The 115343-nt window shown below is 40.3% G+C and carries 102 protein-coding genes, 14 tRNA genes, 4 rRNA genes and 1 CRISPR repeat array (1 of these 121 running past the window's edge); of the genes, 80 read left to right on the top strand and 40 right to left on the bottom strand.

Translation table 11 applies throughout. The features are described 5' to 3' along the window. On the top strand, positions 1–61 hold the 3' end of the coding sequence (locus tag C8270_RS00580; RefSeq protein WP_234028441.1) for a hypothetical protein. It extends 134 nt beyond the left edge of the window; only the last 61 of its 195 coding nucleotides appear in the window; the start codon falls outside the window, past its left edge; it ends in the stop codon at positions 59–61. 80 nt (positions 62–141) lie between these two features. Further along, entirely contained in the window at positions 142–2019 is a 1878-nt protein-coding gene (locus C8270_RS00575; RefSeq protein ID WP_106494627.1) for an ABC-F family ATP-binding cassette domain-containing protein, read from the top strand. A 91-nt stretch (positions 2020–2110) separates the two neighbouring features. Here C8270_RS00575 and C8270_RS00570 read toward each other — a convergent pair whose 3' ends face one another. Beyond that, positions 2111–3826: a DNA-binding protein gene (locus C8270_RS00570; RefSeq protein ID WP_106494626.1), complete on the bottom strand. Its 1716-nt coding sequence runs from the start codon at positions 3824–3826 to the stop codon at positions 2111–2113. 180 nt (positions 3827–4006) lie between these two features. On the opposite strand from C8270_RS00570, the gene C8270_RS00565 reads away from it, so the two are divergent. The 5 genes from C8270_RS00565 to C8270_RS19615 all read left to right on the top strand — a co-directional run bounded on the left by C8270_RS00565 (position 4007) and on the right by C8270_RS19615 (position 8356). Further along, positions 4007–5059 (top strand): C45 family autoproteolytic acyltransferase/hydolase, encoded by a 1053-nt coding sequence (locus tag C8270_RS00565; protein ID WP_106494625.1) that lies wholly within the window; start codon positions 4007–4009, stop codon positions 5057–5059. 33 nt (positions 5060–5092) lie between these two features. Further along, the gene (locus C8270_RS00560) at positions 5093–6037 is read left to right on the top strand and encodes a DMT family transporter (protein WP_199794623.1); all 945 of its coding nucleotides are present in this window, start codon (positions 5093–5095) and stop codon (positions 6035–6037) included. Positions 6038–6264: 227 nt separating this feature from the next. Further along, positions 6265–6930 carry a TerC family protein gene (locus C8270_RS00555; protein WP_106498411.1) on the top strand — a complete coding sequence of 222 codons (666 nt, stop codon included), beginning with the start codon at positions 6265–6267 and terminating at the stop codon, positions 6928–6930. A gap of 237 nt (positions 6931–7167) precedes the next feature. Continuing rightward, positions 7168–7839, top strand: a complete 672-nt coding sequence (locus tag C8270_RS00550; RefSeq protein WP_106494623.1) for a hypothetical protein — start codon at positions 7168–7170, stop codon at positions 7837–7839. Between the two features lie 178 nt (positions 7840–8017). Then, the gene (locus tag C8270_RS19615) at positions 8018–8356 is read left to right on the top strand and encodes a hypothetical protein (protein ID WP_158701543.1); all 339 of its coding nucleotides are present in this window, start codon (positions 8018–8020) and stop codon (positions 8354–8356) included. Here the strand turns inward: C8270_RS19615 and C8270_RS00545 are convergent. After that, the gene (locus C8270_RS00545) at positions 8349–9692 is read right to left on the bottom strand and encodes a sodium-dependent transporter (protein WP_106494622.1); all 1344 of its coding nucleotides are present in this window, start codon (positions 9690–9692) and stop codon (positions 8349–8351) included. The two genes, C8270_RS19615 and C8270_RS00545, sit on opposite strands and share 8 nt — an antisense overlap. Positions 9693–9854: 162 nt before the next feature. Here C8270_RS00545 and C8270_RS19610 point away from each other — a divergent pair, with 162 nt between their 5' ends. Continuing rightward, complete coding sequence (locus tag C8270_RS19610) at positions 9855–10337, top strand: hypothetical protein (protein WP_158701542.1); 483 nt, start codon at positions 9855–9857, stop codon at positions 10335–10337. Here C8270_RS19610 and kynA read toward each other — a convergent pair. The 3 genes from kynA to kynU are packed head-to-tail and all read right to left on the bottom strand — an operon-like array spanning position 10311 to position 13096. Then, positions 10311–11153 (bottom strand): tryptophan 2,3-dioxygenase, encoded by an 843-nt coding sequence (gene kynA / locus C8270_RS00535; protein WP_106494621.1) that lies wholly within the window; start codon positions 11151–11153, stop codon positions 10311–10313. The genes C8270_RS19610 and kynA overlap by 27 nt on opposite strands. Positions 11154–11195: 42 nt before the next feature. Continuing rightward, a complete protein-coding gene (kynB, locus tag C8270_RS00530; protein ID WP_106494620.1) occupies positions 11196–11825 on the bottom strand; it encodes an arylformamidase in 630 nt (209 codons plus the stop codon). Next, complete coding sequence (kynU, locus tag C8270_RS00525; protein ID WP_106494619.1) at positions 11825–13096, bottom strand: kynureninase; 1272 nt, start codon at positions 13094–13096, stop codon at positions 11825–11827. Before kynU ends, kynB begins: the two co-directional genes overlap by 1 nt. 241 nt (positions 13097–13337) lie before the next feature. Between kynU and C8270_RS00520 the strand changes: the two genes are divergently transcribed. The 7 genes from C8270_RS00520 (at position 13338) to C8270_RS00490 (ending at position 22480) form a co-directional block, all read left to right on the top strand. Next, the gene (locus C8270_RS00520) at positions 13338–14918 is read left to right on the top strand and encodes a Na+/H+ antiporter NhaC family protein (RefSeq protein WP_106494618.1); all 1581 of its coding nucleotides are present in this window, start codon (positions 13338–13340) and stop codon (positions 14916–14918) included. Positions 14919–15039: 121 nt separating this feature from the next. Beyond that, positions 15040–16218 carry an aminotransferase class I/II-fold pyridoxal phosphate-dependent enzyme gene (locus tag C8270_RS00515; protein ID WP_106494617.1) on the top strand — a complete coding sequence of 393 codons (1179 nt, stop codon included), beginning with the start codon at positions 15040–15042 and terminating at the stop codon, positions 16216–16218. Positions 16219–16283: 65 nt separating this feature from the next. Next, a complete protein-coding gene (locus C8270_RS00510; protein WP_106498410.1) occupies positions 16284–17891 on the top strand; it encodes a thiamine pyrophosphate-dependent enzyme in 1608 nt (535 codons plus the stop codon). 45 nt (positions 17892–17936) lie between these two features. Beyond that, positions 17937–19433 carry an aldehyde dehydrogenase family protein gene (locus C8270_RS00505; RefSeq protein WP_106494616.1) on the top strand — a complete coding sequence of 499 codons (1497 nt, stop codon included), beginning with the start codon at positions 17937–17939 and terminating at the stop codon, positions 19431–19433. A gap of 670 nt (positions 19434–20103) precedes the next feature. Then, positions 20104–21276 carry a saccharopine dehydrogenase family protein gene (locus C8270_RS00500; RefSeq protein ID WP_106494615.1) on the top strand — a complete coding sequence of 391 codons (1173 nt, stop codon included), beginning with the start codon at positions 20104–20106 and terminating at the stop codon, positions 21274–21276. An 81-nt stretch (positions 21277–21357) separates the two neighbouring features. Continuing rightward, entirely contained in the window at positions 21358–22134 is a 777-nt protein-coding gene (locus tag C8270_RS00495) for an IclR family transcriptional regulator (protein ID WP_106494614.1), read from the top strand. A gap of 25 nt (positions 22135–22159) precedes the next feature. After that, positions 22160–22480: a DUF3870 domain-containing protein gene (locus C8270_RS00490; protein WP_106494613.1), complete on the top strand. Its 321-nt coding sequence runs from the start codon at positions 22160–22162 to the stop codon at positions 22478–22480. Here C8270_RS00490 and C8270_RS00485 read toward each other — a convergent pair. The 5 genes from C8270_RS00485 to C8270_RS00465 all read right to left on the bottom strand — a co-directional run bounded on the left by C8270_RS00485 (position 22380) and on the right by C8270_RS00465 (position 27701). Beyond that, positions 22380–23063 carry a hypothetical protein gene (locus C8270_RS00485; protein ID WP_158701541.1) on the bottom strand — a complete coding sequence of 228 codons (684 nt, stop codon included), beginning with the start codon at positions 23061–23063 and terminating at the stop codon, positions 22380–22382. The genes C8270_RS00490 and C8270_RS00485 overlap by 101 nt on opposite strands. 53 nt (positions 23064–23116) lie before the next feature. After that, positions 23117–24559, bottom strand: a complete 1443-nt coding sequence (locus tag C8270_RS00480) for an NAD-dependent succinate-semialdehyde dehydrogenase (protein ID WP_106494611.1) — start codon at positions 24557–24559, stop codon at positions 23117–23119. 93 nt (positions 24560–24652) lie between these two features. Then, positions 24653–25858, bottom strand: coding sequence for an acyl-CoA dehydrogenase family protein (locus C8270_RS00475; RefSeq protein ID WP_106494610.1), 1206 nt, complete (start codon positions 25856–25858; stop codon positions 24653–24655). Between the two features lie 15 nt (positions 25859–25873). Further along, entirely contained in the window at positions 25874–27031 is a 1158-nt protein-coding gene (locus tag C8270_RS00470) for a CaiB/BaiF CoA transferase family protein (protein WP_106494609.1), read from the bottom strand. A 310-nt stretch (positions 27032–27341) separates the two neighbouring features. Next, positions 27342–27701 carry a DUF1428 family protein gene (locus tag C8270_RS00465; RefSeq protein ID WP_106494608.1) on the bottom strand — a complete coding sequence of 120 codons (360 nt, stop codon included), beginning with the start codon at positions 27699–27701 and terminating at the stop codon, positions 27342–27344. 137 nt (positions 27702–27838) lie between these two features. Here C8270_RS00465 and C8270_RS20555 point away from each other — a divergent pair, with 137 nt between their 5' ends. Genes C8270_RS20555 through C8270_RS19600 form a run of 3 tightly spaced genes read left to right on the top strand, consistent with a single transcriptional unit; the run spans position 27839 to position 28316 of the window. Next, complete coding sequence (locus C8270_RS20555; RefSeq protein ID WP_267894820.1) at positions 27839–27970, top strand: hypothetical protein; 132 nt, start codon at positions 27839–27841, stop codon at positions 27968–27970. Then, a complete protein-coding gene (locus C8270_RS19605; RefSeq protein ID WP_158701539.1) occupies positions 27964–28134 on the top strand; it encodes a hypothetical protein in 171 nt (56 codons plus the stop codon). The genes C8270_RS20555 and C8270_RS19605 overlap by 7 nt, the downstream gene beginning before the upstream one ends. Continuing rightward, positions 28128–28316, top strand: coding sequence for a hypothetical protein (locus C8270_RS19600; RefSeq protein WP_158701538.1), 189 nt, complete (start codon positions 28128–28130; stop codon positions 28314–28316). The genes C8270_RS19605 and C8270_RS19600 overlap by 7 nt, the downstream gene beginning before the upstream one ends. Before the next feature lie 73 nt (positions 28317–28389). Here the strand turns inward: C8270_RS19600 and mreBH are convergent, their stop codons facing one another. Further along, positions 28390–29397, bottom strand: a complete 1008-nt coding sequence (gene mreBH / locus C8270_RS00460) for a rod-share determining protein MreBH (RefSeq protein ID WP_106494607.1) — start codon at positions 29395–29397, stop codon at positions 28390–28392. 436 nt (positions 29398–29833) lie between these two features. Here mreBH and C8270_RS00455 point away from each other — a divergent pair, with 436 nt between their 5' ends. The 3 genes from C8270_RS00455 to C8270_RS00445 all read left to right on the top strand — a co-directional run bounded on the left by C8270_RS00455 (position 29834) and on the right by C8270_RS00445 (position 32244). Continuing rightward, entirely contained in the window at positions 29834–30664 is an 831-nt protein-coding gene (locus tag C8270_RS00455; RefSeq protein ID WP_106494606.1) for a CAP domain-containing protein, read from the top strand. Beyond that, on the top strand, positions 30627–31049 hold the full coding sequence (locus C8270_RS19595; RefSeq protein ID WP_158701537.1) for a hypothetical protein: 423 nt from the start codon (positions 30627–30629) through the stop codon (positions 31047–31049). Before C8270_RS00455 ends, C8270_RS19595 begins: the two co-directional genes overlap by 38 nt. A 199-nt stretch (positions 31050–31248) precedes the next feature. Further along, positions 31249–32244: a glutaminase gene (locus C8270_RS00445; protein ID WP_106494605.1), complete on the top strand. Its 996-nt coding sequence runs from the start codon at positions 31249–31251 to the stop codon at positions 32242–32244. Positions 32245–32310: 66 nt separating this feature from the next. On the opposite strand, the gene C8270_RS00440 is transcribed toward C8270_RS00445, so the two are convergent. Continuing rightward, positions 32311–33753: a sodium:solute symporter family protein gene (locus C8270_RS00440; RefSeq protein WP_106494604.1), complete on the bottom strand. Its 1443-nt coding sequence runs from the start codon at positions 33751–33753 to the stop codon at positions 32311–32313. Continuing rightward, entirely contained in the window at positions 33750–33944 is a 195-nt protein-coding gene (locus C8270_RS00435) for a hypothetical protein (RefSeq protein ID WP_106494603.1), read from the bottom strand. The genes C8270_RS00440 and C8270_RS00435 overlap by 4 nt, the downstream gene beginning before the upstream one ends. 246 nt (positions 33945–34190) lie before the next feature. Here C8270_RS00435 and C8270_RS00430 point away from each other — a divergent pair, with 246 nt between their 5' ends. Further along, complete coding sequence (locus C8270_RS00430; protein ID WP_106494602.1) at positions 34191–34733, top strand: transcription repressor NadR; 543 nt, start codon at positions 34191–34193, stop codon at positions 34731–34733. 125 nt (positions 34734–34858) lie between these two features. On the opposite strand, the gene C8270_RS00425 is transcribed toward C8270_RS00430, so the two are convergent. Beyond that, positions 34859–36217, bottom strand: a complete 1359-nt coding sequence (locus C8270_RS00425) for an alanine/glycine:cation symporter family protein (RefSeq protein WP_106494601.1) — start codon at positions 36215–36217, stop codon at positions 34859–34861. A 706-nt stretch (positions 36218–36923) separates the two neighbouring features. Between C8270_RS00425 and C8270_RS00420 the strand changes: the two genes are divergently transcribed. Together C8270_RS00420 and C8270_RS00415 are read left to right on the top strand one after the other, a co-directional pair. Further along, positions 36924–37229, top strand: coding sequence for a hypothetical protein (locus C8270_RS00420; protein WP_106494600.1), 306 nt, complete (start codon positions 36924–36926; stop codon positions 37227–37229). Between the two features lie 22 nt (positions 37230–37251). Continuing rightward, the gene (locus C8270_RS00415) at positions 37252–38073 is read left to right on the top strand and encodes a YihY/virulence factor BrkB family protein (protein WP_106494599.1); all 822 of its coding nucleotides are present in this window, start codon (positions 37252–37254) and stop codon (positions 38071–38073) included. Positions 38074–38093: 20 nt separating this feature from the next. Here the strand turns inward: C8270_RS00415 and C8270_RS00410 are convergent, their stop codons facing one another. Then, positions 38094–40034, bottom strand: coding sequence for a heavy metal translocating P-type ATPase (locus C8270_RS00410; protein WP_106494598.1), 1941 nt, complete (start codon positions 40032–40034; stop codon positions 38094–38096). Between the two features lie 311 nt (positions 40035–40345). Here C8270_RS00410 and C8270_RS00405 point away from each other — a divergent pair, with 311 nt between their 5' ends. Beyond that, a complete protein-coding gene (locus C8270_RS00405; protein WP_106494597.1) occupies positions 40346–41203 on the top strand; it encodes a transporter substrate-binding domain-containing protein in 858 nt (285 codons plus the stop codon). A 1-nt stretch (position 41204) separates the two neighbouring features. Beyond that, positions 41205–41897, top strand: coding sequence for an amino acid ABC transporter permease (locus tag C8270_RS00400; protein ID WP_106494596.1), 693 nt, complete (start codon positions 41205–41207; stop codon positions 41895–41897). On the opposite strand, the gene C8270_RS00395 is transcribed toward C8270_RS00400, so the two are convergent. Next, a complete protein-coding gene (locus C8270_RS00395) occupies positions 41894–43078 on the bottom strand; it encodes an MFS transporter (RefSeq protein WP_106494595.1) in 1185 nt (394 codons plus the stop codon). The genes C8270_RS00400 and C8270_RS00395 overlap by 4 nt on opposite strands. 158 nt (positions 43079–43236) lie before the next feature. Here C8270_RS00395 and C8270_RS00390 point away from each other — a divergent pair, with 158 nt between their 5' ends. The 3 genes from C8270_RS00390 to pdaA all read left to right on the top strand — a co-directional run bounded on the left by C8270_RS00390 (position 43237) and on the right by pdaA (position 45546). Beyond that, positions 43237–43629 (top strand): OsmC family protein, encoded by a 393-nt coding sequence (locus C8270_RS00390; protein WP_106494594.1) that lies wholly within the window; start codon positions 43237–43239, stop codon positions 43627–43629. A 105-nt stretch (positions 43630–43734) separates the two neighbouring features. Next, positions 43735–44535, top strand: a complete 801-nt coding sequence (locus C8270_RS00385; protein WP_106494593.1) for a YfkD famly protein — start codon at positions 43735–43737, stop codon at positions 44533–44535. A 213-nt stretch (positions 44536–44748) separates the two neighbouring features. Beyond that, on the top strand, positions 44749–45546 hold the full coding sequence (pdaA, locus tag C8270_RS00380) for a delta-lactam-biosynthetic de-N-acetylase (RefSeq protein ID WP_106494592.1): 798 nt from the start codon (positions 44749–44751) through the stop codon (positions 45544–45546). 934 nt (positions 45547–46480) lie between these two features. On the opposite strand, the gene C8270_RS00370 is transcribed toward pdaA, so the two are convergent. Then, positions 46481–49477: a GGDEF domain-containing phosphodiesterase gene (locus tag C8270_RS00370; protein WP_106494590.1), complete on the bottom strand. Its 2997-nt coding sequence runs from the start codon at positions 49475–49477 to the stop codon at positions 46481–46483. Positions 49478–49673: 196 nt separating this feature from the next. Between C8270_RS00370 and mbcS the strand changes: the two genes are divergently transcribed. Together mbcS and C8270_RS00360 are read left to right on the top strand one after the other, a co-directional pair. After that, the gene (gene mbcS, locus C8270_RS00365) at positions 49674–51251 is read left to right on the top strand and encodes an acyl-CoA synthetase MbcS (protein ID WP_106494589.1); all 1578 of its coding nucleotides are present in this window, start codon (positions 49674–49676) and stop codon (positions 51249–51251) included. A 229-nt stretch (positions 51252–51480) separates the two neighbouring features. Then, a complete protein-coding gene (locus tag C8270_RS00360; protein WP_106498409.1) occupies positions 51481–53628 on the top strand; it encodes an ATP-dependent Clp protease ATP-binding subunit in 2148 nt (715 codons plus the stop codon). A gap of 342 nt (positions 53629–53970) precedes the next feature. Here C8270_RS00360 and C8270_RS19590 read toward each other — a convergent pair whose 3' ends face one another. Beyond that, positions 53971–54456: a hypothetical protein gene (locus tag C8270_RS19590; RefSeq protein ID WP_158701536.1), complete on the bottom strand. Its 486-nt coding sequence runs from the start codon at positions 54454–54456 to the stop codon at positions 53971–53973. Between the two features lie 182 nt (positions 54457–54638). On the opposite strand from C8270_RS19590, the gene C8270_RS00355 reads away from it, so the two are divergent. From C8270_RS00355 to C8270_RS00330, 6 genes are all read left to right on the top strand, one after another. Further along, on the top strand, positions 54639–55502 hold the full coding sequence (locus tag C8270_RS00355; RefSeq protein WP_234028440.1) for a ComEC/Rec2 family competence protein: 864 nt from the start codon (positions 54639–54641) through the stop codon (positions 55500–55502). A gap of 157 nt (positions 55503–55659) precedes the next feature. Beyond that, positions 55660–56505 carry an SPFH domain-containing protein gene (locus C8270_RS00350; protein ID WP_106494587.1) on the top strand — a complete coding sequence of 282 codons (846 nt, stop codon included), beginning with the start codon at positions 55660–55662 and terminating at the stop codon, positions 56503–56505. Positions 56506–56535: 30 nt separating this feature from the next. Next, complete coding sequence (locus tag C8270_RS00345; protein ID WP_106494586.1) at positions 56536–56715, top strand: toxin-antitoxin system HicB family antitoxin; 180 nt, start codon at positions 56536–56538, stop codon at positions 56713–56715. A gap of 138 nt (positions 56716–56853) precedes the next feature. Further along, positions 56854–57231 (top strand): GntR family transcriptional regulator, encoded by a 378-nt coding sequence (locus C8270_RS00340; protein ID WP_106494585.1) that lies wholly within the window; start codon positions 56854–56856, stop codon positions 57229–57231. Beyond that, positions 57221–58078 carry an ABC transporter ATP-binding protein gene (locus C8270_RS00335; RefSeq protein ID WP_106494584.1) on the top strand — a complete coding sequence of 286 codons (858 nt, stop codon included), beginning with the start codon at positions 57221–57223 and terminating at the stop codon, positions 58076–58078. The genes C8270_RS00340 and C8270_RS00335 overlap by 11 nt, the downstream gene beginning before the upstream one ends. A gap of 2 nt (positions 58079–58080) precedes the next feature. After that, positions 58081–58782, top strand: a complete 702-nt coding sequence (locus C8270_RS00330; protein WP_106494583.1) for a hypothetical protein — start codon at positions 58081–58083, stop codon at positions 58780–58782. A 39-nt stretch (positions 58783–58821) separates the two neighbouring features. On the opposite strand, the gene C8270_RS00325 is transcribed toward C8270_RS00330, so the two are convergent. Then, entirely contained in the window at positions 58822–59238 is a 417-nt protein-coding gene (locus C8270_RS00325) for a helix-turn-helix domain-containing protein (RefSeq protein ID WP_106494582.1), read from the bottom strand. 172 nt (positions 59239–59410) lie between these two features. On the opposite strand from C8270_RS00325, the gene C8270_RS00320 reads away from it, so the two are divergent. Next, on the top strand, positions 59411–59740 hold the full coding sequence (locus C8270_RS00320; RefSeq protein ID WP_106494581.1) for a hypothetical protein: 330 nt from the start codon (positions 59411–59413) through the stop codon (positions 59738–59740). Positions 59741–59940: 200 nt separating this feature from the next. Here the strand turns inward: C8270_RS00320 and C8270_RS00315 are convergent, their stop codons facing one another. The 3 genes from C8270_RS00315 to C8270_RS00305 form a co-directional block, all read right to left on the bottom strand. Continuing rightward, on the bottom strand, positions 59941–60075 hold the full coding sequence (locus C8270_RS00315) for a YfhE family protein (protein ID WP_106494580.1): 135 nt from the start codon (positions 60073–60075) through the stop codon (positions 59941–59943). Positions 60076–60343: 268 nt separating this feature from the next. Next, positions 60344–60901, bottom strand: a complete 558-nt coding sequence (locus C8270_RS00310) for a GNAT family N-acetyltransferase (protein ID WP_106494579.1) — start codon at positions 60899–60901, stop codon at positions 60344–60346. 251 nt (positions 60902–61152) lie between these two features. Then, positions 61153–62052, bottom strand: coding sequence for a TIGR01777 family oxidoreductase (locus C8270_RS00305; RefSeq protein WP_325034709.1), 900 nt, complete (start codon positions 62050–62052; stop codon positions 61153–61155). Positions 62053–62191: 139 nt separating this feature from the next. On the opposite strand from C8270_RS00305, the gene recX reads away from it, so the two are divergent. After that, positions 62192–63007, top strand: a complete 816-nt coding sequence (gene recX, locus C8270_RS00300) for a recombination regulator RecX (protein WP_106494577.1) — start codon at positions 62192–62194, stop codon at positions 63005–63007. 76 nt (positions 63008–63083) lie between these two features. Here recX and C8270_RS00295 read toward each other — a convergent pair whose 3' ends face one another. Next, the gene (locus C8270_RS00295) at positions 63084–63743 is read right to left on the bottom strand and encodes an SDR family NAD(P)-dependent oxidoreductase (RefSeq protein ID WP_106494576.1); all 660 of its coding nucleotides are present in this window, start codon (positions 63741–63743) and stop codon (positions 63084–63086) included. Between the two features lie 97 nt (positions 63744–63840). On the opposite strand from C8270_RS00295, the gene C8270_RS00290 reads away from it, so the two are divergent. Then, positions 63841–64173 (top strand): YfhH family protein, encoded by a 333-nt coding sequence (locus tag C8270_RS00290; RefSeq protein ID WP_106494575.1) that lies wholly within the window; start codon positions 63841–63843, stop codon positions 64171–64173. A gap of 1061 nt (positions 64174–65234) precedes the next feature. Here C8270_RS00290 and C8270_RS00285 read toward each other — a convergent pair. Then, entirely contained in the window at positions 65235–66221 is a 987-nt protein-coding gene (locus C8270_RS00285; RefSeq protein WP_106494574.1) for a metal-dependent hydrolase, read from the bottom strand. Between the two features lie 172 nt (positions 66222–66393). Between C8270_RS00285 and mutY the strand changes: the two genes are divergently transcribed. From mutY to C8270_RS00260, 5 genes are all read left to right on the top strand, one after another. Continuing rightward, positions 66394–67464 (top strand): A/G-specific adenine glycosylase, encoded by a 1071-nt coding sequence (gene mutY, locus C8270_RS00280; protein WP_199794706.1) that lies wholly within the window; start codon positions 66394–66396, stop codon positions 67462–67464. 106 nt (positions 67465–67570) lie between these two features. Continuing rightward, a complete protein-coding gene (locus C8270_RS00275) occupies positions 67571–67741 on the top strand; it encodes a gamma-type small acid-soluble spore protein (protein WP_106494572.1) in 171 nt (56 codons plus the stop codon). Between the two features lie 115 nt (positions 67742–67856). Continuing rightward, positions 67857–68384, top strand: coding sequence for a nucleoside tri-diphosphate phosphatase (gene ntdP, locus C8270_RS00270; protein ID WP_106498408.1), 528 nt, complete (start codon positions 67857–67859; stop codon positions 68382–68384). A gap of 197 nt (positions 68385–68581) precedes the next feature. Beyond that, positions 68582–70354: an ABC transporter ATP-binding protein gene (locus C8270_RS00265; RefSeq protein WP_106494571.1), complete on the top strand. Its 1773-nt coding sequence runs from the start codon at positions 68582–68584 to the stop codon at positions 70352–70354. 64 nt (positions 70355–70418) lie between these two features. Then, entirely contained in the window at positions 70419–71132 is a 714-nt protein-coding gene (locus C8270_RS00260) for a hypothetical protein (RefSeq protein ID WP_158701535.1), read from the top strand. 28 nt (positions 71133–71160) lie between these two features. Here the strand turns inward: C8270_RS00260 and C8270_RS00255 are convergent, their stop codons facing one another. From C8270_RS00255 to C8270_RS00235, 5 genes are all read right to left on the bottom strand, one after another. Further along, on the bottom strand, positions 71161–72453 hold the full coding sequence (locus C8270_RS00255; RefSeq protein WP_106494569.1) for a glutamate-1-semialdehyde 2,1-aminomutase: 1293 nt from the start codon (positions 72451–72453) through the stop codon (positions 71161–71163). A 147-nt stretch (positions 72454–72600) separates the two neighbouring features. Beyond that, positions 72601–74523: an FtsX-like permease family protein gene (locus C8270_RS00250; protein WP_106494568.1), complete on the bottom strand. Its 1923-nt coding sequence runs from the start codon at positions 74521–74523 to the stop codon at positions 72601–72603. Next, a complete protein-coding gene (locus C8270_RS00245; protein ID WP_106494567.1) occupies positions 74498–75274 on the bottom strand; it encodes an ABC transporter ATP-binding protein in 777 nt (258 codons plus the stop codon). Before C8270_RS00245 ends, C8270_RS00250 begins: the two co-directional genes overlap by 26 nt. Positions 75275–75392: 118 nt before the next feature. Next, positions 75393–76427, bottom strand: coding sequence for a sensor histidine kinase (locus C8270_RS00240; RefSeq protein ID WP_106494566.1), 1035 nt, complete (start codon positions 76425–76427; stop codon positions 75393–75395). Continuing rightward, positions 76424–77125: a response regulator transcription factor gene (locus C8270_RS00235; RefSeq protein WP_106494565.1), complete on the bottom strand. Its 702-nt coding sequence runs from the start codon at positions 77123–77125 to the stop codon at positions 76424–76426. The genes C8270_RS00240 and C8270_RS00235 overlap by 4 nt, the downstream gene beginning before the upstream one ends. A gap of 117 nt (positions 77126–77242) precedes the next feature. On the opposite strand from C8270_RS00235, the gene C8270_RS00230 reads away from it, so the two are divergent. The 6 genes from C8270_RS00230 to perR all read left to right on the top strand — a co-directional run bounded on the left by C8270_RS00230 (position 77243) and on the right by perR (position 81425). Then, positions 77243–77680, top strand: a complete 438-nt coding sequence (locus C8270_RS00230; protein WP_106494564.1) for a potassium channel family protein — start codon at positions 77243–77245, stop codon at positions 77678–77680. 59 nt (positions 77681–77739) lie between these two features. Continuing rightward, positions 77740–78207, top strand: a complete 468-nt coding sequence (gene bcp, locus C8270_RS00225) for a thioredoxin-dependent thiol peroxidase (RefSeq protein ID WP_106494563.1) — start codon at positions 77740–77742, stop codon at positions 78205–78207. Between the two features lie 162 nt (positions 78208–78369). After that, positions 78370–79026: a sugar transferase gene (locus C8270_RS00220; protein ID WP_106494562.1), complete on the top strand. Its 657-nt coding sequence runs from the start codon at positions 78370–78372 to the stop codon at positions 79024–79026. A 107-nt stretch (positions 79027–79133) separates the two neighbouring features. Beyond that, positions 79134–80081: a D-2-hydroxyacid dehydrogenase gene (locus C8270_RS00215; RefSeq protein ID WP_106494561.1), complete on the top strand. Its 948-nt coding sequence runs from the start codon at positions 79134–79136 to the stop codon at positions 80079–80081. Between the two features lies 1 nt (position 80082). Then, positions 80083–80640 carry a cob(I)yrinic acid a,c-diamide adenosyltransferase gene (locus tag C8270_RS00210; RefSeq protein ID WP_106494560.1) on the top strand — a complete coding sequence of 186 codons (558 nt, stop codon included), beginning with the start codon at positions 80083–80085 and terminating at the stop codon, positions 80638–80640. 341 nt (positions 80641–80981) lie between these two features. Beyond that, positions 80982–81425 (top strand): peroxide-responsive transcriptional repressor PerR, encoded by a 444-nt coding sequence (gene perR, locus C8270_RS00205; protein ID WP_106494559.1) that lies wholly within the window; start codon positions 80982–80984, stop codon positions 81423–81425. A gap of 170 nt (positions 81426–81595) precedes the next feature. Here the strand turns inward: perR and C8270_RS00200 are convergent, their stop codons facing one another. After that, entirely contained in the window at positions 81596–81991 is a 396-nt protein-coding gene (locus C8270_RS00200; protein ID WP_106494558.1) for a YgzB family protein, read from the bottom strand. Positions 81992–82278: 287 nt separating this feature from the next. Here C8270_RS00200 and C8270_RS00195 point away from each other — a divergent pair, with 287 nt between their 5' ends. From C8270_RS00195 to C8270_RS00090, 22 genes are all read left to right on the top strand, one after another. Next, positions 82279–83151 carry a nucleotidyltransferase-like protein gene (locus C8270_RS00195; protein WP_106494557.1) on the top strand — a complete coding sequence of 291 codons (873 nt, stop codon included), beginning with the start codon at positions 82279–82281 and terminating at the stop codon, positions 83149–83151. 592 nt (positions 83152–83743) lie between these two features. After that, a 16S ribosomal RNA gene (locus tag C8270_RS00190) occupies positions 83744–85445 on the top strand. A gap of 178 nt (positions 85446–85623) precedes the next feature. Next, positions 85624–88544 (top strand): 23S ribosomal RNA (locus C8270_RS00185). A gap of 206 nt (positions 88545–88750) precedes the next feature. After that, positions 88751–88866, top strand: a 5S ribosomal RNA gene (rrf, locus tag C8270_RS00180). 24 nt (positions 88867–88890) lie between these two features. Continuing rightward, a tRNA-Asn gene (locus tag C8270_RS00175) sits at positions 88891–88965 on the top strand. 1 nt (position 88966) lies between these two features. After that, positions 88967–89058, top strand: a tRNA-Ser gene (locus C8270_RS00170). Between the two features lie 16 nt (positions 89059–89074). Beyond that, positions 89075–89149 (top strand) — tRNA-Glu (locus C8270_RS00165). A 6-nt stretch (positions 89150–89155) separates the two neighbouring features. After that, a tRNA-Val gene (locus C8270_RS00160) sits at positions 89156–89231 on the top strand. A gap of 176 nt (positions 89232–89407) precedes the next feature. Next, positions 89408–89484 (top strand) — tRNA-Met (locus C8270_RS00155). Between the two features lie 4 nt (positions 89485–89488). Continuing rightward, positions 89489–89565, top strand: a tRNA-Asp gene (locus tag C8270_RS00150). A gap of 22 nt (positions 89566–89587) precedes the next feature. Continuing rightward, positions 89588–89663, top strand: a tRNA-Phe gene (locus tag C8270_RS00145). A gap of 18 nt (positions 89664–89681) precedes the next feature. After that, positions 89682–89766 (top strand) — tRNA-Tyr (locus C8270_RS00140). Positions 89767–89785: 19 nt separating this feature from the next. Beyond that, a tRNA-Trp gene (locus tag C8270_RS00135) sits at positions 89786–89859 on the top strand. A gap of 10 nt (positions 89860–89869) precedes the next feature. After that, positions 89870–89945: transfer RNA gene (locus tag C8270_RS00130), tRNA-His, on the top strand. 25 nt (positions 89946–89970) lie between these two features. Beyond that, a tRNA-Gln gene (locus C8270_RS00125) sits at positions 89971–90045 on the top strand. A gap of 4 nt (positions 90046–90049) precedes the next feature. Continuing rightward, positions 90050–90124 (top strand) — tRNA-Gly (locus tag C8270_RS00120). Between the two features lie 12 nt (positions 90125–90136). Further along, positions 90137–90210, top strand: a tRNA-Cys gene (locus tag C8270_RS00115). A gap of 7 nt (positions 90211–90217) precedes the next feature. Beyond that, a tRNA-Leu gene (locus C8270_RS00110) sits at positions 90218–90299 on the top strand. Positions 90300–90842: 543 nt separating this feature from the next. Further along, positions 90843–94037, top strand: coding sequence for a type II CRISPR RNA-guided endonuclease Cas9 (gene cas9 / locus C8270_RS00105; RefSeq protein WP_106494556.1), 3195 nt, complete (start codon positions 90843–90845; stop codon positions 94035–94037). Positions 94038–94192: 155 nt separating this feature from the next. After that, on the top strand, positions 94193–95092 hold the full coding sequence (gene cas1 / locus C8270_RS00100) for a type II CRISPR-associated endonuclease Cas1 (protein WP_158701534.1): 900 nt from the start codon (positions 94193–94195) through the stop codon (positions 95090–95092). A gap of 4 nt (positions 95093–95096) precedes the next feature. Beyond that, positions 95097–95405, top strand: a complete 309-nt coding sequence (gene cas2 / locus C8270_RS00095) for a CRISPR-associated endonuclease Cas2 (RefSeq protein WP_199794622.1) — start codon at positions 95097–95099, stop codon at positions 95403–95405. Beyond that, on the top strand, positions 95402–96358 hold the full coding sequence (locus C8270_RS00090; RefSeq protein ID WP_106494553.1) for a hypothetical protein: 957 nt from the start codon (positions 95402–95404) through the stop codon (positions 96356–96358). The genes cas2 and C8270_RS00090 overlap by 4 nt, the downstream gene beginning before the upstream one ends. Before the next feature lie 33 nt (positions 96359–96391). Next, a CRISPR array of direct repeats spans positions 96392–97943; the repeat unit is 36 nt; unit sequence GTTTTGGTACTATCTCAGTTTTTGGTATAGAGAAAC. A gap of 219 nt (positions 97944–98162) precedes the next feature. Here the strand turns inward: C8270_RS00090 and C8270_RS00085 are convergent. From C8270_RS00085 to C8270_RS00075, 3 genes are all read right to left on the bottom strand, one after another. Continuing rightward, positions 98163–100082 (bottom strand): vWA domain-containing protein, encoded by a 1920-nt coding sequence (locus C8270_RS00085; protein WP_106494552.1) that lies wholly within the window; start codon positions 100080–100082, stop codon positions 98163–98165. Positions 100083–100097: 15 nt separating this feature from the next. After that, a complete protein-coding gene (locus C8270_RS00080; protein ID WP_106494551.1) occupies positions 100098–100970 on the bottom strand; it encodes an AAA family ATPase in 873 nt (290 codons plus the stop codon). Positions 100971–101154: 184 nt separating this feature from the next. Further along, the gene (locus C8270_RS00075; RefSeq protein ID WP_106494550.1) at positions 101155–101712 is read right to left on the bottom strand and encodes a hypothetical protein; all 558 of its coding nucleotides are present in this window, start codon (positions 101710–101712) and stop codon (positions 101155–101157) included. Between the two features lie 161 nt (positions 101713–101873). On the opposite strand from C8270_RS00075, the gene C8270_RS00070 reads away from it, so the two are divergent. Continuing rightward, a complete protein-coding gene (locus C8270_RS00070) occupies positions 101874–102491 on the top strand; it encodes a hypothetical protein (RefSeq protein WP_106494549.1) in 618 nt (205 codons plus the stop codon). A 292-nt stretch (positions 102492–102783) separates the two neighbouring features. On the opposite strand, the gene C8270_RS00065 is transcribed toward C8270_RS00070, so the two are convergent. Then, positions 102784–103473: a hypothetical protein gene (locus C8270_RS00065; RefSeq protein ID WP_106494548.1), complete on the bottom strand. Its 690-nt coding sequence runs from the start codon at positions 103471–103473 to the stop codon at positions 102784–102786. A gap of 294 nt (positions 103474–103767) precedes the next feature. On the opposite strand from C8270_RS00065, the gene C8270_RS00060 reads away from it, so the two are divergent. Beyond that, entirely contained in the window at positions 103768–105435 is a 1668-nt protein-coding gene (locus C8270_RS00060; RefSeq protein WP_106494547.1) for a DUF2207 domain-containing protein, read from the top strand. A gap of 849 nt (positions 105436–106284) precedes the next feature. On the opposite strand, the gene C8270_RS00055 is transcribed toward C8270_RS00060, so the two are convergent. The 3 genes from C8270_RS00055 to C8270_RS00045 form a co-directional block, all read right to left on the bottom strand. After that, positions 106285–106488 carry a hypothetical protein gene (locus C8270_RS00055; protein WP_106494546.1) on the bottom strand — a complete coding sequence of 68 codons (204 nt, stop codon included), beginning with the start codon at positions 106486–106488 and terminating at the stop codon, positions 106285–106287. Positions 106489–106913: 425 nt separating this feature from the next. Next, the gene (locus C8270_RS00050; RefSeq protein ID WP_106494545.1) at positions 106914–107684 is read right to left on the bottom strand and encodes an SDR family NAD(P)-dependent oxidoreductase; all 771 of its coding nucleotides are present in this window, start codon (positions 107682–107684) and stop codon (positions 106914–106916) included. A 246-nt stretch (positions 107685–107930) separates the two neighbouring features. After that, positions 107931–109172: an aminopeptidase gene (locus C8270_RS00045; RefSeq protein ID WP_106494544.1), complete on the bottom strand. Its 1242-nt coding sequence runs from the start codon at positions 109170–109172 to the stop codon at positions 107931–107933. A gap of 484 nt (positions 109173–109656) precedes the next feature. Between C8270_RS00045 and C8270_RS00040 the strand changes: the two genes are divergently transcribed. After that, positions 109657–110145, top strand: coding sequence for a hypothetical protein (locus tag C8270_RS00040; protein WP_106494543.1), 489 nt, complete (start codon positions 109657–109659; stop codon positions 110143–110145). 127 nt (positions 110146–110272) lie between these two features. Here the strand turns inward: C8270_RS00040 and C8270_RS00035 are convergent, their stop codons facing one another. The 3 genes from C8270_RS00035 to C8270_RS00025 all read right to left on the bottom strand — a co-directional run bounded on the left by C8270_RS00035 (position 110273) and on the right by C8270_RS00025 (position 112694). Next, positions 110273–111052 (bottom strand): SurA N-terminal domain-containing protein, encoded by a 780-nt coding sequence (locus C8270_RS00035; RefSeq protein ID WP_106494542.1) that lies wholly within the window; start codon positions 111050–111052, stop codon positions 110273–110275. 404 nt (positions 111053–111456) lie between these two features. Continuing rightward, the gene (locus tag C8270_RS00030; protein WP_106494541.1) at positions 111457–112026 is read right to left on the bottom strand and encodes a cupin domain-containing protein; all 570 of its coding nucleotides are present in this window, start codon (positions 112024–112026) and stop codon (positions 111457–111459) included. Between the two features lie 335 nt (positions 112027–112361). After that, positions 112362–112694, bottom strand: coding sequence for a hypothetical protein (locus C8270_RS00025; protein ID WP_106494540.1), 333 nt, complete (start codon positions 112692–112694; stop codon positions 112362–112364). Between the two features lie 236 nt (positions 112695–112930). Here C8270_RS00025 and C8270_RS00020 point away from each other — a divergent pair, with 236 nt between their 5' ends. The 4 genes from C8270_RS00020 to C8270_RS00005 all read left to right on the top strand — a co-directional run. After that, positions 112931–113089: a hypothetical protein gene (locus tag C8270_RS00020; RefSeq protein ID WP_158701533.1), complete on the top strand. Its 159-nt coding sequence runs from the start codon at positions 112931–112933 to the stop codon at positions 113087–113089. Next, positions 113086–113337 carry an aldo/keto reductase gene (locus C8270_RS00015; RefSeq protein WP_106494538.1) on the top strand — a complete coding sequence of 84 codons (252 nt, stop codon included), beginning with the start codon at positions 113086–113088 and terminating at the stop codon, positions 113335–113337. Before C8270_RS00020 ends, C8270_RS00015 begins: the two co-directional genes overlap by 4 nt. Before the next feature lie 197 nt (positions 113338–113534). After that, the gene (locus C8270_RS00010; RefSeq protein WP_106494537.1) at positions 113535–114254 is read left to right on the top strand and encodes a 3-ketoacyl-ACP reductase; all 720 of its coding nucleotides are present in this window, start codon (positions 113535–113537) and stop codon (positions 114252–114254) included. Positions 114255–115131: 877 nt separating this feature from the next. Beyond that, positions 115132–115343 (top strand): 16S ribosomal RNA (locus C8270_RS00005); the annotation flags it as partial.

Below are 115343 nucleotides of genomic sequence, written 5' to 3'. Positions count from 1 at the left end.
GCTATTTTTGCTAGTTATTTTTGTTAAACAAATTGTTAAAAAGCGGAAGATGAAGGAATAATCCCTTGGGCACTCTTTTTCCATGCTTGAAAATCCTTTATACTATACCTATTGAAGCTTTTCAGTGAGGAAGGAAAATAAATGCTTACAGTTGAAAATTTATATAAATCATTTGGTGAAAAGATTTTGTTTAATCATGTTTCATGCTCTATTTCTTCATATGATCGTATAGGGTTGATCGGTGTCAATGGAACGGGAAAGTCGAGTTTCTTAAAAGCGATTGCCGAACTTGAACCTGCTGAAGAAGGCACAGTGAAACATGCGAAAGATTACCAAATAGAGTATTTGGCCCAAGAACCTGAACTTGATTCTAATTTGACGGTAATCGAACAAATTTACTATGGTGAAGCGCAAATAATGAAGGTAATTAGGGAATATGAAAAGGCGCTTCAACAGTTGGCAAAAGACTCAAGCAATGAACAAGCACAGGAAAATGTTTTGAAGATGCAGCAACAGATGGATCAGTATGAGGCCTGGGAAGCAAATACAGTGGCAAAAACGATTTTAACAAAATTAGGTATTACTGATTTTGATAAAAATGTTACAGAACTTTCTGGTGGTCAGAAGAAACGTGTTGCCATTGCAAAGGCATTAATTCAACCTGCAGATCTGTTAATTTTGGATGAACCGACAAACCATCTGGATAATGAAACAGTCGAGTGGTTGGAAAAGTATTTGGCAAGCTATAATGGTGCACTATTGCTTGTTACGCATGATCGCTACTTTTTAAATCGAGTGACGAATCATATTTTTGAATTGGATAAAGGAAATCTTTATACGTATGAAGGTAATTACGAGTTATTTTTAGAAAAGAAAGCAGAACGGGAAGCACTGGAGGAAAGTCTTGAGCAAAAACACCAAAACACATTAAAACGGGAGCTTGCTTGGTTAAAACGTGGGGCAAAAGCGCGATCTACCAAGCAAAAGGCACGAATTGACCGTGTTCACGAAATGAAAGAAAAGGAATTTGATACAACTAAACGGGATGTATCCTTTCAGGTAGGATCGACAAGACTTGGTAAGAAAGTAATCGAAGCACAAAATATCTCGAAATCGTTTGTGGGGAAAAAGCTGCTCAATGATTTTAATTACTTGGTCGTTCCTGGTGATCGCTTAGGTATCATTGGTCCAAACGGTTCTGGAAAATCGACTTTATTAAATATCATGGCAGAACGAATGAATCCAGATAGCGGGTCTATTGAGATTGGTGAAACAGTTAATATAGGCTATTATACGCAAGGTGATGAGGAACTTGATGGAAGCATGCGAATCATCGACTATATTAAAGAAGTCGCGGAAGTAATCCACACCAAAGACGGTGAGATGATTACAGCGGAACAGATGCTTGAGCGATTCCTATTTTCTCGTAGTGAGCAATGGACGTATATTAGTAGACTATCAGGTGGGGAAAGGCGACGTCTGTATTTGTTAAAAGTTTTAATGACGGAGCCAAATGTTCTGTTCTTAGACGAACCAACAAACGACTTGGATACACAGACGTTAAGTGTGTTGGAAGAATATTTAGATCAATTCCCTGGCGTCGTTATTACCGTTTCCCATGATCGGTACTTCCTAGATCGGGTTATTGATCATTTACTGGTGTTTACGGGTGATGGTAATGTAGAACGCTTTTACGGAAACTATAGTGAGTATTTAGAAAATGAAAGCAAGAAGAATGTACAGTCTGCCCCAGCCCCTGTTAAAGAGAACGTCACGAAACCAGCAAAAAAGAAGAAGTTATCCTATCTAGATCAGAAAGAATGGGATCGGATAGAAGATGACATTACCGAATTGGAATTGAAAATAGAAGCACTTAAAGAGAGTGTTGCAAATGCTGGAAGTGACTTGGATAAAGTGCAAGAGCTTTATAAAGAGCAGCAACAGGTGGAGGAAGAACTGGAAGCGAAAATGGATCGCTGGACAGAGCTTTCTGTGTTAGTTGAGGAACAGGAACATTAGGTAAGTAGAAAAAAAGGCCTTGAACGGATGATGTATCGTTCAAGGCCTTTTTAATGTTAATTTGAGTCGTGCATGATCATGAATAAGAAAACTACTCTGTTAATCCTTCAATCTCAATTGAATCAACAATTCCTGTACCATTGTCGCGGATGTTTGCTTCCATTTTTACATTATCCCCTTCGCGTAGGAATAATGCTAGTGGAGCTTTTCCAACATTGATGGTATAAATGGTTTTGTCTCCTTTTAATAGGAATTGAACGACTTGACCGGCTTTTTGGGTTGTAACCAAGGCGCGATCAACTTCCCCTTTTACTTCTTCCAAAGCACTTTCTCCAGTTGCTTCAACGTTACTTGGATCCTGTGCAAGTGCTAGACGGTAGGATTCCAATGTTTCTCTTGCTGTGTCACCAAACACAACAAAATCAGAGTCAGCAGCTTTGATGTAGGCGTATTTCTTAAATAAACCATTCGGATCTAAAACATTCACGACCCATGTGGGATTTCCGTCAATATTATAAAGGATTGGCATTGATCCAGTCCATTTTTTCTCTGGGTATTCTTTATTGACGATTTCCTTCGCACCTTTACTATCCATGATTCCGCTGTTTTTCTTGCTGTTGTAATAAGTTAATTCGCCCGTTCTTGCATTAATTAGAGTGTAGCCAAGGGCAGAATCAATGTTTTCTTTTGGTGATGCCATGTCAGTAAAGTAGTACATATCGCCATTTTCATCAAAAATTGGGGTAACACTACTCTCCGTGCCAGATTCATTTGGTATTTTTACATCTTTTTTGCCAAACAATGAATTCATCCAGCCATGAACATATTTACCGAAATAATTGTTCTCATCTGTTGCCATTTCGGAACTTAATGAACCGTCAATAAAGTCTGGCGCTTGATCGATTGTATATGAACTTGTTTCACTTGTTACAGGATCAACGATGGCAACGCGCATCGTTTTCATATTTGGCTTGTTTGTTAAGCCAATTGGTTTATACAGCGTTTGGACATACCATGGCTTGCCATCTTCATCGACTTCAATCTGTGGTTCTCCACTTTGAATATAAGTTGGGTATTCGGAGTAAATCGTTCGTTCAATATTGTGATTAAAATAGCTTGAGTTTGTATACTTCATTTTACTGTCAATAAATTTCGGTTGTGCATTTGTATCGGTTGCCGAAATGGTGAAATACCCGGCCGTTTCCTTGCCGCGAAAATACTTCCAGAATCCAGTAAATTCAACCGGTGCAACGAAAACAACGTCACCATCGATTTTCTGCACTTGCAATTTGCCTAAATCATAGAACTGTGTATTTGGGACGACACTCATTGATTTTTGAACTTTATTTCGGGCAAATTCTGGTGACACTGTAATCGGTGTATCATCTTTATTTAATGGCTTAGCCTCGGTCACCTCTTGCTTATTAATGGATTCGTAGGTATCGTCTAAAGTGAAAATTCCAAGTACAAAAACGGTTGGGATAGCCAAAATACCTAATATAATGATAGCGCCTAATACTGCTTCATACGACCCAATTTTTTTCTTTTTTAGTTTTGTTGCGGTTATGCCATATAATAGGAAAATACCGACAATCGCAATAACGATGTTGGCAATCAGGATATTAGGTACCGTGATTGGTAATAAAATCATATAGTTTGCCAAACCGCCAATGATAAATAGGAAAATAAATATGAATAAAGCAGATGTCATCGTTCCTTTTCGATGACTGTTTTTCGCAATAATAATACCTGCTAAAACAAAATACATAATAAAAGATAAAATTGTTGTTGTTAAAATTCCTGCCATTCCCTCAACTCCTGTGATGTTTGATTCATTATGTATTACGTTTTGAAGCTTGATTGGTTTCACTTTTGGTTAATTTCTTATAGACTTGTACTAGCTAAAGAGGAAGTTATCAAAGGATAAGAGCGAATTTCATCGAGTTTTTTGCGGGAATAGGTACTTAGCGACAAGGGGGTAGTTGTGTTGAAGAAAATTTACAGTGACATCATTCAATTTCGTGGTACACATCGTGATTTCGGATATAAACAAGGTATGTTATTAAAGGATTCGTTAACTATAAAAAATCGTGAAAAACAGTGGAAGATCAGAAGACCACGTTTTACGATCGATGTAACAGAGACAAAAGATAAAATTGAGGCCTTTGCTCCAGGAGTATGGGATGAATTGCTCGGTTTGCAGGATGCATTGGAATGGGAAATGAAGGACGTGCTTCAAGAGTTTGGTGGATATCGGCTGGAATATGTTCGCAGTGGCTGTTCCATATTTACAGGCGCGGATTATATGATTCGCAATTATGATTACCATCCCAAAACATATGAGGGACGCTATATGATTTTTCAACCGTCTGATCAAGGATACGCGATTATCGGCCCATCTCAGCGGATTACGGGCCGTATGGATGGTATGAACGAAAAAGGCCTTGTGATGGGATATAATTTTATGCATCGGAAAAAGCCAGGAGATGGATTTATTTGTAATATGATTGGCAGAATGATTTTAGAGAGCTGTGCAACAGTTGATGAGGCGATTACCATGCTGAAGGAGATTCCGCATCGCCATTCGTTTAGTTATACAGTTCTTGATAAAAGTGAAGAAACGTTTGTTGTGGAGGCAACGCCAAGAAGTGTTGAGGTCCGTCAATCAAACGTTTGTACAAATCATTTTGAACTATTAAAGGATGAAAACCGTCATCATTTAGCCGACTCTTATAAACGTATGGATGCAATGCAAGCACAAAAAGACAACATAATGGATGGCTATCAAGCTTTTCGAATGTTGAATGATACGGATAAGGGTGTCTTTTCCAAGCAATATAAAAATTGGTCTGGAACGATTCATACAGCTGGGTATTTTCCAAAACAGCAAAAGGCGTGGTTTGCCCTAGGTGGTGATCGGGAGCCGTTTGTGTTTGATTTTGCCAAATGGCTAGAAGGGAATAATGAAAAGACAACGCGTATTTTAGGTGAGGTTGATACTGACTTACCATTTGTTCATATGGACGAAAATGTGCGTTAAATGAAGTGGATTTGCATGTAGGAGTTGAACATCTTGAAGAAGTATTTAACACAAAAGTGGATTGTCATATGTATCGCTGTTTTTTGCTCGATTCTATGGGGAAGTGCCTTTCCGGTTTTAAAAATAAGTTATGATGAATTACAAATGGCGGCAGACGATACTATTGCTAAAATTGTTTTTGCGGGTATGCGTTTTTTATTGGCTGGATTAATCTTGTTGGTGGGGATGTTACTTGTTAAGCCAAAAGCTTTATTGGTGACGAGGAGACAGGTTAAGTTCCTGGTTATCTTTGGAATTATTCAAACGTCCTTACAGTATTTCTTTTTTTACAATGGATTAGCAAATACGTCAGGTATGCAAGGTGCTGTTCTATCGTCTAGTGGCACATTTTTTACGGTATTGCTAGCCCATTTCTTCTATGCAAATGATCGATTGAATTGGGCTAAAGCGATTGGTTTATTGGCTGGATTTACCGGAGTTATTGTTGCCAACTGGGGACAGGAAATGAAGCTTAGTTTTGAACTTACTGGAGAAGGGTTTATGATTTTAGCGGCGCTAACAGGTGCAATTGGTACGATTATGGCCAAGGAAATGGCTGTTGGAATTCATCCGTTTGCCTTAACAGGGTGGCAGTTGACAATTGGCTCGATTCTCATGCTTCTGGTTGGTGTTCCGCAAATGAAACCGAATGCCATTACATTTACACCACTTGGCTGGGGATTGCTAGGATATGCAGCAGTACTGTCAGCAGTAGCTTTTGCCCTGTGGTATTCGCTTTTAAAGTATAACAAGGCTGGCGAAATTAGTATTTATAAATTTGTGACGCCTGTATCAGGGGCAATATTATCATCTATTTTTATTCCTGGGGAAAATTTAACCGTATTTATTATCGGTGCATTGGCATTGGTGGCAGTTGGTATTATTGCGGTGAATTATAAACATAAGAAGCCAGGTAAGCAGGCAAAAATAGAAACGTAATTTGTCACATTATAATCGTATATAAGAAAATAAGATGGGTATGCGGTAAGTTACTTCCAAAAAAACCATACCCATACACTTATTTTTATTTACCCCATAGAACACTACAAAAATGGCTTCACAATTCTTCATCCTTCTGCATAAACACACCGACATACTTTACAATAAAGCTAAAAATAGTATAATAAAGTCGTTTCATGTAGAAGGGTGGTAAAATTTTGCTTGGAATTGAACTAACATCTGAATCGATTATTGCACTACTAAAAATTATCGCAATTGATATCATCCTTTCTGGTGACAATGCGGTTGTTATTGCGATGGCCACTAGAAAATTGCCAAAGCAACAACAAAATAAAGCAATCTTTTTAGGTACTGGCGGTGCAGTGATTTTACGTATTTTATTCGCGATTATCATTGTCTATTTATTGCAAATCCCGTTTGTCCATTTAATAGGTGGCATCTTGTTACTTTATATTGCTTATCATGTGCTTGTAGACGAAGAAGAAGAAGCGAATATTCAATCGTCAAGTAGCCTAGGAAAAGCTGTTATGACAATTATTATGGCGGATGCAGTAATGAGCCTTGATAACGTTGTAGCAGTTGCTGGAGCAGCTAAAGGCCATATTGGGATGATTGCTTTAGGAGTTGCGGTCAGTATCCCTATCATGATCTTTGGTGCGAAATTGATTGTAAAAATATTGGAAAAGTATACCTGGATTGCCTACATCGGTGCTGGGATACTGGCCTGGACGGCTGGCGAAATGATAACAGAGGATGAATTCGTAATAGATACACTTCATTTTCATGGACCATTCACATATGCGGTAATCGTTATTTTGACTGCGTTTATTTTACTGTTAGGTTATAGCAAGAATAATAATAAAGTTAAATAGAAATTGGGACTCTTATCTTTTTTAGTGATGGGAGCCCTTTTTTATTCTGCGCTAACAGAAGAGAATTTCTCATAGCATGAAATTTAATTATAAGTAATTTAATTTAAACTGGTTATGCTAATATAAAAGTGGTACAATAGCTTTTACTTTGAGAGTAATTACATATAATAGGTTTAGTATACTTATGCAAAAGGGAAAATATTCTAAGCCATTATTTTAAAATAGGAGGTAACGTAGGTGAAGCTTTTTCAAGTAAGAAAGGGACAATTTGTGTTTTATAACAATGAACTTCATAAGGTGTATTCTGTTAAGCCGATGTTTAAAAAATCCGTGCACTTATATCGATTGAAAGACATGCAGCAAATACTTACCAAAGCAAGTGAGATTAATTTGTATCGTCCAAAACATATGGATTCATTTATTTTTTATGGAAAACGATACACCATCGATAAAAATAAAGTTCCTGAACCAGGTGACTACATCTTAATTATTAAACCAGCACCAGATTTTCTTGACCATTATGCACTTAATGAGATTGAAAAAGTTGACAGCGTGGAAGATGGAAATGTGGTGACAACGAGGGATAATGGGGTCAAGCATAGCGAATATGTTGTGATGGTTTTAGGACGCGCGGAAGAAAGTCAAGATATTGCTTATTTTGACAAAAACCTAGTTTCCGAGTCGCAATTGACTGCAGATGAATCACCTAAGTATTTACAGGCATCAGAATCACAGCTAAAACCGGTTGTCGGAGATATTTATTTTGATGTTAAAAATGATATCAAGGCTATGATTGTTGCCATGACAGACGATGAGCTGGTTTTTGGACATGGCGTTCGGATTCATATTAGTGAATTGCTTGATGAAAACAATTATACGTTGATTTATCGGGTGGAAGAGGATTTGTAGAAATATCGATTTGTTTGAGCGAAATCACAGGGGAAATAGACCCTATAAAAAAAAAGATGCCAATTCGGCATCTTTTTTTATAGGCCTTATTCGTAATTTTTTATTTCGTATTTGATAGAAACTGCGACACAATGAAAATTCCTGTTGTGATGTTTTCTTTCACTTTAATGTGGACTGAATGGTTGAACCCAAGCGAGAAAACATCGACCTGAAACATCGGCGCGAAACGCGAAACATCAACCCGAAACGCGAAACATCGACCCAAGAATGGGAACATCGGCGCGAAACGCGAAACATCGGCCCGAAACGCGAAAACATCGACCCAAGAACGAGAACATCGACCCGAAACGCGAAACATCAACCCGTGCGCGAAAACATCAGCCCGATCAAGAGTCCGGCGGAGAGCAATTCTATAGTTACGTCGCAGTTTATGTCTATTGTGTCAGATACAACAAATGTCTTCGATGGGGCGAGTAATCGCAGTCCCAATCTTTTAGAAAACAACTTTTTTATATAATTCCAAGTGAACCGATGAAAACGATAATGATGGTGATTGGGACGAGCCAGCGCATGATTTGAAACCATAGTTGGTAAATACCTGGTGCTAGATCTTTGCTATAGAAAAACTCCTGCTTAACGAGTGCTTTATCCATTTTATATGTGATAAATAGAGCAATTAGCAAACAGCCTAGTGGAAGTATGATGTTACTCACGAGATAGTCGGAGGCATCAAATACGGTTAACCCAAATAGGTGGAAATCTGCTAATGTGCTGGATGATAATGCTGCAGGAATTCCTGCTAAAAAGATGATTAATCCGGCAATCCAGGCAACTTTGATACGTGAGCGTTGCTTGTTTGCTGTAAATGCTGACGTAATGATTTCTAGCATGCTAAAGGACGATGTCAGAACAGCAAATAAAAATAATAGCAGAAACAAGCTTAAGAATAGTTCGCCAAAGGGCATCTGCGCAAATGCTTCTGGCAAGACCACAAACAATAACCCAGGCCCTTGTGCAGGTTCAAGTCCAAATGAGAAAACAATCGGAAAAATGGCTAATCCTGCCAATAAAGATACGAAAATGTTCATGATCGAAACAGAGCCAGCAGACATTGGCAGGCTAACATCTTTGTTTAAATAGGAGCTATATGTAACCATTACGGAGATGCCAACAGCAAGTGAAAAGAATGACTGCCCAAGTGCGTATAATACGCTGTCGCCCGTTAATTTAGAAAAATCCGGTTGCAAGAAAAATGCTAGTCCTTCTGATGCGCCTTCAAATGTCACGGCACGGACCACCAATACGATAAAAAATACAAATAATAATGGCATTAATAGTTTACTTGCTTTTTCGATTCCATTTTTGATACCAAATGAAATAACAATTATATTTATGATCATAAATAATCCAAGTCCCAATATTGTTATGCCAGGATTGCCAGTTATGGTCGCAAATAATTCCCCGTAATTTGCTGAATCCTTGATAATTAAACCGGGTATCGACATCGCACTGTAGATGAGTACCCATCCGCCAACAACACTATAAAACGACATCAAGATAAAGGCACCAAATACGCCTAACTTACCCACAATCGACCAACCACTATTTGGTGCAAGCTTTTTATAGGCGCTAACAGCTTCCTTTTGTGCACCTCTACCAATAATGAATTCTGCGATCAATAAAGGGAGACCAATGATAATTGTAAACCCAATAAATAATAGAAAAAATGCGCCACCACCATTCATACCGGTCATATACGGGAATTTCCATATTGCACCAAGGCCAATTGCGGCACCGGCTGATGATAAAATAAAGCCAATTTTTGATGACCATTGATCTGCTTTTTTCTGCATACTATGCCTCCCTTATTTGCAATGGTTTAACATTAAAAATACCACTATTTGCTGTACAAGCGCAAGTGGAAGTGGGAATCAATTTATGCGCATCCTAGGCCAAAAGTTGTACACGTTGGTCGAAAAGTCGCGCACTTCAGCTAGGAAGTCCGCGCACGCCCGGTGGAAAGTCGCCGGACAAAAGCGAAAAGTCGCCGGAAGAAAGCGGAAAGTCGCCGGACGAACGCCGAAAGTCGCCGGACGGAAGCGGAAAGTCGCCGGACGAACGCCGAAAGTCGCCGGACAAAAGCGGAAAGTCGCCGGACAAAAGCGAAAAGTCGCCGGACGGAAGCGGAAAGTCGCCGGACGGAAGCGGAAAGTCGCCGGACGGAAGCGAAAAGTCGCCGGACGAACGCCGAAAGTCGCCGGAAGAAAGCGGAAAGTCGCCGAAAGAAAGCGAAAAGTCGCCGGACGGAAGCGGAAAGTCGCCGGACGGAAGCGGAAAGTCGCCGGACAAAAGCGAAAAGTCGCCGAACGAACGCACATCCCCCCGTGAAAGTGGCGCATTTCGGCCAAATAGTCACGCGCGCCCAGCAAAAGGCTGTACCGCACAAAATCGGTACAGCGCAAAAGGGTACATTATATTTTCGTTCGAATCTCCCATAATTCAGGGAAGAAATAATGGTCCAACACCTTTTTCAAATAACCAACACCAGACGATCCACCGGTGCCTTTTTTATGCCCAATGATTCGCTCGACTGTTTTCATATGACGGAAGCGCCATTGTTGAAACCAGTCTTCAATATCAACGAGCTTCTCGGCTAACTGGTATAGCTCCCAGTGAGAGTCGACATCTTGATATACTCGGAGCCACGCATTTTCGACTGACGCATCCCTTTGATAGGTTTTGGAAAAATCACGATTTAGTACGGTGTCGTTGATTGGAAAACCATTACGAGCTAGTGCTTGGATGGCGACATCATATAGTCCCGGTTTCGTGTAAGCTTCTTCCAAGATGGCATATACCTCCGGATCCTTTTTATAAATTTTCATAATGTAGGGCGTTTTATAGCCGAGTACAAATTCAACTAAACGATATTGATAGGATTGGAAACCGGATGCATTACCTAACGAATCTCGAAATTCCATATATTCTGCCGGTGTTAGGGTTGATAAGACATCCCAGGCTTGAATGATTTGCGTTTGAGTTTTAGAAACGCGGGAAAGCATTTTAAATGATGACTGTAGCTCATCCTGTTCAATCATTTGAATGGCTCCCTTTATTTCGTGGATAATTAATTTTAGCCAAAGTTCACTTACATGGTGAATAATAATGAACAGCATTTCATCATGATGGTCGGATAATCGTTTTTGACTGGATAACAATGTATCAAGCTGTAAATAATCACCATATGTCATTTTTTCTTGAAAATCAGTATGAATGTTTTTCTCTGATTTAAACGTATTAGCAGAATCTGTCATGCTATCGTCTCCTTTTTAATGGTGTCCTCATTTAACCAACCCTTATTCAACCGGCTTGATGACGGCTCTGACCGGACTGCCATCTGCACCATGAATAGCGAGCGGCAGCGCAATTAGCTCATAAATTCCAGGTGTCACATTGTCTAACATGATATTTTCTAAAATGTGAACGCCGTTTTTATGTAATGCATGATGTGTATCCAATTCCTTGCTGTCCGGTGCATCAACAGAAGGCATATCAACGCCAAGCAATTTCACCCCTTTTTCATGTAAAAAAATTGCTATTTCTGGGTCTAAAGCGGGCATGCTTTCTGGAAAACGGGCTGGGTTATTTGACAGATTTGTTTTTAGTAATACACGCGTTATCCCATCATCCCATTCATAAGTCTGCAACACTTCTGGTGTTATGGTATCGACATGACTCACATCAAGCACGACAGCTTTTCCAACATATAGGTTTACATCCAATTGGTCGACAGTCGTACCGTTATCATCAAAGTGATAGGGGGCATCGATATGTGTACCTGTGTGAACACTGGTCGTGATTTGGCCAATATTTACAGATCCTGTCTCTGTTTTCGAGTACGTTAAATCATAGGAGAAAGGGGTGTCGCCAGGCCAATGCGCGATTTGTTTAGTTAAAGGCTGTGAAATATCCATCCAATTTGTCATTATGCAATAACACCTCTTAAATTTTCATATTTCTTAAAGCGCTCTTCTTTCATAATTGTTTGGAGTATCTGGACTGTTTTCCAAACTTCTTCAAACGTGTTATATAGTGCAACAGGGGCAAGGCGAATCCCATTTGGCATACGGAAATCAGGAATAACACCATCTGCTTTTAGTGCCTTGCAAATTCTGGCTGCTTCCTTGTGTTCTAAAAAGATATGCCCACCACGTGTCGCATCATCTTTTGGATTTGTGATGGTAAAGCCATACCCTGCCAATTTGTTTTCAATTAATTCCATGAAGTAGTTGGTTAAACGTAGTGACTTTTCTCGTATCCGCTTTATGCCTGCTTCCTGAAACAAATCTAGTGCACCAAGTAATGGAGCGGTACTTAATACGTGTGGTGTACCAATTTGATAGGCGCCAGCATGTTCAGCGGGTGTTAGCGTATGTTCCATGTCAAATTGCTTTTCTTTATTCGAACTGAACCAACCAGCAAGGCCAGGATCTTTTCCAAAGTGCCGCTTATTTACGTAAAGTCCAGCAACACTGCCAGGTCCGCCATTTAAATGTTTATATGTACACCAAAAGGCAAAATCAACACCCCAGTCCGATAACTGGTGGGGAATCGAGCCGATCGAATGGCACAAATCAAAGCCGATTAAAATTCCCCGTTTATGTGCTTCCCTCGTTATGGTTTTCATATCTAAAATTTGGCCGCTACGATAAAGCACGCCAGGAAGCACAATTAGCGCAACATCATCGGTCATGTTAGCGATAATGTCGTTTGTATTTAAAGTATTGCCATCTTTGCTTTGTACCTGAATGAAATGGTTGCTAGAATCATAACCTTTTAAATGTAACTGACTCTTCAAAGCATAAATATCAGATGGGAAGTTCAGTTCATCCGCTAGAATTTTCGTCCGTCTTCCACTAGGTTGATAAAAACTAGCAACGAGCTGATGCAGGTTGGTTGTGGTAGAGCCCGTGACGATAACTTCTTCTGGATCTGCTCCAACAAGCGGTGCCATTTGTTCCCCTAGTGTTTCTGATAAATAAAACCATGGATGACTTCCCTCTGTCCACCCATTAATTGCATACTTTTTCCATGACTCCATTAACCATTCGACTGTCTGTTCAGCACGCTTTGAAAGAAGCCCTAATGAGTTTCCGTCGAAATAAATTGTCTGATTGGAAACATAAAACTCATTGCGAAAATCCTTTAACACATCTTGTTGATCGAGATACTGTGCATAACTTTTTTTCGTATTCATTTACTACACCCCATTTTTTCCTTGCTAAATATTCCAACTAATTAAACTATAAAGCGCGACTCAGCTTGTGTCAAAAACACAAATATTGAAAAAATATAAAAAATATTCCGTATTAAAAGAGGATTATGTGATTAAGTATAGAATACAGGGAATAGCTTAAAATGTAAGCACTTACATAAAGGGGGTGGTGTGTTCGTTGGATCCCATTTTTAAGTGGGAATAAAAATAGGGAGGTTGACCCATGGAGAACACGATTTGGTCGTTAGTTCCACCAATACTCGCGATTATCATGGTGCTGCTCACGAAGCGGGTATTGTTATCACTTGGTGTCGGGATTGTTGCGTCAGCTTTTTTTATTGGCAGTTTTCATGTGGGAGAATCACTTGGTTTAGTATGGGAAGCGTTTAAAGGTGTATTTGTCGATGGGGGAGCAGTGAATACGTGGAATGTTTATATTCTGTTATTTGTATTGATGCTTGGTGTTCTAACCGCCTTTGTTAGCATAATGGGTGGAACGAAGGCGTTTGGTGATTGGATGATCCGCCGTGTTAAAACAAGGGCCGGTGCACAAATCATGACCATGGTTCTCGGGGTAATTGTTTTTGTAGATGATTATTTCAATAGTTTAACAGTTGGGCAGGTAGCAAGGCCTGTCACAGATAAGCATCGTATTTCACGTACGAAATTGGCTTATATTGTTGACTCCACTTCTGCACCAATTTGTGTGATTGCACCTGTGTCAAGCTGGGGGGCTTACATTATTGGGATACTCGGAACCGTTTTTGCGGCACAAAGTGTGACAGGACATACGGCATTTGGTGCATTTTTGCAAATTATTCCGATGAATTTTTATGTATGGTCAGCATTAGGGGTTGTTTTGATAATCGCCATCCGTCAAGTAGATTTTGGACCAATGAAGCTTCATGAAGAAAGGGCAATTCAAACGGGAGAAGTGTTAGATCCAGCGAATAAAGAGGCAGTGGACACAGAATCGAACCTACCAACAAGTGATTCGGGGAAAATTAGAGATCTCGTTGTACCAATCGCCGTTCTATTTGTCGCAACCCTTGTCGCCATCTATTTAAACGGGCGTGGTGCTGTAGAGGGTGATAAAACACTGATTAACATTTTTGGTAGTGCTGATGTATCAGTGGCATTGCTCTATGGTGGCTTAATCGGTCTAGCTGTCACATTCACCTTGTTTTTAAATCATATTTTTAATGGGAAATTAACGCCGAAACATTTTGGAATTGGGTTGTTTGAAGGCATAAAGTCGATGCTTCCCGGCTTTACTATTTTAATTTTTGCCTGGGCAATTGTCTTTTTAATTGGTGAACTAGGTACAGGTGAATATTTGGCAGGAGTTGTGGATAATGCCAATATTAGCTTGATGTTCTTACCATTCATCATGTTTATTATTGCTGGTTTCATTGCTTTTTCAACGGGGACTTCATGGGGATCATTTGGAATTTTATTGCCAATTGCCGGTGAGATTGCTGCTGTAGCAGACGTGTCACTTATCTTGCCAATGTTAGCGGCTGTATTAGCTGGTGCAGTATTTGGTGATCACTGTTCACCAATTTCGGATACGACCATTCTCTCATCAGCGGGCTCTAGCTGTCATCATATTGATCATGTAACAACCCAGATTCCATATGCGTTAGTAGCAGCTGGGATTGCTGGTATAGGGTATATTGTCTTAGGAATATTTGGTAATGTATGGATTGGACTGTTAGCCGTTATCATTGGATTAGTTTTGTTTTTCCTTTTTGCTAAAAGGCTTGATAACGTGGAAACAGTGGATGAAACAATTGCGCAATAGGATTTTAGTATGATTTATTTTCTGTTAATTATCAACTGTTGCAAATTTTAAAAAGTTGATTTACACTAGTATCAGAATTATATGAAATGCCGTTTCAATTAATGAAATAGGAGGACGGATGATGTCGTTTGTTTCTGACAAAGTGAAAGATTTACCACCATATCTATTTGCTGAATTTCAGAAAAGGAAAACGGAGCTCTTGGCAAAGGGAGTTGATGTGATTGATTTAGGAATTGGTGCACCAGACTTACCAACACCTAAGTTTGTAATTGAGAAGCTTGCTAAAGAAGCGAAAGATCCAGCTAACCATCGCTACTCGCCATATAGTGGCAGCCAAGAATTTAAGGAGGCAGTGGCGGAATTTTATCAAAGGCACTATGGGGTTGATTTAGACCCAGACACAGAAATATTGGCATTGATCGGTTCAAAAGAGGGGATTGCGAATCTGATTCAAGCCGTTATCAATCCTGGCGAAGCTGTATTGGTTCCAGATCCTGGTTATCCGGTCTATCGTACTAGCGTTCACTTAGCTGGTGGAGAAAGTGTCCGGTTGCCACTTGATACCAAAAATGGATATGTACCTCTATTTGATCACTTATCGGCTGCTGACAAAAAACGTGCAAAGTTAATGCTGTTAAACTATCCAAGTAATCCAACAGCAGCAACCATTCATTTAGATACATTTTTGGAAGCGGTTGCATTTTCCCGGGAAAACAATGTGTTACTCGCGCATGATGCAGCCTATGATTTGGTCACATTTGGAGGGTATAAAGCTCCAAGTGTGATGCAAGTGCCCAATGCTAAAGAGTGGGCTGTTGAATTTGGTTCATTGTCAAAGAGTTTCAGTATGACTGGATGGCGGATAGGTTATATTGTCGGAAATGAGACGATTGTTCAAGCATTAGCAACCTTGAAAAGTAATCTTGACACATCCCAGTTCCTCCCAATTCAAAAGGCTGCTGCAACTGCATTGAAAAGTGATTTATCAGCAGTTGCAGCAAATAATAAAACATATGAACTGCGCATGGAAAAATTATATGCTGCGTTAAAAAAAGCAGGGATATATGCGGAAAAGCCTAAAGGATCCATTTTCCTGTGGGCGCATGTACCGAATGGATTTACATCTGTTGGTTTTGCAAACAAGATGCTTGATGAAGCGGGCGTGATTGTGACACCGGGTACAGCTTTTGGACCTTCAGGGGAAGGGTTTATTCGGATCGCTTTATCTGTGTCAACAGAACGTTTGGAGGAAGTGGTGAGAAGAATAGAGGCGCTGGATTTACAGGGGGTGATCGAATAGTGAATACAGAATTTAGTCCACAAAGGGTCCAAAAGCTAACAGGTGCTCAGGCCATTGTGGAATGTATGAAGATCGAAGGCATTACCAACGTCTTTTGTGTTCCAGGGGAAAGTTATTTACCTGTTTTAGATGCGTTGTATGATGAGGCATCTATTAGTGTTATTTCTACAAGACATGAAAGTGGTGCAGCCTTTATGGCAGAAGGCTATGCAAAGTCTGCGTTAAAACCTGGTGTGGTACTGGCAACAAGGGGAGTCGGAGCTGCAAATCTTTCCATAGGTGTTCATACCGCCTACCAAGATTCAACTCCAATGGTTGTATTCTTAGGGCAGGTACATAGCAAGTTCAGGGGGAGGGAAGGATTTCAGGAAGTTGATTTAGATCGTTATTTCCAACCTATTGCTAAATGGGCAGTTGAGATAAAAGATCCTGAACGAATGCCAGAGATTGTGCAACGAGCATTCCGCATCGCCCAAACTGGAAGGCCTGGACCTGTCATTGTTTCATTGCCAGAAGATGTTTTGCCAACAGCTGCCAATATGACGTTTGGTCCGGGGATAACAAAGCCAAAACCAGCGCCTTCAGATGATGAAATTGGCAGAATGGATCAACTTTTACAGGGTGCACGCCATCCATTAATTATTGCCGGTGGTGGTGTTAAAAGTTCGCAGGCTGAAGAAACACTACAGGAGTTTGCTGAGAAATACCAAATACCAGTTGCCGCAGCATTTCGCAGGCATGATGCTTTTCCGAATGACCATCCATTATATGTTGGGCATCTTGGACTTGGAACGAATAAAAAAGTCCTGCAGACCGTTGCAGAGGCTGATGTGATATTGGCACTCGGCACACGCCTATCAGAAGTTACTACGCAGGATTATCAAATTCTGCGTGGAAGTAAAAAACTAATTCATATCGATATTGATGATGCCACGATTGGAAAAGTGTATGCACCGGACCTTGGGATTGTTGCGGATCTTCAGGAAGCACTGAAACGTATGGTGTCTCTAATGGTAAACCCGTCTTGGAAAACTTGGACTGAGGAGCGGCGCATGGCTTATGAATCGATTAGCCAGTTAACGGCAACGGATGAAGATGTGATCAATAAACAAATTATGGTGTTGCTAAAAGATAAATTGCCTAAACACGCACTTCTCACAAATGATGCAGGCAATTTCGCCGGATGGCTTCACGCGTTTTATCCATTTACGGAGAAACATACGTATGTTGGCCCAACGTCAGGAGCGATGGGATATGGAATGCCAGCAGCACTTGGCGCGAAACTTGCTTTTCCAAATAAACAGGTTGTCTCCCTGTCAGGTGATGGCGGCTTCATGATGACAGTTCAGGAATTGGAAACTGCGGTCCGATATAACATTCCGGTCATAAGTCTCGTGTTTAATAATAATATGTATGGAACGATCCGCATGCACCAGGAAATGCATTACCCGGAAAAAGTAATGGCAACTGATTTGGGTCATGTATCCTTTGCAGATTTGGCTAAAAGTATTGGAGCTGAAGGGTTTACAACGAACACACTGGATGAATTTTCAGAAGTTCTAGATCATGCATTGCAAAATAATAAGCCAACTGTAATTGAAATTATCACCAGTAAAGAACAAATCTCCGTATCATCAACGATTAAAGAGATACGTGAGCGTTCTAAAAAGTAGTGGGTTAAAAACTTTAAATAGAAATAATCAAAGGAGGTAATTTTCATGGCAGAAACATTATTAGAAGTAAAAAGCCTTAAGAACTTTATTAACGGGGAATGGTTGGAACCAAACAAAACAACACCAGTGGTTAACCCAGCGACAGGAGAAACGGTCGTTCATGTTCCATTATCAAATAAGGATAGCGTAAATAATGCAGTTTCAGCTGCTAAACAGGCACAAAAAGAGTGGGCTTTAGTACCCGCACCACAACGTGCAGAGGTGCTATTTCGCGTTGGTAATTTGATGAAAGAACGGAAAGAGAAATTATCGCAATTGCTAACAATGGAAAATGGAAAAGTCATCGAGGAAGCACGTGGAGAAGTACAAGAGGGAATAGATATGGCCTTTTATATGGCTGGAGAAGGACGCCGTTTATTCGGTCAAACAACACCTTCTGAGCTAAAGGATAAATTCGCGATGAGTGTGCGCTCTCCAGTTGGGGTTGTTGGCATTATTACACCATGGAATTTTCCAATTGCCATTGCCACATGGAAGTCCTTTCCGGCAATCGTAGCAGGGAATGCTGTCGTTTGGAAACCAGCAACTGAAACACCAATTATGGCATTTGAGCTTGCGAAGATTTTGGAAGAGGCTGGGCTGCCAAAAGGGGTTATGAACGTTGTATTCGGTTCTGGATCTGAAGTTGGCGATGCGATGGTTGAGCATGATAATATCCGAGTGATTTCGTTTACCGGATCAAATGACACTGGACGGAATATTGCCGGCAAGTGCGGCCAGCAATTGAAAAAGGTTTCACTTGAAATGGGTGGAAAAAATGCTGTGATTGTCATGGATGATGCTGATTTAGACTTAGCTGTGGAAGGAATTCTATGGAGTGCCTTTGGAACAAGCGGACAGCGTTGTACAGCATGTAGTCGTGTCATTGTACACGAGTCGATAAAGGAACGGTTAGCGGAACGGTTACTTGTCGAAATGGAAAAATTAACAATCGGTAATGGACTTGATGAGTCGATTAAAGTTGGACCAATTATTAATAAGGCGGGACTTGAAAAGATTAAACATTACATCGAAATTGGTAAAAGTGAAGGAGCCAAAATGCTTGCTGGCGGTTATGTTATGGATGAAGGTGATCACAGCAAAGGGCATTATTTCGCTCCAACATTGTTTGCGGATGCAACAGCGGATATGCGGATTGCACAAGAGGAGATATTTGGCCCGGTCGTTTCCCTGATTCCTGTTAAAAGTTTTGAGGAAGCTATTGAAGTGAATAATGGAGTAACATATGGCTTGTCGAGCTCCATCTTTACGGCTGATGTGAATCGTGTGTTTAAAGCACAGCGTGATCTTGATACAGGTATTATCTATGTAAACGCTGGTACAACCGGCGCGGAAATTCATCTGCCGTTTGGTGGAACAAAAGGTACAGGAAACGGGCACCGCGATTCTGGCGTAGCAGCACTTGACGTGTTTACAGAGTGGAAAGCTGTCTATGTTGATTTTAGTGGAAAACTTCAACGCGCACAAATCGATGTGGAGTAAAAATAATATTTCAGAAATTAGTAGATTCATTTATGTTTACTATCATTCATTTTTAAATAAAGGCCGATTACTAAAAGATTGTTTTTTTACAACATATATAAAATACGACATAGTGAAATTTCCTTTTTGGAACTCTAATGTGGCATTAGAGCTTGAATTCGCTCCAGCAGAATACTTCGCTTTCCGTGGGCACGGCCTCAGTCTCCTCAGAAGCAAAGAACGCTTCTTCCGGGGTCTTCGGACACGTGCTGTTCCCACAGGAGTCTACGTATTCTGCTTCCGCTGGTAGAGACTTTTTGATTAATGAGTTGACACAGCCCATGAAGTCAACATTTTGTGGAGTCTTCGCACTTAAATAGAAAGTTAGTTTAATGAGGAAGAAAATACGAAGCTACTATGAAGATTGCTTTAGACCAGCGAAGGAAATACACGTAGACTCCTGGGGGATGAGAGGCATAGGTGAGACCCCGCAGTGCGCCAGCACGAGGAGGCTCTCCAGCCGCCCCCGGAAAGCGAAGTGTATACGGGCTGCGGGGCAGAGAGCAACAAACAATGTGAAACCAACATAACACTTACTGCGCATTTTATATCAACTATGAAATTAAAAAGCAACAAATATTATGAAAAGGGCCTAAATGAACGAACGAAACTTATACAAGGAGTGGATTGGATGAAAATAGGTGTATTAGGATCTGGTTTAATGGGAAAAGAAGCTGCACGTGATTTGGTATCAAGTGAAGGTGTAGCTGAAGTAGGCTTGGCAGACATTGACTTTGCTAGAGCAAAACAGGTTTGTGAATCATTGCATTCTCCTAAACTAACAGCCTACCAAGTGAATGCTAGTAATGAGGAAGAACTGGCAAATTATATGATACAATTTGATGTTATCATTAACGCATTATTCTATTCCTTTAATGAAACTGTTGCGAAAACAGCAATTAAAGTAGGCGTTCATTCAGTTGATCTTGGGGGCCATATTGGTCATATGACAGATAAAGTGTTAGCACTCCAAGAAGAGGCAAAAGCTGCTGGGGTGACATTGATTCCAGATTTAGGTGTGGCACCAGGGATGATTAACATCTTGTCTGGTCACGGGGTAAGCAAATTGGATAAAGCAGAATCGGTTAAATTATATGTCGGCGGAATCCCTGTACGACCTGAGCCGCCATTTGAATATAACCATGTCTTTTCCATGGAAGGGGTTTTTGATCACTACACAGATCCATCCTTGATTATTAGAGACGGTGTAAAGCAAGAAATACCATCACTATCGGAAGTGGAAAAAGTTCATTTTGAGAAATTCGGGCCACTGGAAGCTTTTCACACATCTGGCGGAACATCAACATTATCGATTTCTTATCCAGATTTAAAAACATTAGAATACAAAACAATCCGTTACCCGGGCCATGCCGAGAAATTCAAACTGCTAGTAGATTTGAATTTAACACGAATGGATTATCAAGTAGATGTAAATGGTCAATCGATCAATCCACGGGAAGTATTGTTAAAAGTGCTTGATCCGATCGTTGATTTGAAAGATAAAGATGATGCGGTATTGTTAAGAATACTAGTTTCCGGTGAAAAGGATGGAAAACCAGCTACACACACGTTTGAAATGACAACATATAAGGACAGGGAAACAAATGTTACTGCAATGGCTCGTGCTACGGCAAACACGATTTCCGTTGTTGCACAAATGATTGCGAGTGGTACAATCTCTAAAAGAGGTGTTTATCCGCCAGAACAGATCGTGACAGGGGACACGTACATCAAAGAAATGGCGAAACGCGACGTACACATTAAAGAAACGGGCAATCCTGAAAAAGCACATGTAAATAGTTAACCATTTATCCCTCTACTTATCTTGGTAGGGGGAGATTTTTTCTGAAAAAGATTGTTAAAAATGAGAAGGAGTCAAATAATCATGAATCAGAGTGTCATCAAGGCATTAAAACTACTCGATTTATTTACCGAGGACAATGAGGAATTAACCTTAAAGGAAATATCGAATAAAGCTGATATGCCGAAGCCAACTGCATATCGGCTGTTATCGGCATTGGAATCATGCAATTTTTTATATAAGACGAAGGAAAATGAGCACGACAGCCGTTATCGGTTAGGACTTAAGCTACTCGAATTAGGTCAAATTGTTTCCGATCAACTAGAGTTAAGGGGCATTGCCTTACCGGATATGGAAGAGTTGGCACAGGAAATTAATGAAGTCATTCACCTAGTCATCGTCAATCAAAACGAGGCTACCTACATTGAAAAAGTAGAAAGCACAAGGGCATTACGTCTTTATACTAGAATTGGGAAGAGCTCTCCTTTGTATATGGGGTCAGGACCCAAACTGCTGCTTGCTTTTCTATCTCAAGAAATGCAAGAAAAAGTTTTAGGTCAAGGGGAGCTGTATTATTTTGGTAGTCATAATCCGATTGATCGAAAAAGTTTGAAAAATGAACTGGAAAAGATACGTCAAGAGGGATATGCTTATAGTATAGGGGAACAAGACGCTGATACAACGGGAATATCTTATCCGATTTATGATCATCGGGCCCAAGTTATTGCAGCGTTAACCATTAGTGGGTTATCGAGTCATTTTGACGGAGATAATCTTACATTTATTAAAACAAAATCGAAAAAAACAGCACACGCTATCTCCGAAAAATTAGGATACCGTGGTGCAGGTTTCGGCAGTTAAGACTTTGGAGAGGATGACATAGGTAATGAATACGGTATTTATAGCAGGACATGCTAGATTGCCATCCGGAATGGCGGCGAAAAGTATTTATGACACATTAACAATAACAGCGGAAATTGATAAAAAATATGGGGTTATCGTAACGGCTGGCTGTACATTGGCAACGCTGCATGGAAGGGAATATGTGCAGCAGCTTTTACGTGGCTATAGCTTACAGGACGGAATTGAGAAGCCTGTTCAAGAAGTCAAAGAGCATTATTTGGGGAAAGCCGGTAATGCATTAGAATCTGCGTTGAACGATTTGTATAAGCAGTATGAGCAATATCATAATGCGCTGGAAGCTTGATTGAAGGTGTTGCCTGGTAGGTGTAAGGGTTGCGCGATAACGCCAAAAAGTCGCGCACCTCGGCCAGTAAGTCGCGCAGCCCGGCCGAGAAGTCGCGCACCTCGGCCGAAAAGTCGCGCACCTCGGCCGAAAAGTCGCGCAGCCCGGCCGAGAAGTCGCGCACCTCGGCCGAGAAGTCGCGCACCTCGGCCGAAAAGTCGCGCACCTCGGCCGAAAAGTCGCGCACCTCGGCCAGGAATTCGCGCACTCCGGCCGAGAAGTCGCGCACCTCGGCCGAAAAGTCGCGCACCCCGGCCGAGAAGTCGCGCACCCTGGCCAGTAAGTCGCGCAGCCCGGCCGAGAAGTCGCGCACCTCGGCCGAAAAGTCGCGCCCCTCGGCCGAAAAGTCGCGCCCCTCGGCCGAGAAGTCGCGCACCCCGGCCTGAAAGTCGCGCCCTCCGGCCGAGAAGTCGCGCAGCCCGGCCGAGAAGTCGCGCACCTCGGCCGAAAAGTCGCGCAGCCCGGCCGAGAAGTCGCGCACCTCGGCCGAAAAGTCGCGCCCCTCGGCCGAAAAGTCGCGCACCTCGGCCAGGAATTCGCGCACTCCGGCCGAGAAGTCGCGCACCCCGGCCGCTACAAGGTGGTGAATTATTTAAACTAAATCCCCATCGAAACAAATTTCCTCTCGAGAAATTCCTCCATGCCGTAGTGTCCGCCTTCTTTGCCAATTCCGGACTGTTTTACACCGCCAAATGGAGCCTCGGCAACGGCAGGGAATACATCATTTACACCGACAATGCCATAGTCCAGTTTTTCTGAAACGCTAATGGCACGATTTGTTTTTTCCGTAAAAATATATGCTGCAAGGCCGTAATCCGTATCATTCGCTTTGTTAATAACAGCTGCTTCATCAGAAAACGGTTGGATTGGGATGATTGGTCCGAATGTTTCTTCATTCATAACCAGCATATCATCCGTGATTCCCGAAAGAACGGTTGGTTGATAAAAATATCCGTTTAACTCACCATCCCATTTTGTTCCACCACAAATGATTTGTGCGCCTTTTTCAACAGCGTCATCAAGGTGAGCCTGGACTTTAATTGATGCCTGCTCGTTTATTAATGGACCTAAATCGGTGCCCTCATCTAGTCCTGAGCCGATTTTAAGCTGTTTTACCTTTTCCGTCAGTATTTTTGTAAATTTATCTTTTACCGATTCATGGACATATAACCGGTTTGCACAGATACATGTTTGCCCATTATTTCTGAATTTGCTTGCCAATGATAAGTTGGCGGCTTTTTCCAAATCGGCATCATCAAACACGATGATTGGCGCATGTCCACCAAGTTCTAGTGATAGTTTTTTCACATGTTCGGCACTTTCACGCATTAAGTATTTTCCAACCTTGGTTGATCCAGTAAATGTAATTAAGCGGACATCCTTATTTGTCAACATTGCATTTCCAATTGCTTCAGCATCACCAGTAACGAGATTAACGACACCATTCGGCATGCCGGCACGTTCTAGAATTTTTACAATTTCAATTGCTGATAATGGTGTTTCTGGTGCTGGTTTCAAAACAACTGTACAGCCTGCTGCGAGGGCCGGTGCAATTTTTCTAGTAATCATCGATGCAGGGAAATTCCATGGCGTAATGGCACCGACAACACCAACTGGTTGCGGCATAACCAACATACGCTTTGATTTAATCGAAGACGGAATCCATTCTCCATAACTTCTGCTAGCTTCTTCTGCATACCATAGTAGAAAATTAGCGGCACCTTTAATTTCACCTTTTGCCTCTTTTAAGGGTTTGCCTTGTTCGCTTGTAAGTAGTTTCGCTAAACGATCGGTTTCTTCTAACATGAGCTGATGTGCTTTGTATAAAATTTTTGATCGCTTACGTCCGGTTAGCTCACTCCATGTTGAAAAAGCGGTGGAAGCAGCAGCAATTGCCTTATTTGTTTCGTCTTCTCCGCCATCTGCTACTTCTGCGACAGGTTCTAATGTTGCGGGATTGTAAACGGTTGTCGTTTTATCTGTTTCCGCATTTTGCCATTTACCATTGATAAAAATACTTTGAACGAGTGTATCGATCATATAATTTTCCTCCTTGAATTCTAGTAAGAAGAATCGCATCTTGCCACATCCGAGTATATGAAACTAGTACAAGCAAGATGCGGAAATGAACAACTATTTGGAAATTAACTTTTCTTTTTCCCATGCAGGCAGCATTTTATTCAATGGTTTATCTTTACGATAGCCTAGTACGTATTCCGCCTGCATAACGGTATGAACTTCGCGCGTTCCTTCATAAATGACAGGTGCCTTCGAGTTACGTAAATAGCGCTCAACAGGGTATTCATCAGAATAACCATATGCACCGTGAATTTGAACAGCATCATCAGCAGCTTTGTTAGCAAAGTCACATGCTTGCCATTTTGCCAGTGATGTCTCTCTTGTATTGCGCTTGCCCTGGTTTTTCAATTCGCCAGCACGATAAACAAGTAAGCGGCTCATTTGCAGGCCTGCTTCCATGTTAGCAATCATCTGCTGTACAAGTTGGTGGCGACCAATTTCCTTACCGAATGTTTCCCGTTCATGACAATACTTCACACTTGCTTCCAGACATGCCATGATTTGTCCGCATGCCCCAGATGCAACCGTAAAGCGTCCATTGTCTAATGAGGCCATGGCAATTTTAAATCCTTCTCCTTCTTCACCAAGTAGGTTTTCTGCTGGTACACGAACATTGTCAAAGAATAATTCACCCGTATTACCAGAACGAATGCCTAATTTTCCTTTGATTCCTTTAGAAGAAAAACCTTCCCACTCGCGCTCCACAATAAATGCAGAAATACCGTGATGTTTTTTTGATTTATCTGTATAGGCAAAAACAAGAAAATGATCCGCCGTGTCACACAAGGAAATCCACGTTTTTTGACCATTTAAAATATAGTGATCGCCATCTTTCACAGCTGTTGATTGCAAGGAAGCAACGTCAGATCCCGCTCCAGGTTCGGTTAAGCCGAATGCCCCGACTTTTTCTCCTTTAGCTTGTGGTACTAAATATTTTTGTTTTTGCTCCTCTGTACCCCATTGTAAAATAGACATGCTATTTAAGCCTGTATGAACAGAAACTGCGGTACGAAATGCGGTATCGCCACGTTCTAGTTCTTCGCAAACAATGGCAAGCGCGTTGTAATCCATTCCACTTCCACCATATGCTTCAGGAATACAGACACCCATTAAACCAAGATTAGCTAATTTTTTCATAAGCGTTGGGTCAAACGTTCCATCCCGATCCCATTCCGCAATGTTTGGCATTATTTCCTTGTCAACAAAGTTTCTAACCGTATTTCGCAACATATTTTGTTCTTCTGAAAAATCAAAGTTCATCTGATCATCTCCTAATTAATTTGTTTTCGTAATTCCCAACTGTGTTAAAATTTCATCGGTATGTTCACCAGCATCAGGTGGGTGGCGCTTTACCTTCGTTGGTGTTCGGGAAAGTTTTAATGGGCTGCCAATCATTTTCACCTGGCCAGCCGTTGGGTGCTCACATTCAATAAACATGTTTCTTGCTTGTAATTGTGGATCGTTCGTAACTTCTTCAATATTTTGGATTGGTCCACATGGAATCTTGCCTTGTCTGCATTGTTCTTGCCAATAAGCAGTTGATTTCGTGGAAAAAACATCCTGCAATAGCGGTACCAGTTCTTCCCGATGTTGTACACGATTCGGGTTTGTCTTGTACCGTTCATCATGAGCAAGTTCGGGTTTTCCCAGAATGGCACATAACGCTTTAAACTGATTGTCGTTCCCCACAGCGATAACCATTTCCCCATCAGCCGTAAGAAAGGTTTGATATGGAACGATGTTGGCATGATGGTTACCAAGCGCTTGTGGAATTTTGCCTGACATTAAATAATTGCTACCAATATTTACAAGTGAACTTACCGCTGCATCATAAAGGGAAATATCCAGTTTCTGTCCTTTTCCAGATTGGGTACGTTCGAGCAATGCCCCTTGGATGCCAATACATGCATATAGTCCGGTTAAAATATCTGTAATCGCGACACCAAGCTTTTGCGGACCGGAATCTTTGTCGCCAGTAATGCTCATTAAGCCACTCATTGCTTGAATAATAAAATCATATCCCGGCATGTTTTGATATGGACCTGTTTCACCAAATCCAGTAATTGAGCAGTAAACAATCCCAGGATTAATTTTGGCGAGTGTTTCGTAATCAAGACCGAATCGTTCCATGGTACCGGATTTAAAATTGTTAATGATGACATCGCTTTCACGAACAAGTTTTTTAATAACCTCGATACCAGCTGAGGATTTAAGGTTAACAGTTATACTTTTTTTATTGCGATTCGCACATAAATAATAGGCACTCACACCATTTTCAAAAGGAGGACCCCACTTACGGGTATCGTCACTTCCACCTGGCGCCTCCACCTTGATCACCTCTGCACCAAGATCACCAAGGACCATCGTACAATAAGGACCAGCCAAAACACGGGATAAATCAAGGACTTTGATATTTTCAAGTGCTCCAGCCATATCATCACTCCTTTCAAGTTAATAAAAAAAGCCAATCCAAAATGACCACAGTCGTGCTGTCAGTCAAAATGAACTGGCTTTTATCTGTTGGAACAGGACTGGAATAGAACTGTAAACAGATTAGGCAGTGTAATTTTAGTTGGAATTATATGTCTAGCTTGTGTGGTAGTCCACATCTCTGAATTAGCTCTGATCATGTGATTGAACGCGGAGACGTTTCAACATGATTCTCTACTTATCAGTATAATTTATTCTGAAAAATTTGTAAATGCCTTTTTGAAAAATATTATGCTTTTTAATTTGTTGAAGGTTATTTCTTATCTTCGGTTGTGAATGAAGCATTTACTATTCTAGAAAAATCTACAATTTTGGTTAATTCATCATATAATTGGTCAAGTTCCTTCTCATCATTAACATGGTTCCTGACATCTTCAAAATGGGATTTATTACGGTAAACAGATTGACCAAAGAAGACCAATTCGTCATCCGCAACATTAATTATATCTAGCAAGCCCATGTAACCTTGCTGTCCATTAAGATTGTCAGCCAGATATGTGGTATCCTCCAACGCGCCATTTGCCAAATAAATTTCACTTGCTCTTTCATTAATATCTAAAAACTGTTGTTTATTTATTTTATTAACTCGATAGATTTTAATAACTGTATACATGCACGTCACCTCGCTAAGCTTATTCTATACATTCCACATTTCGTTGATAAAATCCTTTATTTTTTTAGAAAAAAGTTAAAAAATGCGAATGCCTGTGTAAAATGTGGAGAAATGTCGATTGGGATGGAGGTATGCTGGTGGAAATTAGTTGGAGAGTTTTGGCTGAGGGGGATAGCGGTGCGAGGTGGAAATATCGGAGTGAACGCGGAAATATTAGCTTGAGCGCGGAAACATCAGCCCGAATGCGGAAACATCGACCCGAATGCTGAAACATCAACCCGAAAGCGAGAGAACATCGACCCGAATGCGGAAACATCGACCGGAAGCGAGAGAACATCGACCCGAAAGCAGAAACATCGACCCGAGCGCGGAAACATCAACCCGAAAGCGGAAACATCGACCGGAAGCGAGAGAACATCAACCCGAATGCTGAAACATCAACCCGAGCGCGGAAACATCAACCCGAACGCTGAAACATCAGCTCGAATGCGAGAACATCAACCCGAACGGGGAAACATCGACCGGAAACGAGAGAACATCAACCTGAATACGGAAACATCGACCGGAAGCGAGAGAACATCAGCCCGAATGGGGAAACATCAGCCCGAATGCTGAAACATCAACCCGAGCGGGAGAACATCGACCCAAAATAAAATCGTGCACCACACTGGGATGCACGATTCAGATATTATTTTGCTGCTTTTTGTAGTTTGGTGATCATTTTTAGGGCGCGCCCTGTCCCGATAGCAACAGATTCAAGTGGGTTTGGTGCAATGTGAACGGGAACGAATATTTCACTTGCGAGCCAATCTTTCATTCCGTTTAATAAGGATCCGCCGCCAGTTAATACAATTCCTCTGTCAACAATATCGCCACTTAATTCTGGTGGGCAGTTTTCCAATGTTGCGCGGATTGCTTCTAATATTTGTTGCAGGGATTCTTTTAAGGCGTTGTAAATTTCTTTTGATGACACGGTTACTGTTTTAGGCAGTCCGTTTACCATATCACGGCCGCGGACTTCCATCGTTTCCTCATCATGATCGGGGTACGCGTAACCAATTTCCATTTTAATATTTTCGGCGGTACGTTCACCGATTAAAATGTTATATTTTTTGCGGATGTAATTAATGATTTCTTCATCCATTTTGTCTCCGCCGATTCGTACAGACTGACAAGAAACAACTCCGCCGAACGAAATGATGCCTACTTCAGAAGTTCCGCCGCCAATATCAACGACAACATTGGCAATTGGCTCATCAACTGGTAAATCGGCACCAATTGCAGCGGCAACTGGTTCTTCGATTAAATGAACGTGTTTTGCACCGTAGCTTGAAACGGCGTTATGAATAGCCCGACGCTCTACCGTTGTACTTCCAGAAGGCGTGCATACAACAACAGTTGGTTTCCGCATTGATAATCCCATTTTTTTGCTTACCTTTTTCAAAAATTCCTTTAACATTTGTGCGGTTATATCATAGTCCGCAATGACCCCGTCCTTTAATGGTCGGATTGGGACAATATTCTGTGGTGTTTTTCCTACCATTTCTTTCGCCTCAGCACCTACAGCAACGACGTTTTTTGTATTAATATCGATGGCCACAACTGATGGCTCGTTTAAGACAATTCCTTTTGTTTTTGAATAAACAAGAATATTTGCAGTACCTAAATCTATTCCAATTTCGGCATTAGATAACATATAAGCTCCTCCAATGATGACAATTTTCTTGTATAGCATTTCTATACCATAACACAATTTATGGGGGTAGATAAGTACTTTACATTATTTGTTATTTAACAAGAAAATCCATCTGTTATAGCGCCAAACGGGAACAATAAATAGGAAAAAATCAAGTGACATTATCATTACAAATCTGATAATTTTGTAATATAACAGGCGAAAATAAATCCGTGTCAATAGCCAGTTATTTGTATGTTTTTCCAACCCATTGAGGATTTTCCTATTTGCCCGATATTAGGAATTGATATTTTTCCTATAAATAAAAGGTTTTTGCTATACTCACTTGTAAACTATCTCTAGTAAACGAGATTTGGTAAGGACTTCCACTTTTATTACAAAAAATGCATGCTATGATTATTTTGCAAAAACAAAAACCAAAGGAGAGTGTAGCAAGATGTTCAAAAAAATCGGGGTCGTTACAGCATTATCGACAGCATTATTATTTGGCGGTTCATTATCCTCTGTAGATGCATCAGCAAGTACTGATCATTCACAGGGTCAACAATATAAAGTCTATTATTCTGTGAATGGTGGACATTGGAATAGCTTTTCACAAGATGATTTTAGTAATCTATTAAGTAATTATTTTAAAAAACACCATATCAATTGGGATTGGAATAATAAAAAGGCAACGCATGCCGAGAACAAGCACGATGTGAAACAGTCAGAAAAGGCTCAGGAACAACCTAAGAAAACCGAAGAACAATCAAAGCAAACGCAAGAACAATCAAAACAAGAGCAACCTGAAAAAACCCAAAAACAACCAGAAAAAACAAATTCACAAGCACAACAATCAGGTGCTAATAAGCAAGAACAACATAATCAATCACAATCACAATTACCTCAATTAAGTCAATATGAGCAACAGGTTGTGGATTTAACAAATGACGAGCGGGCAAAACAGGGCTTATCACCACTTAAAGCAGATTTAGAGTTAAGTAGAGTCGCTCGCGAAAAATCACGCGATATGCAAGCAAATGGTTATTTCGATCATAATAGCCCGACTTACGGCTCACCATTCGATATGATGAAGTCATATGGCATTAGCTACCGCACAGCTGGTGAAAATATTGCCAGAGGTCAACGTACACCTGAAGAAGTAGTCAATGCATGGATGAACAGTGAAGGTCACCGCGCCAACATTTTAAATCCTGACTTCACGCATATTGGAGTAGGATATGCTGCGGATGGAGACTACTGGACACAACAATTTATTGGAAAATAAGATTGATATTTTTGAGGGACTAGCTTCGGTTAGTCTCTTTTTTTATAAAAGCGGAAAGTCGCCGAACAAAAGCGGAAAGTCGCCGGACGAAAGCAGAAAGTCGCCGGACGAAAGCAGAAAGTCGCCGGACGAAAGTGGAAAGTCGCCGGACGAAAGCAGAAAGTCGCCGGACGAAAGTGGAAAGTCGCCGGACGAAAGCGGAAAGTCGCCGGACGAAAGTGGAAAGTCGCCGAACAAAAGCGAAAAGTCGCCGAACGAAAGCGAAAAGTCGCCGGACGAAAGCAGAAAGTCGCCGGACGAACATGAAAAGTCGCCGGACAAAAATCAAGTTTTCCCTGTTCAGCCGATATGTTCGATTGAATTATCCATCACTTCAATGATATGATTACCTCTCCCTAAGTTTTGTAATCTGTTTTATGAGGAAGTATTTTAAATAGGTATGCTATTAACAGGTCGTGTTCCGCATAACATTATCCCCTTTGTAAAAAATATAGCTGCGAAGATGTAGCGATACACGTTTGGTGACATAAGTATGATTATAACAGGGAATTTTTACATAGATACAATAATTGTGAGGTGAGTGTATGGTCCAAGGAGCAGCAAATTGGAATACGGAATTAACGCAGGAATGGCTTGAAAATTATGTGGATGACTGGGTATCCTTTTATCGGAAGCATACGACTGAAGGGGAAGTAGCTTCTTATATACCCATCCTGGCTGAGGCAAATCGAGACAATTTAGGTATTTCGATTATCGGGAGAAATGGAATGACCATTCGTTCTGGCGATGTGAATGTTCCGTTTACGGTACAAAGTATATCTAAGGTCCTAAGCTTCATTGCCGCCTGTATGGAGCGAGGGGTTGGCTATATGCTTGATCGGGTAGACGTTGAACCTACAGGTGAGGCATTCAATTCAATTATGCATTTGGAAATGAAGCAATTGAAAAAGCCGTTTAATCCATTAATTAATGCAGGTGCCATCACCGTTACATCGATTTTACAAGGAAAAACATCCGATGAAAAATTAAAACCAATCCTTGATTTGATGGAAATGATGCTTGGATATCGTCCAGCGATTAATGTGGATGTTTATGAATCTGAACGTGATTCCTCGATGCGAAACAGGGCAATTGGTTATTACTTGTTGGAGACCGGCTTTTTGGAATCAGATTTAAATATTACGTTAGAGACGTATTTTAAACAATGCTCCATCGAGGCAACGGTTGATGATTTGGCAAGGATCGGTATGATACTCGCGAATGATGGGGAAGATCCTAAATCAGAAGAGGAAATTATTCCGCGGCAAGTTGCTCGCATCGCCAAGGCATTAATGCTGACGTGCGGAATGTATGATGCGTCAGGAAAATTTGCGACATACGTTGGTATTCCTGCTAAAAGTGGTGTTTCAGGTGGGATCATGGCAGTGGCTCCACCTCGTGTTCGCGAGGAAGAATTACCGTTTATCGATGGATGTGGGATTGGAGTATATGGCCCTGCATTGGATGATAAAGGGAACAGTGTAGCAGGTATACGCTTACTACGGCACATCGCCAAACAATGGGACCTAAGTATATTTTAAGAGGGGAGGAGACAGGGACAAGAAAGCCTGTCCCCATGTCCCGCCGAGTAACCCTCTCATCTTGAATTAAAGGTTTTTAAATGCTGTTGCTTTTTGTTTTGGGGCTTTTGTCATTAGGCTTACACTGATGAATAGTATCGTCGAAATGAGCAGCCCCCAAATGCCAGCGCCTAGTCCTAATGGTTTGGTGCCAGTGAATTCTAAAACAAGCACAATAAGAGCTCCAAGTGATACACTGGAAATTACACCGGCAGCGGTTCCGCGTTTCCAAAAGAATGTCCCGAAAAAAGATGGAACTACCACAATTAAACCGGAAGACGCGGCGACAGATAAGACAGCGATTAAATCCAGTTTTAATTCGGCGAATGCAAAAGCCAATACCGCAATGATAGGGATGACGATTTTTCCGACTTGTAATTGTTTGTATTCATTTGGCTGTTTTTTAAAATTACCATAGACATCACGAGCGAACATGGATGACAATGTCAGCATAATCGAGTCAATTGTTGAAACTGCGGCAGCCAAAATGCCAACCATCACGATAACTCCAAGGATCGGCGGAATCAGATCAGAAGACAACAATTTCGGTGTTGCTAAGTCCGCAGTTGAAAGATCCGGAAACATTTGCAATGCAGAAAAGCCCCATAACACGGATACGAATGTATAAATGAATCCAAATAATAAGAAGCCGATTAACATTTGCCGTAATCCTTTAAGCGACGAAGGCATGAACATCCGTTGGCTCACCTGTGGATTTGACAGACTGAAGAAAAACCAGGGCAGTGTCAAACCGAGAAATGTGAGAAAGTCAAAATAGCCATTACCAGGTACGGATAAGGATTCAGGATGATTTGTTTTTAGCGTGTCAAAAAATTGCCCAAATCCACCCAATCCGTGAATCAAAAGCAGGACGACGATGGTTGACGTGATGATCATGATGACCGCTTGCAGGGAGTCTGTCCATACAACAGAACGAATGCCTGCTGTGTAGGAAAATAGCAAGGCTAACACGGTTGCGATAATGACTCCTGTAGTGAACGGTATTGCATTGTTTGTAATACCTTGCAGGAGATAGCCCACCCCAGCAAGCTGAACTGCGCAATAAGGAATAAGAAACAAGCAACTGACAAGAGCAATTGCCGCAGCTGCCGCTTTGCTTTCATACCGATCACCAACCATTTCGGAAGGTGTTACATAGCCAAATTTTTTACCGGCCAGCCAATAGCGCCGTCCAAATAAAGCAACAAGCGTAACTCCAGTGAAATAGACAATTTCAAATCCAAGTGCACCGACACCTCCTTGATACGTAAGTCCAGCCAACCCGACCAGCATAAACGCACTGTATGTTGTTGCACTATAACTTAACGCGGAGAGGATGCCATTCATTTTGCGTCCACCGAGGAAAAATCCTGACATATCCGTCTGCTTACCACGCCGTGACATAAAAGCGACCGCTAATGCTAGAATAATATAAATGGCAATACCCCAAGTAACAATCGTTGTATTCAATCTTCTTTCCCCCAATCTTTTGTGACGATTATAGTAGCGATGATAATAAGTATCCCGATTATTCCCCAAATCAAAAAGCTTCCATACCAGGCTTTGACATCTGACATTACAGTGTAGGGAAGCAGGTAGGCCAGCACAATTAATACGGCAATGATTGCTCCCCAAATTAAGGTTGATTTTTTGTTTCCCATGTTTATTTCTCCCTCTCTTTCATGTGAACAATTGAACATAATGGAAAATAGGTTGATAGATTTCTGTACCATTATCAACCACGCTTATTTTTACATATGTCTTTACACATATATTTACATAAACGGATTGAAAAAGCAACATTTTTTTAGTGTGTTTGCTACATACTTGTTTGGTATACTAGAGATAACATCTTGACACGTGGCTTGACATTGTGTTTACAAATTAGCATGAGTGGAGGGTAAGGGATGAAAGAGGAAGGTAGTAAAGTGCTTGGAGAAGAACGAAGGGAATTGATTTTGACCTGGCTGAAAGAGGGCAGCAAACCATTATCGGGGAAAATATTAGCGGAACGGACAAATGTAAGTCGACAAGTAATTGTACAGGATGTTTCCCTTTTGAAAGCAAAAGGTGAACCAATCATCGCGACTTCGCGTGGTTATGTTTACTTCAATGAAAACAATAAAAATCCGGGATGTACTATGATTATCGCTGTTTGTCATCGATCGGAGGATACGGCAGATGAATTGTATACACTCGTTGATCATGGCGTTTCAGTTAAAAATGTCATGGTCGAGCACCCGATCTATGGGGATATCACTGGTTCCTTGATGCTGAAGAACAGGCGGGATGTAGATGCTTTTCTTCATGAATTAAAATCGAAGCAGGCGGAATTATTATCTCGACTCACGGAGGGGGTTCATTTACATACGATCGAGGCTGATACACAAGAACAATTGGATGAAGCTTGTGAGGCATTAAAAGCAGCCGGTTATTTATTGGAACACTAAATGGGAGTTGGAGCTAGACGTGGCACATCCTGCTGCAAGTAAAATAGAGCCAAATTTTATACTTTCTTTAAATAAAGGAGCTCAGCATTTTCATCATCCGAAAATGCTGGGCTCCTTTTGAAAAATTATGATGCTCTGGAAGCTTGTTTTCGTTCTTCTTTTTCTTCCTTAGCAACTTTTAGGAATTTCTTTGTTTCGTATACAACGACACCCGACAGGCCTAATAAGCCAATAAGGTTCGGAAAGGCCATTAAAGCGTTCATAATATCGGCAATTCCCCAAACAACACCAAGCTTTTCTATGGCGCCATACATAACGGCTAGAACGAATACAACTCGGTAGTAAGGGATAGCCTTATCATTAAATAAATATGCAAAACACTTTTCACCATAATAGGACCAGCCAACAAGGGTCGAGAAGGCAAAAAGTACGATTCCGATTGTGACGATATAGCCACCAGTGTCACCTAAAAATGTCGAGAATGAAGCGGCTGTTAAATCTCCACCTTCTAAGCCACTGCCTGCCAAACCTGACATAACAATGGTAATGCCAGTGATCGAACAAACAATAATCGTATCGATCAATACCTGTGTCATCGAAACGAGTGCTTGTCTGCCTGGATAGTCAGTTTTGGCCGCAGCTGCTGCAATTGGTGCAGAACCAAGACCAGCCTCATTAGAGAACACCCCACGGGCAACCCCATACCGGATGACTGTTCCGAGCACACCACCACCAAGTGCACTACCAGTAAAGGCGTCTTCAAAAATTAATCCGATAACAGATGGTACGGTATCAATGTTCATAGCTACGATAATAAGGCCGCCGATTACATATAATAAAGCCATGATCGGAACGAAGAATGCGGTAACTCGTCCAATACTTTTAATCCCGCCTAAAATTACCAAACCAGTTAAAATCGTAAGGATAATACCTGTTGCCCAAGGTGGTACATTAAATGATCGCTCCAATGCATCTGACACAGAGTTGGATTGGACCATGTTACCAATACCGAAAGCTGCAATGGCACCAAAAATGGCAAATAACACACCTAGCCATTTCGCTTTTAATCCGCGTTCCAGATAATACATCGGTCCACCAGACATTTCTCCCTTACTGTTGACAACCCGGTATTTAACAGCAAGAAGCGCCTCGGAATATTTTGTTGCCATACCGAATAAAGCAGAAATCCACATCCAAAACACGGCTCCAGGACCACCAAGGACGACTGCTGTTGCTACCCCAACAATATTACCTGTCCCAATGGTTGCAGCCATTGCAGTTGTTAATGCCTGATAATGACTGATATCCCCCTTTGATTTTTTGTCTTGACGTGTCGGGCTGAATGCTAGTCTTAACGCATATGGCAGCGTACGGAATTGCAGGAACCCAAGGCGAATGGTGAGATACAAGCCTGTCCCAACAATTAAAACTAATGTTACAGGCCCCCAAACAAAACCACTTATTTTGTCGATGATATCATTCATGTTTTTCCCCCTTCATCTATTTTTTAATTAATATGCCTATAATAAATATTCCGAAAATGAGCAAAAAAGTCAAGTGCTTTTTTAAAATTGTTTAACAATGGCTGTTTTCTAAAAGATTGGGACTGCGATTACTCGCCCCACCGAAAACATTTGTTGTTTGTTATACAATAGAAGGATTATGTGCAATAACTAGGAATCAAGTTCGGAGCTTTGACAACCGCTACGGGAAAGCATCCACCCGGAACGATCCCGGACGGCGGGAAACGAACGTACTTATAGAAAAGAGCCCAGCGGTTACGTCGCAGTTTATAACAACTACGCAATTATTAAGCAACAAACATTACGAAAAAACCTTAACTATAAATTCTACCGGAAAGAAGAAAACATAGAATTTTTTCCAACTAAAACGAAAATCCGTTATAATGAAACTAGCATATGTTAGAAAGTAGGTGTGTTTCATTATGATACAATTGTTACGACATTTTATCCGATGGAATACGGGTTTGGTAAGTACATAAGAATGATTTAATGATGAATGATCAAAATAGAAAGGATTGTAAAATTTGAGCGGGAATAGCTGCTGATGGTTGTATAAATAAAACTAGCATTCCCGATCTCATTTTCAACCGGACCATGTTGCATAGACCTTGTTTCAAAAGGGTCTAAGGCTTGTAAAAAATCATAACTTTAACAAGGAGAGATCGTAATGGGTAAACAAAAATTATGTTTGGGTGTTTTATTAGGAGCAATGGCAGGTGGATTAGCTGCAATGTATGATCAAGAGACAAGGTACTATACGAAAAATAAATTAAGCGCTGTAAAAAGTTCAGCAAATTATGCTGTAAAACATCCATCTGAAGCGATTCGAAATGTAAAAGATGCTTGCAATCAATTCAATGCTAGCCTTAATCATAATGCAGATAACGCAATCAATGCTTTGGAGCAAGTAGAAGATACGATGAATAAAGTTACTAAAAAAGAGGAGCCAAAAAAACTAGAAACAACAATGTAATTTAATGGAAGGGAGCAGGCATATGGAAAAAATAAAATCGTTTTTTAAACAGTTATTCCATCGCATTTTTGAGGATGACATCTTTGGTTTAGCTGCACAACTCGCATATTTTTTTCTGTTATCGCTTTTTCCCTTCTTACTATTTTTGGTAACGTTAATTGGTTATTTGCCGCTGGATGAGCATGTTGTTACTGACTTTCTTGGAACATATGCACCAAAAGAAACCATGGACTTAATTAACGACAACATTGGTCAGTTGGTAAATAATCAAAATGGTGGTTTGTTATCGCTTAGTATTATCGGGACATTGTGGTCGGCATCAAATGGTATTAAAGCAATCATGCGTGCATTTAATCGTGCTTATGATGTTGATGAAGACCGTTCATTTGTGGTTGGTCGGTTAATCGCTATTGTCTTGACAATCGCAATGGTGCTAGTTATTTGTGTAGCATTTGTATTACCTGTTTTCGGAAGGATGATTGGGGACTACTTATTTTCTTTCTTTGGGTATTCCGAAAGTTTTATTCATTTTTGGAACATCATCCGTTGGGTAATTTCATCGATCATATTTTTCATTGTTTTAACCTTGCTATACAAGTTGGCTCCGAACAAGCATGTTTATTTTAAGCATGCAATTTGGGGTGCAATATTTGCGACCATTTGTTGGCAGTTAGTATCGTTGGCTTTTTCGTATTACGTCAGTACGATTGGTAATTACTCAGCGATGTACGGAAGCCTAGGGGCTGTTATTATCCTCATGATCTGGTTTTATATATCAGGAATCATTATCATCATCGGCGGTGTGATCAACGCGGTCATTATTAAGCAAAAGCTATTAAAGTAGCTGTCACCAATCGGTGGCAGCTACTTTAATAACCGTAATCCATTTAATATGACAAGAATGGTACTGCCTTCATGCCCAACAACACCTAATGGTAAGTCAAGCACTTGGAAAAAGTTTGACGTGATCAACAGTAAAATAATACTTAAAGAAAAGACGACATTTTGTTTGACGACTTTATTCATGCGTGCAGAGATCGTGATTGCGTTCGTGATTTTAGGTAAATCGTTCTTCATTAGCACGACATCTGCTGTTTCTAGAGCGACATCTGTTCCTTCACCCATCGCTATCCCGACATTTGCAGTTGCGAGTGCTGGGGCATCATTAATCCCGTCACCGACCATTGCCACAGATTGATATGTTTTTCGCAATGCCTTCACATGATCTACTTTTTCTTCTGGCAAACATTCCGCAATATAATCATCGATGCCCGCTTCTTGGGCAATCGCCTTAGCTGTAATGTCATTATCGCCAGTTAGCATAATGGTATGGATTCCTTGTTTTCGAAGTGCTTTTATCGCCTGCTTTGTGTCATTACGGATCGTGTCTTTTAGGGCGAACAGTGCTACAAGTTTATGATTCCTTTTAACAAAGACGATTGTTTTGCCTTGTTTGGCCAAGCTATTTGCAATTCCGTTATGAAAATGAAATGCTTCTTCCTCGTCAACAAATTGCGCCTTACCAATTTTCCATTTTTCCTGATCAACCACCCCTGTTACACCATTCCCGGTTATCGTTGTTACTTCTAATGCATCGACCGTTTGCGTATCCAAATCGATTTGCTCCTGACAATGTGCGGTTATCGCTTGAGCGAGCGGATGGGTTGATTCATTTTCAATTGCATTTGTGACAGCTAAAATACGCTCTTTCTCATCGTCAGAACAAAAGTATGCATCTGTTACAACAGGTTTTCCGTTTGTTAATGTTCCTGTTTTATCAAAAGCAATTGCCCTGATGTGGCTTAAATTCTCCACATGGACGCCACCTTTAAATAAGACACCATTTTTTGCGCTATTGGAAATGGCTGATAATGTTGCTGGCATGATTGAGGCAACAAGGGCACAAGGTGATGCAACGACTAGTAGAATCATTGCTCGATAAATACTTTCAGATAGTGTCCAGCTGAATAACAAGGTCGGTATAAACATCATGATGAAAACTACCGCCAACACCACTTTTACGTATGTTCCTTCAAATTTCTCAATAAATAATTGCGATGGAGATTTTTCTGCTTGTGCAGATTGTACTAATTGAATAATTTTTTGAAATAACGTCTCATTTGCCTGCTTGGTGATTTTAATCGAAATGGATCCATCAAGTGCAACCGTTCCGGCAAAAACATCATGATTGAGCAGCTTGTTAACTGGTATCGATTCACCAGTTATCGCACTTTCATCAATTGCTGATTGCCCCTTGATAATAATACCATCAGCGGGAATTCGCTCACCTGCTTTAACACGTATCGTATCATTTACTACCAAGTCAGAGACAGGGACAATTTTTTCTTGCCCGTTAATAGTCAGCAATGCTTCTTCAGGCTGTAAATTCATGAGTGATAAAATTTCTTTATTACTTTTGTTCTCTGTATATGTTTCCAATGCTCCAGACAATGCAAATATAAATATAAGTATGGCCCCCTCCGTCCAATAGCCAATGATAACGGATCCGATGGCAGCAAAAATCATGAGCATTTCTACATTCAGTTGTTTTTCGGCAATTGTTTCTGTGATACCTTCTTTTGCTTTGGCGTAACCACCAACAACAAACGCAGTAATGTGAAGCGCGATCCAGAGCGAATGGGGTAGATAATCCCCAAAACACCATGCAATAAGTATAAGCAGCCCACTAAATAGTGCAGCGATTAATTCTTTATGTTCAACAATTTGGCTAAAGCCCTTGTTAGGTCGAAAAGCGGCAACATATCTTCCTTTTGGTTGATTTAATGTTCTCGAATTGGTAATCATTTTCAATGCCTCCTATCTAATTGAGAATAATAATCATTAACATTCAGCCCATTCAATAGTTGTATAAATGATTGAACGAGCATTATTTATAATTATTATAATCTAATATTTGTTATAATGTTACCATGTTACTTGATAAAGTCAAGATAAAATTTTTAGAGTAGGAACATATAGCGTATTAATATAGGTAAAACAGACTATATGTGAAAATAATAACAGTTGGTACATTTATTGAATAAGTGGAAATTAACTGTTACAATCATGATGGAATTTTTTATATAACAATAAATACATAAAAAGGATGGATGACAATGAGGTTAAAAGTAGGAGCATTATTACTTACATTATTATTCCTTTTGGTTGCGTGTGGTGAAGCTAGTGAACAAGGGGAAAAAGGGGATCGTGAAAAAGCTGATGGAAAATGGACTGAAATAAAAGATGCTGGAGAATTAGTAGTTGGAACTCCTGGAACACTTTATCCTGCTTCGTATTATCCGGAGGGTTCGGATGAATTAACTGGTTATGATGTGGAAGTAATTCGGGAAATTGCCAAGCGATTAGATTTAGATGTAACGTTTGAAACGTTAAGCTTCGATGCGATGTTTGCTTCTTTAAAATCCGGACGAATCGACGTTGTCCAGGCAGGTTTGAGGGAAAATAACAAAAAAAAATTTGCCTTTAGTGATCCTTACAAATATTCGTATTCCACGATGATAGTGCGTAAGGATGAAGTATCAGAATTTACTTCATTAGAAGATCTAAAAGGAAAAAAAGCAGGTGGAGCAGCAACAACCGTTTATAGTGATATCGCCCGAAAGTTCGGTGCAGAAGTAAAGACATATGGAAATGTCACAAATGATGTTTATTTAAGGGATGTTGATAACGGGCGCACAGACGTTATTATTAATGACTATTACTTGCAAAGCCTTGCATTGGAGGCGTTTCCAGACTTAAATATCTCGATTCAACCAGATTTGAAATTCTATCCAACGACACAAAATGTTGTACTGGAAAAAGATGCTGATACATTGAAAAAGAAGGTAAATGAAGCATTGACAGATATGCGTGAGGATGGAACACTGACGAAATTATCGAAGGAATTTTTTGGTGGAAAGGATGTCTCGAAACAACCGGATGAGGAAATTATAGAAATTGAAGGTATAGAGTAGAATGTTTGATTTCCAAATAGATGTCGTTCAGCTTAAGAAGCTATTTGATTGGCAGCTTGCATGGGAAAGCCTTCCGTTTTTACTGGAAGGAATCCCAGCGACATTGTCCGTTTCGTTCATTGGGATGGCGTTAGGGCTGTTACTAGGATTTTTCCTTGCTTTAGCACGCGGTTCTAACCGGATTATACTCAGGTGGCCAGCACGAATGTATATTTCTTTCATGCGGGGGACACCAATTTTAGTATTTTTATTCATTCTATATTCAGGTTTACCCGTTGTTGGGATTGAACTATCGGCCTTTTTGGCTGCATCAACGGCGTTTGGGCTTAATAGTGCTGCATATATTGCTGAAATTAACCGCTCATCCTTAAATAGTGTCAGCAACGGACAATGGGAATCAGCAAAGGCACTTAACATGGGATACTGGCAGACAATGCGTAAGGTGATTTTGCCCCAAGCAATTCGGATTGCCATTCCGCCATTGACAAATGTGTATTTGGACCTTGTGAAAGCAACATCATTGGCAGCAGTTATTACAGTGCCAGAACTGTTTCAGAAGGCGCAAATTGTGGCTGGAAGAACGTATGATTCGATGACCATGTACATCTTGGTTGCGCTAATCTATTGGCCGATTTGCGTGTTGATTTCCTTTATGCAAGATCGGATGGAGAAGCGGTATAGCCGGTTTATTTAGGATCTGGCCTCGTTGACGGGGTTAGATCCTACTTTTTTGTCCTTTTTTCCAAATACAGCCCCTAGTACGATTAAAAGCATCACGACAATTACATAGAAGAATGACACTCCAGGTAAAACTTGCAAGAACAAGCCACCAAGGTATGGCCCACTAATGCTGCCAATACTAAAGGCAATGCCGACCATTAGATTTCCAGCTGGTAAAAGTGATCCAGGCAATAAATCGGTCATATACGATATACCTAAAGAGAAAAGCGATCCAACAAACATGCCAGCTAGGGCGAACAGAATAAATAACGCAATGGATGAAGTTTCTAACATAGCGGCAAAGAAGAAACAAATAACCCCAGCCGACAGTACATACAAGAGAACTTTTCGCCTGCCAATTCGGTCACTTAGTATCCCTAAAGGCAACTGAGATACAAGGCTTCCTGCTGCAAAACAAGGGATAATCAATGCTAAGATATCGACATGATGGCCGATCCGTAGTCCATATATCGGAAAAATTCCATGTAAGGTGGCTTCTAAAAATCCATAACCAAATGCAGGAAGTAGGGCAACCCAAGCAATTTTGCCTGTTTGCAGAAAGCGACTAAAAGAACTTGTCGCATGAGATGAATTCGCCTCTTCTACTGGCCATTTATTTTGGACAAAAAACATTCCCGACCATACCACGGCACTAAATAACGCCGATAATAAAAATGGCAATGTTTCGTTAACAGAAAGAAGGCGGGTCATTAACGGTCCGAGCGTAAAACCAACACCGAAAAATAATCCATATAGTGCGATGTTTTTGCCTCTATCTTCTTTTGCTGAAGTTGTTGTGATCCATGTCTGTGTACCAAAGTGCAGCATATTGTCGCCAATTCCAATTGTGACGCGTAAGATAAACCAGAACCAAAGCGCTTGCCAAACTGGAAACAATGCCATCGATATAAATACAAGTAGTCCGCCTACAACAATAATTGGTTTAAAACCGAATTTGCGCATTGGTTTTTCCATAAATGGAGAAGCTAGCAATACACCGACATACAATCCAGTTGCATGTAATCCGTTCACAGAGGAGGGGACACCGTTTTGCTCCAAAATGACTGCGAGTAACGGTAATAGCATTCCTTGAGAAAACCCAGAAATTGTTACAAGTGAAATTAGGATCCAAAACCTGATTTTTGCAGTTACCATCGTATCCGTATCCTCCTCTTTAAAAATCCTCGCAAAATTCAATTTAATGGTTTTTAAACAAAAGGTCAATCATCTGACACGAACAAAATGAATTTATGCGTTATGATAGAAGAAAATTAGGTTATTGCATAAATAAAAGGAAAAGGAAGTGACTCATAATGGAATTTTTTATGAAAGATAATGGGATGCGGACTGAATTTGATTATGGTGAACTGTCGATTTCGGGAAATGAAGAATATGGATTCCGTCCCTTTCAACTGATGGTAGCATCTATCGCTGGATGTAGTGCGTCCGTTTTTCGGAAAATTTTAGATAAGCAGCGGACTGATTATGAGGATCTGCAAATTCGAACAGAGGTAGAACGAAATCCAGACGAAGCAAATCGAATCGAAAGCATTTCTTTATATTACACGATTAAAGGGAATCATTTAGATCCAGCCAAAATGCAACGCAATCTAGAGCTATCGAGAAAGAATTGTTCCATGATTCGCTCAGTTGAAGGCAGTATTAACGTGGAAGAGCACTTGGAGATAATTGAACTTAGTCGGTGAAACAGGGATTTACCGTCCGTTAATATCGGATAAATGGCAGGTATAATATTCATGTGTCTGAAAAAACTAAGGTTACACGTAAGGTAATGGAAAGGAATGGGACACATGAAACAAAAAAATATCTATCGGATTGGATTCATTGTATTTGTTTTCGTTTTACTTTTCCCATTAAACAGTTTTGCGAAAGAAAAGGAAAAGGCAAAAAATGATTTTGAAGTACCGAGCCATGTACTTAATATTTCAAAAGAAAACACATTCCCGAATTCAACGGAAGACCAGGAAATCGTGGAAGCAAGTGAAACGACTAAGGAATTGATTGACAAAGTGGAGGTTCCGATTGAAAATCCCGATCTTATCAAAATGCTAAACGAAACGACAGTAGATCCCTCGTTCGTTGCGATTGGCTACCGTGGAATGATCTATTTAGGTCGCTGGCCCGTCAACTACAAATCATTGGATACAACGATCAATTGGGAATATCAACAAATAAACGAAAATGAATTGAATAACCTTGGCGGGGATACGAATCAGAAGATGAATTATATTCAAGAGCAAAAGAAGGAAGTAAAAGGCGCGCTTACTAACAAAATTGCCAAGCCAGATGACATTAAGAAAATGATGTTGTTAAAGGCAAAAGATAAAACAGATCTACCATTGTCTTATCAAACCGTTATCGGGAAAAATACCAAAAAGGAAAATTCGTATGCAGTACCGACCGAAAAATATGGATCATTAAAAGCATATGCACCAGCAGTCAATGAAAAAGGGCAAGTAACGTTTGGTGAAGTGTACATCAAATTGAAAGGTAGTAAGAAATCAATTGTCGTAAAAAACGTGACGAAACAAGGAATTGGCGCTTGGGTACCAATTCAAGACTATATTTCCTTCTCGTTTAATTTAAAGTAGCCCTCGTATGAAAATCCCTGTAAAAAGCCTTCACAGGGATTTTTCCTATTAGAGTTAAAGTGTCATTAGTTTATCGGTTATTGTTAGCAAACTTGGTACGATATTCGTTGCCATCTGTCCCACAGCCTGTGATTGCATTTCCATCCTGATTCGGATCAGTATTGCATAATACATGGCAAACAGGAAAAAGTAAGAAAAAACAGGTGGGTTGTTATGCGAAAAATACATTATTTAGTTTCCGTCGTGGCATTGTTTTTGCTTGTCTTCTCTCAGATGAGTTTTGTCGTTCAAGCTAGTAGCTATGGCTGGGGGTATAAGAAAAATTCAGATCATCAAATACCTGATATTGGAAAGTACCGTGACATGCTTGATAAGTACGGTGCCTACTATGCAGACTATTCAGGGGATAAGGTTGTTTACTTAACATTCGATAATGGTTATGAACAAGGCTATACAGACGATATTCTGGATGTATTGAAGGATGAAGCTGTACCGGCAACATTCTTCGTGACCGGTCATTATGTAAAAAGTGAACCTGAACTTGTGAAGCGAATGGCGAATGAGGGTCATATTATTGGCAACCATTCTTATCATCATCCAGATTTCACTATCTTAACGAAAGATGCGATGAAAAAAGAGCTGGAAGAATTGGAGACAGCCGTTGCAGATCTTACAAACCAAGAAGAAATAAAGTATATGCGCCCACCAAAAGGATTGTTCAATGAGCAGACATTAAAATGGGCCAATGACCTAGGATATATTCATACTTTCTGGTCATTGGCGTTCACTGATTGGAATACAAACTCCCAAAAAGGCGGCGATTATGCTTTTGATCAAATTATGAAACAGATGCATCCTGGTGCTGTGGTATTGCTTCACACGGTTTCTTCCGACAATGCAGCAGCATTAGCTAAATTAATTAAGGAGTTAAAAAAACAAGGGTATCAATTTAAAAGCCTTGATGATTTAGTGCTAAAAGATATGCTTCCTACCGGGATATATGGTTTATAAAACAAAAGCGTAAACGCCAAATCCAGGCGCTTACGCTTTTGTTAATTACTCAACTTTCGCAGCGTGAAATAGACAAATAAGCCTTGATAAAATGTGGAAGGGTGGATATTCACTACTCAAGTTGACTTTGGATTAATCACATTTAAACAAGTTGTGACTGCTGGACTCTTTTCTATAAGTACACGCATTTCCTACCGTCCGGGATCGTTCCGGGTGGATGCTTTCCGCGGGCACGGCCTCAGCCTCCTTGCCCCGGCGAGGGGTATGTCGACGTTGTCCGCAAAGGACGGTTTTAGTCGACCTTCCTTTTCAAACCACTCTGCGGGGTCTTCGGACACGTGCTGGGGCTGCGCTAACTCGCCCCACCGAAAACCATTGTTCCCGCAGGAGTCACCACCCTCCACTCACCCGGACTAGTGAAGCGGTAGAATGTGGCTTGGTAGAACACATACTACTACAGTTAATGGTAGTAAATGCAAAACCAGTGGAGGAAATACGCGGAGACTCCTGGGGGAGGAAAGGCCTAGGTGAGACCCCGCAGTGCGTTAGCACNAGTGAAGCGGTAGAATGTGGCTTGGTAGAACACATACTACTACAGTTAATGGTAGTAAATGCAAAACCAGTGGAGGAAATACGCGGAGACTCCTGGGGGAGGAAAGGCCTAGGTGAGACCCCGCAGTGCGTTAGCACAAGGAGGCTCAGCAGCCGCCCCCGGAAAGCGAAGTGTATTTCCGGAACGGCGAAGGAGCAATTTTTTAGTAATTACACATTTTGTATATAAATCAACAAATGTTTTCAATAAGGCGAGTAATCGCAGCCTCAATCTTAACAGTCTTTATGTTTACCAGAGTTGTCAAGGCAATTATTAAAGGTGTTCAAAGTTTGCCACAGCTAACTGTTTGATCATATTTTATTGGTGCGAAAGTTGTGTTAATTATATATGATTCTTTTTTAAGTAAAGATAAGGGCTTTCTTTAATAAAGTTTGTATCGGGTATTTCTTGATTTAATCTTTGCAGTACGGTCATTTTATTAATGACGACCGCAAGCCTGTCCTCATTAGCTTCATGAATATCAAAATTAATCCCGTAATGGAACGTATCTCCCTTTGCTTCGTTTTTCCAAACCAATGTACCATCAAAATCAAAGTTTTCTCCGAGCAGTCGAATGGAAAACTGCAATTTTATTGGTGAATTAACTGGCAAATTCAAGGATGAGAGAACTTTGATCCCGCCAAGGCCTATATCCTTAACCAAAACATCGGCAGAACCGAGATTTACTTTCCGTTTGTTGACCGATGTAATCGACATTTTACCAACTACATGTTGAGGGAAAGTAAAGCGGTAGAAGCTTCTTCTCTCATCCTCTGGTGGTTTAACCAGTTTTTGTTTTGTTGGTTTAATGAAGCCGGTTTGCAGCATTTGTTCAAATGTAGCAATGGGAACAGGTTTGGAAAATAAGTAGCCTTGAATTTCTTCGCATTCCTTCTGTTGCAGGAATTCCAATTGTTCATATTCCTCTACACCTTCCGCAACTACTTTCATCTCTAAACCTTTTGCTAAATGTAAAATGGATGAAATGATAGCGGCGTTTTTATTATTATCTGCGGAAATTTTTTCTACAAATAGTTTATCAATTTTTAGTGTATCTGCATGAAATTGACGTAAATAATTTAAAGATGCATATCCGGTACCAAAATCATCAATGGCGATTTTGATCCCTAAATCTTTCAAGCCTTGTAATGTTTCAAGTACTTGCTGCTCACTTCGCAATAAAGAGCTCTCGGTAATTTCTACTTCCAAATACTTTGCCGGTACATCATACGTTGTTAGCTGTTCTTCGATAAAGGCAACTAACCCTGACCGCATAAAACTGAGTGGCGAAATGTTAATAGAAATAGGGCGCAGTTTGACATCGTTATCTCTCCAAGTACGTAATTGGGAGCAAACTTGTTTCAAAACAAATTCCCCTATATGGTGGACAAGGTGGTTTTCCTCTGCCAACGGAATAAATTCACCTGGTGAGACAAGTCCCCACTCTTCATGATTCCAGCGAATTAATGCCTCTGCTCCCCGGATCACACCAGATTTTGCATCAACACGTGGTTGGTAATACACTTCGAATTCTTCATTGTCAATCGCTCTTCGCATATCTTTCTCAATGACATACTTTTTATAGGATGAGATATCACGCGAAAATGAATAAAGCTGATAATTGTTTTTGCCAAGATTTTTTGCATGGTATAAAGCGGCATGCGCATTTTCAATTAGCGAGAGTTTTGTTTCACCATCATCGGGAAAAAAGCTGATTCCGATACTTGTGGTAATGTGTAACCCGTAGCCTTCAACGGTTAGTGGCTCCATCGTTTTTTCTATTAGAATTTCCGCCAGCTTGAAAAGGCCGTCTTTTGTATTATAATCATCTATTAAGGCGACAAAATCGTTACTGCTGATTCGCGCTACATAGCTATTGTTCGGTAATATGGACAATAGTCGATTGGCAATTTGCTTCAGTACTTCATCACCTATTTGATAGCCCAATGAATCATTAATCATTTGGAAACGGTCTAAATCAAGGTAAAACAAGGCAAACTTTTTATTCGTTCGCTCGGCACATAAATGGTCGAGCTTCTCATACAGGCTACGTTGGTTCGGTAGTCCTGTTAATGTGTCATGTGTTGCAAAGTAGTCGAGTTGCTGCTGCATCTCTATTTCTGGTGTGATATCAGCGAACATGCCAAACACGCTAACTAGCTTTCCATTTTCATCAAACCATGGAACAGTTTGGTCAAATACCCACTTTGTTGTACCATCACCACAAATAACACGGTATTGTTGTAATAATGTTTCCCCATGTTGCAATTGCGCTTGTTTTTCCAATGCTGCTTCCCGGTCATCGGGGTGAATCAGCTTTTTCCAAACGGCGGAGCCATCCCTATTGTAAAACGTTTCAAGTGGGTACTGCAAAATAGATTCCATCCCTTTGGAAATGTAGCTGATGTTCCCTGATTCATGATCTCGCAGCCAAATACCAACATTTAAGTGGTCAAAAATGTGCCGATAACTTTTCTGTGTTTCTGCCATTTGACTTTCCAAGTTTTTTTGAATCGTATAATCTTTAATCACCCCAACAAGCTTATAGGGTTTATTTTCTTTCCAAATTGCTTCTGCTTGTACTTTAATATATTTTAATTTGTTTGTTTTCCCATGATAGATACGAAAATCAACTGCATAGCTGATTCCTTTTCGACAGGATTCGTCAACAATTTTCCTCACTTTCACATTATCGTCAGGATGAACAAACGAAAATGGTTTATCCATATTTGGGACCGTCTTCGATTTATCAAATCCAAAAATGTCATAAAAATAATCCGAACAAAACAGCTTATCTTCCGTGATATCGTATTCCCAGCTGCCTATATTGGCAATTTGTTGTGCATGTGTTAAATGACGCTCATTCAATGCTAGTTCGTTCTGCAAACGTTTATGTTTCGTGTTGTCGCGAATAATTATGTAAATGCCCTCAACATTGCCGTTTGTCTTTCTAATTGGGATAAATGTTAAAACTGTATTTAATAATTCCTCATGTTTATTTCGAATCATGACCTCATACCGTTGGGGCTTACCCTTTAATGTAGCGTAAAATGCCGATTGAACGATTGGATGACTTTCTTTAGGAATAAGATCTTTATAATTCACATCATCTTTTGAATGATACCCCAAAAATTCATTCAAACTTTTTCTGTTTTGAGAAATGATTTTACCATCTAATGAAAGAACAACAATTAAATCTGGATGATAACTTGCCAAAGATTGATAGTAATCTAATAAAATATCATTCTCAATAGGTGATGTGTTCTCCGTCTTTATATTGTTTTGTTTAAAAATTGAGCGTAAGAAATTGCTGTTCCTCTTCTGGGGAACCTTGGCCATGTTATCACGTCCCTACTTATAAATTGAAAAATATAAATGCATTGTCCTATAACAATAGTATAGTTCAATGGTCATGATATTGAAATACATTTTGTCGAAAGAAATCGAAATTTATTTTAGTGTGAAAATATATATTTAAAGTTTTCTCAACATTTGCTATAATGAAACTTACATACTAGTAATGGAGTTGATACAGATGAACAGAGAAGACTTGGTTGCTCCGAAAAATTATAATATTGTAATGGAAATGGAGCGTTATGCAACAGATCCAGAACGAAAGGCATTAATTTGGCAAGATGATAATGGGAATAACGATATAGTTACTTATACCCAGTTGATGAAGAATGTAAACCAAATTGGAAACGTTTTCTTAGAAAAAGGTTTAAAAAAAGGCGACAAAATTTTAGTTATGATCCCACGATTGATTGCCGCATATGAAGTTTATCTAGCCGCATTAAAAACGGGGATTATCATTATACCAAGCTCCGAAATGTTGAAAACAAAAGATTTACAATACCGGATTCGTCATGGAGAAGTCAGTGGAGTAGTAAGCTATTATCCGTTTGTTGATCAATACAAAGAAATCAACGAATACAATGAACTAACACGTTTTGTTGTTGGCGAACCTGTGGACGACTGGCTCTTTTTAGACCGCTTAAAGGACGAGGCATCTGATAAATTGGCAATCGCAGATACGACACGCGATGACATTGCCTTTTTGCCATATACATCTGGTACGACAGGAAATCCAAAAGGCGTTGTACATACCCATGGTTGGGGTTATGCCCATTTAAAAACAGCGTCCGAAAATTGGCTGTGTATTAATGATGGTGATACCGTTTGGGCGACAGCTGGGCCAGGCTGGCAAAAGTGGATTTGGAGTCCGTTCTTGTCTGTATTAGGATCTGGCGCAACGGGCTTTGTATATCACGGGAAATTCGATGCCAAAACATATTTATCATTGCTTCAGGATAACGAGATCAATGTCTTATGTTGTACCCCAACGGAATATCGGATCATGGCCAAGGTAGATAACTTATCTGATTATCAACTGCCTGCGCTACATAGTGCGGTATCTGCTGGCGAGCCACTAAACAGAGAAGTAATTGATACATTCCGCAACTATTTTGATATAACTGTTCGCGATGGTTATGGACAAACAGAAAATACGTTGTTACTAGGCTTTATGAAAGATATGAAGGTCAAACCAGGCTCAATGGGAAAACCGACACCAGGTAATGATGTCGAGGTAATCGATGAAAACGGTGATCCTGTTGCGGTCGGCGAAGTAGGTGATATTGCGGTTCAACTTGATTGTCCTGCACTATTCCGCGAATATTATAAAGATCCAGAACGCACAAAAATAGCCCAGCGCGGCAATTATTATGTGACAGGTGACCAAGCTTCAAAGGATGAAGATGGCTACTTTTGGTTTGAAGGACGCAGTGACGACATTATTATCAGTTCCGGTTATACAATTGGACCATTTGAGGTGGAAGATGCATTGGTCAAACATCCATCTGTCCAAGAATGTGCTGTAGTTGCAAGTCCACATGAAGTCCGTGGCAATATTGTTAAAGCATTTGTCGTTTTGCGAGCAGGAGTGGACAAGAATACTCCAGAGTTGGTTAAGGAGTTACAGGATCATGTCAAGAAGCTAACCGCTCCATATAAATATCCAAGGGAAATTGAATTTATTGAGGAATTGCCAAAAACAACATCAGGGAAGATTAGAAGAATTGAATTAAGACAAAAAGAAAAAGCAAAACTGTAATATAGGAAGAAATGGGTGTGGCTTCATAAGCTGCACCTGTTTTTTGTAAAAAATTTAACCAAACCTCTTGAAAGTCAAAAAAGGTCAGAGTATAATGTAGTTACAAGGTCAAAGATAGTCAAAGTCAAACATTGATAAAAGACGATTTTACTATCACTTCTAGTGGCTTAATGGTTACTAAGAAGCAGGTACCTAATATTTAATGAAAATCACAAGGAGGAATGACATGATGAAATGTCAACAATGTGGTATTCAACCAGCAACCATTAATATGTCAATGCAAATAAATAATGAAAAAGTGCAATTGCATGTATGTAATCAATGCTTTCAAGAAATAAAAGGTCAAATGATAAACCCAACAAATAACTTCTTCTCTGGTTCAGGTTTTGGTTCCGATCAACAAGGTGATTTTGCAAACCATTTCTTCCAAGGAAATGGCGCACAACAAGCTGGAACAAGAACACAAGAAAGACAAGGGAACCAAGGAAATGGGTTGCTTGATCAATTAGGAAAAAATGTTTCACACGCTGCACGCGCTGGCTTGATTGATCCAGTGATCGGCCGTGATAATGAAGTGAAACGTGTAATTGAAACACTTAATAGACGAAATAAAAATAACCCAGTTTTAATTGGGGAACCAGGTGTTGGGAAAACAGCAATCGCGGAAGGATTAGCTGTGAAAATCGCGGAAGGTAATGTTCCAACAAAATTGATGAACAAAGAAATTTATTTGCTTGATGTAGCATCACTCGTTGCAAACACTGGCATAAGAGGTCAATTTGAAGAGCGGATGAAGCAATTAGTTCAGGAATTGCAAACACGTAAAAACGTTATTTTGTTTGTTGACGAAATCCATCTATTAGTCGGTGCAGGCACAGCAGAAAGCTCACAAATGGATGCGGGAAACATTCTAAAGCCAGCACTAGCACGTGGTGAACTACAATTAATTGGTGCAACAACACTAAAAGAATACCGCAATATTGAAAAAGACGCAGCACTTGAACGTCGCTTGCAGCCAATTATGGTCAAAGAACCGACAGTTGAACAAGCTGTACAAATTTTAAATGGTATCAAAGAGCGTTATGAGAAATTCCATGAAGTAAAATATTCCGATGATGTTATCCGTTCGTTTGTAACCTTATCACAACGGTATATTCAAGATCGGTTTTTACCAGATAAAGCAATTGACTTAATGGATGAAGTTGGCTCACGCTTAAACCTTGCCAATGCCGAAAAAGATTCTGATTCCATTGAACAAAAATTAAATGAAGTAGTGCAGGAAAAAGAACAAGCTGCTGAAAAAGAAGACTATGAACGTGCAGCTCACTTGCGTTATCAGGAAATACAATTGCAGAAACAGCTGGATAAAGCAAAAGATGAAGCACAAGTAATTGATGTAGGATTAGAAGACATTCAATTAATTATTGAAGAAAAAACAGGAATACCTGTTACGAAACTGCAAAAAGATGAACAAGAACAAATGAAAAACCTTGCAAGTAATCTATCGCAAAAAGTAATTGGACAAGAACAAGCGGTTGATAAGGTTGCAAAAGCAATCCGTCGTAGTCGTGCAGGTTTAAAATCAAAATACCGTCCAATTGGATCATTTCTATTTGTTGGTCCAACTGGTGTCGGGAAAACAGAATTAACCAAGGCACTAGCAGAGGAGTTGTTTGGCTCTCGTGACGCACTTATTCGTCTGGACATGAGTGAATATATGGAAAAACACGCGGTGTCAAAAATTATCGGTTCCCCTCCAGGCTATGTAGGTCATGAGGAAGCAGGACAATTAACCGAGCGTGTCCGTCGTAATCCATATTCCATCATTTTGCTTGATGAAATTGAAAAAGCACATCCTGATGTACAAAATATGTTCCTGCAAATTATGGAAGATGGCCATTTAACGGATTCACACGGTCGTACGGTAAGCTTTAAAGATACAGTTATTATCATGACAAGTAACGCTGGAACTGGTATAAAAGAAATTAATGTTGGTTTTAACCGATCCGAGCATGAATCTGTATCCATTTTGGAAAATTTGAGTGCTTATTTCAAACCAGAGTTCTTAAACCGGTTTGACTCGATTATTTCATTTAATGAACTAAGTGAAGCTAATTTATTAGAAATTGTTGATTTAATGCTTCATGATTTAACACAAAATATGGAAGAGAATAATTTAAATATCACTATTTCTGATGCAGCAAAACATGAATTGGTTCGACTTGGTTATGACCCACGATTTGGTGCAAGACCATTACGCCGGGTTATCCAAGATAAAGTAGAAGATCAATTAACCGACTTGCTATTGGAAAACAATGATATAACAGCAATAAATGTTGATATGATCGATAATCAAATAACAGTGAAACAGGCATAAGTTTCATTAAATCCTGTCCCAAAATTTCGGGGCAGGATTTTTTTGTAGGTAGGTATTGTTTGAGTAAAATTTTTTAAAAAGATGGGGACTGCGATTACTCGCCCCATCGAAGACAGTTATTGTTTTTACACAATATCCAAAACTGAGAAGTAACTATAGAATTGCTCTCCGCCGGAATCACTCTGCGCCGATGATTTCGCACTCACGCCGATGATTCGCGATTCGGGTTGATGTTTCCGCGTTCGGGTTGATGATTCGCGATTCGGGCTGATGTTCTCGCGATTCGGGTTGATGATTCGCGATTCGGGCCGATGATTCTGCGTTCGGGTTGATGATTCGCGATTAGGGTTGATGATTCGCGATTCGGGCCGATGTTCTCGGTTTCGGGCCGATGATTCGCGATTCGGGCCGATGATTCTGCGTTCGGGTTGATGTTTCGCGATTCGGGCTGATATTTCTGCGTTCGGGTTGATGATTCGTGATTCGCGCCGATGTTTCCTCGTTCGGGCTGATGATTCGCGATTCGGGTTGATGTTCTCGGTTTCGGGCCGATGATTCGTGATTCGGGCCGATGATTCGCGATTCGGGCCGATGTTTCCGCGTTCGGGCCGATGTTTCTGCGTTCGGGTTGATGATTCGCGATTCGGGCCGATGATTCCTCGTTCGCGCCGATGTTTCCTCGTTCGGGCTGATGATTCGCGATTCGGGCTGATATTTCTGCGTTCGGGTTGATGATTCGCGATTCGGGTTGATGTTTCCTCGTTCGGGCCGATGTTCCGCGATTCGGGTTGATGTTTTCTCGCTTGGGTTCAAATACTCAGCCCTCATTAGGGTGAAAGAAAGCGTCACAACAGGAATTGTCACTGTGTCGCAGTTTATATCAACCTAAAAAACAACAAACATTACGAAAAGAGCCTTGAGTAAAAAATAATTCATCCGCATCATTCATAATACACGCTGAATTTGAAAAAACTAATAGAACCAAAGCAATTGTAAAAAGGATGTTTCATATGCGGACGTTTACATTAATAGGGCTTGTCCTATTTTTTCTTTTTCCTAAAGATATTATTTATAGCGAACCACTGGACCAGATGAAGGTACATTTTATTGATGTTGGTCAAGGTGACAGTATTTTTATTCAAACACCAAATGAAAAAACAATTCTTATTGATGCTGGTCCGCCAAAAGCTGGTAAGACAGTGGTTAATTTTCTTAAAAAACACGATGTGAAAAAAATTGATCTTTTAATTGCAACACACCCAGATATTGACCATATTGGGGGAATGCCAGCAGTAATGAAATCGTTCAAGGTTAAGAAAATAATCGATTCAGGCAAATTGCATACAACGAAAACATATTTGCGTTATATTAACGCAATTAAAAGTAATAAAATACCAGTGGGAATCGCGAGGCAAAATGATACGATCACTATTGATCCACTTGTAAACATACAGATTTTAAATGCATATGAAGAAAATAAAAATAATAATCAATCGTCCATTGTTTTAAAGGTGAGTTTTCAAGAAGTCGATTTTTTGCTTATGGGTGACTCTGAACGGGAACAAGAAAAACGGTTAATTCAGACAGAAGATCTCCAGTCGGAAATTTATAAAGTTGGGCATCATGGTTCTAACACGAGTACGTCTTATAAATTTGTGGATCTTATCAAACCACAAGTAGCGATTATTACGTACAGTAAACAAAATGATTATGGTCATCCGGTTGATCGGGTAATACGTAATCTACAAAAGGTTAACGCAAACATTTATTCTACGGCTGTCTTTGGTGATATTACGATTTCAACGGATGGAGAAGGTTATTTTATCATGACAGAAAAAACACCGATTGATGGATTGACGGAAAAAGCGGGGTAATATTCCATTTTGGAGCAGTGTGGTTTCAGGAAAAGAAACTGCACTGCTTTTTAGTTGGTAATTAAATAAATGACAGAAAATAAAAATAATTATTTTACAAATTTAAACAATAGTGATATCATTTTAATATAAATATAATATAATGGGAGGGCTTGCTATGCAGGAACGAAATGCTTGGTCGATGAATGGGTTTTTGGGGATAATCGTAATTGCTGCACTTGTTGCCGGGGCCGTTTTTAGCTTGATTAACCAGCAATTTGTTATTGGCGGAATTTGTCTTGTTGTTGCCATTACACTTGGTAGTGGTATTACATTGGTGCAGCCGAATCAATCTGTTGTCGTTATTTTTCTAGGTAAATACATGGGGACGATCCGCCGGGAAGGGATTGTTATTACGGTTCCTTTCTCCATCAGAAGAACGATTTCATTACGGGTACGAAATTTTAACAGTAAGCGATTGAAGGTTAACGATGTCAATGGGAATCCAATTGAGATTGCTGCTGTGATTGTATTTAAGGTGGTTGATGCAGCAAAAGCAGTGTTTGATGTTGATCGTTACGAACAATTTGTGGAGATCCAGAGTGAGACAGCAATTCGGGCGGTGGCAACGAAATATCCGTACGATACGTTTGAAGATGTTGAATTGACGTTAAGAGGGAATGCCGATGTCGTGTCCAACCAACTGGCAACAGAGTTACAGGAGCGATTAGACGTTGCTGGTGTAGAAGTAATTGAAACGCGTTTGACCCATCTTGCTTATTCAACGGAAATTGCCCAAGCGATGCTACAGCGTCAACAAGCGAGTGCAATCATATCTGCTCGCCGGCAAATTGTTGAAGGTGCAGTAGGAATGGTGCAGGATGCCATCGAACGGATTGAAAAAGAAGGAATTGTTGATTTAGATGAGGAACGACGAGTGGCCATGATCAATAATTTACTCGTTTCAATTGTATCCGACCATGGCGCACAACCAGTTATAAATACTGGATCATTGTACCAATAAAAGTTTTAAACTTAGTAAAAGAGGGATTCTATGGCGAAGAAGAAGAATTTCCCATTACGTATAGATCCGAAGTTATACGATATTTTGCAAAGATGGGCAAAGGATGAATTCCGTAGTGTCAATAGTCACGTGGAATTTTTGTTACGCGATGCAGCAAAGAAAGCTGGCAGGCTTCCAAAAAAAGAAGATAAAAAAATAGGTGAAGATTAAACGTTATTAAGGTTTTGCACGTGATTTATAGGCAAAACCTTATTTTTTTATAAGTTTTGCAAAAGTTATTGACAAATACGCCGCCAGGTTATATGGTTAGTTACATAAGTAATTAACCGATCAACCGAGGTGGTTAACATGAAATACACACTAGATGAAAACAGGCCAATTTTCCTGCAAATAAAAGAACAACTAGAAGATTCGGTTATCAATGGAACCATTAAACCTGGTGAACGGGTACCATCAACAAATGAATTTTCAAATTTTTATAAAATAAATCCAGCAACCGCAGCTAAAGGCATAAATGAACTAGTTCATGAAAACATTTTATTTAAAAAAAGAGGGGTTGGAATGTTTGTGACAGACGATGCCAAGGAAATTTTAATTGAAAAACGAAAGGAACATTTTTATGAAAAATTCATTCAACCATTAAGGAGTGAAGCAAAAAAATTACGGTTAAGTGATCAAGATTTACTGGAAATGATTAAATGGGAGGGGACAAATAATGCGAATTGACGTAAAAAGTGTAACAAAGAAATATAAAGACACATTAGCACTTGATACGATTTCATTTTCATTAGATGAACCAAAGATCTATGGACTTTTGGGCCGTAATGGAGCAGGGAAAACAACATTTATGGAAATATTATCTGGCCATATTGTAGCAACAACCGGTGAAATTCTGATCGATGGGGAAAAGCCGTTTGATAATCAGCGGTTAACAGAATCCATTTGTTTAATTAAAGAGGGTAACAACTTTAAACGTGATTTAAAGGTTAAAAATGTGCTACGGATGTATTCGCTATTTTATCCGACATGGGACCAAGACCTAGCTGACGAACTGATGGATGTTTATCAGCTAAAACCGAATGCTCGGGTAAAAGCATTATCAAAAGGGATGGCATCGGCGCTTGGTATTATCGTTGGTTTAGCGTGTAAAGCACCGATCACCATTTTTGATGAACCGTATATCGGGTTGGATGCGGCAGCAAGAAGGAAATTTTATGAGATCTTGTTGGAAGAGTATGAACAAGAAAAGCGTACGATCATCTTTTCTACCCATTTAATTGACGAAGTAAGTTTGTTGTTTGAGGAAGTATTGATCATTCAAGATGGCAAGCTTGTACTGAAGGAAGAAGCAGAGGTTTTACGTAATAATACGTGTGCTGTATCTGGGAGTATAGAAGAAGTGGAAGCTTTTATTAGGAACAAGCAAGTCATTAGCAAAAAGGAACTAGCTGGGATGATGACAGCATATGTCTATGGGAGTAAGCAACAGGCAGAGTCAGCAGGGTTATCGGTTGAAGGAGTGCCAATTCAGGAATTAATGATTTACTTAACAGAAAACAAGAAGGGAGCCTAAACATGGGTAGACAAGTGAAAGGGTTACTTTATTTTTTCGTTACGGATGTCAAACATTCCTTATTTATTTTTTGGACCATTTTGGTTAGCTCATTAGTTGTGAGTATTGTAGGGGCGTACCTTTTAATGAATGTTGATGAAGGAAGAATGACTTTTGCCTTATCGATGGCGATTTATATTTACTGTGGAATATTTGGTTTTATTACGGTAAAACAGGGGATTCCGTTTTCGATCAAGATGGGTGCAACTAGAAAGAATTTGTTTGTGAGTATAGGAATTTTCTTTCTGGGATTAGCGCTAGCAAAGGCAATGCTAGCAAATACAATTCACTCACTTGTCATATGGATTTCAAATGGAGTAGGTATTGACACATTTCGCTTTATCCATCCGTCACAATTAATGACAGATACATGGTTGACACGCGTTACGATTGATACCGCTGTCATGTTTTTTATCTTAGCATTCATGTTTGCAATCGGGTTGTTATTCTATAAATATGGTTTATTAGGTGGAGGGACAGTTGTTGGTGCACTAGTTATTACAGTGCTATTTGGGATAGCATATGGGTGGATTATCGACTTTTTCAGCGATATATTTTTGTCACTGACGATGACGTTTTTTGTTGAAGTATTGTTAATTGGTATTGTGATTTATGGTCTTTCATGGATTATGTTGCGGAAGATAACGATAGAAATAGCGAGGTAGTTAAGAAAAGGGATGAGAGGTTCATCCCTTTTTTAGCACCTACAACCGTTCATATTCTTCAATCATTGTAGCAAATAAAAGGTGCAATGATTTTTGTTTTTTCATCGGAAGTTTTTTTAGTTGATAGATTTGTTCCTTTAGAAGTGGATGCATCATTAAGTACTCAACTAGCTCCATCACCTCAACATCGAATGGTCGAGCTTTGGAACTATATACTCGTTTGAAATCTTTCAGCAGATCTTCCCGTAATGTATAGTTGCCAACGATGTGATCAATCGTTACGTCAAATACCATGCTAAGCTCAATTAGTGATGGTACGTCAGGGGTGACCACATTGTTCTCCCATTTAGCGATAACAGAACGTGAGGTTGATAGCTTTTCCGCAAGCTCTTTTTGTGTCCACTCGTTCTGTTCACGTAAAAATTTTATATTATACGCAATCTGCTCCAAATTCATGATTATCACACTCTAACAAATAAAATTAGGATAAAAGACGGGACCTTATAGCTATCCTTAAGATACTTTTAATCCTATCATGACAAGAAGTCGAGAAACGCTTATTGTTGTTCTTATCTTGAACATGTAGTAATATGTTCCTAAACAGAACGTACGGAGGGAGCAAAGTGTCATGGTTAATTGTCTGATTTTATATCATCATACCATCACGAGCTTTACAAAATGTTTCATCTTACGTGCAATGTTCAACAGTGAAGATTTTGAAATACATGTATCGGGAAACAACACGGTTAGTATTTATTTATGGAATGTGGAAAGGGCTGAAGTCTGGCAAGCAGCAATGGATTTTGAATCAACCAATATTATGACAGGATATGGGTATGGTAAGCGAAAGAAAGATGCCGAAAAAGCAGCAACGAAAGTCCTATTTAAACGGATTGCCGAAGAGGAAAAGGGTTTTCACGTGAAAGAGGAAACCGAAACATATAAACTGGCATATTAAGGCCACGAAGTTATTCACAGAGTTATCAACAAACAATAGACCATTTTATAAAGATCGAATGGACTTATCAACATTATCAACAAGACACAGGGAAGTTATCAACAACTTTATTGTGAATAAGTGCCGGTCCACTGACAAGGTTTTGGGGACTTATTAACATGCAGATCTTCTCTTGTGGATAAAAAAGGAACCCGGATTGATTATCTCCGGGTTCCTTTTTGGGAAAATTGGTTATACACTTTATCCGCACTTTTAAATTCCCGCTGATAAAGTACCTCTTGTGTCTTCGAAAGAAATTTTTCTTCTTGATGATCATGCTTTGGGTTCTTCTTCATAAACATCCCTCGCTTTTGTTCTTAGATTAGAAAGTATAAAATTTTAGCTCTAATCTGTTCTTGGGCAGGATGAGCTACGTCCAGCTCCAGCGCCCAGCGACTAGCGAGACTTCCCTCACCTTCGTCCGATAAGTCAACATCGGTTCGCTTCCGCTTACCGTGTTTCCTTTATCTCCTACGGCTCAGTCCAGTCCGTACGTCGCTAAACGGGCGCTTACGCTTTTGTTCTTAGGATTTGCCTGTTAAGGGATATTTATACATACATCAATTAGGAAACTTCCTCACCACTTGATGTAGGGTCAGCATTGGAAAATTGCTGATATGCTAGGTAATGTTCTTTCGTGATAACAAACAGATCATAAATTTCTTCTTGTGGATTAATCTGTTGATAAACTTCTGCATAAAGCGTGTTTCCTAGCGTTACATAGGGCAATTTTAAGACTGCTTTTAGGGAACGGGTATTTGTTTTTCTTACTTTCATGAAAATAGCTTCAATTGGATAGTCAAAAAATAACTCCGCAAAAAATTGCTCTTTGGCTCGTTTATTATATCCTTTCCCGAAATAAGGTTTGCCGATCCAGGTGGCTAAAAACCCGTGATTGTCCTGAATTTCAAACAAATTTATCGTACCAATCGGGTGCCCAAATTCGTCTAAAATCGTTCGAGAAATCAACTCTCCATTTTCTTCTGCTTCCATCGTTTGTTTAGTAATGAAATAATATTCATCACTTGTTGTTGCTTTTTGTCTTACATATGGAAATACTTCCGGGTGCACAAGCAATTCGAATAATCCAGGCACCTCATGTAAATCGCGCGTTTTTAGCATAAAAAATACCCTCCTTATTTACAGGTGGGTATCCTCAAGTTAGACAGGGAATCAGTAGTAAGGACCACCCACGAATTTTTAGTTAGCGTTCAACAAAAATCCGGGGTGGGAATCGAACCCACTAGAACCAGTAACTACTGGTGGCGCACCATTTGCCTTCCCTATTTAATTCTGTTCTGCTTTTAGTTTACACTGGATTTTTACAAATGAAAATAACTTTCTCCAGCCAAATTATGACAATCGATATGTTGCTATTTCTGAAAGATTTGCTTTAATGCATGCTCTACATCAGGATATGCAAAGGTGTAATTGTTTACCTCCGCTTTTTTCGGCAAAACATATTGCCCTTTTGTGATTAGATGACTCATTTCTCCGATGCTAATCCGCATTAATACAGATGGGGTAGGGAGCCAATGTGGTCGCTTTAACACATGTGCCAATATTTTAGTGAAGTCTTTGTTGCGCTTTGGATTTGGCGCTGTCACATTTATAGGGCCCGTGACCTGTTCGTTTTGTAAACAGAAAAGAATGAGATGAACGACGTCTTCCACGTGTACCCAGGAAACCCACTGCTCGCCGTTGCCAATTTTCCCGCCAGCAAACAATTTAACAGGCAGGCCCATATAAGGGAGTGCTCCTGCTTCGCCTAAAATGACGCCAAAGCGGGTATAGACAGTTCGGATTCCCATATCTGCTGCTTGACTAGCTGTTTTTTCCCATTCCACCACCACATGGGCTAAAAAATCATCACCAGGTTTGGTCGACTCCTCCGTAAAAATTATATCTTCTGACGTTCCGTAAAACCCAATGGCAGACCCGCTAATGAACACGGATGGCTTTTGGAACATTTGCTTCATCCAATCAATCAACAATTGTGTTGTGTTAAGCCTGCTTGTTTCGATCGCTTGCTTTTTCTTTTTTGACCAATAGCCAAAAAGTGATTCGCCAGCCAGATTAATTACAGCGTGGATAACGGAAAGGTCGCTGACGTTATGGTCGTATCCAATAAATGTACAGCTAGATGTGTCTAGATGTTTTTCAGGAAAGCGTGTAAGTATGTAAACATGGTGATCTTGTTTCGTTAATTCCGTTGTCAGGTGTTGTCCAACAAAGCCGGTCCCACCGGTTAACAATACATTCAACGTACTCACTCCTAGGGTAAATGATGTTATTTATTTTTAAGATATGAATAAATCACAGTAACGATACCAACTTGTGTTAGGGCACTTTGCATATTTAATGGGCGCTTGTACTCGTATTCTGTTAAAATTTATAAAAAGGGGGATAACAATGACTAAAAAGATTACCCGGATCACGACACAGAAAAAACAGAAGCATCGTTACAATATTTATTTGGAAACGGATAAGGGTGAAGCATATGGCTTTAGTGTGGACGAAGCTGTGCTGATTGAGTATCGATTACATAAAGGACTCGAATTAGATGAATCCATGATTGCCACACTTGTCAAAAAAGATACCTTACAGAAGTCATATACCCTTGCGATCAACTATTTAAGCTACCGAATGCGTACAAAAAAAGAAGTTTACGATTATTTAGTGAAAAAAGAAGTAGAAGCTGAGCATATAACGAAAATTATCGAGCGCCTGCAAAACGAAAATTTACTTGATGATCAACAGTTTGCGAATGCTTTTGTGCAAACACGTATCAATACATCGAATAAAGGACCAATGCTTGTAAAAAAAGAGCTGCAGGACAAGGGTGTTTCAGCTGTTATTGCTAGTCAAGCGGTTGAACAGTATACATATGCTATTCAATATGAAAAAGCACAGAAATGGGTGGAAAAGAAATTAAACCACAATAGTAAGCACTCCTTTCGCAAGCAACTTCAACAGGTTCAAGCAACGTTAATGCAAAAAGGTTTTCAACAGGATGTTATTAAGGAAGCATTAGCTGATGTCGACGATGAAAAGGATAACGACGCGGAATGGGATGCACTCGTTCATCATGGCGAAAAATTAGTACGAAAACATCAAGCGAAATTAATGGGCTATGAATTGCGGCAAAAAGTAAAAGAGGCGCTTTATCGTAAGGGGTTTTCCCTTGAACTGATAAATCAATTTTTAGATGAACATATTACAGAATAAATTACCGACCGAGAACCTCCAATATATTCTCGGTCAATTTATTTATCCCGTCAACAGTGAGTAGAAAGATTCCACTTTATCTATCTACAAAAATCTCTTTCCGTCCGTCATCTTCTCGGAAAATTTGTTCCGCAACTACTTCCGGACCTTTTAAGCCGGAAGCATCTTTTACATGGGTAGAATTATCCCAAAATGGTGTGTTCATTCCGCCCATATAGACAGCGGTAATGCTGTATGGTTTATTTTCCCACTCTTTTTGCAAGCTTTCGGTAAACCCTCTAACAGCAAATTTGCTAGCACAATAGATTGATTCATTAACTTTTCCCCGGAGTCCAGCTGTTGAGATGATCGTCAAAATCCGTCCCTTGCTTTCTTTGATCAAAGGCAAGGCAGCTTGTACGGTCAGGATGCTTCCTTTAACATTTGTATCAAGTGTTTCATCAATGTGATTGATATCATAGTCTTCTACCGGCCCGAAAATACCGATTCCCGCGTTGTTAATAAAAACGTCAAGTTCACCGATTTGTTGAAAAGCAATACCAACAGATGCTTCTTGACGCACATCACATAAAACAATTTCGGCCTGACCGCCTGTTGCTTCTATTTCATGCTGGACAATATGTAATTTATTATCTGTTCGTCCAAGTAAAAACACGTTATAACCATTTTTTGCATATTGAAGTGCAAGCGCTTTGCCAAGTCCGCTCCCTGCACCAGTTATCGCAACATTTGGCATGATTTTTCTCTCCCTTGTTCAAAAAGTGATCACGATCATTTCCATTGTCCTAAACTATTGGTAAAATGTAAATAGGCAGATGAAGGGAGAATAAGGAATGGATTACCGATATAGTGATTTTACAGTTGAACAGCTGCGCCAGGAAATTGGCCGATTGAAAGAAAAGGCACAAAAAGCGGAGCAGCTTGGAAATATTAGTGAAGTGGCAATAAATGAACGCAAGATGCAAGTAGCAATGGCATATACCTTGAATCCAGAAGATTTCCATGCGAACGACATCCATGAAATGAACGGGGACCCCGGACATAGATTTAAAATTAATTATATTAATGGTGTGTTTGCATGGGGGCACCGGATCAACTTGCTTGATGAGACGTATGAAAAAGAAGAGGCAATACCAATTTCAATCTTGGGAGATAAAGTCGAATAAGATAATGAACGGTTTTCGATGCTCGGAAGCGAGAAATTTAGGTCTGGCTTTAGAGCCGGATCCGAATAGAAAAAAGGGCTGACCTCTGCTAGTATAACGGGTTCTCTTTAAGGTTGCAAAACAACAAATAACAATATAAATGGGGTGCAAAATCACATACAGTATCGCACCCTTATTTTTGTAGTTATATCAATGCATTTGGCTATTTGTTGGTTAAAATAGCATGATAAATAGCAATAACTTTAGCAGAGTGGGAATAGATATTCTCACTCTGCTATTTTATTTGATAAACTACCAGTTATTTTACAAGTGGAAATCAAATAGGGTCGGTTCCGATTGTGGACGACATAAATTTTATATTGTTGACTCTCACATCCTCGCTTAATTTAGTGCTGGAAAACCGCTTCGGCAGAATACTTCGCTTTCCGCGGGCACGGCCTCAGCCTCCTTGCCCCGGCGAGGGGTATGTCGACGTTGTCCGCAAAGGACGGTTTTAGTCGACCCTCCTTTCCAATCACTCTGCGGGGTCTTCGGACACGTGCTGTTCCCGCAGGAGTCTACGTATTCTGCCTACGCTAGTTAAGATTATCTAACTTAAAATTGTTGTCCCTGATTGCTATCCAGCGGAAGAAAAACACGGAGACTCCTGTGGGAGAAGAGGCCTAGGTGAGACCCCGCAGTGCGACAGCACGAGGAGGCTCATCAGCCGCCCACGGAAAGCGCAGTGTTTTTCTGGAGCGGCCATTTGTAGCAGAACCAGAAATCTCNAAAAACACGGAGACTCCTGTGGGAGAAGAGGCCTAGGTGAGACCCCGCAGTGCGACAGCACGAGGAGGCTCATCAGCCGCCCACGGAAAGCGCAGTGTTTTTCTGGAGCGGCCATTTGTAGCAGAACCAGAAATCTCTCAATAAATTTTCTATCACCAACAAATATTAGAAGTTAATACTACTGTGAATTGCCCTGATGTTTTTGTTGTAAATTTTTCTGTGATTTGAGATGTTTTTCTCTTGTTTGCACCCCTAAAGAGAACCCGTTACTGCTAGTAGGTCAGCCCCTTCTTTTAAACCGGATTATCGCCAATAAAAAGTTTATTTTGTAGTTTTTGTTCAGAATAAATCCAACCGGTGTACGAACTCAAGACTCGGAATTTATCATCAACGTGTACAACTGCGACAAATGGGTAATGATTTTTTGACCGATAACGCAAATCAATAAACCGTACCTCCGTAAAATCGTCAAACGCATTTATTTCCCAGCGATAAACGGGTGAGAAAGATAAAAAGGCAGCAACATTTTTATCGGCTTGTGCAAGGTTCATTAATTTTGTATTTGGTAATGGGATTTTATTGAACTCATCCACAATTTGAATATGACCATTTTCAACAGATCCAACATAAAATTTATCTGTTGTCGTAATAGCTACACGCCAAATGTTTTGTTTAATTGTTGGCGATGTCGCAATTTGTTCAACGCCAGCAAAGGAATCATTTATCTTTCTTACAATTTCTCTTTTATCGAGATACCGTTTAATATAATATAGAAAGATTACTGTATAAATAATTAACCATGTATAACCTGGATTTGCGCCAAGTATCCATGCTATAATTCCAGCGATGTGCAACAGAAAAATGTATGGATCAAATGTATTGATAAACCCATGTGCAACCCATCGATTGGTGAATGGGCGATAGGCTTGGGTCCCATAGGCGTTAAAAATATCGGTAAGCACATGGATGGAGACAGCTAAAAATGTCCATATCCACAGATGAAATAAATTTGTTTGCGGAACAAAAGCATGAATGATCCCGGCTATTAAAATGCCCCACATTAAAATGGCTGGAACCGAATGCGTTGCACCGCGATGGTTACGAAGATATACAGCATTGTTTTTCATTTTCAAAATGGTGTCAAAATCGGGTGCATGGGAACCTACAATTGTGCCAATGAAAACGGCATGAAATAACGTAGGATCTTGCTGCACTACAGGGTCAAGTGTTGCAATTCCCCCAAGTGCAATTCCCATCACGATATGGGTACCAGTATCCATAGAACTAGTTCCTCCTTAGGACTGTCTTGGGATGTAGAAAGAATATGAAATAGCTAATACAAGCACTACTATTAGCTGTATAGGATTGTATTTTATGAACAAAGTTGTCGAAAACGTGTAGACGTTTCAATGTTTTACGCAATAATTGTACCACAAAGGATGAAGTATTTTGATAGATGAAAAGTTACGAAATTTCGACATTTCCACATTTCAACAGGATTTAATCGATTGGTATGAAACGAACAAACGTGATCTTCCTTGGCGAAAAACGCGGGATCCATATAAAATTTGGGTATCGGAAATCATGCTTCAACAAACAAAAGTTGATACAGTCATCCCTTATTTTCACCGTTTTATTGAAAAATATCCAACGCCACAAGATTTAGCTGAAGCTGATGAACAGGATGTATTAAAAACGTGGGAAGGTCTAGGTTATTATTCCCGTGCACGTAATTTACAAAACGCTGTCGGAGAAGTTGTTGCTAAATATGGTGGGAAAGTCCCAGAAAACAAAGCGGAATTAGGTTCTTTAAAAGGTGTCGGCCCTTATACACGTGGTGCCATTCTTTCCATCGCTTATAATCAACCTGAGCCTGCGGTGGATGGTAATGTGATGCGCGTATTTTCCAGGATTCTTAAAATGGAGGAGGATATTGCCAAACCTCAAACAAAGAAAATTATTGAGGACTATGTTCGTCAACTCATTTCTACTGATAATCCTTCGTCATTTAATCAAGGCATTATGGAATTGGGAGCACTTGTTTGTACACCGAAAAGTCCAGCTTGCCTGTTTTGTCCGGTAAGGGAGCACTGCCAGGCATTTGCGGAAGGGTTAGAAGAAGAGTTACCAATTAAAACAAAAGGGAAGAAGCAAAAGACAATACCATATGTCGCCTTGCTTATAAAAAATGATAAAAATCAATATATAATCGAGAAAAGGTCAGAAAACGGGTTGCTAGCCAATTTATGGCAATTCCCGATGGTTCCAGTTGGGGAGATTGGGATGGATCATATCGAAAATTGGATTCATGGAGGATATGGCATCGATCTTCATATTGGAGAATACAAAGGCAAATTAAAGCATGTATTCTCCCATTTGATTTGGCAATTGGAAATTTACCAAGCAACAACTGATCAGGAAGCAACAACTGATGAGCGCATATGTTTTGTCGATCAAGAGGACATAACATTATATCCGTTTCCCGTCTCCCACCAAAAGATGTTGAAGTATATAACGGATTAGGAATTGGCTCCTTGCAGCATTTTGATGGGAGGTTAATTTTACCAATAAATTCTTTTGGATAACTTCTTGCTATGTGGAGATGTTAAGTAGTGCGGAGGTGATATAGATGGCTAAAAAACCTAACCAACAAGCTTCTGGTACAAACGTGCAAAAAGTAAAACAACAAAACCAACAAGCAGCACAAGGCCAGGGTCAATACGGTACAGAATTTGCATCTGAAACAAACGCACAAGAGGTTAGAAAACAAAATCAAAAATCTCAACAAAATAAGAAATAACTTTTACCTACCCCGATTTTTGCAAAAAGAGTTTCCTGCTAAGGAAGCTCTTTTTGTCGTTTTAAGTTTGTTACGTTATAATAGAAAAAAGAAGCATAGAGGAAGGGAAGATATGATGGCTGGTCCCGACACAGGTTCAAAAATTCAAATACATAGCTATAAACATAACGGACAATTACATCGCGTATGGGAAAACAGTCTCGTTTTAAAAGGAACGGAATCGCTCGTGATCGTTGCGAATGATAAAACACAAGTAATTGAGAGTGATGGCCGAACATGGGTAACAAGAGAACCTGCCATTTGCTATTTTCATTCTAAGTACTGGTTCAATATAATCGGCATGCTTCGTAATGATGGCATCTATTATTATTGCAATATTGGATCCCCATTTGTATATGAAGACGAGGCATTAAAATATATTGACTATGACTTAGACGTGAAGGTGTATCCTGATATGACGTTCGATATATTGGATGAGGACGAGTATGCTGAGCATAAAGAACAAATGAATTATTCACTCGTTATCGATCACATATTACGGCAACATTTGGAATATTTACTAAGCTGGATTAGGCAACGAAAAGGTCCTTTTTCTCCGGGGTTTGTTGATCAATGGTATGAGATGTATTTGACTTACAGGTGAAAATCATTTGGCGCTTAAGCGATTTGGTTGCCACCTAGCCAAATACACCTTATAATTCAATACGTGTAGAAACATGATTTTCGTTCATAAGGCATTAGCTTTAGGCGAACAATAGAGAATATAGATGAATGATCCTTGTTACAAAAAAGTAGCAAGGCTTTTCTATTCATGGGAAGTAAAATGAGGTTGATAACGTTATGAACAGTATTAAGCAATACATGCAATTTGTTAAACCATATAAGTGGAAAATAATTTGGACCGTATTAATTGGCATACTCAAATTTGCTATTCCATTGTTATTGCCGCTCATTTTAAAATATGTCATTGATAATATTATTGGAGCAAATGACATGAGCGATTCGGCAAAAATCAACAGACTCTTCTGGGTAATGGGAATCGCATTTGTTGTTTTCCTTGTATTGCGTCCGCCGATTGAATATATTCGACAGTATTTAGCGCAATGGGTTGGGAACAAAATCCTTTATGATATCAGGGATCGGCTGTTTGATCACATCCAAAAACTCAGTCTGCGATTTTATTCTCAGACAAAAACCGGCGAAATTATTTCCCGGGTAATACATGATGTCGAACAATCGAAAATCTTCGTGATAACGGGATTAATGAACATTTGGCTTGACTTGATTACGATACTTATTGCCATTGGTATCATGATTACGATGGATATTCCGTTGACAATTGTTGCAATTATTCTTTTTCCTTTGTTTGGTTTTTCGATAAAATATTTTTATGGGAAATTACGTCGATTAACCCGTGATCGCTCACAAGCATTAGCAGAGGTACAGGGGCATTTGCATGAGAGAGTACAGGGAATTCCGGTAACAAGGAGCTTTGCTTTAGAGGAATATGAGCAAGAACAATTTGATAAACGAAATGTGAATTTTTTAGACCGGGCGCTTAAACATACCGACTGGAACGCAAAAACATTTGCCGTTACAAATACAATTACAGATTTAGCGCCTTTACTCGTCATATCCTTTGCCGGGTATCAAGTAATTAATGGCAATCTGACAATGGGTACAATGGTCGCGTTTGTCGGGTATATGGAACGGGTTTACAGTCCATTGCGTCGATTGGTCAATTCCTCTACAACGCTGACACAATCGATTGCTTCCATTGACAGGGTGTTCGAATTTTTAAATGAGAAATACGACATCAAAGACAAATCAGATGCCAAAACATTGGAATCTGTCGAAGGGACAATAGATATTGAGCATGTTTCTTTTCAGTATGAATCAGAGGAACATTATGTATTAAAAGATGTATCATTACATGTTAAACAAGGTGAAACGATTGCTTTCGTCGGTATGAGTGGAGGCGGGAAATCAACGTTGATCAGTCTAATTCCACGATTTTATGATGTAACAGAGGGATCGATTAAAGTGGACGGTTTGGATGTTCGCGATGTAAAAGCTCGTTCATTACGTGACAATATTGGCATGGTTTTACAGGATAATACATTATTTAGTGAATCGATTGCCATGAATATACGGATGGGAAATCCAGATGCAACCGATGAAGAAGTGATAGCAGCAGCAAAAGCAGCAAATGCAGACGTGTTTATTCGCGATTTACCACAAGGGTATGACACATTAGTAGGTGAGCGCGGTGTTAAATTATCTGGCGGACAAAAGCAACGCATCGCGATCGCTCGCGTATTTTTAAAAAATCCGCCAATCCTGATTTTTGATGAAGCAACATCAGCACTTGATTTAGAAAGTGAACACACAATTCAGGAAGCGGTTGAGAAATTAGCATCTGAACGTACAACATTTATTGTTGCACATCGGCTAGCAACAATTACCCATGCCGATCGAATTGTTGTGATTGAAAATGGTGAAATTAGCGAGATGGGATCACATGAAGAATTGATGCAACGTCAAGGAAGTTATTACGATTTGTATCAAGTCCAAAATTTAGATCAGCCAGATTATGCTGATACAAAAAGATGAAATTGATAAAAACTCCCCCCCTGTTCGGGTGGGGGGGTTTTTGTGCTTATGGAGAATGTGGGGATTGGCGGGAGCGCGGGAACATCGGCGCGAGGGCAGAAACATCGGCGCGAGAGCGGAAACATCCGCGGGAGAGCGGAAACATCGGCGCGAAAGCAGAAACATCGGCACGAGAGCAGAAACATCGGCGCGAAAGCAGAAACATCGGCGCGAGAGCAGAAACATCGGCGCGAGGGCGGAAACATCGGCGCGAGGGCGGAAACATCGGCGCGAAAGCAGAAACATCGGCACGAGAGCAGGAACATCGGCGCGAGGGCGGGAACATCGGCGCGAGAGCAGAAACATCGGCGCGAGAGCAGAAACATCGGCGGGAGAGCAGAAACATCGGCGCGAAAGCAGAAACATCGGCACGAGAGCAGAAACATCGGCACGAGAGCAGAAACATCGGCGCGAAAGCAGAAACATCGGCACGAGAGCAGAAACATCGGCGCGAGAGCAGAAACATCGGCGGGAGAGCAGAAACATCGGCGGGAGAGCAGAAACATCGGCGCGAAAGCAGAAACATCGGCGGGAGAGCGAGAACATCGGCGTGAGCGCGGGAACATCGGCGGGAGAGCAGGAACATCGGCACGAGAGCGAGGAACATTGGCGGGAGCGCGGGAACATCGGCGCGAGGGCGGAAACATCGGCGCGAAAGCAGAAACATCGGCACGAGAGCAGAAACATCGGCGCGATCGAGAACATCGACCCGAGAACAATAAAAAAGTGCACCCCCTAAAAGTGGGGTGCACCTACCAATATCAACATCAGCCAGCCATTTCTGCAAAGGCCTTGCCGACTGCTTCAATCGTCACATCAATGTCTTCTTCTGTGTGTTCTGTCGTTAGGAACCATGCTTCATATTTTGATGGTGCGAGATTGATACCTTGTTTTAGCATCAATTTGAAGAATCGAGCGAAGGCATCGCCATCACTTGCTTCTGCATCAGCATAATTTTTAACTTTACCATCACCAAAATAGACAGTCATTGCTCCACACAAACGGTTTACAGAAATTGGAACACCAGACTCTGAAGCTTTTTCTAAGATCCCTGCTTCCAATCGTGCGCCTAGGCGATCTAATTTTTCATAAACGCCATTTTCCCCCAATACTTCCAGGCAAGCAATTCCTGATGCCATTGATGCGGGGTTTCCGGCCATTGTTCCTGCTTGATATGCAGGTCCGAGTGGTGCGACTTGTTCCATGATTTCCTGCCGACCGCCATAAGCACCGATTGGTAATCCGCCACCGATAATTTTCCCCATTGCCGTCATATCTGGTTCAATGCCATATACTTGCTGGGCACTTCCGTATGTAAATCTAAATGCTGTAATAACTTCATCATAAATAACGAGTGCTCCCGCTTCATGCGTGATCTCATTGACAGCTTGTAAAAATCCTTCTTCAGGCTCAACTATCCCGAAGTTACCAACGATTGGCTCAACCAAAACAGCAGCAATTTCATTTCCCCATTTATCCATAGCCTCTCGAAATGCATCAAGGTCGTTGAATGGTACCGTAATGACATCAGCAGCTACAGCTTTTGGAATACCAGCTGAGTCTGGAGTGCCAAGTGTTGCCGGGCCTGATCCAGCTTGAACTAATACGGCATCAAAGTGGCCATGATAAGAGCCAGCAAATTTAATTACCTTTGTGCGGTTGGTATAAGCCCGTGCAACACGAACTGTTGTCATAACAGCTTCGGTACCGGAATTAACGAAGCGCACCTTATCCAATGAAGGGATTGCCGATTTCAACATTTTAGCAAATTTATTTTCCAAAGCAGTTGGGGTACCATACAACGTTCCATTTGTTGCTGCATGTGAGATTGCCTCAGCAATGTGTGGATGTGCATGGCCTGTAATAATTGGCCCGTATGCAGCAAGATAATCGATATATTTATTGCTATCGACATCCCAGAAATATGCACCTTTAGCATGTTCCATGTAAACGGGTGCGCCACCGCCAACCGCTTTGTACGCGCGAGATGGCGAATTAACACCACCAACAATATGTTCAAGTGCCTCTTCATGTAACTGTGTTGACTTTGTAAAATCCATAAAAAGAAAATCCTCCTGATGAAAAAATTTATTGCAGAACAGGTGGGACATGGGGACAGGTCCCTTGTCCCACCGAGAAACCCCCGGCCCTCAAGGCTAAAGTGGTGGGACACTTAACCTGTCCCCATGTCCCACCACTTGTCCATTTTACATGACCTTTTTTAATTTGGCTGTGTAGACGTTTCGGATGATGAAAAAGTTGATTAGATGGACAATGAAAAAGAATAAAATAATGATTATGCTTGGTAATAGGACGGAAGCTGCCATCATGTTTTGTAAGGCTTTAAAGGCAAAGCCAGCATGGACGATGGCAACTAGAAATGGGATGAAAAATAAAAAGCCGAGTTGTCGCGTGGCGATTTTTCGCATTTCTTTGTCCGTGAGTCCGATCCTGTAAAGCGAATGATAATAGTGTAAATCGTTGTCAATACCCTGGTACATCCGAAAATATAAAATAGATCCTGCAGCTAAAAAGAATAGGACACTTATAAATATACCAAAAAAGAACAAATAAGCCATCCCATCCTTCATTGTTGTATAGTAATCCGCTTGTGAATCTGGGTAAACCTCCTCAGCGTTCATGTTCGATAAAATTTGTTTCGTCTCCGGAATGTACGAAACCCAATTTGGAATGTTCATGGAATACAGATTAATTATTTCGCTTCCGTCAGCAGTTTGCATGAATTGGTCAAACAGCTTGTCAGATACAACAATATTAAATGTACTATAGATAGTAGAATTCAAATAGGATCTGGCAGGTTGAACGGATAATGGAACGGATTTATTTTTGCTTGTAACCGTCAATTCAGAAGGCAGAGCCCATCTGTTCGTACTAAAAATGTAATCGGGAAGTAGTACAGTTGCTTCTTCCTCATTATTCACCCGAAAAGAAATATTTCTTTCATGAAGTCTGACAATTTTCCGGTAATCCGAAATGGCAAAAATCCGGACACGTACATCATCCCAATAATCTTCTTCTGATTGTAGGTTCCCCTGTATAGATTGAACTTGTTTATCTTTAAAGGCTATTTCTTTTTCCGCAAATGCATTTTCGACAAAAGTTACTTCCTGTTGAAATTCATCCGTATTCTCTGCGCCCCTACTAACTACGGATATATCTTCTGGAATAAACCGCTCTGATTCAGCTTCAACGCTATGAAATAAACCAAATAGAACGCCGGAAGCTGTAAGGGCAACTGCACTTAACGTTGTCACCATAAATAATAACCGGGCATTATCTTTTAATTTATAAGCTAGGTCAGCAACCGTAAGTAAATTCAATTTCCTGAAATAAAATCCCTTTTTCCGCTTCAGGATTGTAATAAGTGCAATGCTAAACTGGCTGAATAGCAGATAAGTTCCCAAAACGACCAAGAATAGAATAGGCAACATGTAAATAAAAATCGTGAACACAGTAGATATATATGCAAGGTAATAGCCAGTGCCAACAAGTCCGACTCCTAGCAGACTTAAGATCCACGAAAATTTAGGTGGCTTTTTCGGACCCTTTGCCCCGCGGAAAACTTCCATGATGGAATTGGTGCGTAATGTCCATACAACCGCAAGTGAGTTAAATTCAAACATGATAAAAAATAATACCGCCGTCAGCCCGATTGCTTTCAGTGATAAATAAAAAGGCAAAATCTGGTCAATTCCTAATACTTGTGAAAAAACCATTAAAAACAATTTCGTTAACAAAGCTCCAAACAATAGGCCCGCAGCAATGGATGCAGCACCGATAATTGTGTTTTCCAGCATGAGCATTCGATTTAGTTGTGACTTACTAATACCGAGTGTTGTCAGGAGGCCATATTCTTTTTTTCTAGATTTAATGAACGTACCGGTTGAAAACAATACGAACAAAAAGGAAAATCCGTAAATAAGTATTTCGGATAGAATAATTGCTTGCTGAACGATATCACGGATTTCAATTTCTTGAATGTCGGGATGGAACACGACAACGGCATACATGAAAAAAACGGTCACAGCAAATGTGCAGCTTAAAAAGTAGCTTAAATACTGCCTTGTGTTCCGCTTCACATTATTAAAAGCGAATTGTCTGAAGGTCATCCGTATTTCCTCCTAATAATGACTGTACATTTAAAATGTCCTGGAAAAATGTTTGCCGGTTTTCACCACGATGGATTTCGTTAAACAATTTTCCATCTTTAATAAAAATCACTCGCTCCGCAAAACTTGCTGCAAAGGGATCATGGGTCACCATCACCGTTGTTGTATGATGTTTTTGTTTCAGTGTGGACAATGCTTCCATCACTTGCAATGACGATTTAGAATCGAGATTTCCAGTTGGCTCATCAGCGAAAATAACGGTCGGGTCATGAATCATTGCCCGGGCAATCGCCGCTCGCTGCATTTGCCCGCCAGACACTTCATATGTTCGCTTCTCCAACAGATTATCAATGCCAAGTTGTTTAGAAATTGCGGCAAGCTTTTTTTTCATTACGTTTACTTTTTCTCCCAAAAGTGTTAAAGGTAGTACAATATTTTCGCCAATCGTTAAGGTTTCAAGTAAGTTATAGTCTTGAAAAATAAACCCCATTTCTTTACGACGAAACGTTGCTAGTTTATTTTTCGACATTGACAAGATATTTTTACCGTTGATCATCACGCTTCCAGCAGTTGGGCGATCGATCGTGGCTAGCAGGTTTAATAAAGTCGTTTTTCCGCTACCGGATGGGCCCATGATCCCAAGGAATTCTCCTTTTTCGACGGTCAATTTAAATTGATTTAATGCTTTATGTTGCACACCGCGTTTTGAACCATATACTTTCGACAGGTTTTCAGCTACAAGTACGTCCATTTTCATACCTCCTTGAGGACAATAATGCTATTTATAGTTTACCGTAAATTAACCTGCGTAACCTATTGCTTTTCCTTTCATACAAAAAAAGAAACCTTGCAAAATTGTAAGGTTTCATTTAGCTTGGTGCTTCCAGATTTCCAACCGTGTTTTCAAACGTTATCGTTACGGTTGTGCCGACATCCTTTTCCGAAGCAATCGTGATTGTATGTCCAAGCGCTTCACAGATTTCTTTTGATAAATACAAACCCATTCCTGTTGACTCACGAAATGTTCGGCCATTCATTCCCGTGAAAAACGGATCAAATACGCGTTTGAGATCCTGTGATGGAATGCCATGCCCGTGATCACGAACGTGCAATGCCAATTTTTCACCGATGACTTCAGCTGTAAAGTAGACTTTTTCCGACGTATCATGTGAATATTTGATCGCATTGGAAATAAGCTGATCAAGGACAAACCGGAGCCATTTCTGATCGGTTGCGACAATAAGCGTTTCGTCAATCGATAACTCTGGGAAAACTTGATTGCGGATAAAACTGGATTTGAATTCTTGAATCGCATCTTTAACCAATGTTCGAAGTGCCAGTTTTTCCACATGAAAATCACGATCAAACTTTTGCAGACGCGACTGATATAATGCTACATCAAGTCCTTGCCTAAGTCGTTCGATTTCTTCCTGCATACTTTGCAAAAACTCCTCAGGTAATTGCAACTTTTCCTTTTGCAGAGTTAAATCCATCACGGATACAGGAGTTTTCATTTGATGGACCCATTGCTGGATGAAATCAAACCCTTGCTGTTTGTCCGCTTCGAGCGCTTCTACTTGCTGGCGATAGCTGATGTATTGCTGTTCATGTTGTTCTTTCACATGTTCCAGCAAATAATTAGGTGGATCGGGAAACCAGGAATGATCCAGCTGGTCAGTATCAAAACTCGTTAACCCGGTATAGAAGTCACGAAATTTATGATACCGAAATCCCAAGAAAATCAGCAAAAAGCAGGTGGGCAACAAAAACATGTAAACGATCATGCTAGCACTCATGGAAACATCAAAGCCAGCTAGTGTTAATAGTGCCGTTAAAATAACCAATGCAAGCTGCGAATAAAAGAACAAAATAAATGGCAATTGATCACGTAAAAAATGCTTCATTCTGTTTTTCCCCATGTATTCGTCATTTTATAACCGGCGCCCCGAACCGTTTGGATGCTATCGTAAATGCCAATATCGGCAAGCTTTTTCCGCAAACGGGTGATATTGACAGATAATGTATTGTCATCAACAAATTGTTCATCATCCCAAAGCATTTCCAATAAATAGGTTCGTGACAATACATGGTTCAGTTGATCGATGAACGCTTTGACGAGCACAAACTCATTTTTCGTCAGCTGAGCGGATTGTTCATGATATTCGATTTCCATTGCGGTTAAGTGTAAGTGAAACCCATCTATTTCTTGAAAATCTACTTGCTTGGAAATCGCATATTCGCCATAAGTACGGCGGATAATGCCTTTAATTTTTGCCTGGACAACATCGAAATTAAATGGCTTTGTTATATAGTCATCCCCACCATTTTCAATTGCCATCACCTGATCCATGCCACTGTCACGGGCCGACACAAAGATGATCGGACAATTTGAAATGCTGCGAATTTGCCTACACCAGTAAAAGCCATCATAGCGCGGCAAATTGATGTCCAGTAGAACAAGGTGTGGATCGAGTTGTTTAAATTCGTCAACAATCGCCTCAAACTGCTTGGCGATGGTAACTTGATATTCATATTTTTCCAAGTAGTCTTGTAAAAGTGCAGCGATTTTTGGGTCATCCTCTACCAAATAAATGCGTTTCATGTCAACCATTCCTCTCTACGTCATATCCTATCGTATTACACCAAAAAAATAAATGACAAACTAGACTGTGGATAAGCATATGAATTAGATAAAGTATGAAGATTAGAGGGAGAATAGATGGATACTTTATCATGGATTGCCATTATTGTTATTTGTTTAATTGTCATTGCCAGTTTAGTTGGATTTATTCGTGGGGGGAGATTTCATTTCCAAGTAGAAATGCGGGAAAGTCGTTTTTCGGCGGAAATCTTTTATACATTGCTCGTCATTTATAGCATCGTCATTATTGGCTTTGGACTGATTTATTTTATTTTATCACTTCATCACATTACCCTCGTTGAAAATGGTGAACTAAAGGAAGTCAGCATATTCGGTACGTTCGTTCATTCCTTTTATTTTAGTGGGGTAACATTATTGACGATAGGATATGGTGATATTACACCAATTGGCATTGGCAGGCTTATTGCGCTTGTTGAGGCATTAATTGGCTATGTACTGCCGACAGCTTTTGTTTTGAAATTAGTGCAAAATTCACAAGAAGGACGTAAAGATTAGCCTGATGTTTGGTGGAAATGATATAGTGAAAATAGAATATATTGTATGGAGGGGTTTAAATGACAGTTGAAGTTGGAAAATTAGCACCAGATTTTACACTACCAAATCAGGATGGTGAACATGTAAGTTTGGCAGATTTTAAAGGCAAACATGTTGTCTTATATTTTTACCCAAAAGACATGACACCAGGCTGTACAACGGAAGCATGTGATTTTCGTGATCAGCATGAAAGTTTTGGTGAATTGGATGCAGTTATTATCGGAGTTAGTCCAGACCCTGTTGACCGCCATCAAAAATTTATTGATAAACACGACCTGCCATTCCTATTATTAGCGGATGAGGACCATAAAGTAGCGGAGGAATACGGGGCTTGGAAGCTGAAGAAAAACTTCGGCAAAGAATCTTATGGAATTGAGCGTTCAACCTTCATTATCGACAAAGAAGGAAAACTACAAAAAGAATTCCGGAAAGTACAAGTCAAAGGACACGTCGAAGAAGCACTAACATTTATCCGAGAAAATTTATAAAGTGGGACATGGGGACAGGTTAGGTGTCCCAGCCCTTACGCCTTGTAAATTAAGAGATTCTCACCGGGACAAGGGACCTGTCCCCATGTCCCGTTCTATTACCTGAGTTGGTTGAATAGGTTAATATAGCAATCTATTCTGGTAATAAGAGGTGTTTTGTGTATGGAAATACGGCAGCGTACGTATGTATATTCTGCACGTCGGACAGGGCTGTACCGCGTTACAAAGCGAGTGGTAGATGTAGTGCTGAGTATTTTTTTATTAGTTGTATTAGCGCCGGTTACGCTGGTCACTTGTTTTTTTATCTACAAAAAGGATGGACAGCCCTTCTTGTTAAAACAGGCTAGGGCCGGCAAACACAATCGAATGTTTGTTATGTGGACATTTCGAACAACAACCATTCCTTCAAGGGTGATCCGCGCATTGCCACCACACCCTTTTCCCGAATCATGGGCAGATGGTGTTCCAAGCAGTTTCACGTATAATACAAACACAACTACACGAGTGACTCAATTAGGTTCTGTACTACGAAAATACCATATCAATAAAATTCCACAATTAATTAATGTTGTAAAAGGGGACATGAGCTTAGTTGGACCTCAGCCGGAAATCCCAGAGATTGCGGACTATTATAATGAACGACAGCAGAAGCGGCTTTTGGTTAGACCTGGTATAATGGGGTATGCACAGGTTAATGGCGCAGTAAGTGATAGCAAGCATCGAAAAAAGATCGCCTATGATCTCTATTATATACGTAATTGCACATTTCGTTTCGATATGAAAATTATGTATCATACAATTGCTAGACGTTCTTCATAGATAAAGTGATACTTTTGCTATTCTTCTGTCTGTTCAAATGGCTTGAAAACGTTTACTATATTAGTAAGGAAACATATTTAGGAAATTGTCAGGAGGAAGCAAAATTGATGATCCTATTTTCTGCAAAACTATCTAGTAAACATCAAACAAAACTAGCACAACATTTTCCAGATCAACATTTTCGATTCCATGAAACTATGAATGAGGCGAAAAAAGATTTGGCCGAAGCGGAAGTTCTCGTAACATTTGGGGATGATCTGACAGAGTCGTTACTTAAGAAGGCGGAGAAACTAAAATGGATTATGGTTCTGTCAGCAGGAATGGATCAGATGCCGCTAGATGCAATTGGCAAGCGAAATATCTTGGTGACCAATGCACGCGGAATCCATAAAACGCCAATGTCAGAATATGTTATTTCCATGCTTCTGCAAGTTTATCGTCAGGCAAAAACCCTAATTCATAATGAGGAAAGCCATCATTGGGATAAAGGGGTACATATGCAAGAACTAACCGGAAAGACAATGCTAATCGCTGGTGCAGGTGCAATTGGACAGGAAGTAGCGAGACTTGCAAAGGCGTTTCAAATGAAAACGATTGGCATTTCCAGAAGCGGCAAATCGGTAGACTATTTTGATGCAAATTATCCAACAGCAGAATTGGCAAAACTACTTCCGGAAACAGACATTGTTGTGTCCGTTCTGCCAAGTACACCGGAAACCGAGCATTTTTACACGTATGAACATTTTCAATTGTTGCCTAATCATGCCGTCTTTTTAAATATGGGACGTGGGAATGCAGTAGATAGTGATGTGTTGTTACAAGCTGTACGACAAGGGGAAATTGCCCATGCCATTTTAGATGTGTTTGAAGTTGAGCCACTTCCAGAAAATCACCCATTTTGGCGGGAAGAAAACATTACAGTCACACCACATCTGTCAGGCGTTTCCAAACAGTATATAACACGTGCATTAGAAATTTTTGACCATAACCTGCAAACGTATCAAAAAAGTGAAACAGATTTTATCAATAAAATTGACGTAACCAGGGGGTATTAACATGCGTATTTATACAAGATCAGGGGATAAAGGGACAACATCGCTCATTTATGGCAAGCGTGTTCCGAAAAATGATTTGCGTGTGGAAGCATATGGTACTTGTGATGAGGCAAATTCAATGATTGGGCTTGCTTTAAGTTTTTTGGAAAATGAAAAATGGGAAGAAAAAGACGCATTTCTTAACGTTATGCATCGTGTGCAAACAATCTTATTCCATGTCGGTGCAGAGCTGGCAACACCAAACGATAAAGAAGTAAAGTGGAAATTGAAACAGGAATATATTCAGGAATTAGAGGACCAAATTGATGCATGGGACAAAAACTTGGAAATGCTGCACAACTTCATTTTGCCATCTGGTCATCGTGCTTCAAGTGCACTACATACAGCGCGCACAATTACGAGACGGGCAGAACGGACTGCGGTTGGCTTAGAGGATGAACTTCCAAATCCACTTGTTGTATCCTATTTGAATCGCTTATCCGATTTTTTATTTGTTGCAGCACGGTATGTAAATCAGAGCTTGGTTGGCGAGGAAATACCACTGCAAGCAGATGTTTAGATAATGGTAAACGAGCAGTACATTCTGGACAAGGAATGTGCTGCTTGTTTTTGGTTAAATTAGTGGATGATGATGTTATAATGAAACACTTTTAATAATATATATAGAAGAGAATGTTTTAGTGGTAGGTTGTACTTGGATGTTTATGGGAAACGCATTTTGGCAAGGGAAGGATATATCAAGTCAATTTTACTGTACATTTGCAGCTTTTTGAACACGCACTTGTATTGACAGAACATTGTTCGAGCAGGTACACTAATTATAAGAATTACAATTTAATAATGATATTATAATTATATTGTTAGAGGTTGTATAAATAAATGAAAGCGAGGTGCATGACGATGTCTGAACAAAAATTACGTGAAGCAATCGACACGCTAAAAGAATCAGGCGTACGGATTACACCACAGCGTCATGCGGTTCTTGAGTATCTTCTAAATTCCATGATCCACCCAACAGCAGACGACATATATAAAGCACTTGAAGGGAAGTTCCCGAATATGAGTGTCGCTACTGTATATAATAATCTACGAGTGTTACGTGAAATAGGGTTGGTTCGTGAGTTAACATATGGTGATTCCTCAAGCCGATTTGATTGTAATACATCGAAACATTATCATGTTATCTGTGAAGACTGTGGCAAAATTGTTGATTTCCACTATCCTAGTTTGGATGAAGTGGAAGCATTGGCGGAACAGGTGACAGGATTTAAAGTTAGTCATCACCGAATGGAAGTTTACGGAAAATGTGAAGACTGCCAAAAGGTAGCTACACAAAAGCATTAACATAATATGGTCCCATAAAAAATCCAGGTGCTAAATCGGTTAGCACCTGGATTTTTTATGATTGGTTATGTGGATGAGTAAGACACGTGAAAAAACCAATGGGAATTGTGTGAACATCAACCGGAACTTTAAACTTCATCTCAAAAAAATAACCCTGCCAAAACGGCGGATTATTTTTTACCAGATTTATTCTTCTCTTTTAACTCTTTCCGATAATGTCTTGAATTATATTTTTCATCAAACTCTTCACCCTCTAGGTCTTTGTCGAGTGTAAGTGGTTGTTTGCAGTGCATGCATGCATCAACTCGTCCAAGCATTTTCGTCGGTTTTTCGCAGTTCGGACAAATAATTGGAACCGCACGTGTGGATAGCATCCCAATCCAAAAGTAAACGACACAGCTAAAGACAACAAAGAGCACACCTACAATGAAAAAGACGGACATTAGCCATGGTATTCTTTTCGTTAAAATGCCGCCATACATTAAGGCAATGCCGGCGAAAATTAAGATCAATGCAAACGAACGAATTTTATTTATTTTACTAGAATAGACTAATTGTTGTGCCATATCTATCCTCCTTCTATATTCCATAAGCTAGTATAGCATATTTCAACGTATATTTCGTTCCTAAATGGATGTGTTCAAAAAGTCGGCAAATTAGATAAGTGAATGAAAAGATTTTTTTATGATTAGAGATGAAGCAAAGAATCTGGTTTTTTCATGACGTATCTATTCATAGAATTACTTTTTCACTGTTTATCCAGACACTAATTTCCGTTTCCTTTTGTGTAAAAAGAGGATATTACGGTTTTTTAGCGAATTATATTAGTATACATGTTATTGGAGGAATCAAGATGGAAGATTTGCTGAGACCCATTTATCAAGAACGAGCTAGTGATAAAAATACACTGGGCGTTTTATTAATTGAAAAGATGAAACCAAATAGCCCGATTACAGATAATTTTGATGTCATTTTACTAATTATCGTAAAAGATGCTATTCAACCGTGGCATGTGAAACATTATGAATTCGATGATAAAACAGCTGCTATGCATATTGTTACCAAAGAACTGCTCATGAAATGGATCGACACAAGCGGATACCGAAAAGCGATTGCTTGGCTTATTTATGGGAAGGTTATTTTTGATCGTAATGAATTTATCGCTGATTTCAAGGAACAGTTAAGAGAATTTCCACATGAAAAACGAAACTTACGCAAGGCAATTGAATTTGGAAAATTAGTTCGAAGCTATACCGATGCAAAAGATTTATATGAATCTGCGCAATATAAAGATGCGTACAGCCGGATCGTCCATTCCCTGCATTATCTTGCCCGATTAGCTGTAATTGAAAAGGGGTATCACCCGGAAGTAACAGTTTGGAGTCAGGTGAAACAAATCGATTTGGAAGTGTATAAATTATATGATGAATTAATCGGCAGCAATGAAGAACTAAAGAAACGTGTCCAATTAATGATTCTGGCTACTGATTTTGTAATAAGTAGCCGTGCGGAAGTTTCCGCCAAACATTTATTAGATATTATTCGCTCAAAAGATGATGCATGGACATACGGAGAATTGAAATCTCATCCACTTGTATCGCCATATGCACTCGATCTAACAGCAATGATTGCATATTTGATTGAAAAAGAAATTATCCAAACGGAGTTAACAGAAACAAAAGGTGTAGGCGTCTACCACCGTAAATATACTGCCAAATCTATATGATAGAAACAGCATATATTTGTCCTTAAGCCCATTTGCTAATTGGGAAGGTGCCTCAACAAGGGTCCGACTCTTAAAGACAGTGTAAATCATTAATAGTTAATGGATTGACCACTTGTTGAGGGAATCTCCCCCCTAATTAAGGGCATGGGGTGAGGGGATAGAATAATAGATGTTTTTAACTTTGTAATTTTGGTTATTGTAATAGTAGTATGGTGTTGAATTAGGTTCCATACAAGGTCCTCTCAGTAAATAATTAGGCTTTAATATCAAACGGAAAATTTATTTAATAAAATCCATTGACTTTATAAACTGTGCATGGTAAAGTTAATTCCGTCGTCAAAAAGGAACACAACTTATTGCGACACGGAATATAAAAAATAAAATTTCTTGTTGACATGACAACGAAGGTTATGATATTCTAATAAAGTCGCTGTTGAAAAAGACGGCAAACAAATTCGCTCTTTGAAAACTGAACAAAACAACCAGTATGTCAAGAAAAACACAAACCGTTTTTCTTTCAAAACTAGAAGGTAACACTTCTAAAAGCTAAGACAATGAGATGTGATTGATCGGTGTTAATCACATACAAACTTTTTTGGAGAGTTTGATCTTGGCTCAGGACGAACGCTGGCGGCGTGCCTAATACATGCAAGTCGAGCGCGTGAAACTTGCTGAAGCCTTCGGGTGGATGCTTGTGGATCGAGCGGCGGACGGGTGAGTAACACGTGGGCAACCTGCCTGTAAGATCGGGATAACTTCGGGAAACCGAGGCTAATACCGGATGATACTTTTTCTCGCATGAGGAGAAGTTGAAAGATGGCTTNGGATGCTTGTGGATCGAGCGGCGGACGGGTGAGTAACACGTGGGCAACCTGCCTGTAAGATCGGGATAACTTCGGGAAACCGAGGCTAATACCGGATGATACTTTTTCTCGCATGAGGAGAAGTTGAAAGATGGCTTCTGCTATCACTTACAGATGGGCCCGCGGCGCATTAGCTAGTTGGTAAGGTAATGGCTTACCAAGGCAACGATGCGTAGCCGACCTGAGAGGGTGATCGGCCACACTGGGACTGAGACACGGCCCAGACTCCTACGGGAGGCAGCAGTAGGGAATCTTCCGCAATGGACGAAAGTCTGACGGAGCAACGCCGCGTGAGTGATGAAGGTTTTCGGATCGTAAAACTCTGTTGTTAGGGAAGAACAAGTATCGTTCGAATAGGGCGGTACCTTGACGGTACCTAACCAGAAAGCCCCGGCTAACTACGTGCCAGCAGCCGCGGTAATACGTAGGGGGCAAGCGTTGTCCGGAATTATTGGGCGTAAAGCGCGCGCAGGCGGTCTTTTAAGTCTGATGTGAAATCTCGTGGCTTAACCACGAGCGGTCATTGGAAACTGGAGGGCTTGAGTGCAGAAGAGGAGAGTGGAATTCCACGTGTAGCGGTGAAATGCGTAGAGATGTGGAGGAACACCAGTGGCGAAGGCGACTCTCTGGTCTGTAACTGACGCTGAGGCGCGAAAGCGTGGGTAGCGAACAGGATTAGATACCCTGGTAGTCCACGCCGTAAACGATGAGTGCTAGGTGTTAGGGGGTTTCCGCCCCTTAGTGCTGAAGTTAACGCATTAAGCACTCCGCCTGGGGAGTACGGCCGCAAGGCTGAAACTCAAAAGAATTGACGGGGGCCCGCACAAGCGGTGGAGCATGTGGTTTAATTCGAAGCAACGCGAAGAACCTTACCAGGTCTTGACATCCTCTGCAAACTCTAGAGATAGAGTGTTCCCTTCGGGGACAGAGTGACAGGTGGTGCATGGTTGTCGTCAGCTCGTGTCGTGAGATGTTGGGTTAAGTCCCGCAACGAGCGCAACCCTTGATCTTAGTTGCCAGCATTAAGTTGGGCACTCTAAGGTGACTGCCGGTGACAAACCGGAGGAAGGTGGGGATGACGTCAAATCATCATGCCCCTTATGACCTGGGCTACACACGTGCTACAATGGATGGAACAAAGGGCAGCGAAGCCGCAAGGTCAAGCAAATCCCATAAAACCATTCTCAGTTCGGATTGCAGGCTGCAACTCGCCTGCATGAAGCCGGAATCGCTAGTAATCGCGGATCAGCATGCCGCGGTGAATACGTTCCCGGGCCTTGTACACACCGCCCGTCACACCACGAGAGTTGGCAACACCCGAAGTCGGTGAGGTAACCTTTTTGGAGCCAGCCGCCGAAGGTGGGGCCAATGATTGGGGTGAAGTCGTAACAAGGTAGCCGTATCGGAAGGTGCGGCTGGATCACCTCCTTTCTAAGGATTATTAGAAGGAACGCGGAGTGAGGTCATTTCAGATGATCTCCTCGGTAAGGGCGTACTTGGTTGTTTGGTTCAGTTTTGAGAGAGTGAATCTCTCGCTTTGTACCTTGAAAACTAAATAAGAGTAAGACATTCAACGACATCAAATTTAAGTTCTTAATCTTAATATAATAGTTAAGTGAATAAGGGCGCACGGTGGATGCCTTGGCACTAGGAGCCGATGAAGGACGGGACTAACACCGATATGCCTCGGGGAGTCGTAAGTAGACTTCGATCCGAGGATTTCCGAATGGGGGAACCCACTGTTCGTAATGGAGCAGTATTTGTATCTGAATACATAGGATACAAGAGGCAGACCCGGGGAACTGAAACATCTCAGTACCCGGAGGAAGAGAAAGCAAACGCGATTTCCCAAGTAGCGGCGAGCGAAACGGAATCAGCCCAAACCAGAAAGCTTGCTTTCTGGGGTTGTAGGACACTCCTTTGGAGTTACCAAGAAATTCTTTAGATGAATCGATCTGGAACGATCAGCCATAGCGGGTAAGAGCCCTGTAATCGAAAAGGAATTTCCTCCGGAGTGGATCCTGAGTACGGCGGAACACGAGGAATTCCGTCGGAATCTGGGAGGACCATCTCCCAAGGCTAAATACTCCCTAGTGACCGATAGTGAACCAGTACCGTGAGGGAAAGGTGAAAAGCACCCCGGAAGGGGAGTGAAAGAGAACCTGAAACCGTGCGCTTACAAGTAGTCGAAGCCCGTTAATGGGTGACGGCGTACCTTTTGTAGAATGGACCGGCGAGTTACGATCGTATGCAAGGTTAAGTGGAAGACACGGAGCCGAAGCGAAAGCGAGTCTGAACAGGGCGAATATAGTATGCGGTCGTAGACCCGAAACCGTGTGATCTACCCATGTCCAGGGTGAAGGTCAGGTAACACTGACAGGAGGCCCGAACCCACGTATGTTGAAAAATGCGGGGATGAGGTGTGGGTAGGGGTGAAATGCCAATCGAACACGGAGATAGCTGGTTCTCTCCGAAATAGCTTTAGGGCTAGCCTCAAGCAAAGAGTACTGGAGGTAGAGCACTGATTGAACTAGGGGCCCTCATCGGGTTACCGAATTCAGTCAAACTCCGAATGCCAGCTACTTAGACTTGGGAGTCAGACTATGGGTGATAAGGTTCATAGTCGAAAGGGAAACAGCCCAGACCGCCAGCTAAGGTCCCAAAGTATACGTTAAGTGGAAAAGGATGTGGAGTTGCCCAGACAACCAGGATGTTGGCTTAGAAGCAGCCATCATTTAAAGAGTGCGTAATAGCTCACTGGTCGAGTGACTCTGCGCCGAAAATATACCGGGGCTAAACGTATCACCGAAGCTGCGGATTGTTCTTTGAACAATGGTAGGAGAGCGTTCTAAGCGCTGTGAAGTCAGACCGTGAGGACTGGTGGAGCGCTTAGAAGTGAGAATGCCGGTATGAGTAGCGAAAAAAGAGTGAGAATCTCTTTCACCGAATGCCTAAGGTTTCCTGAGGAAGGCTCGTCCTCTCAGGGTTAGTCGGGACCTAAGCCGAGGCCGAAAGGCGTAGGCGATGGACAACAGGTAGATATTCCTGTACCACCTCATGACCGCTATTAGCGATGGGGGGACGCAGAAGGATATGGAAAGCGCACCGATGGATGTGTGCGCCCAAGCAGTTAGAAAGTTGGATAGGCAAATCCGTCCAACAATTTCAAGCTGTGATGGGGAGGGAACTAGAGTACCGAAGTTCCAGATTCCACACTGCCAAGAAAATCCTCTAGCAAGGTCACAGGTGCCCGTACCGCAAACCGACACAGGTAGGCGAGGAGAGAATCCTAAGGTGATCGGGAGAACTCTCGTTAAGGAACTCGGCAAAATGACCCCGTAACTTCGGGAGAAGGGGTGCTTCATTTACATGGAGCCGCAGTGAATAGGCCCAAGCGACTGTTTAGCAAAAACACAGGTCTCTGCGAAGCCGAAAGGCGAAGTATAGGGGCTGACACCTGCCCGGTGCTGGAAGGTTAAGGGGAAGCGTTAGCGCCATTGGCGCGAAGCGTAGAACCGAAGCCCCAGTAAACGGCGGCCGTAACTATAACGGTCCTAAGGTAGCGAAATTCCTTGTCGGGTAAGTTCCGACCCGCACGAAAGGTGCAACGACTTGGGCACTGTCTCAACGAGAGACCCGGTGAAATTATACTATGCGTGAAGATGCGCATTACCCGCGACAGGACGGAAAGACCCCGTGGAGCTTTACTGTAGCCTGATATTGAATGTTGGTACAGCTTGTACAGGATAGGTGGGAGCCTTGGAAACCGGAGCGCTAGCTTCGGTGGAGGCACCCGTGGGATACCACCCTGGCTGTACGGACATTCTAACCCAGGACCGTGATCCGGTTCGGAGACAGTGTCAGGCGGGCAGTTTGACTGGGGCGGTCGCCTCCTAAAAGGGAACGGAGGCGCCCCAAGGTTCCCTCAGAATGGTTGGAAATCATTCGCAGAGTGTAAAGGCAGAAGGGAGCTTGACTGCGAGACCTACAAGTCGAGCAGGGACGAAAGTCGGGCTTAGTGATCCGGTGGTTCCGCATGGAAGGGCCATCGCTCAACGGATAAAAGCTACCCCGGGGATAACAGGCTTATCTCCCCCAAGAGTTCACATCGACGGGGAGGTTTGGCACCTCGATGTCGGCTCATCGCATCCTGGGGCTGTAGTCGGTCCCAAGGGTTGGGCTGTTCGCCCATTAAAGCGGTACGCGAGCTGGGTTCAGAACGTCGTGAGACAGTTCGGTCCCTATCCGTCGTGGGCGTTGGAAGTCTGAGAGGAGCTGTCCTTAGTACGAGAGGACCGGGATGGACACACCGCTGGTGTACCAGTTGTTCCGCCAGGAGCATAGCTGGGTAGCTACGTGTGGCAAGGATAAGTGCTGAAAGCATCTAAGCATGAAGTCCCCCTCAAGATGAGACTTCCCATCACTTCGAGTGAGTAAGATCCCTCAGAGACGATGAGGTTGATAGGTCCGAGGTGGAAGCGTGGTGACACGTGGAGCTGACGGATACTAATAGATCGAGGACTTATCTATATTTCTTTTTGATTCGTTGCTTAAAAAACTCTTATTTAGTTTTCAAGGTATAATCCTTATACATATTTCAAGATTTCACTTGATTTTTTGTGAGAATATATTATAATATTGATTGTCGCTGATTTTATTGGCGTCACTTGGATTGTTGGTTAAAGGGACTAATGTTAAAATTGTTTACTGTTATAACTTGATTCAATTTGACTAGGTCTGGTAGCGATAGCGGAGAGGTCACACCTGTTCCCATGCCGAACACAGTAGTTAAGCTCTCCAGCGCCGATGGTAGTTGGGGCATTGCCCCTGCAAGAGTAGGACGCCGCCAGGCAAGTTCCATTCCACTTTGGATTATTCCACAGTAGCTCAGTGGTAGAGCTATCGGCTGTTAACCGATCGGTCGTAGGTTCGAATCCTACCTGTGGAGCCATGGAGAGCTGTCCGAGTGGCCGAAGGAGCACGATTGGAAATCGTGTAGGCCGCGATAGTGGCCTCGAGGGTTCGAATCCCTCGCTCTCCGCCACTTTTTAAATAACTTTGGCCCGTTGGTCAAGTGGTTAAGACACCGCCCTTTCACGGCGGTAACACGGGTTCGAGTCCCGTACGGGTCACCACTAAATGGAGGATTAGCTCAGCTGGGAGAGCACCTGCCTTACAAGCAGGGGGTCGCAGGTTCGAGCCCTGCATCCTCCACCATTTTAAAAATTTATATCTTACATCGCGGGGTGGAGCAAGCCGTCAGCATCCCTGAATAAGCTACTAAGTGCAGGCTTGCGAGGAGTGCAACATCACCGAAACTGCTTGCAACACGACGAGCATTCACGGTGAAAGTTAGTTAAAGTGCAGGAGCAATTTTAATATTTTAATCATATCGCGGGGTGGAGCAGTCTGGTAGCTCGTTGGGCTCATAACCCAGAGGTCGTAGGTTCAAATCCTGCCCCCGCAACCAAAATGGTCTGGTAGTTCAGCTGGTTAGAATGCCTGCCTGTCACGCAGGAGGTCGCGGGTTCGAGTCCCGTCCAGACCGCCACTAAACAAATTTAATACATAAAGGCTCTGTAGCTCAGTCGGTAGAGCAACGGACTGAAAATCCGTGTGTCGGCGGTTCGATTCCGTCCGGAGCCACCATTTTTATTCCATCAATATGGAGGGGTAGCGAAGTGGCTAAACGCGGCGGACTGTAAATCCGCTCCCTCTGGGTTCGGCAGTTCGAATCTGCCCCCCTCCACCATTATTTTTTCAAATTAAGTAGGGGTATAGTTTAATGGTAAAACGAAGGTCTCCAAAACCTTTGATGTGGGTTCGATTCCTACTACCCCTGCCATTTTAACATGGCGGTCGTGGCGAAGTGGTTAACGCACCGGATTGTGGCTCCGGCACACGTGGGTTCGATCCCCACCGGTCGCCCCATTATTTAGTATTTATTTAAGAAGTTTGGGCTATAGCCAAGCGGTAAGGCAGCGGGTTTTGATCCCGTCATTCCCAGGTTCGAATCCTGGTAGCCCAGCCATTATGCGGAAGTAGTTCAGTGGTAGAACACCACCTTGCCAAGGTGGGGGTCGCGGGTTCGAATCCCGTCTTCCGCTCCATTACTACTTTTCGGCGGCATAGCCAAGTGGTAAGGCAGAGGTCTGCAAAACCTTTATCACCGGTTCAAATCCGGTTGCCGCCTCCAGACACATGCCAGTGTGGCGGAATTGGCAGACGCGCACGACTCAAAATCGTGTTCCTTCGGGAGTGCCGGTTCGACCCCGGCCACTGGTATCATATATGTTGGTTAAAAAGACGCTGTGTGGAAGCACAGCGTCTTTTTCTATGTACGCTGAATGGCTTGTAAGGGGAGTAGAGGATTCTTTAGATTTGTATTTAAGTGCAATTGAATAGTACGAAATGTATGCTATATTTGAACCGCTTTAATTACACCAAGTGCACAACAACTATAATAATTGTACTGGGCTTTTTATAACGAAAGGAACATGCCTCTAAAGCCGATATTCCCAATAATTAAAAGGTCATTCCCTCATTGTGATAAAGTATTAACAGAGTGGGGGGACTGACCTTTTCTATTTACGGCATTACTATATGGAAACGATATAACTAATTAGTTTATTTGATTATCATCTCATCCAAAAACAAGTAAAGGACTTCGATCGAATTGATGTAATACATCGTTATCTATCAGCACTATGATCATCAGAGCATTAAAGAACCAATGTTTGCGTTTCCCTTTTGGCAAAATATAAAATTGTAGTATAATAGTACCAGTATTAAAGAATGAAAATTTAAAAATCAAAGGATGGTCTATTTATGAAAAAAATACTGGGACTAGACATCGGTATATCCTCTGTTGGCTGGGGTGTCTTTGACCAGGATTCAGGGGAAATTATTGATGCAGGTGTACGATTGTTTGAAGAAGCAGGAAGGAATGCAAATGAGGAAAGAAGGTCATTTAGGGGTTCAAGACGATTAAAAAGAAGACGAGCACATCGGCTTGAACGGGCGAAGGAGTTGTTTTCCAATTATGATTTACCGCTAAATGGGATTGGTAACATTGATCCTTATCAAGCTAGATATGATGCCATCTATCATTCTGTTACCAACGAGGCACTGACGGCTGCACTATATCATCTTATTAAAATGAGAGGAACTATTTTGGACTCTCCTGAAAATGAAAAGGATGGCAATGATAATGAGTTATCCACCAAGCAGCAGATTGCCAAAAACAAAAAACTTTTGGTTAATCAATTTGTCTGTGAAATACAGTTAGAACGGCAAGAAAATGGGGAGAAAATCCGAAGTCATCAAAACCGGTTTCGAACAAAAGATTATCTTGATGAAGCTAGCGCTATAATTAATAAACAGCGAGGGATACATAAAGAAATTGATAATGACGAATTTATAGCGAATTACCTATCATTGATTGAGCAAAGAAGGGAATATTATGAAGGTCCAGGGTCAAGAAAGTCTCCCACACCATATGGGTCTTTTTTTATCAATGACAATGGAGAGATTGAGGAAATTTCGATGATTGATAAAATGCGTGGGAAATGTACTTATTTTCCTAACGAACTTCGTGTTGCCAAAAAATCAGTTACTGCTGATTTGTTTAACTTACTAAGCGGAGATTTAAACAAACTACAAATTGAAGGAGAATATTTGACATATGAAGACAAACGTTATTTGATAGAAAACTTGATCAAAAAAGGCAAGAACATTACGTTAAAACAAATTTTAAAGTACAAGGGATATCCAAATGACGCAGATGTCTCTGGATGTAGAGTAGATCTCAAAGGTGATAAACCTTTATTTACAGAATTCCAAGGTTATAAGGAAATTAAAAAAATAGTAGAAGGAAACAATCTGCCATTTGAAATCTTGGAGGATATCGATTTGATGGACAACATTGCGGAAATTCTTACAGCTGAGAAAGCCTATCATCGTCGTGAGACAAAACTAAACGGGTTATTAACAGCATTTGACGCAGAAACAACAGGAAGAATAATTGACGCATTTAAAGAATCAACCAGCTTCACAGGGTATCATGCACTTTCCAAAAAAGCGATGGATTTAGTGATGAACGATTTATGGCATACGAATAAAAATCAAATGGAATTATTTTCAGAACTTGGTCTGGAAGAAAAAAGACTGGCTGGAAACAAGAACAAAGGGAAAATTTCATTTGACGATACCGCGATTTTAAGCACTGTAGCAAAACGTGCACATAGAGAAGCAATTAAAATAGTTAATGCAGTAAGAGAAAAGTATGGAGAATTGCATTCCATTGTAGTGGAAACTGCTAGAGAAAAAAATAGCGATGAACAAAGAAAAAACTATAAGGATTTTCAAAAGCAAGCAGGTAAGTTTGAAAAGGAAATGGCAAAACTGCTTGGCGTAAAATCACTTGCTGAATTAAAACTGAACAGCAAACAGCATCTTGCTTTAAAATTACTAAAACAGCAGAATTGGCAATGTATCTATTCTGGTAACTCAAAGCAGATCAGTCCATGGGATGTGGTTAATAATCCAACATTAATTGAGATTGACCACATTATTCCGGTATCTATTTCATTTGATGATAGTCAGGCAAACAAAGTTGTGTGTCTCCGTAGTGAAAATCAAAAGAAAGGACAAAGTACACCATACCAGTATTTTATTTCTGGAGAGGGGCCGCGTACGTTTGAAGAATTTAAAGTGGATGTACTCAATTTATTCAAGGGCAAGGGCATTAATAGAAAAAAGAAAGACTATTTGCTGGAGATGCGAGATGTAAAATACAATGAGGAACTGCAGAAAGAATTTATTAATCGAAATCTTGTTGACACGCAATATGCAATGCGCAGTTTCTCGATGAATTTACGTTCTTTTTTTAAGGCAAATGATGTGGATACTACTGTACTATCCATTAGAGGGTCTTTCACTGCTGCTTTGAGAAGGCATGCTCGGTTGAATAAAGACCGTGATGAAAGCTATGCACATCATGCCATTGACGCCCTAATTGTTGCCGCGATTGGCCGAATGCCTATCTTTAAATTTTTCAATAAGTTTGATATGGATGACACTGGAGCAGTTGTTGATAGAGAGACAGGAGAGATTCTGGAAGATGAGAAGTTGTTTGATAAACGATTTATCACATTTTTAAGTAAGCTGCGCAATTATGAGTCCGAAGTGAAATACTCACATAAGGTGGATCGTAAGGCAAACCGGTCGCTGTCGAACCAAACGATTTACGGTACTCGTAAAAAAAGTGGTGAGAAGTATACTATTGGTAAGTTTAAGGATATCTACAGTCTTAACAAAGATCAGGTTAAACCACTATTAAAAAGGTTAGAAAAGAAACCGGATGATTTTTTCATTTCCAAATATAATCCTGAGGTTATGGAGACGGTTCAAAAAGTGATAAAAGAATATAAAACCTCGGATAATCCATTTAAAGCTTACTATGAAGAACATGGGTACATAATGAAGGATGGGAAAGTCCCTGTGAAGACTCTTAAGTATTATGATCTTAAACTAGGCGTGCATATGGATATTTCACAAAATTACCCTGGAACAAAAAATGATGTTGTCTTAAAAAGCATAAAAGGCGTCAGGGTGGATATCTATCAAAATGATGAAGGAAAATACAAGTATCTTGGTGTACCATATCATTGGTTTAAGCAGCAAGGAGATCGATTTGTGTTGGATATGGAACGTTATAATGAAGAAAAACAGAGAAGTTATAAAAAGATAGATGATACTTATGAATTTCAGTTTAGTTTGTACAAGAATGATATGTTTTCATTTGTAAAAGATGATGAAAAAATGATTCGAGTGTTTAGGGGGGATACCAACCCTAGGCAAAATAAAATTGAAGTTGACTACATTTATAAGCGGAAAGAAAAGCAAGTTGAGGGGACATTTGCCCCTTCCACATTCAGTCATATAAATAAGTATAATGTTGATATTTTAGGCAATACTTATAAAGTTGAAAAAGAATTATTCAAGAACTATTTACAATTGTGACTGAATGGGGTAAAATGTAGTTACGATATTAAATATCGTCTCTATACCAAAACTGGGATAACCTATCAAAACAAGGGTTTATCCCGAACTCAGCCCCATTTATTTGGGGCTTTTCCTATTTTAGAGCCCTTTTCACAAATGGAGGAGGGCTTATTTTGAGTTGGAGAATTGTTTATGTCGCAGATTCTGAGGAACTAAAGCTTTATCTCGACAATTTGAAAGTGGTTAAGGGCGAACAAGAGGTTTTGATTCCATTGTCAGACATTCATACTATCGTTGTGGACAATATCAGAACAGTTGTTACGGGGAGATTGATGAACAAGTTAACAGAGTATCATATTCTATTAATCTTTTGCAATGAAAACCATCATCCAAACGTTTTCTCCCTTGGCTTGTATAGCCATTACCGCGTATACGGTGTGTTACACAAACAAATTAATTGGGATAATCAGATAAAGGGAAAGATGTGGCAAAAAATCATCCAGATAAAAATTAGAAATCAGGCCTCCGTTTTGGAGTATTTGAACAAAGATTTTCAGGTAATACAGCGCTTAAGAAACTTGGCTAACCAAGTGGATTTTGAAGATAGTGATAATCGGGAAGGGCACGCGGCCAAAATATACTTCAATGAGTTGTTCGGAAAATCTTTTCATAGAGAACGAGGGTCAATAGATTCATATAATGCTGCACTGAATTACGGTTATATTGTATTACGTGCATGTGTTGCTAGAACAGTGGTAGCGTACGGGCTCCATCCAGCGTTTGGAGTTGGACACCGAAACCAGTTTAATGCGTTTAATTTGGTGGATGATTGTATGGAGGTATTCCGGCCAGTAGTTGATGTTTGGGTTGCAATGGCTGTTGACCGGGAAGAATATCTTACCTTGGAAATGAAGCAATTATTGATTCGTCGTCTCAGTGCAAAAATAACAATTGGTGGTCAAAATCAAACCGTTTTAAATGCTATTGATCTTTTTATTCAATCATTCATCAAATCAATGAATGAAAATAACAATGGGTATCTGGTGTTCCCTGAACATGGTATCGCCATATAGGATTATGAGATTATTATTATTTTTTGACCTGCCGATGAATACGAAGGAAGAGAGACGAATCTATGGAAGGTTTCGTAAATATTTAATCAATAACGGGTTCAGTATGATACAATTTTCTGTTTATGTAAAAATTTTCCCGAATCGGATTAGTATGGAACAATATACACAGGGACTTCGGAATAATCTACCTGCTAGAGGATCTATCCGTATTATGGGTGTTACGAACAAACAGTATGAAAAGATGCTGATTTTAGTTGGCGGAAAAACGATACAAGAAGAAACAATAACAGAAGACCCGGTGGTGATACTATGAAATTATGGAATATTGTTAATGACCATTGTGATTATGAAATTGAGATTGATAATAGAACTACTTTGTCTGGACAACATTTAGTTTGGCATCATCTGATTACTTCAATTGATGATTTCTTTAATAATAAACATTCCGGTGTAAAGATTTTTGAAGACGGTCAGCCTATTAGTAAGAATGATTGGCACTGTTTTTATATCCCATTCGATGCACAAGTTCAACTAGATAAAATCACTGCAAAATCGCCATTGAAAGATATTCAAAGTGCAGCTGCAGAACAAATAGCCTATTCTCCTTTCTTCCAGGAATTGCAGGATGTATGGAAACAGTTAGAAGAAGATTTGCAATTGTTGAATCAGCAACTGAAGCAATGGGGGATAATAAGTACACTGATGCCATTCAGTGAAAAGAAGATGACAGATTTTATATCCTTTAGACCAGTAAAGACTGGGTTATCTCCGATTGAAATGAAAAAATTGCTTTTGCGCATCTTATTGAAGAAACCATTTGATAAAAAAACATTAATTATTGTCGAATTGCCGGAAATTTATGCATCAGATAGTGAATTAAATGGCTTTACTGCATTAATGAACAAAGCTGTTGAGAAAGGTTATAAATTTTTATTCGTGACTCAAAAGCTGCATGTCGGTAGTGTGAATTATTATTGCAAAGGGAGAATAATTAATCATGCGTTACTTGAACAAATGAAATACAAAGTTATCAACGAATTGCCATTTCATTGTTCTGAAGAGATATATGATCAAGCAAAAGAAATACTTTTAGACTGTGTGGATAACTTTAATTTCATGGACAGCTTAAAGGACTTATCCACAAACGATTTTGAGTTATTAGTTACAATTATTCATGTTATATTGTATAATTTAAATATAGGTTCAAACATTGATATTCAAGGTTTGAAGCCAAACCTCAGAAAATTTATGATGAGCTATAGATAAGCTAGAAAGCGAAGACCATGGTCAAATTTTGAGGTTTTGGTACTATCTCAGTTTTTGGTATAGAGAAACGCGCGTCTGATGGATTAACAATACGCAATGGTTTTGGTACTATCTCAGTTTTTGGTATAGAGAAACTAACCGCTTTTGATGCTTCGGGTGTTTCCTGTTTTGGTACTATCTCAGTTTTTGGTATAGAGAAACGTTGAATTGATTTGTTGTTCGTTTAACATTGTTTTGGTACTATCTCAGTTTTTGGTATAGAGAAACTACATTTGCCGAAAGTGCCGATGAAACAGGTTTTGGTACTATCTCAGTTTTTGGTATAGAGAAACCGATTGGCTAAAATCCTTCTTTCCTGACCTGTTTTGGTACTATCTCAGTTTTTGGTATAGAGAAACTCCGTGTATCGCATATCAGGGTCCTTTGTTGTTTTGGTACTATCTCAGTTTTTGGTATAGAGAAACCTAGCTTGGTTTCAACCCTTGTCAAACGCTGTTTTGGTACTATCTCAGTTTTTGGTATAGAGAAACTGTGATTTACATCATAAGCCATATAAAAAGGTTTTGGTACTATCTCAGTTTTTGGTATAGAGAAACCTAGCTTGGTTTCAACCCTTGTCAAACGCTGTTTTGGTACTATCTCAGTTTTTGGTATAGAGAAACTGTGATTTACATCATAAGCCATATAAAAAGGTTTTGGTACTATCTCAGTTTTTGGTATAGAGAAACTCATCTGGTGATGAATCGGAAATTAAGATCGTTTTGGTACTATCTCAGTTTTTGGTATAGAGAAACTATTGATGAGACGGTATCCGATAGACACACGTTTTGGTACTATCTCAGTTTTTGGTATAGAGAAACCAGGTCATTACGCATTAAGGTATGGGTGATGTTTTGGTACTATCTCAGTTTTTGGTATAGAGAAACTTAATCAGCACGTCACCTTTACGCAACTCCGTTTTGGTACTATCTCAGTTTTTGGTATAGAGAAACGATTTTTATGCGGTTGATCCAAATCATTGCGTTTTGGTACTATCTCAGTTTTTGGTATAGAGAAACCAAGCGTTAGAAAATAACACCGAATTGACCGTTTTGGTACTATCTCAGTTTTTGGTATAGAGAAACATTGCCTTGCTTATCATAATTGGATTCAAGGTTTTGGTACTATCTCAGTTTTTGGTATAGAGAAACCTTAGTTACTACCAGTGTGTCACCTTTTTTGTTTTGGTACTATCTCAGTTTTTGGTATAGAGAAACTAACTAGGTTAGGATTAGGTATTTTACCAGGTTTTGGTACTATCTCAGTTTTTGGTATAGAGAAACGTAATAGAGTTGAGTATAATGGTCAGTTTTGTTTTGGTACTATTTCAGTTTTTGGTATAGAGAAACATTCATGTGTTTACGTCTTTAGACGAAGGAGTTTTGGTACTATTTCAGTTTTTGGTATAGAGAAACAGTTAGATAGATCAACCCATAGCAACATTGTTTTGGTACTATCTCAGTTTTTGGTATAGAGAAACTTATATCGCGCATCACTTGTACAAGCCTTTGTTTTGGTACTATCTCAGTTTTTGGTATAGAAAAATTGTCACGCAACACCTGTAACTTAATATATACAGTCTAGCATAAGTGGTGATATCGTTTCTTTCTATCTATTTTTTAACCGTTGTTGTTTGATCTGATGTATAAAATGATTTATAAGTTTAAAAAGGAGCCACCATCGTCAGTTCCTTTTTGTTATTATGTCAACGTCTCTGTTAATCAAACTATCAACAATTAGGTGGACAGTGTATGCAACCGCCCACCTAAATCACTTTCATCAACAATCGTTTCAACAACGGTGCAAACTGCTCTGGAAGCTCAGCAACACTTGGGATCATTAAACGTTCTTTCCCGTAAATATTTTTCATTGTTGCGTCCTCATGTTCATCAATCTCACCATCTGCTAGGAACATACCGATGACGTCAATACCTTTTTTACGTGCTTCGGTCACCGCAACATTCGTATCGACTATCCCATTTTGATCATATCCAGACGCTGCCGGTTCACCATCGGAAAAGACGAGCAGGAACTTGTTCTTTTCTCTTCTGGCTACTAATTCTTTCGTGATGACGCGAATGCTGAAGCCGTCTCGGTTATCTTCCTCCGGCTCCAGTTGCATGATGTTGGCTCCGTCGTTTTGATAAAAAGAGTCGGTATAAGAATGAACTCGGTGAAAATAATTTGGCTGATAGTTTTCCATTACCTCATTGGCATCTTCCCAAAATCCGATGATGGAGTGGGGGATCTTCAATTGGTTTAATACTTCATGAAATAATACAATCCCACGCTTGGTTTCGTCCATTTTATTGTGCATCGAGGCAGAACAATCGACTAGTAAGGTGAACACAGCATCAATGTCACTCGACTCCTGACTTTTTTTATAAAATACTCTGGGGTTCTCATCAATGACAAGTGGCAATAGTTTTTTTGAAAGTCTTCCAATAGCTAAATCCTTTCGTGGGGCATTCTTTTTATGTTCCATTGTTTTTTCAATTGTAGCAGCAAGCTTTCGTTTGAATGGATCGATTTCACGGACGTACTGCCGGTATAACTCCATATCTGCTTCAGACGGCATTTTAGCATTTTTTTCAATTGCAACAGCATACTTATTTTCCACACCATAAATACTTCCGCTTGTGTCCTTTCCTTGTTTATCCTCCTGTTTTTCCAGTGATTCTAGATCGGAATAGTCGTTCTGTTTACTTTTTCCGGAGGTGCCTTGAACGCTTCCCATCGCTTGATCCGCGTCTTCGGTCTCTCGTGCTGCTCCTCCACGGATGTTTGTTTTCGTACCAACCTCTAATTCAAATTGGAGAAAGTTTTGTTTCCGGTCACTGTTTTGGTTTTCCCTGTGCCAGGTGGAAAACGGCTGATCAAAATACTCGCTGTTTTCTTCATTTACCTCTTCCACATCATCGTTTGCCAACTCGTCGGTTCTGGTTAATTCATCAAATAACGTATTCCTCGTGTAGGCCTCGATATGCGAAATAGGAAACGTGAAATAATCATTCATCATGTCCTTATACTGATCCGTTAGTAAAAATACAATTTGTTGTGCAATCTGTACGATATCTGCTGACTTTTTTGCCTCAAAACTGGCGTATAGTAATGGTTTCAGATTTTCCAAATGTTCAAGTTGTATATGATTTGCTTGAGGAAAGTCAGGGTCGGGCTGATCGGTTTGCAGTAATAGATAGATTAGGCAAAATAGCTCATCAAGGGCATAGCTTTTTGTTACATTGGTAGCTAATTGTGTTGTGAAATAATGTTTTAGATAATTGGTTCGGATGGCAAAATCACGTTTTGTACCTGGTCTTGCTCGTTTAATAATTTCCTCCAACCGGATATCTTCTAGCAGTGTGACAAGTTGGACGCCGAATTTAGGTAACTTTGATTCGTTCATATCTTTTAAATATGTTTTCATCGACGGAATGTGCGTTTGATTTAATGTCCCGATCGTTCGTAAAAAGACATCCGTTTTATAGCCAGGTTCTTTAATTTCAAGTTTGTCCATATCCCAAATCTTACTGCCTGTCACTTTATGATCGATGATATCGATAGACGAGCCGTATGTGTACTCAAAAGCTAAATCAGCGTTTCCGGATAACACTGTCGTCAGGTCCTGTAGTTGCAGAAAAAGATTCGTATCGATGTTCGTATCAATCCACCGGTTGCCCTTCATCCGAAATGCTCCTTTCTAAAAGAGGGTGTCTGCGATATTGTTCACAAATTCTCGTTCTCGCTCTTCCTCTAGTTTATCGGCAATTGCCCGAATAACAGCACGTTTTGCGGGAATTGCTGTACTCAAATCACAAGCATCAAGCAATGCCCGAATCGATGCGGCGTCTTCAGACAATTTCCCCTGATATACAGCTTGAATGAGATCTGCAGACAATTTGGCAAAAAGGTCAATAGTCGTTTCATTGGTCAGCCTTGTGTTCGTTTGGATTAATTGTTTAAGCTGTTCACCTTCTAGATATGGAACATCAATCACGATGAAACGATTTTTTAAGGCCTCATTCAGTGGGACGGTACCAACATAGCCTTCGTTAATCGCTGCAATCACATTGAAGCCTGCTTCTGCTGTCATGATTTCATTTGTAAACGGATTGGTAACTGTTCTCCGGTAGTCAAGCACACCATTCAGGAGCGGTAATGTCTCCGGTTTGGCCATATTAATTTCATCAATATATAAAAACGTTCCATGATTCATCGCACTTGTCACTGGACCAGGGACAAATTCGATCATTTGTTTATTGTTTTCATATCCTAATGTTTTAAAACCCATTAAGCTTTCTGCATCAAGGTCGACGGAACAGTTAATGCTATACATCGGTTGTTGAAACAAATTAGATAACGTTTCTGCAAATTTTGTCTTCCCAGCGCCAGTCGGACCTTTTAACAAAATATTTTTCCCCATGCTTAAAGCGGAAATGGCATCGATGACGAGATCAATATGTGGTGGAACATAGCCGCCTTGTCGGATGAGATCTTGCAATGTGTCATCATTTCGTTTGGTTGCTTGTAAAAGTTCTTTTATATTTTCAGGTAGATCATAGTTCGTGTTCATTAATAGACTCCTTTCACAATGATCATTGTAAAGGTTGTGGGGAGGGAAGGCAAAGGATTGGAAGGGGAATGGTGGGGATGAATAATATTCCTGCAAATAATTAGCGAGTTATCATCACTTTTGAATACTAGGAATTGGGGTGATAACTCGCTTTTGAAAAAATGATGGATATTAACGGCCTAGATTAATATTTTGACTGATAGCTTCCATCCTGATAAACCTTATATAGCCCTGCTGTTCCTGATCCTCCATCTTCTACCAGCGATTTTGAAACAAGTTTTATCGTATAATACGATCCTGTTTCATCTTTCTCCAGTGTTCCACCCATATCATCGAATACGATATCGTCATTGTCCATTTCCAATTGCTGTTTTAAGTATTTAATAGCAGAACTTCCGGATGAGATATGTATGTCATTCGTTTCGTTAGTTTCGGAATCTGCATTTGTTTCTGCATGTTGATCATTTGTATCATTGTCTACGGAACTATCATTTGTATTGTTTTCCGTAGATGTTGATTGACTATTGGAATCTGGCTCGTTAGTATCTTCCTCAGCCTGACTACCATCCGTGGTTGATTCATCATTGTCAAGATCATCGTTATTCTTTTGAGCTGAACTGTCGTTTTCTGCAGTTTGTGAATCAACAATTTCATTCTCGGAATTTGCGGATGAGGAATCGTCACTGCACCCGGTAACAATAATGAAAAGTACTGGAATTAATAGTAGGATAATGCGTTTCATAAAAAATACTCCTTTTTATTTTTCATACTATATGGAAGAAACAGAGTAGTCAATGAAGTCCTCCTTTAAAACTGGAATTACTTCATTTGTGCGATATAATATTGATAAAATTGGCTTTGAAGAAAATATACAAAACGATAGCCTTACAGGAGGGGTTATTAATGGATGTTTGGTATGTGAGCTATGGTTCGAATATTTGTGAGGACCGCTTTCTTTGCTATATTTTTGGTGATACCCCAAAAGGTTCATCACTAAAGGAACGGGGATGTACGGATAAAACTGCACCGAAAAGGAGTGAAATGGCAGAGTTACCATATCCACTGTATTTTGCCAAAGAACGTAGCAAATGGGGCGATGGTGGGGTTGCTTTTATTGGAGATAGCCCGGTTGAGAAGGAACGAACGTTGGCACGGAAATACTTGATTACGTCTGAACAATTCTTAGAAGTCGTTGCACAAGAAAATAATCAGCCAGGCTTGCAAGTTGATTTGCAACAGGTAATTCGGATGGGTAGACAAATGGTAACGGACGGCTGGTATGGATCAATTGTTTACCTTGGCGAGAAAGACGGATCTCCAATGTTTACATTTACAGCTAACACACCGATGGATCAAACAACATGTAACAAACCATCAGCAGCCTATTTATCGATGATAGCACGGGGCTTGAAGGAGCTGGGGTTAACGGATGGTGAAATAGTTGCTTATTTTCTTGGGAAAAGCGGGATTGCGGGGCAGTTTTCAGCTGCAACGTTAGCGGCGTATATTGAAGAAGAATGAATGGAGTAAGATGGATTATAATAAAAAAGAGATAGTTCAGCTGTTGAATTCATTTAATCGGCGGACGCAAGCTACTCTAAAAAATTTAAAACTTTTTTCTAATTTGATGCCACCTAATTTCGTTTTATTTCGATTGTATGGTAGAGGGAGATGGTTTCTGGTTAATTGGATTCCTTCCGCTACTTTTCACAATTGAGAGGAGAGCTTTTCTTTGGGCAAGTCGCGCACGGACCGATAAAAGTCGCGCATGGGCCGAGGAAAGTCGCGCACAAGCCGGAGAAAGTCGCGCACTCTACGGAGCAAGTACAATGTCCCCAATTTCATCGGCAACAATTTGTAAATGCTCCTGAGTCCAAAACCACACATCTCCATCAAATTGCAATGTAAATTGATAGCTAATTGGTTTATCGTGATAGAATACCATCTGATACATGACAGGGTCACCTTCTGATATGTCCGGGGAAAAGTCATTGCTTGTTTTTCCTTCATCAAGCAACTGAATTAATCTGTCTATTTCCTTTTGCCCTGATATAATATGAAGCGGTTTTGGATTGGTATAGCCTTCATAAATTTCGATCTTCTCGATGGTGTCTTTGTTCATATGTTGATAATTCCAGTTAGCTTTTGACTCCTCCTTCTGATAGATCTTGTACCCATTGATCTCATGCTCATCATGTACAGCAAGAAGGTTTGGCATGTCTTTTACCTGATATAATTTTGTTCCCTTTTCCAAAAATGCCGCATCCCCATCCTTAGGCTTATAACTTGGATTGGAAATATTTTCATCAACGTTAAAGTCCACTTGCCCGATTTCCGCACCAATGAAACGGCTGTCCGCAATTTTCACCGTATGAAGGCCCTGATATTGTTCACCATCAATGTTTACAAAATCAACCCAATCGATGACTACTTCAGAAGTGTCAGAGTTCATATCACAGGCCACTAGACTTAGTAAAGCCAGAATAAAGAATAATCTTCTCATTCCATCAATCCTCCTCAATTTTCTGCTCGCTACCCTGTCCTGGGAAATAATACATTCACATGGCTAAAAACAGATTTCACACCTTACGCAATTTATATTCATCTAATGTAACTATAGGCTTCAAAATGAAAAATAATGTTCTATGCGAATTTCTCCCGATTGTTCTAATAACTTATGGCTATCGTAGCATAAATAATGATTAATCCGTGTACAAAAACAACAGGTAGGCGACCAACTCTGTGAAACTTATTCACATTCTTTTACGTATAATTAAATGGAAGGGGGGGATTCGCCATGAAAAAAATACTCGTACTTATCCTATTAATTACTTCTATTACAGTTTTTCCACTAACAACACATGCGATGGAATATTCCATTGAAAATATGAAAATTGATGCGTTCATGCAGGAGGATGGAACGGTAGATGTGACCGAAACGCAAACATACTCCTTCGATGGTGAGTTTAACGGTATAACAAGAACATTGATTCCTAAAGAAGAGACGCAAATTGTCAACGTGAAGGCGACGGAAGATGGAAAAAGTTTAAACGTAGAACAGGATGAAAATGAATATAAAATTTATCGTGCGGGGAAGGATGAGCGGATTACCATCGACGTAAGTTATACAATCAAAAATGGCGTCGAGCTCTATTCAGATGTTGCGCAGTTTAGTTGGCCATTTTTTGATGAAGGCAATGATTCGGATTATGAGCAGTTCGATGTATACGTTCACCCACCGAAATCAACAGATGATGTGATTGCATTTGGCGATGAAGAGGCGTTTCAGACAGCAAAAACAAAAGAAAATGGTGTTGTGCATTTTGCGATGGGGGAGGTGCCAGCGGGATCAAACGGCAATATTCATGTCGCTTATGACGCAGCGCTTTTTCCAGGTGCAACAATGACGGAAGATAAACCAATGCGAGAGGAAATCTTGCAGGCAAAAACAGATCTGCAAGAAAAACAGGCTGCATTTGAGGAACGGAAAAGCTTTTTAGCAAATATAGCCCCATACATTATTGGCATTTTTGCGTTTTATTTCCTTATAATTTGTATTTTTGCACGTCGAAAAAAACGCGCAATAGACATGGAAATTGAACGACGAATTCCGACTGCCTCCTTCATACCGAAAGCAGAAATGAGCATACCTGCGACAATCTCCTTTATGCATTCGGGGATTATAGGAGCAGAAGGGCTGACGGTGGCGCTAATGGATTTGGTTCGAAAAGGTTATGTGAAACGGGAAGATGAGAATACATTCCGTGTTGTGCATCGCAATACGGACCATAATCATGAAAGTGACTTAATCCATTGGTTGTTTGATACGATCGGAGAAAATGGAGTATTTCATTTAAAGGACCTGGAGAAGTACACCAAAAATGAATCCAACCAATCCAGGTACCAAGAGGATTATGAAGCATGGAAACAAGCGGTACAAGAAGAAGTCAAAGGTTATCACTTATTTGAGAAAAAGACAAAAATGCGTGTATGGATTGGTCTATCGAGTATTCCTTTAGTGCCAGCAGCCATAATGTTTGGGATCCATGAACTGTATATGTGGATGGTCTTTTCAGGCTTGCTATTCTTTGGGTTAATCGTATTCGCAATATTATATCGACCTAAAACGATGAAAGGCGTAGAAATTAGTCATCAATGGAAGGACTTTAAAGAGAAATACAAGCAAATGGGTGTTGATGAATGGAACGAGCAAATGGATGATGACCAAAAACGTGCTTTCATTTACGGGATTGGGACGAATGATCGGCAAATCAAGAAGAAAAATGAGCAACTATTTGCGGCCAGTCCCAGTAATTCCGATATGTTGTTGTTTATGGTAATCGCAACATCCGCCAGTAACAACTTTGATCAGGCGAACAATACGGTATCAGCCTCCCCAACTGGTGGCACTCCAGGTGGAGGAGCTGGTGTTGGTGGAGGCGGCGGTGGATCCGGTGCGTTTTAGTGAAAGGGATTGTTGCAGTTTTAACGATGATAACAATCCCTCTGAGAATAAAATAGAGAAAACACTGTAGGGTAAGTCCTTGCAGTGTTTTTTGCTGATGCTGAATAGGGAAGTCTTTAATGAAGGCTGTTTTCTAAAGGATTGCGACTGCGATTACTCGTCCCACTGAAAACATTTGTTGTTTATGACACATAAGCTATATAATGCGCAGTAATGAAGCTCTCTTTGGTGACACTTTCTTCCCGTTCCAATGGTATATGAGTGCTTGGATTCGCTCCGTCAGAATACTTCGCTTTTCATGGGCACGGCCTCAGCCTCCTCGGAAGCAAAGAGCGCTTCCTTGAAAAAGAAAACCACTTTTTCTGCGTGCGATGTAATACCACTGAAGTTTTCCTTGTCCTGCGGGGTCTTCGGACTCGTGCTGTTCCCATAGGACAAGGGATGCTTCGGCAGCGTTACATCGCACGCAGAAAATCGAACTGTATTTTCAAGGAGTCTACGTATTCTGACTCCGCTAGTAGAAGTTCCCTAATTTTTGTGTAGATATAGCATGTATATCAAGTAATAGCACCTACTAGCGAAGGGAAAACACGTAGACTCCTGCGGGAACAATGGTTTTCGGTGGGGCGAGTTAGCGCAGCCCCAGCACGTGTCTGAAGACTTCGAAGCGGCGGTTTTCCGCTTCGGAGGCTGAAGCCGTGCCCGCGGAAAGCGTAGTGTTTTCCCGTAGCGGTTGTCAAAGCTCCGAACTTGATTTCTAGTTATTGCACATAATCCTTCATATACGAAGTTAAAAAGCAACAAAGTTTACGAAGACAGCCTTAATGAATGAGGAATTTCCCTTCGTACCTATTTAAAGAGCTTTTTCAGCAATTTAAAAATGTCAAAGGAAGTTTTATTGTAGACCTTGTTATAAGCATATTTTTTGGGGTTACGCATCCATCCTTTGCCACGTGGCATTTTTAATCCTGTTCGATGAATCATTTGACGTTTGATACTGGTTCTGGAAGAGATTCGCTTTTTTAAGCTGGGCTTGCGGATTCCGAATTTCATAGGATCACTCCTTTTGAAAATATAGGATAGATAAAATAATAAGAGAAAAAAATATATAAAAAATGAATTAGCACAAAAGTCCAAGTACTTTTTGACCAAAACATGTATGACATAAATGAAATAATTTGATTGTTCCTGTTAGTTTTCTTTCTCAATTTTTAATACCGATGTTATAAATCGTGTACATACATTTGTTCCGTTTATGTAATCATTGTATACGAAAAATAGAATATGGGGTAGGGATAAAGAGTGTATATCCCTTTTTTTTTGGTGCTGTTAAGACTTTTGCTTTTTGGTGCAGGAGTTAATTTCCATTTTTAAATGAGGTCAATGGTAATCTCGACTGGTTGTTCTTTCTAATTACCTAAAAAACTGTGCACGTGGGAAAATCTATTTTTCCCGCTACACAGTTTTTCTTTTGCTAGTTAATTTGCTCCCATACCACCGTCAACGCGGTATTGTGCGCCGGTGATGAATTTGCTGTCATCGGATGCAAGGAATAGGACAAGATTAGCGATGTCCTCTGTTTCGCCATATCGAGCGAGTGGAATGCTACTAGTTTGTTCTTCTTTTGCATTTTCCGGATCATTTGGGTCTTGCCCTTTTTCGATAGACCGCATCATTCGTGTATTTACGGGTGCGGGGTGAATGGAGTTAACACGTACACCTTTATCTGCTACTTCCACGGCAGCTGATTTAGATAACCCAACAATCGCGTGTTTTGACGCTACATATGGAGAAAGTCCAGGAAATCCGCCAAGACCCGCAACGGAGGATGTGTTAATCACACTACCACTTTTCTGCTCCGACATGACGGGCAATACGTGCTTGAGGCCAAGAAATACACCCTGGGCATTTACGGTCATTACTTTCTGGAAGTCTTCCAATTTCTGTTCGGTCATTGGGGCAACTTCACCTTCAATACCCGCATTGTTGAAGAATATATCAATCGATCCAAATTTATCTGTCGCTTCTTTTACATATGATTTCACATCTGCTTCATCTGTAACATTTGCCTTTGCAACTGCAACTTCACCGAATCCCTGTAAGTTTGCTTTGGCCTTATCCAAAGCATCCTGGTTCATATCGACAAGCAGCACATTTGCGCCTTCTTTTAAAAATAACTCCGCTGTTTTTTGACCGATACCACCAGCACCACCAGTGATTACTGCTGTTTTTCCATCTAACTTAGCCATACTATCTTACTTCCTTTCTAAAAGATTTAAGCATGTGAAAAATTACCATCTATAGTAATTATTGCCTATATATGTCTATTCCCTTTGCATAGTAGGTAAAACATTAAATGTGTGAATTACATATAGTCGGAAAATATTTTGGGGGAGAAACAGATGCTCTTCTTAGGTTAAAAAGTCCGCTCATCAGTAACACTGACGAGCGGACTTCGCTATTGTTCTTAGGTCTGATAGGGCGTTATAAAAGCCTTAAATCGCCCAATCCCCATTACGGAAAATCGGAACAACGGTGCCATCTTCTTTGATGCCGTCAATATCCATCTGGTCGGAGCCAATCATGAAATCAACGTGGGTGGTGGAAACATTCATGCCGTGTTTCAGTAATTCTTCTTCGCTCATTTTTGTTCCACCTTGAATTGTTGTTGGGTAAGCTGCACCGATTGCTAAGTGATTGGATGCATTTTCATCAAACAATGTTTCAAAGAACGTAATGCCTGATTGGGAAATCGGGGATGGATCTGGAACGAGTGCAACTTCACCTAGACCTGTTGCACCTTCGTTATCATCAATCAATTTCTTAATCGTTTCATTGCCTTTTTCAGCAGAGATATCTACAATTTTTCCATCTTTAAAATGTACTTCGATGCCTTCAATTAATGTACCAGCATAACTTAGCGGCTTCGTACTGCGAACCACACCATCCATACGATGTGTATCAGGCGCCGTGAAGACTTCTTCCGTCGGCATATTAGCGATAAATTCGACACCATCTGGATTGTAACTTTCCGCACTTGCCCAAATATGGTTCTTTGGCAAGCCTAACGTTAAATCTGTGCCTGGTGCTGTGTAGTGTAACTTATCGAATTGGATGTCATTTAATTTTGTCGCTTTTTCCTTCAGTGTTTCTTTATGTTCGTCCCAAACAGCAACAGGATCATCATGATAGATACGACATGTTTTGAAAATTTGATCCCATAAAGCATCGACTTGTTCTTCAGAAGTTGCTAGATCAGGGAAAACGCTTTTTGCCCAGCCAGGACTAGCTGCAGCGGCAACGGTCCATTTCAAATCATCATTTTGTGTGGCAATGCGCTGTGCTTTGAATGCTTTTCCGGCAACTTTTTGATAAGCAGCAACTTTAGCAGGATCGATTTCATTCAATAGGCTTGGATCACTGGATAAAATGGAAAGACGACAGACACGATGATTCAATACATGATCTTCGGATTCTTCGATTTGGTATTTTGGAATGTTGGTCAACAATTCTTCGGACTGATGTATGTAGTGTTCTTTCGTGATTTCGTCATCAGACCATTTCACGATCACTTTTTCAGCCCCTAGTTCATAAGCTTCTTTTGTGATCAAACGTGCCAGTGGAGCTTGATCAACTGCAATGGTCATTTTCACCCAATCGCCGGCCTGAACATTAAGCCCTTTTGCGACTAACAGCTTGGCATATTTTTTCAAGTTTTCATTGAAGTTAGGTTGCATGGTTTATTACCTCCTAATTTATTGGTTGTGACGATATTAGAGGTTGCTCAAAAAGTCCGGTAAAAATGACACATCCTTAAGGGGAACTTCAACTAATTACCGACACGTCCTGTGTCGAACGTTGAAGTCACCACATCCTGTGGAAGCTCGTTCCGGTACTCAAAGCTACGCCGCCTCGAACTTTCGACGCACAGGACGTGCTAGTGTCGGCGTTGCTGGCAGGACGCCAGCGGACTTAGCCGACGCGGTCTTTTTTATCCTCCTTTTTGAACACGCACTATTAGTATAGTGAAGGGGATTTTCAAATGCAACTATACCCTTTTCCAGCAAAAAATGTTGCAGTGGACATATAATACGTTTGTCATTTGTATTATCCTGATGAACTAATCCTAATTCACACGTTATTTAAATTATAAGTAAATTGTGCTAGGTTAGAATAAATCGTTTTTTAATGGTATTTCGCAAATAAAGGTGGTGTAAGGGATTGAAAAAAATAGCTATAATTTCAGTACTAATTATTGCTGTTATATCAATTGGATTTTTTTCTTTTATTAAATTGAATCCACCATTGGTCAGCGGAACAATTGGTTCATCAGAGGATAAACAATCCATAGTTATAAGTATAGGAAATAAAGGGTTTATGAATGTAAAGATTAACGGTGTATTAGTAAATAATAATAAAGAACCATTGGATAAAAAAATTCAGTTAAGCAATCCGTTAAAAGGGTTTATTGTAGCTGATAATTTTGGCGGTGAGGAGAAAGAGTATGGCATTACAAACATTAAAGATGTGATTATAGAGCCAAATACTGATCCATCATCACAGTTAAAAAAGGTGAATAATGGTACCGCTACTGAAAATGATGAAAGCTATGGTTTGAGTATTATCAACGGAAAAGAAATAAATGAGGTTATAATAAATTATAGATATTTAGGGCTTTCTTTTGAAAAAAATATTCCTATTCAACAATAAACTTAATTACTAACTGCTTTAGTTGAACAACGATATAAAAAAACAAGGCTTAGAGATAAAAATTTCTCTAGGCCTTGTTTTCACCTAGCAAAGCAAATCTGTTACTGATTCGGACCTGGTTTTCCTATTACAAGTTTTTCGTGATGTCTGCATCTTTTTGAAGTTTTTTGACAAGTGTTTGATATGTTTCTGATTCTTTTTCAGATTTCACTTGTTCGATCAGATCTGGTTTCATTTCGTCAAAGGATGGAATTTCTTGTTCTTCGCCATCTTTTCCACCCATTTGCTCAAGCTGGGCTGTATATTCATCATAAACTTCTTGTAACTCTTCTTTGGTTGGATCAACGTCACCAGTCTTACTAGCAATAAGCTTGTCTACTTTTACTTGTGTTTCAACCTGAGACATTACATCTTCTTTCGGCGTGCCTTGTTTTTCTAGAGCAGCAAAGAAGTCATCCTGTGATTCAAGTCCATTTTGTTTTACCAGACTATCTAATGTTTCATTAACAGCGTCTTCAGAAGCATCGAGGCCACTGTTTTCAGCTTCTTGTATAACAAGTTCCTGACCAATTAACCCTTCCGCAATCTGTTTTTTTAATTGATCTTGATCAATTTCTTGTCCACTCATCTGTGCTTGCATTGCAGCCTGTTGAAATTGCCCTTTGTATGTGGCTGCGAACTCTTCCTTTGATATTTCTTTTCCATTAACTTCTGCAACAACATCAGGAATGTCTTCTAGGTTAGGTTTGGGCATTTTCGCCTCAGTGCCATCTTCCGGCGACGCTTGCTCTTGTGTTTCTGATTCTTCTTTATTATCTTCAGCTGAGTCATCACCGTTGTCACTACATGCAACCATTACAAATACGATCAGTAAGAAGGATAAACTTAACAACCATTTTTTACTCATTATCATTCTCCCTTCATTAAGTAGTGGCTATTGTAAACAAATTAGAATTGGTTGTAAAGCTCTCGGTTATATGGAAAAAGCATGATTTCACACTTTTGTAATATGCTTATTCGTTGTTATGAAGGGATTACAACAAACATATAGCCAAAGATTTCAGTAAATGTGGAAAAAGTATATAAAAACTGTGACGAGTTCCGATAACGTTTTACATGGTTAAAGCGAAGATATATGGCGGTTATAAAGCGTCAATAAATATGCAGAAAACACGTTTATGTACATTGGGAATTGGTGATAAATAGTTGTTTTTTTAGGTTAAATGCTATTATAACAATAGGGGGAACAATCGTTTTGCAATTGGACCCCTATTTTTAGTTTATGCTTTTTTCTTAAGAACGCCATTGCTACTAATGACCGTGATTTTCCTCAGCAGCCATTGCATCTGCTTTTGTTGTGTGAACAGTAGCAAATGGATGCTCGGGCGGCGCGTAGATTGAATAAAGTTTGAGAGGTTTCGTACCGTTATTGATAACATTGTGCCATGTACCAGCGGGAACCATAATCGCATCATCTTCATAAACGTTTTGTTCAAAAGATAGATTATCTTTTGCATTTCCCATTTGTACGACCCCTTGACCATCTTCAATACGCAGGAACTGGTCAATGTTTGGATGAACTTCCAACCCGATATCTTCTCTAACATTAATACTCATTAATGTTACCTGTAAGTGCTTTCCGGTCCATAAAGCGGTACGGAATGTATTATTTTGCTCGGCGGCATCTTCTATATTTACGACAAAAGGTTCGCTCCCATAATCTTTTCGCTCATTATTATGCGACGGTGGCAAATGACCAAATTGTCTTTCAGTATACCCTGATTCAATCGGATACCCCCAGTACCCAGGCTGTCTTCCATAGTTATACATTGGTACGTTAACGTAATAAGAATATGGATGTACGTAAGGATAATAGTACATACTTGCTCATTCCTTTCAGGTTTATCACAGTATCCTATGCGAAATGCTGGGTGAATGTACGGGGATTTTTGGAGGGGGGCGGGAGTTATTAGCTGTGCACCTACAAGTCACAGTTCGTATTGATAAACCATGAAACGTACGTGAATAACCATTGCTGGAAAAGCGGAGCCTGTTTTCATATGCGCGAGCGACCGTTAACTCGTTTCTTGTTTTGCAATTGTGAAAGTGTCACGGGTTGTCGTGATACCATTTACTTAATAAAAATCTTACCAAATTAAGGGAGGTTCCTTTTGAAAGGATAAATAGGTAGAGACTGCTTTGTATGATTACAAATGCTATTCTCCTAAAAATTGTATATCTTCGCTCGATAAGGGCTGATTGTTAATTCTTAATCGCTTATCCTGAATTGCTTCCATAGTTATTTTTCCGTTTACGAATACCTTTTCCGGCAGAATACACGGGATTTCAGATCCGACAGGCTTTCCTTCATGGTCGTAAAACAAATATCCTTCTTTTTCATCATATATAAAGGAGTTGATTTTCATATTTGGCGTAATGAATAACGTTATCTTTTCATTGTCATTCCACATTACTTTAACGAGAATCTTTTTCTTCATTTTCTTTTCAACCAAAGCTTTCAAAGCGCTTAGCGAAATAGTGTCTTCCATTGTTTTACCTCCCAAGGTTCCGTTCTTTCAGGATCTTGCTAATGCTCGATTCAATATTATCTAGAAATTACTATACTTACTTTCACGATTAAATGTCAATTTTGCGCTCGATAGTCTTCCCTAATAGTATTTGGGCTTGGGGTTCGCTTTTGATACATGAGGAGATACCCTTGTTCGTAATGATACATTTTATAAAAATCAAAGGGCAAATTAAATATATTGGAGGGAACATAGACATGGATAAAGAAGAAAGACTCAATGAAGAAGCAGCATTAAATAATAATTTGGATTCTTCAACTTTACGAATGAATGATGATATCACAAAACAACATCAAAAACCTAAGCCGGATCAAAGCGATAAGCAGAAAAGGGCTGACAAACAGGACCAATCATGAGGGTTGGTCTTGCTTTTTATATATGGGATCCTGGTGAAGACCATCGTGTTGATCCTGCGCAAATTGCGATAGCCTGGGCCATTGCCAAAGGAACTGTATCGATTATCGACGTTATCAAAGCAAAACATGTTGAAGGCGCATTATCAGCTGCTGATGTTGTTTTATCTAACCAAGAAATAAAAGACTTAGAAGCGTTAGCAAAGGCAACAGGTGTTGAAATCAAGGGAGCTTGGGAAAAGAGTATTTAATAACGGCCCTATTTATGGTGTCTATCGGAAAAAATAAACCTTCCAAATGATTTGGAAGGTTTATTTTTGTAAGCACCTCGGCATCATTCGCAAATGTATAGGGTAATTTCAAAACTTTAAGGGACTGTATTTTTTAGGAAATTTTATGATTATGCTATAGTTGTTGTAACGAAATAGAAAAGAAAGGATGTTCAAGCATGCAATCACTACAAGGAAAAAAGGCATTGATTACAGGTGGAAGCAGGGGAATTGGGCGAGCTACGGCATTGGAACTTGCGAAAGAAGGCGTAGAATTAGGCTTAATTGCTAGATCAGAAGAGAGCTTTGGTACGATTCAAACTGAACTGACTGAATTAGGTGCAACATTTATAACGGCTGCTGCAGATGTAGCGGATGAAGCGGAAGTTCAACAGGCAGTTGACAAAATCGAACAACAGCTGGGCTCCATCGATATTCTCATCAACAACGCAGGGATTGGAGCACGCGGATCATTCCTAGAACTTTCAATTGAAACATGGAAAAATGTACTTGATACGAACGTGATGGGAATGGTGTACGTTACAAAAGCAGTCTTGCCAGGCATGATTAAGCGAAACCGTGGTGACATTATTAATATCTCCTCTATGTCCGGATTGAAAGGAACAGAAGGATCAAGTGCTTATAGTGCTTCAAAATTTGCTGTTATCGGCCTAAGCGAATCGTTGATGCAAGAAGTTCGGCGCAATAATATCCGCGTAAGTGTATTCACACCAAGTCTTGTTGAAACAGACTTTACACGAGGGAAGAATTCTAATCAGCCAGATCCAGAAAAATTTACCCAACCAGAAGACTTAGCTGAATATATGACAAGTCTGCTTAAACTTGAACAACGCTCGTTTATTAAGACATCGGCAATTTGGGCGACGAATCCGTTTTAGGGTTTTTATAAAGCAGGTGAAAGTGAGATGGGGACAGGTTGTTTGTCGACGATCTGTTCCAGTTTGTTTCGTTGTCCCTGCACTCGCGGAAAAATACCTTAGCTCCTGAGTGATACAGTTGGCCTTCATGTAATAATTTCTATTATTTGCTCAACAAAATCGTTATTTCATTTGTTTGCTAATTGTCTCCACGGAATAGGTAATCATGCCAATTATCAAAGTTTAGATATCCCTATCCGCAATTGTCACTGCAATTTTCTTGATGCGTTTAAACCTGCATTTTAGTGGTATCATGTATATTACTAGCTTCTTTCGTATTGTAGCTCTGCTTTGGTATTTTGATTTGTAATTCAAGATTACCAAATTAACCTACGTTTTGCGATCAAGGGGCTAGCTTTGTTCATGGTAATTTTCGGTTATCATTCACCTCCCACTTACTCCTTGAACTTTACCCTTTATATTCCCTGAAGTAGGGTCTTTTGGCGGAAAACGATAATGAACTTTAACTGAGCGGAAAACATAGGATGATAAACGATTCTAATAAAATGGTTATAATTGGTAGTGTCGTGGTATTGCGCTAGTTGTCTACTTTGTGCTAAATTATATATCTACCACAACAACTGAAGAAAATCTAGGGAATTAAAAAAATGGTTGACTTTAAGTTTAATAACGTGGTAAGATATTTATTGTCGCTTTAAAAAATGACTTTGATCGAAAATAAATCAGTAAAAAGTTATTGACGCAGACGAAATAGTTTGCTATAATATATAACTGTCGCTAAAAGATGGCGATGACTTGATCTTTGAAAACTGAACAAAACAATCATTATGTCAAGAACGAAATGCTAGTCAAGTTTAGAGCAAGAAAGCTCATCTATTTTTTGGAGAGTTTGATCTTGGCTCAGGACGAACGCTGGCGGCGTGCCTAATACATGCAAGTCGAGCGCGTGAAACTTGCTGAAGCCTTCGGGCGGATGCTTGTGGATCGAGCGGCGGACGGGTGAGTAACACGTGGGCAACCTGCCTGTAAGATCGGGATAACTTCGGGAAACCGAGGCTAATACCGGATGATACTTTTTCTCGCATGAGG

The sequence above is a fragment of the Lentibacillus sp. Marseille-P4043 genome (assembly GCF_900258515.1).
In the GTDB taxonomy this organism is placed as follows: Bacteria; Bacillota; Bacilli; order Bacillales; family Amphibacillaceae; genus Lentibacillus_C.
The sequence above is the reverse complement of the archived record's forward strand: the minus strand, read 5'-3'. Positions and strand labels throughout refer to the sequence as shown.

Bases quoted from the DNA above. Each gene is read 5' to 3' on its own strand.
- C8270_RS00575 (WP_106494627.1), top strand. From the start codon at position 142: ATGCTTACAGTTGAAAATTTATATAAATCATTTGGTGAAAAGATTTTG.
- C8270_RS00570 (WP_106494626.1), bottom strand. From the start codon at position 3,826: ATGGCAGGAATTTTAACAACAACAATTTTATCTTTTATTATGTATTTT.
- C8270_RS19615 (WP_158701543.1), top strand. From the start codon at position 8,018: ATGGTTGAACCCAAGCGAGAAAACATCGACCTGAAACATCGGCGCGAA.
- C8270_RS00545 (WP_106494622.1), bottom strand. From the start codon at position 9,692: ATGCAGAAAAAAGCAGATCAATGGTCATCAAAAATTGGCTTTATTTTA.
- kynA (WP_106494621.1), bottom strand. From the start codon at position 11,153: ATGACAGATTCTGCTAATACGTTTAAATCAGAGAAAAACATTCATACT.
- kynB (WP_106494620.1), bottom strand. From the start codon at position 11,825: ATGACAAATTGGATGGATATTTCACAGCCTTTAACTAAACAAATCGCG.
- kynU (WP_106494619.1), bottom strand. From the start codon at position 13,096: ATGAATACGAAAAAAAGTTATGCACAGTATCTCGATCAACAAGATGTG.
- C8270_RS00520 (WP_106494618.1), top strand. From the start codon at position 13,338: ATGGAGAACACGATTTGGTCGTTAGTTCCACCAATACTCGCGATTATC.
- C8270_RS00515 (WP_106494617.1), top strand. From the start codon at position 15,040: ATGTCGTTTGTTTCTGACAAAGTGAAAGATTTACCACCATATCTATTT.
- C8270_RS00510 (WP_106498410.1), top strand. From the start codon at position 16,284: ATGAAGATCGAAGGCATTACCAACGTCTTTTGTGTTCCAGGGGAAAGT.
- C8270_RS00505 (WP_106494616.1), top strand. From the start codon at position 17,937: ATGGCAGAAACATTATTAGAAGTAAAAAGCCTTAAGAACTTTATTAAC.
- C8270_RS00500 (WP_106494615.1), top strand. From the start codon at position 20,104: ATGAAAATAGGTGTATTAGGATCTGGTTTAATGGGAAAAGAAGCTGCA.
- C8270_RS00495 (WP_106494614.1), top strand. From the start codon at position 21,358: ATGAATCAGAGTGTCATCAAGGCATTAAAACTACTCGATTTATTTACC.
- C8270_RS00490 (WP_106494613.1), top strand. From the start codon at position 22,160: ATGAATACGGTATTTATAGCAGGACATGCTAGATTGCCATCCGGAATG.
- C8270_RS00480 (WP_106494611.1), bottom strand. From the start codon at position 24,559: ATGATCGATACACTCGTTCAAAGTATTTTTATCAATGGTAAATGGCAA.
- C8270_RS00475 (WP_106494610.1), bottom strand. From the start codon at position 25,858: ATGAACTTTGATTTTTCAGAAGAACAAAATATGTTGCGAAATACGGTT.
- C8270_RS00470 (WP_106494609.1), bottom strand. From the start codon at position 27,031: ATGGCTGGAGCACTTGAAAATATCAAAGTCCTTGATTTATCCCGTGTT.
- C8270_RS00465 (WP_106494608.1), bottom strand. From the start codon at position 27,701: ATGTATACAGTTATTAAAATCTATCGAGTTAATAAAATAAATAAACAA.
- C8270_RS19605 (WP_158701539.1), top strand. From the start codon at position 27,964: ATGCTGAAACATCAACCCGAAAGCGAGAGAACATCGACCCGAATGCGG.
- C8270_RS19600 (WP_158701538.1), top strand. From the start codon at position 28,128: ATGCTGAAACATCAACCCGAGCGCGGAAACATCAACCCGAACGCTGAA.
- mreBH (WP_106494607.1), bottom strand. From the start codon at position 29,397: ATGTTATCTAATGCCGAAATTGGAATAGATTTAGGTACTGCAAATATT.
- C8270_RS00455 (WP_106494606.1), top strand. From the start codon at position 29,834: ATGTTCAAAAAAATCGGGGTCGTTACAGCATTATCGACAGCATTATTA.
- C8270_RS19595 (WP_158701537.1), top strand. From the start codon at position 30,627: ATGGAGACTACTGGACACAACAATTTATTGGAAAATAAGATTGATATT.
- C8270_RS00445 (WP_106494605.1), top strand. From the start codon at position 31,249: ATGGTCCAAGGAGCAGCAAATTGGAATACGGAATTAACGCAGGAATGG.
- C8270_RS00435 (WP_106494603.1), bottom strand. From the start codon at position 33,944: ATGGGAAACAAAAAATCAACCTTAATTTGGGGAGCAATCATTGCCGTA.
- C8270_RS00430 (WP_106494602.1), top strand. From the start codon at position 34,191: ATGAAAGAGGAAGGTAGTAAAGTGCTTGGAGAAGAACGAAGGGAATTG.
- C8270_RS00425 (WP_106494601.1), bottom strand. From the start codon at position 36,217: ATGAATGATATCATCGACAAAATAAGTGGTTTTGTTTGGGGGCCTGTA.
- C8270_RS00420 (WP_106494600.1), top strand. From the start codon at position 36,924: ATGGGTAAACAAAAATTATGTTTGGGTGTTTTATTAGGAGCAATGGCA.
- C8270_RS00415 (WP_106494599.1), top strand. From the start codon at position 37,252: ATGGAAAAAATAAAATCGTTTTTTAAACAGTTATTCCATCGCATTTTT.
- C8270_RS00410 (WP_106494598.1), bottom strand. From the start codon at position 40,034: ATGATTACCAATTCGAGAACATTAAATCAACCAAAAGGAAGATATGTT.
- C8270_RS00405 (WP_106494597.1), top strand. From the start codon at position 40,346: ATGAGGTTAAAAGTAGGAGCATTATTACTTACATTATTATTCCTTTTG.
- C8270_RS00400 (WP_106494596.1), top strand. From the start codon at position 41,205: ATGTTTGATTTCCAAATAGATGTCGTTCAGCTTAAGAAGCTATTTGAT.
- C8270_RS00395 (WP_106494595.1), bottom strand. From the start codon at position 43,078: ATGGTAACTGCAAAAATCAGGTTTTGGATCCTAATTTCACTTGTAACA.
- C8270_RS00390 (WP_106494594.1), top strand. From the start codon at position 43,237: ATGGAATTTTTTATGAAAGATAATGGGATGCGGACTGAATTTGATTAT.
- C8270_RS00385 (WP_106494593.1), top strand. From the start codon at position 43,735: ATGAAACAAAAAAATATCTATCGGATTGGATTCATTGTATTTGTTTTC.
- pdaA (WP_106494592.1), top strand. From the start codon at position 44,749: ATGCGAAAAATACATTATTTAGTTTCCGTCGTGGCATTGTTTTTGCTT.
- C8270_RS00370 (WP_106494590.1), bottom strand. From the start codon at position 49,477: ATGGCCAAGGTTCCCCAGAAGAGGAACAGCAATTTCTTACGCTCAATT.
- mbcS (WP_106494589.1), top strand. From the start codon at position 49,674: ATGAACAGAGAAGACTTGGTTGCTCCGAAAAATTATAATATTGTAATG.
- C8270_RS00360 (WP_106498409.1), top strand. From the start codon at position 51,481: ATGAAATGTCAACAATGTGGTATTCAACCAGCAACCATTAATATGTCA.
- C8270_RS19590 (WP_158701536.1), bottom strand. From the start codon at position 54,456: ATGAGGGCTGAGTATTTGAACCCAAGCGAGAAAACATCAACCCGAATC.
- C8270_RS00355 (WP_234028440.1), top strand. From the start codon at position 54,639: ATGCGGACGTTTACATTAATAGGGCTTGTCCTATTTTTTCTTTTTCCT.
- C8270_RS00350 (WP_106494587.1), top strand. From the start codon at position 55,660: ATGCAGGAACGAAATGCTTGGTCGATGAATGGGTTTTTGGGGATAATC.
- C8270_RS00345 (WP_106494586.1), top strand. From the start codon at position 56,536: ATGGCGAAGAAGAAGAATTTCCCATTACGTATAGATCCGAAGTTATAC.
- C8270_RS00340 (WP_106494585.1), top strand. From the start codon at position 56,854: ATGAAATACACACTAGATGAAAACAGGCCAATTTTCCTGCAAATAAAA.
- C8270_RS00335 (WP_106494584.1), top strand. From the start codon at position 57,221: ATGCGAATTGACGTAAAAAGTGTAACAAAGAAATATAAAGACACATTA.
- C8270_RS00330 (WP_106494583.1), top strand. From the start codon at position 58,081: ATGGGTAGACAAGTGAAAGGGTTACTTTATTTTTTCGTTACGGATGTC.
- C8270_RS00325 (WP_106494582.1), bottom strand. From the start codon at position 59,238: ATGAATTTGGAGCAGATTGCGTATAATATAAAATTTTTACGTGAACAG.
- C8270_RS00320 (WP_106494581.1), top strand. From the start codon at position 59,411: ATGGTTAATTGTCTGATTTTATATCATCATACCATCACGAGCTTTACA.
- C8270_RS00315 (WP_106494580.1), bottom strand. From the start codon at position 60,075: ATGAAGAAGAACCCAAAGCATGATCATCAAGAAGAAAAATTTCTTTCG.
- C8270_RS00310 (WP_106494579.1), bottom strand. From the start codon at position 60,901: ATGCTAAAAACGCGCGATTTACATGAGGTGCCTGGATTATTCGAATTG.
- recX (WP_106494577.1), top strand. From the start codon at position 62,192: ATGACTAAAAAGATTACCCGGATCACGACACAGAAAAAACAGAAGCAT.
- C8270_RS00295 (WP_106494576.1), bottom strand. From the start codon at position 63,743: ATGCCAAATGTTGCGATAACTGGTGCAGGGAGCGGACTTGGCAAAGCG.
- C8270_RS00290 (WP_106494575.1), top strand. From the start codon at position 63,841: ATGGATTACCGATATAGTGATTTTACAGTTGAACAGCTGCGCCAGGAA.
- C8270_RS00285 (WP_106494574.1), bottom strand. From the start codon at position 66,221: ATGGATACTGGTACCCATATCGTGATGGGAATTGCACTTGGGGGAATT.
- C8270_RS00275 (WP_106494572.1), top strand. From the start codon at position 67,571: ATGGCTAAAAAACCTAACCAACAAGCTTCTGGTACAAACGTGCAAAAA.
- ntdP (WP_106498408.1), top strand. From the start codon at position 67,857: ATGGCTGGTCCCGACACAGGTTCAAAAATTCAAATACATAGCTATAAA.
- C8270_RS00265 (WP_106494571.1), top strand. From the start codon at position 68,582: ATGAACAGTATTAAGCAATACATGCAATTTGTTAAACCATATAAGTGG.
- C8270_RS00255 (WP_106494569.1), bottom strand. From the start codon at position 72,453: ATGGATTTTACAAAGTCAACACAGTTACATGAAGAGGCACTTGAACAT.
- C8270_RS00250 (WP_106494568.1), bottom strand. From the start codon at position 74,523: ATGACCTTCAGACAATTCGCTTTTAATAATGTGAAGCGGAACACAAGG.
- C8270_RS00245 (WP_106494567.1), bottom strand. From the start codon at position 75,274: ATGGACGTACTTGTAGCTGAAAACCTGTCGAAAGTATATGGTTCAAAA.
- C8270_RS00240 (WP_106494566.1), bottom strand. From the start codon at position 76,427: ATGAAGCATTTTTTACGTGATCAATTGCCATTTATTTTGTTCTTTTAT.
- C8270_RS00235 (WP_106494565.1), bottom strand. From the start codon at position 77,125: ATGAAACGCATTTATTTGGTAGAGGATGACCCAAAAATCGCTGCACTT.
- C8270_RS00230 (WP_106494564.1), top strand. From the start codon at position 77,243: ATGGATACTTTATCATGGATTGCCATTATTGTTATTTGTTTAATTGTC.
- bcp (WP_106494563.1), top strand. From the start codon at position 77,740: ATGACAGTTGAAGTTGGAAAATTAGCACCAGATTTTACACTACCAAAT.
- C8270_RS00220 (WP_106494562.1), top strand. From the start codon at position 78,370: ATGGAAATACGGCAGCGTACGTATGTATATTCTGCACGTCGGACAGGG.
- C8270_RS00215 (WP_106494561.1), top strand. From the start codon at position 79,134: ATGATCCTATTTTCTGCAAAACTATCTAGTAAACATCAAACAAAACTA.
- C8270_RS00210 (WP_106494560.1), top strand. From the start codon at position 80,083: ATGCGTATTTATACAAGATCAGGGGATAAAGGGACAACATCGCTCATT.
- perR (WP_106494559.1), top strand. From the start codon at position 80,982: ATGTCTGAACAAAAATTACGTGAAGCAATCGACACGCTAAAAGAATCA.
- C8270_RS00200 (WP_106494558.1), bottom strand. From the start codon at position 81,991: ATGGCACAACAATTAGTCTATTCTAGTAAAATAAATAAAATTCGTTCG.
- C8270_RS00195 (WP_106494557.1), top strand. From the start codon at position 82,279: ATGGAAGATTTGCTGAGACCCATTTATCAAGAACGAGCTAGTGATAAA.
- cas9 (WP_106494556.1), top strand. From the start codon at position 90,843: ATGAAAAAAATACTGGGACTAGACATCGGTATATCCTCTGTTGGCTGG.
- cas2 (WP_199794622.1), top strand. From the start codon at position 95,097: ATGAGATTATTATTATTTTTTGACCTGCCGATGAATACGAAGGAAGAG.
- C8270_RS00090 (WP_106494553.1), top strand. From the start codon at position 95,402: ATGAAATTATGGAATATTGTTAATGACCATTGTGATTATGAAATTGAG.
- C8270_RS00085 (WP_106494552.1), bottom strand. From the start codon at position 100,082: ATGAAGGGCAACCGGTGGATTGATACGAACATCGATACGAATCTTTTT.
- C8270_RS00080 (WP_106494551.1), bottom strand. From the start codon at position 100,970: ATGAACACGAACTATGATCTACCTGAAAATATAAAAGAACTTTTACAA.
- C8270_RS00075 (WP_106494550.1), bottom strand. From the start codon at position 101,712: ATGAAACGCATTATCCTACTATTAATTCCAGTACTTTTCATTATTGTT.
- C8270_RS00070 (WP_106494549.1), top strand. From the start codon at position 101,874: ATGGATGTTTGGTATGTGAGCTATGGTTCGAATATTTGTGAGGACCGC.
- C8270_RS00065 (WP_106494548.1), bottom strand. From the start codon at position 103,473: ATGAGAAGATTATTCTTTATTCTGGCTTTACTAAGTCTAGTGGCCTGT.
- C8270_RS00060 (WP_106494547.1), top strand. From the start codon at position 103,768: ATGAAAAAAATACTCGTACTTATCCTATTAATTACTTCTATTACAGTT.
- C8270_RS00055 (WP_106494546.1), bottom strand. From the start codon at position 106,488: ATGAAATTCGGAATCCGCAAGCCCAGCTTAAAAAAGCGAATCTCTTCC.
- C8270_RS00050 (WP_106494545.1), bottom strand. From the start codon at position 107,684: ATGGCTAAGTTAGATGGAAAAACAGCAGTAATCACTGGTGGTGCTGGT.
- C8270_RS00045 (WP_106494544.1), bottom strand. From the start codon at position 109,172: ATGCAACCTAACTTCAATGAAAACTTGAAAAAATATGCCAAGCTGTTA.
- C8270_RS00035 (WP_106494542.1), bottom strand. From the start codon at position 111,052: ATGAGTAAAAAATGGTTGTTAAGTTTATCCTTCTTACTGATCGTATTT.
- C8270_RS00030 (WP_106494541.1), bottom strand. From the start codon at position 112,026: ATGTACTATTATCCTTACGTACATCCATATTCTTATTACGTTAACGTA.
- C8270_RS00025 (WP_106494540.1), bottom strand. From the start codon at position 112,694: ATGGAAGACACTATTTCGCTAAGCGCTTTGAAAGCTTTGGTTGAAAAG.
- C8270_RS00020 (WP_158701533.1), top strand. From the start codon at position 112,931: ATGGATAAAGAAGAAAGACTCAATGAAGAAGCAGCATTAAATAATAAT.
- C8270_RS00015 (WP_106494538.1), top strand. From the start codon at position 113,086: ATGAGGGTTGGTCTTGCTTTTTATATATGGGATCCTGGTGAAGACCAT.
- C8270_RS00010 (WP_106494537.1), top strand. From the start codon at position 113,535: ATGCAATCACTACAAGGAAAAAAGGCATTGATTACAGGTGGAAGCAGG.